The sequence below is a fragment of the Ruegeria sp. CL5 genome (assembly GCF_056536485.1).
Genome location: NZ_JBQFPS010000001.1, coordinates 1 through 113,721, shown reverse-complemented (window position 1 = coordinate 113,721; position 113,721 = coordinate 1). Strand labels below are relative to the sequence as shown.

The window sequence follows — 113,721 nt, the reverse complement described above, 5'->3', positions numbered from 1 at the left end:
ACACCTTTGGCGTGGGCCGCTTGTGTGATCGATTTGACGTCGACCAGTGTGCCTAAAACGTTTGAACACTGTGTCACCGCCACCAGCTTTGTCTTCGGCCCGATTGCGTCGATGACGGCTTGTGGATCAAGATGACCGTTTGTGTCCACATCAACCCACTTCAGAACGACGCCCTGCCGTTCGCGCAAGAAGTGCCAGGGTACGATGTTTGCGTGATGCTCCATCACGCTGAGCACGATCTCGTCCCCCGCCTGCAGATGCGGCATCGCCCAACCGTAAGCGACGAGATTGATCCCCTCGGTCGTACCCGAGTTCAATACAATCTCTTCCTCGTTCGAAACGCCCAGAAAACGCGCGACAGTGCCCCGGACGGACTCGTACTTCTCGGTCGCAAGATTGGACAGGTAGTGAAGCCCGCGATGAACGTTCGAATACTCATGGGCATAGGCCTGCGTGACTGCGTCAATAACAGCCTGAGGCTTTTGCGCGGATGCGCCATTGTCGAGATAGGTCAGAGGCTTTCCGTTGACCTGTCGCGACAGGATCGGAAAGTCGGCGCGAATTTTCTGTACGTCATACATGGACAAAGGTTCCCTATACAGGCGACAGCCAGAGGACAAACGGGATAGCCACGAGGCCAGACAATAGGATCACCAGAAACGATTTACCCAGCGATTGAAATCGATGCGCTTCGTTGAGGAAATGTAAGGTGATGTAGAGGCTCAGCACCAACATCGCGAGGCTTGCCGGTAAGAACAAAAACGGCAGCACCGAGACCAATGTCAGTATGATCGCCTGCCCGATAATCTGCAGGATCTGCAGCCAGACGACCAGAGTCATGAGGTCGTTGAACGACCCCTCTCCGCCCAGTACCCGCCCTACCAAGAGGAAAGCAACGACGCTGATCAGAATCGCGGCAACTGATACAAACAAGGTCCGCGATAAAGGCTCGGCAAATTGTTGAACTTCTGGGTTAATAAAAGGCATCACAAAGCCGGACAGAGTTTGAACCAACGCATTCAGGATCACGGCAAGAAAGAATGCAATCCACAGCACGTCTGGACCAAAGCGCATTGCCAGCAAACGCTTGGCAGCCTCGGCCGGGTATGTCAGCGTCAGGACGACCATATTCAGCAGCACGGCAGAGTTCATTTAATGGCCTTTTGCGATTGTCTGAGACCGGACAACCAGAACCAGGTAAAAATCGCAACCCATAACATTCCGGCTAGCGTTTGTTCCGGGCCCGGACCGATAAAGCCCGCGACCAACCCGTTCAACAACACCAATGGGGCCGATGCCAACAACGCCCAGAACAACGCCAGCCTTGCGCCATAGCCGTTTCCACGGCCTCCAAAAACCCGTGCCACCAACTGTGAGAGCCACGCCAGAAGATAGAAGAACAGAGGAAGTATGAAGACCGAGCCCAACAAGGCGCCGCCCATGAGCATGTTCAGTTCCAGCCCTTCAATGTGGGCACGGCGTGCAAGGCTTGGCAATTGGGCGATGAAACCAACTACACAGAAGGCCATCACGAATGCCAGCGCACGATCTTCACGCGGGCCCATATCCAACAGGCGACGCACAACACGCCCCGGTCCGCGATACGTGGCAACGATATCTGTTGTGACGGACATCAGCGGCGGCGTGCCAGCCAATCTTGCAATCGTGTGACAATCACCTCGGCCAGAGCTTCATCTTCGATCTCCTGAACCGCTTCCGCGAGGAAAGCCAAAGTCAGCATATCCGTCGCCTCTTTGGTCGGGACACCACGCGATCGTAGGTAGAACAACGCCGTTTCGTCTATCGCACCAGAGGTCGAGCCGTGCGAACAGGCGACGTCATCCGCGTAGATTTCCAACTCGGGCTTGGCGAGAAACTGGCTGTCCTCATCCAGCAGCAAAGATTGGCTGATCTGATATCCATCGGTTTTCTGCGCACCCGCCTTGACGAGGATCTTTCCCTGAAAGACGCCTGTCGCCCCGTTGCGCAACACCTTCTTGAACACCTGACGGCTTTCGCAATTCACCGCATCGTGGGTCACAAATACCGTGTCGTCATGATGGAATTCACCATCTCCAACGCAAGCACCCGCAACATGGACAACGGCATCGTCGCCGGTAAGTTCAACCACCTGCTCGTTCCGCGTCAGAACACCGTTCACAGTAAGTGTGAAGGATTTGTACACAGACTCCGTTCCCATTCGAGTGAACATATGCGTCGCTGCTCGCCGCTGATGATCGCGACCCTGTGCGCGAACATGGTGCAGCGTACCGCCATCGGCGATATCGATCTCCATACATTTGTTGAAACGCGATGCGGCCGGGCCATTTTCAAGGATGGTCACCTCGGCGCCGCTTTCAACACGAACTACATGGTGCAGGATCGCATCCGAGGTTTCCGAAGCATGGCGATAGATCAGGCTGATCGGTTTGGCAGGTTTTCCGGTCACATGGATGGCAACACCATCTGACGCAAATGCAGTGTTCAATGCCGCCAGAGGGCGATGCACCGGGGTCTGACCATTTGCTTCAAGAACACCGTATAACTCTTTGGCCCAATGGATATCTTTGCAGCAGATATCTTCCAACCTGTCGATAGTGACACCTTCCATCGACAGTTCGTCTGACTCTTCAGGGCTAAATACACCATCGATGAAGACAATCTTCAGCCGGTCAAACTCGTTGAACATCGGCGCTTCGTCGTTCTGAAACAACGCCGCCGCGGGTGCTTGTGCCGAGATCAATGTATCGGGCTGGGTATACTTCCAGTATTCATCCCGACGCCCGGGCAGACCCATTTCGCGCACCCGCGCCAAAGCAGCCTCTCGCGCCTTAAGCGTGCAACCCGCATCTGGCATGGTCAGAGCTGCAAGCCGCTCTTCGGTTGCCGTCTGTTTTGCTTGAGCGAGAGCCATCAGTTTACCTCGGCCAGAATGTCAGCATACCCATTGTGTTCAACTTCCAGAGCCAACTCGGGTCCGCCCGATTTGACGATACGGCCATCGGCCATGATGTGCACGACGTCTGGTTTAATGTGATCCAGCAAACGCTGATAATGCGTGATAACAAGGAAACCGCGCCCTTCGTCGCGCAATGCATTCACGCCTTCCGAAACCAGCTTCATCGCATCCACATCGAGCCCCGAGTCTGTCTCGTCAAGGATGCATAACTTGGGCTCAAGCATTGCCATCTGCAGGATTTCGTTGCGCTTTTTCTCACCACCCGAGAATCCAACATTAACTGGGCGTTTCAACATATCCGCGTCGATCTTCAGCGCCTTTGCCTTGGCGCGGATTTCTTTCAGGAAATCCGCCGCAGACAGTTCTTCCTGACCACGTGCCTTACGCTGAGCATTCACCGCTGTGCGCAAGAACGTCATGTTGCCGACACCGGGAATCTCCACCGGATATTGGAATGCGAGAAATACACCAGCAGCTGCGCGCTCTTCCGGCTCCATCTCAAGCAGATCTTCGCTCTCAAGTGTGGCGGTACCATCTGTCACTTCATATCCGTCCCGACCGGACAAGACATAGCTAAGCGTAGACTTGCCAGAGCCATTCGGCCCCATGATCGCATGCACCTTGCCGGCCTCAACCGTCAGATCGACGCCTTTGAGAATTTGTTTGTCTTCTTCCTCAAGTTTTACGTGCAGGTTTTTGATTTCCAGCATTTTTTGTCCTTTTGTATCTCGCAAGGGGCGCAGATTGACCCCTGATAATTGTCTATCCCAGCACCTTGCGGATCACCCGAGCGATGATCCAACCCAGCAGCGCGCCTCCGCCCACTGCCCAGACCGGGTTGATGAAGTCCATGTATTTCGTGTTGACGTAAGCCACCCCCAACAGGCCGCCGATCACCGGCAGCGCGTAGCCAAGCGCTGTCAGCACATCATCCTTGCGGATACGTTGTTGAGGTTTTGGCGTCATCAGCCGACCGATCCCTCTAGGCTGATCGCAACCAATTGCTGAGCCTCCATCGCGAATTCCATCGGCAGCGCCTGCAGCACGTCCTTGCAGAACCCGTTGACAACAAGCGCCACGGCCTCTTCCTCGTCCATGCCGCGCTGACGGCAATAGAACAACTGATCCTCGTCGACCTTCGAAGTCGTCGCCTCATGCTCGACACGGGACGAGTTGTTTTTGACCTCGATATACGGAACCGTGTGCGCCCCACACTTGTCACCAATCAGCAAGCTGTCACACTGGGTGTAATTGCGACTATCCTTGGCCTTTGGATGCATCGAGACCAGTCCGCGATAGGTATTCTGCGCCTTACCCGCACTGATCCCTTTCGACACGATCCGCGACTTGGTGTTCTTGCCCAGATGAACCATCTTCGTGCCAGTATCGGCCTGCTGCATGTTGTTCGTGATCGCGATCGAGTAGAACTCACCCTGGCTGTCATCGCCACGCAGGATGCAGGACGGATACTTCCAAGTCACAGCCGAGCCGGTTTCAACCTGCGTCCACATTACCTTGGAGCGATCCCCACGGCAATCGGCGCGCTTGGTCACGAAGTTGTAGATACCACCTTTGCCGTTCTCATCACCGGGGAACCAGTTCTGAACCGTCGAATACTTCACCTCGGCATCTTCTTCGATAATGATTTCCACCACGGCCGCGTGCAGCTGTGCGGTATCTCGTTGTGGTGCAGTACAACCTTCCAAGTAACTGACATAACTGCCCTTGTCGGCAATGATCAGCGTCCGTTCGAACTGCCCCGTATTTTCCGCGTTGATGCGGAAATAGGTGCTCAATTCCATTGGACAGCGGACACCCGGTGGCACATAGACAAACGAACCATCCGAAAACACAGCGGAGTTCAGAGTGGCATAGAAATTGTCGGATACTGGAACCACGGTTCCGAGATATTTCTTCACCAGTTCCGGATGCTCTCGGATCGCCTCGGAAATCGAGCAGAAGATAACACCCGCTTTTTTCAGCTCTTCCTGGAAAGTCGTACCAACCGAAACCGAGTCAAACACCGCATCGACGGCGACCTTGCGCGCCTCGGCTGGCGCATCTTCGGCACCTTCAACTCCGGCAAGAATCATCTGTTCTTTCAGAGGGATACCCAGTTTCTCGTATGTCGCAAGCAGCTTGGGGTCGACCTCATCCAAGGATTTGGGCTTCTCTTCCATCGATTTCGGACGGGCATAATAATACTGGTCCTGAAAATCGATTTTAGGATAGCTGACCATGGCCCAATTCGGTTCTTCCATCTTGGTCCAGCGTTCGAACGCGGCGAGACGCCATTCGGTCATCCACTCGGGCTCATCATTCTTGCCTGAAATCAGCTTGACGATATCGGGGTTTACCCCCTTCGGGGCGTACTCCATCTCGATTTCAGTTTCCCAGCCGTATTTGTAGGTTCCAACCTCGCGTACCGCATCCACGGTTTCCTGATCGACACCTTCTTTTACCTGGGTCTGGTCCAAAGCGGCCATAAGACACCCTCCGTCAGATCACGCGGCACGCGCGCGATGCTTTTTCTCTTTCTCAAGCCACGTTTCCGCAAAACGCAGCACATTCTCTTCCGTCGTCTCGGGACCAAGCGATACGCGTATCGCACTGGCCGCCGCGTATTCATCAAATCCCATGGCCGTCAGCACAGCACTGGCGCGCACTTTGCCACTGGAGCAGGCTGAGCCTGCACTGATCGCAAATCCTGACAAATCCATCTGCATGACCTGGGTTTCTCCCTTCCAGCCCGGAGTGGCAAAGCACAACGTGTTGGGGAGTCGCTCCTGATCTTTCCCGACAAAAATAGTAGATTTCGATCCGGCCTCAAGAGCGTTTTCTAGAATATTTCTAAGTTCATGAACTTTTTCCCAGACACCATTTGCAAGATCGCGGGATGCAGCTTCAGCAGCCGCACCGAAGCCCGCGATTCCGATAACATTCTCAGTGCCCGAGCGACGACCCATCTCCTGCCCGCCACCTTTGATTTGCGCGGCCAAATCCGTGCCGCGTTTCATCACCAACGCACCGATCCCTTTGGGACCGCCCAGTTTATGTGCAGAAATCAAGGCCATTTCCGCGCTCAGCCAGTTGAACGCGACTGGCAGCTTTCCAAACGCCTGAGTGGCGTCAGTTACAGCCAGATCAGACGGGAGAGATTGAATGATGCCCGTCTCGGAGTTTGCAAGTTGCAATGCAGTTAAGGCGGGATCTGAAACCGTAACTTGCCCGTCTTTCGACACTGGTAAAACTTCATTGGCCCAAGCACGTACCGCATCATGCTCGATCGCGGACCCCTGCAGACCACGTCCTGACATTGCCAACGCCGCCGCTTCGGTAGCGCCCGAGGTAAACACGATGTCAGCGCCATCCGCCCCAAATGCGGTGGCAATCTGTGCGCGTGCTTTCTCGACTAAAGCCTTTGCGGCACGGCCCTCGGCGTGAACGGATGACGGATTGCCGGCCAGATCCATCGCGGCAATCATTGCAGCGCGGGCTTCGGGCCTTAATGGAGCCGTCGCATTATGATCGAGATAAACCCGTTTCATAGATACATCTTTTCCAACATGGATTCCTGTGGAACGAAAATCTGTTTCATCAGCTCAATCGTCCACGATCGCAAACAAGTTTGGAACTGCCGGGCACGGTGCCAGATCATTTCGGATCACATCCGACAACCGCGTTTGATGCAGGAACACATACACATGTGCGCTCAGGCTTTCCCACAAACGATTGGTCAGGGATTGCGCCCGACTGCCGGACGAAGCACCCGATGCCCCCGCCCCTTTGTGCATCGCATCCACGGTTTCATCGACTGCAGCCAAAATCTCAACCACTCGAATTTCGGATGCAGGGCGCGCAAGACGATAACCTCCACCCGGACCCCGAACCGAGCTGACCAACTCAGCACGACGCAGTTTTACAAAAAGCTGTTCCAGATAAGGAAGAGAAATATCCTGACGCTCGGAAATCTCACCAAGTGTCACGAGCTTGTCGGAGGATTGCAGAGCAATATCCGCCAGAGCAACCATCGCATAGCGTCCTTTGGTCGACAGCTTCATATGAATTCCTTGAGGCAAGAACCGCGAAAACATTGACGCCGCCGCAGCCAGTGCGTATCTCCCACTGACAGCGTTTTCACGCGACACAATGTAATTAGAACCGTTCTAAGGTCCCTGACGATTACCGTCAAGATAATCTCGGGGCCGAGGCGTCAAAAAACAGGACTAAAGCACACATGCCCGAGGTGATTTTTCCCGGACCCGAAGGCCGCCTGGAAGGCCGCTACCACCCGCAAAAGGAAAAAGACGCACCGATCGCAATCGTGCTGCATCCGCACCCTCAATTTGGCGGGACCATGAATAACAAGGTGGTCTACAACCTGCACTATGCCTTCTACAACATGGGCTTCACGGTTCTGCGCTTTAACTTCCGTGGCGTAGGCCGCAGCCAAGGCGAATATGATCAGGGTGTTGGCGAGCTTAGCGATGCCGCGTCGGCGCTGGATTATCTTCAGTCCATGAACAACAACTCCAAGCATTGCTGGGTTGCAGGATTCTCATTCGGCGCCTGGATCGGAATGCAACTGCTGATGCGTCGTCCCGAGATCACCGGCTTTATTAGCGTGTCGCCTCCAGCGAACATGTATGATTTTTCTTTCCTGGCCCCCTGCCCGTCTTCAGGCCTGATCATCAATGGGTCGTCAGACCGCGTTGCACCCCCTGCGGATACCACATCGCTGGTTGGCAAATTGCACGAGCAAAAAGGGATCACAATCACGCATCACGAGGTTGAAGGCGCGGATCACTTCTTCCAGGATCGCCACATGGACACGCTGATGACCGACGTGACGGATTATGTGAAGCGTCGCCTGACCGAGAATACGCGCTGATGTCTGATACCATCACCACCCTTGCCTCGAGATTGGCAGAGGATACCATGAAGGTCATGGACGAAACCGGTGAGGATCGGTTTTATGTGGAAGTCGGCGAGCTTTTGGGAGCGTCATCTCAGACGCTGGAAGAAGCGTTTTTGACCGAAGTTCGGGTACGGCTCGCAGAACGCAAGGCCCGTAAGTTTGTGGTCGAGAAATTGTCCGGTCATCGCTCAAAACTCAAAGCGATTGAGAAGCAGTAAAAATTGAATGCAATCTTATTGCGAACAAAAGAAAAGGAGCCCGAAAGCTCCTTTTCGTCAAATCGTTCGGTGGGCGCCTAAACTGGAGTACCCTCTAACCGCTCAACATTCTGGGCTGCATCAATGTCGACGGACCCCCCGTCTGCAAGCCACCCTAGCGCCACGATCAACACCGAAACGATAATGACTGATTTTGCAAATGTCGTCATTCAATCAAACTCGTCAAAAACTAACTAAAACACCCAACCCTCTATCATGCCTCAGGAATATCGAATAGTCAGGTTTACCTGACCTTTGGTAAAGTGACTCTTTATTCTGCGCCGCCAGAATCCTCTTGCCCGACAATAGCCAACTATGGTCAACCTTCCGCGACACTTCGGAAAGGCATCAATCTTGCCCAAAACATATTTCATTCTGCTGCTGGCGGTCATTGCGGAAACCATTGGGACTACTGCACTGCAAGCCAGCCATCAGTTCACCCGCTTTTGGCCCTCTGCCCTGGTGGTGGTTGGCTATGGCAGCGCATTCTATCTTATGGCGCTCACTCTGAAAGTGATGCCTGTCGGGATTGTCTATGCAATCTGGTCGGGACTTGGGATTTTCCTAATAGCACTGATTGGTTTTCTGGTATTTGGTCAGAAACTCGACTGGCCGGCGATCCTGGGGCTTGTTCTGATAATGTCTGGAATTCTGATCATTCACCTGTTTTCTTCGACCGCGGGTCACTGAACGCCGGTTAGGGCTGGTATATTTTGTCGCGCCGCGTTATGCGCCGGGCCAACTTCCCGTTCAAAGGTTGACCTCTCATGGACCTGCGCAATATCGCAATCATCGCTCACGTGGACCACGGTAAAACGACCCTGGTGGATGAGCTTCTTAAACAATCCGGCGCTTTCCGCGAGAATCAGGCCGTTGCCGAGCGCGCAATGGACAGCAATGATCTGGAACGAGAACGTGGCATCACCATTCTGGCCAAGGAGACTTCGGTCGAATGGAAAGACACTCGTATCAATATCGTCGACACCCCCGGCCACGCCGATTTCGGAGGCGAGGTCGAACGCATCCTCAGCATGGTCGACGGTGTTGTTCTTCTGGTCGACGCCGCCGAAGGTCCCATGCCGCAAACCAAGTTCGTAACCTCCAAGGCGCTGGCATTGGGACTGCGTCCCATCGTTGTATTGAATAAGGTCGACAAACCGGATGCCGAACCAGATCGCGCGCTGGACGAATGTTTTGACCTGTTCGCCAACCTTGGTGCTGACGACGATCAGCTTGATTTTCCCGCAATGTATGCCTCGGGCCGTTCAGGTTGGGCAGATATGGAATTGGACGGCCCCCGCAAGGATCTGACTGCCCTTTTCGATCTGATCGTCGATCACGTCCCCGCCCCCAAGCAAATTGAGAAAAAAGACGAGCCGTTCCGAATGCTTGCCACCACGCTTGGCAGCGATCCTTTCATCGGCCGCATCCTGACCGGTCGTGTCGAGAGCGGAACGTTGAAAGCGGGTGACAGCCTCAAGGCGCTCAGCCGTGACGGAACATTGATCGAGAATTTCCGTGCGACAAAGATTCTCGCGTTCCGTGGTCTCGCACAACAGCCTATCGATGTGGCCGAAGCCGGGGACATCGTCACCATTGCGGGAATGAGCAAAGCCACGGTTGCGGATTCTTTGGTTGCTCCGCAAGTAAACGAGGCTTTGCCCGCTCAGCCGATAGATCCACCAACGATCACCGTCACCTTCGGCATCAATGATTCTCCGCTTGCAGGCCGAGACGGTAAAAAGGTTCAGTCCCGCGTCATTCGTGATCGTCTAATGAAGGAGGCTGAATCAAATGTCGCCATCCGCATTAGCGATACACCCGGTGGTGAAGCCTTTGAAGTCGCTGGCCGTGGCGAACTCCAGATGGGCGTTCTGATCGAGAATATGCGCCGCGAAGGGTTCGAACTCAGCATCTCGCGCCCGCAGGTATTGTTCCGCGACGAAGACGGTCAACGCCTTGAGCCCATCGAAGAAGTCACCATCGATGTCGATGACGAATTCTCGGGCTCGGTGATCGAGAAGATCACCGGAGCACGCAAAGGTGAACTGGTCGAGATGCGCCCCGCAGGAGTTGGCAAAACCCGCATCATTGCCCATGTCCCATCACGTGGTCTAATCGGTTATCACGGCGAGTTTCTGACCGACACGCGCGGGACCGGAGTTCTAAACCGCGTTTTCCATGGATGGGCTGCCCACAAGGGATCGATCCCCGGTCGTCGTGCAGGCGTCTTGATCTCAATGGAAAAAGGCCAGGCCGTCGCCTACGCCTTGTGGAACCTAGAGGAACGTGGACGCATGTTCGTGGGGCCGCAAACCGATGTCTATCAAGGCATGGTGATCGGTGAACATTCCCGCGACAACGATCTGGAAGTGAACCCGCTTAAAGGCAAGAAGCTGACCAACGTACGCGCCAGCGGATCGGATGACGCGGTGCGCCTGACGCCTCACATAAAATTCTCTTTGGAAGAGGCGATCGCGTATATCGACGATGACGAACTGGTTGAGGTGACGCCCAATGCGATCCGGCTTCGTAAACGCTATCTGGATCCACATGAGCGTAAACGGATGTCCAAATCGGCCTGATCAATCCCATGAACTTGTTCACGACTTGGAAACATTACCACGTTCGTGACATTTTTACGTCAGCAAAGAAACAACAAAGAAAATGAAGACCTAGCGCGACCGCAGGTCTTCTTTTTGTTTTTTATAGACTAATCGCATTTAAGTGAGCTGGTTCACAGAAATCCAACCAAAAGTTTGCTTGAAAATAGGCGATAGAAAGAAGACTTTGTGTTCAAAGTGTGGCGCCGCACGAGTATACGGCGAGGTAGTTAACGAGTATCTAAGGAGCGTGTGATGCGCATAAAATCCAAACTGTTTTCGATTGCGTTTGCTTCCGCAATCTTACCCTTCATTTCTTCAACTTCCGCTCAGGCCTCTGAAATGTGCACCGTGAGCACGGCCAAACAATCAGTGTCCTCGAACACATTGTGCGCTTGTGACGTCGTTAGTTCTCGCATGTTGCGCTACATCCAACGTCGCGCAGACTTTGAAAGTATTCTGGAACGAACTTTGATCGACTGCCCCGCTTTTGCGGCAGTTTTGACTGACTTGCCTACTGCAAGCATCGGTATTAGTCCGCAGCGCACGGGTGACGGTCTCGCAAATGAAGACGAAAACTTTGTGGGCAACCCGAGCAACTCTTCTGATAATGAATCTAACGGCGAGGAAAATCCACAGGCTGAGAAGGATCCCGAGGATAAAGAAAACCCAAAGGATGAAGAAGAGGCAAAGAATAAAAAAGAAAAGAAGAAAGCGAGAAATAATCGCAAGAAGGCAAAAAAGCATAGAGAAGAGGCCAAAGCAAAAGCGGCCAAAGCGAAGCAGCTCAGAGAAAGGGCCAAATATAGCAGAGACGTAGCCAAAGAGAAAAAGAGGCTGGGCTATGATAAAAAGGCCGAGGAATTCCGCAATGCGGCAAAGAAGTTCAGAGAGCTCGCTGACAGGTATAAGGCACTTGCGCAAGAACAGCGCGATTTGGCCAAACATTATCGGGAAAAAGCCCAACAGTCGCAAAAGCGTTTGGCAAAACTGTCGAAAGCCGAAGCTAAACGGATTAAAGACAAAGCCAAAGCCCAGGAACGCAGAGCTGAACGTTTAAAAGAGGACGATCGGAGTCATTAATTTCTTCGATCAGGGGTGGGCACTACCTTAAGTGTCACTGACGAGAATCAAGGATGGGCGGAGCGAAGAAGCATCCGCCCACTCTATTTGAAGTCAATGAACTCAGCTCTTTCCGTAAACTCCGACCCAGTTTCGCGGTTGTTTAGGATCTTGCATCCTCAGGAACAAATAGCGCGTCGCCTTCCATGGCTTGATCTGATTGGTCAAATTATCCAGAACCAGATCACCTTGGCTCGACCGGTAAACTAATACAGCATGAGAATTTCTGCGTGTATCCAACACAGTCGCAATCAGTAGCTTACGAGGATCGAAGCCAGCCTGAATCAAGTCTCTTTTCTTTAACAACGCAAAGTCTTCGCAATCTCCACCCCGCGACGTAGGAAGCGCCCAAAGTTCACGAGTTTTGTATTGCGATTGGTCCGTGACCTCTCGCGTAGATCGATTAACGCGGCGGTTGATCTCTTTGACAAGCTGCATTTCCTGGCTGGTGGACAAGGAACTGATACCCTTGTGCGCACAGGCCCAGGAATATTGCCGACAAAGCTGATGCGCCCCGGAAGGAGGTGGCGAGGCCGCTACACTCTGAATAAACGCTGCATCTTTCGCCGATGCTTCGGTCCCAATCAGCAGCGATCCGGAAATCAGGATAGCCATACCAAACAGGCCGCCAAATTTGGCGGCGTTCTTGCAATGGGCGTCTAAGGTCTTGCCAAAGATTTTCATGCCTGTCCCTCGAGTCCAATTCAATCCAAGCGATCTGCGTGGATCAGAACCCCGCTGTACATCGGAGCATATCCGCAAACGTTGGCTCTCACGCAATCAATTCTGAGATTGAGTGGAAAAAACGGCGGAAATTCGTCACTCTTCATGACCATTTCCGCGCAAGAAAGTGGCACTTAGCGCCACAATCGGGATAAACGACATGCACAAAGCCAGCAGGGAAGACTGGCAACCTGTTGAAACTAATTGCTTATATTCAGAATAGCGGCAAAGGACACGCCATACTAAAAATCATGACGAGCCCTACGGTTCTAGGGCGGATTGAATATGCAGGATTTATGTCAATTTAGAATCAGCCCGATTCTCAATCGGTAATTTCCACGACAACCAGCTCACGTTCGCTGGCGCCTCGGGCATGATCCAGTGCTTGTTGGTAAGCGGGTGAATTATAGCACTCAACTGCAGCCTCAACCGAGGGGAAACGGGCAACCACATTACGCGGACGTTCCTTGCCTTCCAACTGTACGTACCGCGCGGCACGGGCTATGAACTCACCGCCATGGGCGGCGATCGCGGGACCTGCCAGCTCGGCGTATTTTCCGTATGCATCGGCATCAGTCACAGTGACATGAGCAATCCAGAGTGCAGGCATCTTATCCTCCCAAAACCTGTTCTGCGGCTTTTATGGCTGCTTCAACGTTCGAGGCATCTTTGCCTCCGCCTTGTGCCATGTCAGCCCGACCACCACCACCCTTGCCGCCAAGTTCGGCAACGGCAGCGCGAACCAGATCAACGGCCGAAACTTTGTCAGTCAGATCTGGTGTAACACCGGCGGCAACGGCAGCTTTTCCACCTGTATCTGCGATTAACAACACAGCACCTGAACCCAACCGGTTCTTGTGCTCATCGATCAGCGTTGGCAAGTCCTTTCCGGACACGCCGGTCAGTGATTGGGCGAGGAAGGCCATACCATTGACCTCTTTTGCTTCAGAGCCACCCTGCCCTGTGCCACCAGCCATCGCCAGATCACGGCGCAGTTGAGCAACTTCGTTTTGAAGCGATTTGCGCTCATCCATCAACGATTTCACACGCGCAACAACGTCATCAGGCTGTGCTTTCAACTCCAAAGCAATAGCGCCGAGACGCTGATCCTGAGCCGACAGGTGATTGAAAGCTTCATCCCCAGTAAGCGCCTCAATCCTGCGCACACCTGCGCTGCTGGCGCTGTCGCCGAGAAGGACAAACGTACCTATGTCACCTGTCTGGCGCACATGGGTGCCGCCACACAATTCGATCGACCAGGTCTCACCATCCTGCCCTTTGCCGGTAGGTGCCTTACCCATCGACACGACACGGACCTCATCACCGTATTTCTCGCCAAACAGCGCCTGTGCACCCAGCGCACGGGCATCGTCTGGCGTTATGATACGCGTCTCGACAGCCGAGTTCTGGCGAATAAAGGCATTCACCTCACGCTCGACCTTTTGAATCTCTTCCCGCGTCAAAGCCTTTGAGTGGCTGAAATCAAAGCGCAATCGGTCGGATGCATTTAATGAGCCGCGCTGAGCCACATGATCACCCAGCGTTTCACGAAGGGCTTCGTGCAACAGGTGCGTCGCTGAATGGTTTGCGCGAATGGCCGTACGTCTTGCGTGATCGACTTCAAGCTCAACAGCGTCACCTGTCGAGATCGATCCATGATCAACTGTCACCTTGTGTGCATAGACCTTGCCGTCGGCAAATTTTCTGGTGTCTACAACACGGGAAATGTCATTTCGTTCATCGAGCCTGCGGATTTCACCTGTATCGCCAACCTGACCACCGGCTTCACCATAAAACGGCGTCTGGTTAACCACGACCCAGCCACTGCCGCCTTTCTCAATACTATCGACCAAGGCACCATCGACTACCAGTGCAGCCACCTGACCTTCGGCTTTTTCCGTGTCGTAACCAAGGAAATCGGTAGCACCGGCGGAATCTAACACATCGAACCAGACGACCTGATCAGCTGCTTCGCCAGAACCAGCCCAGGCAGCGCGCGCCTTTGCTTTTTGTTCGGCCATAGCGGCATCAAACCCATCAGTGTCTACTGTACGTCCTTTCTCGCGCAGCGCATCCTGAGTAAGATCCAGCGGGAAACCGTATGTGTCATAAAGCTTGAATGCCGCATCACCCGGCAGCGGATCACCTTCCGACAAACCAGAGACCTCGTCATCAAGCAGTTTCAAGCCGCGATCCAAGGTTTGTTTGAACCGCGTTTCCTCCAGCAGCAATGTTTCTTCAATCAGAGGCTGCGCCTGACCAAGTTCGGTGTATTGCGCGCCCATCAGTTGAACCAGAGTTGGCACCAAACGGTGCATCACCGGATCTTTGGACCCCAACAAATGCGCATGGCGCATCGCGCGGCGCATGATACGGCGCAGAACATACCCCCGCCCATCATTTGAGGGCATCACTCCATCCGCGATCAGAAACGACGTTGAACGCAAGTGATCCGCAATCACGCGATGATGTACGTTCTGATCCCCATAAGGATCAACGCCGGTCGCGTCCGCGGAAGCTTCGATCAGCGTTTTGAACAGATCAGTGTCATAGTTGTCATGGCTGCCTTGCAGCAGTGCGCCAATGCGCTCCAGTCCCATGCCAGTATCGATCGACTGCATATCGAGCTCGACCATAGAGCCGTCTTCGAACTGCTCGTTTTGCATGAAAACGATGTTCCAGATTTCGATGAACCGGTCGCCATCTTCTTCGGCGGAACCCGGAGGGCCACCCCAGATGTGATCGCCGTGATCATAGAATATCTCGGTACACGGGCCACATGGCCCGGTTGGACCCATCTGCCAGAAGTTGTCATTGGTGGCGATGCGAATGATCCGGTCTTCGGGAACTCCTACCTTCTTCCAAATTTCAAAGGCTTCGTCATCAGTATGGTAGACCGTCGCCAGCAGGCGGTTCTTGTCGATCCCAAATTCTTTGGTGATCAGCTCCCAGGCGAATGGGATTGCTTCCGGCTTGAAGTAATCTCCGAACGAGAAATTTCCCAGCATTTCAAAGAACGTATGATGGCGCGCGGTATAGCCCACGTTATCCAGATCATTATGCTTGCCACCTGCGCGCACACATTTCTGCGCTGTGGTTGCACGATGATAATCGCGGGTTTCTACGCCGGTAAACAGGTTCTTGAATTGAACCATACCTGAGTTCACGAACATCAACGTCGGATCATTGCGCGGCACCAATGGGCTGGACGCAACCACTTCGTGGCCTTGCTTGGCAAAGTAGTTCAGAAAGGTCGAGCGGATATCATTCAGCGTGGGCATTTGGGCTCTCTCAACGCGCATTCATAATGGTCTGCGAAGGTTTAGCCCTCTGTCCGAGGAGTGTCCACAGCATTGGACGGCCCAAACGAAACAAGGCGGCCCCCTTAGGCCGCCCCGTTCCAGGTATTCTCAGCACGATCGGAGTGCCGGGGGATTTCTGCTGATGCCGTCAGAGTGCATTACGCTTCGAGGATATCATCCTCTTCCGCCTCGGGGGGCATTTCAAAATCCAGACCGTGAGCCGCGCGAATCTTGTCTTCGATCTCCAACGCGGCGCGGGAATTGTCACGCAGATATTGCTTGGCGTTTTCACGCCCCTGCCCGATCCGCTCGTCGCCATAGCTGAACCATGAACCTGACTTTTCAACCACTCCGGCTTTAACGCCCAGGTCTAGCAATTCGCCCATCTTGCTGATGCCTTCGCCATACATGATGTCAAATTCCACCTGCTTGAACGGCGGCGCCACCTTGTTCTTCACAACCTTGACGCGGGTCTGGTTGCCGACCACCTCGTCGCGATCCTTGATCGCGCCGATGCGGCGGATATCCAGACGAACCGAGCTGTAGAACTTCAGTGCGTTGCCACCGGTCGTGGTTTCGGGGCTACCGAACATCACGCCGATCTTCATCCTGATCTGGTTGATGAAGATCACCATGCAGTTCGAGCGATTGATCGAGCCGGTCAGTTTGCGCATTGCCTGGCTCATCAGCCGGGCCTGAACGCCCACGCTGCTATCGCCCATGTCGCCTTCCAACTCGGATTTCGGCGTCAGGGCCGCAACCGAGTCGACCACAACCATGTTCACCGCACCAGAGCGCACCAACGTATCAGTGATCTCAAGCGCCTGTTCACCGGTATCGGGCTGCGAAATCAGCAGTTCATCCAGATCAACACCCAACTTGCGGGCATATTGCGGGTCAAGTGCATGTTCTGCGTCTACAAAAGCGCAAACACCGCCACGTTTTTGCTGTTCAGCAATGCAATGCAGTGTCAGCGTGGTTTTACCCGAACTTTCAGGCCCGTAGATTTCAACAATCCGCCCCATCGGTAGACCACCGATACCCAACGCAATATCAAGGCCCAGTGAGCCGGTCGAGCTTGCCTCGATATCCTGCTTGGAATCCTCGCCCAACTTCATGATCGAGCCCTTGCCGAACTGCCGTTCGATCTGAGCCAATGCGCTGTCGAGCGCCTTTTGCTTGTCTGCGTTTTTCTTGTCGCTCATCGTCAGAAGATCCGCCATTGTCCTGTCACTATCCCTTTTGTCACACCCTTTGACGGGCGGCAATCGCTGCTTTGTTCGCCTCTTGTTCCTTATGGGACCAAAAAGAGAACATTTCAACTAAAACTTATGAAATTCAGTCTTAGGCAATTGTGTTAAAGAGTCGTTTACGACAATCTGCCAATCGAAAAGCGTTGTAGAGAAAAGATAAATGCTTGTTTTTTATGAAGAGCGTCTCGCGCTTTTGTCCGTCCCCAAAACCGGCAGCACAGCCTACCAATCTGCTCTGAAAGACCGTGCCGATATCGTTGTCTCAGGTCCAACTGAATTAAAACACGCAAACATGCGCCGCTTTGACCGGTTCTATCAAACCATGTTCAAGAAGCTGTTTGACACTGAAATGGAGGTTATGGCCGTCGTCCGAGAACCCATCGACTGGTTAGGAAGTTGGTATCGATACCGCACGCGGCAGGAATTGAACAATCATCCACACTCTACTCAGGGTCTTGATTTTGAGGCATTTGTAGTTGCCCATATGCAGAAATCCCCTCCGGCCTGTGCGGATGTCGGACGCCAGAGCGAATTCCTAATGCCCCGCAGCAATGGTGCCGGAGTGAGCCACGTGTTTAAGTACGAAAACCAAGGCACGATACTCGATTTCCTACGAAATCGCCTGAACTGCGACATACAGCTTCCGCAAGAGAATGTTTCGCCCAAGCTCAAGCTTGAACTCTCGAAAGACACAGACCAGCAATTTCGCAGCTTATTCGCAGCGGAATTTGCTCTGCATCAATCTGCTGAGTAACGGCGTCAGTTGAGTTGCTGAAACACCGCTTCGGTCAACTGCGTCAATGAAAATGGTTTTGGCAGAAAGGTCGAGTTTTCAATCTCGGGACCGGATTCACCAAATGCGCCTTCCGTATAGCCGGACATAAAGACCACCCGGACCTCGGAGCGCGTTTTCATTGCCTCGCGCACCCAGGTCGGACCATCCATGCCAGGCATCACCACGTCTGTGACAAAAACGTCGACCGTGAGATTTGGGTCCTCCAACATATGCAGAGCATCCTCGGCTGATTCCGCCTCAAGCACTGTGTACCCCTTCAGACGCAGCGCACGCGTGGCAAAAGCGCGGACGGGGGCTTCGTCCTCGACTAACAGAACAACACCTTCACCTTGCCGCGGCTTTTGCTCTTCGGGGGCCTCTGGTGTGATCGGTTCAGATGTCTGCGCCGCAGCACTGACAGGAAGAAGAACGGTAAATTCGGTACCCGTACCGGGTACGCTGTCCACGAAAATGAATCCTCCGGTCTGTTTTACAATGCCGTATACCGTCGAAAGACCCAGACCTGTCCCTTCTCCGGTGCGCTTGGTGGTGTAGAAAGGTTCGAATACCTTTTGCAGCTTATCCGGAGGGATACCTATGCCGCTGTCTATGACCTTGACCATCACATACTCGCCCGGCAGCACTGTCGCCCTGTCGCGCGAATAAGCCCGCTCTAGATTCAGAACTTCGGTTTCGATCCGAATCTCACCGCCGTCGGGCATCGCATCGCGCGCGTTTACAACCAGATTCATCAACACCTGCTCAAGCTGTCGTTTGTCGGCACAAACCGGCTTGAGCACGGGATCATGGCTGAGCGTCAAGCGGACCTTCTCGCCAACAAGGCGATTCAAAAGGTGGATCAGATCGGAAATCGTGTCTCGCAAATCCAACACCTCGGGCCTGAGGGTTTGCTTTCGCGAAAATGCAAGCAACTGACTGACCAGAGCGGCAGCGCGGTTGGCATTCTGGTTGATTTGTACAAGGTCACCATAATTCGGATCATTTTGGTCGTGGCGCAGCAACAGAAGATCGCAATGCCCTGATATTGCGGTCAGCAGATTGTTAAAATCATGCGCAACCCCACCTGCCAACTGGCCCACGGCCTGCATTTTTTGCCCTTGAACGAACTGCGCCTCAAGCGTTTTTAACTCGGTTGCGTCATTCAGAACTGCGATCAGATTTACCTGACCGTCACTCACAATACGAGACAGCGTGACCTGAACGAACACTTCTTTGTCTTTACGGGTAAGGCGCAGAAACTCTGACTTTGGAGCAGAAGTCTGTTCAACCGTACGAGCGAGCCAATCCCGAATGGAATAACCAAGCCCGTGCATAACCTCGTCAATTCTGGATTCGCCCAGCCGAACCTCACCCACCAGTTCGATTGAAAGGTGGTTGGCTTCGATGATCTCACCATCGGGCGCCAATCTCATGATCGGGACCGGCAAATCAGCGAACGAAGTTGCCTCGTGTTTTGCACCGCTATCAGTGATCGGGGTCAAAATCAGTTCGCGTGCGATTCCGCTTCTCCGTAACTGAGAAACCAGGACCGTTTTGCTACCCTCGGGCGTCCTAACTTGAATTGCGCAGCCGTTTCCGACGGGATCGCCCAGCACAACATTCTCTGATGATAACTCTGCAAACGTGGCAGGCGTGCGGCCAAAAAAATTTGCAGCTGCATCATTCGTGTTTAGAATAACTTCATTCCGACCAATGGTGATGACGGGTAACCCGACATTTCGCCAAGCTTGCTCCGCCTCTAACGCGAAGCGCCAGCAATACCAATCTTGATCCAGTTTCGATACCGTCACCGGTATGGTTTGACCACGTGTGACTACATCCTCCTCAGCTTTCACCCGTGACCGGAGCTGAGTTTGAAGACGCAGCAGAATCGCCGCCGGATTGGCGAATACAGATCGCAAAGCGTCATCCAGTTGCTTCTCTGGTATGGCACCAAGGCCGAGGCTGGCCCGCGAATTGACCAGGACAATTCGGCCGTTTTGATCCGTAAGGATACAGGCTGCGGTATCTTGTTCCAAAAGCGCTGCAATCACGCCTTTTGTACGCTGCTCAATCTGCTTGACGATCCAATTGCCTAAGATAGCAAACCCAACAACCGCAAGAATAGACAGACCGACGGTTGCAACACCAGTGTTCCATTGTTTTGGAAGGACACCCAAGGCAGCAAGCAGGCAGAGAAGAAGGGCAATCAAACCCAGAGACACATGGCGCCCGCGATCAGATACTACCCGATCTGACAAACGGGGAAACGCTTGGGGAACACCGGGCATAAAGCAGCTCTTATTAAGACATGTTTGACCAATATCGGCCCGCAATCGTTAATTGCCGCTTAATAAACCAGCGGCGAAAACTCCTTTAAGTTGTTTGATCGGATCTAGGTTCTAGTCAAGTGGGCCGAATAAAATCCGTCCGCCCCGTGTGAAACCAGCCACGTCTTTCGAAATCCAGACCGCCAATCCGAATGCTCTTGCAGAAAACTGTCCACTATCGCGTCGTTTTCGGCAGACAGCATTGAACATGTGGCATAAGCAATCGTACCTGCGTCTGCGGTCAATGGCGCGACGCTCTTCAAAATCATTGCCTGAATGCGGGTAAGTTCAAGCAAGCGTTCAGGCGTCAGCGCCCATTTCCCCGCGGGCGAACGGCGCCAAGATCCGCTTCCAGAACAGGGCGCATCCACCAGAACGATGTCAAACGGCGCCTGTCCTGATACCTGATCCGAGGTCAGCAGTGAAATTTCAGCGCGCGCCCGCTTTGCACGTGCAGGCAAATCTGCCATGCGACCTGTATTGATATCATGCGCAAATACCTGAACGCCTTCGGCCCTTGCCGCCAAGGCCAAGGTTTTGCCACCACCACCGGCGCAATAGTCCAGAACCCTCATTCCAGGTTGCAATTCCAACGCTGCTGTAACGGCTTGGCTGGCGGCATCCTGCAGCTCGATTAAACCCTCAAGATATGGATTGCATTGTGAGATTTTTCGAGCACCAGCGGTGACTTCCAAAGCAGTGTCACACGCTGGGTGAGGCTGCGCCACTATGCCTTCATCCGAGAGGCATTGGATGATTTCAACCGGATCAGCTCGCGACCGGTTCACCCTCAAATGCACCGGGGCCCGCCCCTGCAATGCAGATGCGGCTGCGTTGGCCTCATCTTTCAACGACGCCTTGAATTCGGGCCACAACCAATCAGGGATGTCGAGGGCTTCGGCCTCGGTCTGGAAACCTCGGTCTTTCTCGGCATCTGTTACCGAAGTTGGCGCATATCGCGCGCCCGAGAAGTACTGAGCAAGATCCTGACCCGATGATCGCATCGCGCCGATCATCAAGCCCCGCCCTGTTTCAGCCCCACCACGCGCGGCAAAGGATCGTTTGCAGCGTAACGCATCAAATACGTGATCGCGGATTGCCGCACGATCTTTCGAGCCCGCAAACCGACTGCGCCGCGCCCAACCTGTCAACGCTTTCTCGACTGGCGCTCCGGCCAAAATTTCATCGAGGATGTCGATCGAGGCCTGAACTCGGGCTGCGGGCGTCATAGCTGGGTCCGTTTGACTTTGTCATAAACTTCGATGCCCAGATACGAGCACCATAGCGGTTACATGATCCGATAGTTCGGGCTTTCGCGCGTAATCTGCACGTCATGCACATGGCTTTCCTTCAGGCCTGCACCGGTGATTTTGACAAAGTTGCAGTTGCGACGCATTTCATCCACCGTTGCGCATCCGGTATAGCCCATTGCTGCGCGCAAGCCGCCAACCAGTTGATGCACAACCGCACTGGCGGACCCTTTGTAGGGCACCTGACCCTCGATCCCCTCGGGAACCAACTTGTCGTTGGCTGCATCCTTCTGAAAATACCGATCCGCCGAGCCGCGCGCCATCGCGCCCAAACTTCCCATGCCGCGATAGGATTTGAACGAACGGCCCTGATACAAGATGACCTCACCCGGACTTTCGTCTGTGCCAGCGATCATCGAACCAACCATGGCACAAGATGCCCCCGCCGCGATCGCCTTGGCGAAGTCACCCGAGAATTTGATGCCACCATCAGCAATGACAGGCACGTCACCCGCTGCTGCCGCACAATCCATGATCGCTGTCAGTTGGGGAACCCCGACACCTGCGACCATGCGTGTTGTGCAGATTGAGCCCGGCCCGATGCCCACCTTGATCGCGTCTGCACCCGCATCGATCAGTGCTTTGGTGGCCTCGGCGGTGGCAACATTACCAGCAATGATCTGAACCTCGTTCGACAGCGTCTTGGCGCGTTTCACCGCGTCCAGAACCCCCTGCGAATGACCATGCGCGGTATCTACAACGATGATATCAACCCCGGAATCGACCAGCTGCTCAGACCGTTCAAAACCCACGTCCCCGACAGAGGTCGCTGCAGCTACGCGCAGACGGCCCAACTGGTCCTTGCAAGCTGTAGGATTCAGCACAGCCTGTTCGGTGTCTTTCAGCGTCAGCAATCCGGTCAGCTTGCCCTCGCCATCGACGACCAGCAGCTTTTCGATCCGACGGGCACGCATCAGGCTTTTGGCTTCTTCCAGATCGGCGGGCTCTTGCAGCATCGCCAGGTTGTCCGAAGTCATCATCGCTTTGATTGGCGTATCGTCTGAGGTCGCAAAGCGCATGTCGCGGTTGGTCACGATCCCCACGACCCGGCCACTTTCGTCAACTACAGGAAAGCCGGTGAAATTATAGCGTTCGACCAGCGCTTGTGCATCAGCCAGAGTCTGATCCGCACGCAATGTCACAGGATTGTACACGATCCCGGATTCGAACCGCTTGACGCGCCGCACCTCTCGGGCCTGCTCCTCGACCGACAGGTTCTTGTGTACAACGCCGATTCCCCCGGCCTGCGCCATGGCAATGGCCATACGCGCCTCGGTTACCGTGTCCATTGCCGAGCTAAGCAGCGGAATGTTCATAGTGATCTCGCGCGTCACACGCGTGGTTGTATCCGCCGTCGCCGGAAGCACAGAAGATGCGCCCGGAACAAGAAGTACGTCGTCAAAGGTGAGTGCCTCACGAATCTGCATCTGAAAACCCCATGCAAAAGCCCGTTTGACGGTGACCCTATTACATGGATTTCACCCGAGGGAAAGCCCCGAACCCAAGTTGTTTTCCCCTGCGGGCTTCTGCCACGCCCGAAAACGACGCAAGCAATGCAAAACGTGCCGCTGAATGCCCTTTCCCTTTGCGTTCAAACCCATATGTTCGCCGGCATACGCGCGAATACAAAGGCAGGCCATTCATGACCACCGATCCTCTTGTCGTTTTCACTCCGTCCGGCAAACGTGGGCACTTTCCCGTTGGCACGCCAATCCTGACTGCTGCGCGCCAATTGGGCGTCGATCTGGATTCGGTCTGCGGCGGGCGTGGCATCTGTTCGAAATGTCAGATCACCCCCAGCTATGGCGAGTTCCCCAAGCACGGTGTGACGGTTTCCGAGGATGCCCTGAGCGAATGGAACGCCGTCGAGCAGCGCTATGATGACAAGCGCGGCCTGAAACCGGGTCGGCGTCTAGGCTGTCAGGCAACAGTTCAGGGCGATGTAGTGATTGATGTTCCGCCCGAAAGCCAGGTGCACCGTCAAGTCGTCCGCAAGGCCGCAGCAGCCCGGGCGATTACAATGGACCCAGCCACGCGCCTCTATTTCGTAGTGGTGGAAGAGCCAGACATGCATTCGCCCACCGGAGATCTGGAACGGTTGGAACGCGCCTTGCGCGAGCAGTGGAAGATCGATGCGATCACCGCCGATCTGTCCCTTATGTCCAAGCTGCAGCCAGTTCTACGCAAAGGGAAATGGGAGGTCACGGTCGCCGTTCACAAGGGCCACAAGGATGAAGTGGCGCGCATCGTCGAAATCTGGCCCGGTCTGCACGAACACGGACTCTATGGTTTGGCCATCGACCTTGGCTCGACAACCATTGCGGCACATTTGACCGATCTGGAGACGGGTGAGGTCAAGGCCTCATCGGGTCTGATGAATCCGCAAATCCGGTTCGGTGAAGACCTGATGAGTCGCGTCTCATACGCGATGATGAATCCCGGCGGCGACAAAGAAATGACCAAAGCCGTGCGCGAGGCGATTAATGATTTGACAAACTCAATCGCAGATGAGGCCGAGATTGACGCAGCGCTGATTGTTGAAACAGTATTTGTCTGCAACCCAGTGATGCACCACCTACTGCTCGGGCTTGATCCGGTTGAACTCGGCCAGGCCCCGTTTGCGTTGGCAACTTCGGAAAGCATGTCCCTGCCCGCGCGAGAAATGGACCTGATCAATATGAACGCGCGTGCGCAGGTCTATATCTTGCCGTGCATCGCGGGCCATGTGGGCGCAGACTGTGCCGCCGTTGCCCTATCTGAAGAACCCGGTAAATCCGAAGACCTCGTGCTAATCGTGGATGTGGGCACCAATGCCGAAATCCTGTTGGGCAACACTCAGCGCGTTTTAGCCTGTTCCTCACCCACTGGCCCCGCCTTCGAAGGTGCGCAGATAAGTTCAGGCCAGCGGGCTGCCCCCGGAGCCATCGAACGGATCGAGATTGATCCCGTCACCAAGGAACCCCGCTTCCGCATCATTGGGTCCGAGAAATGGTCGGACGAAGAGGGCTTTGATCAGGACATCGCAACAACTGGCATCACGGGAATCTGCGGCTCGGGTATTATCGAAGCTGTCGCTGAGATGCGTATCGCTGGCCTGCTGGACGAAAGTGGCCTGATCGGCTCGGCGGCACAGACGGGAACGCCGCGTTGTGTTTCCGAAGGCCGCACCAACTCCTATCTGATCCACGATGCCAGCGCTGAAGGTGGCCCGCGTATCACGGTAACTCAGGGCGATATCCGTGCCATCCAGTTGGCCAAATCCGCGCTTTATGCCGGTGCGCGTCTGTTGATGGACGAGATGGAGGTCGACCGCGTGGACCGCGTGGTACTGGCCGGGGCGTTCGGCGCGCATATCTCGACCAAACACGCGATGGTTCTAGGCATGATTCCCGACGCGCCTCTGGACAAGGTTTCCAGCGCAGGCAATGCCGCGGGTACGGGCGCGCGAATTGCATTGTGCAACATCGGATCGCGGGCCGAGATCGAGCGCGTCGTGCGCGAGATCACCAAGGTCGAAACCGCGATCGAACCCAAGTTCCAAGACCATTTCGTCGCCGCCAACGCGATCCCGCACAAAACCGATCCGTTCCCTGAATTGGCGCAAGTCGTCACCCTGCCCGCTCCGTCTTTCAACACCGGCGGCGGAGACGATGAAAAGTCTGGTCGTCGCCGCCGCAGGAGGTCATAGTCCCTTCAAAACCTGGAGGGCGCGATGCTGACAATCAACGGTGATCAGGAAGAATTCTGGGGCAAGTCCGAAATGGGCACGCGCTGGCTGACCTTCGAGGATCAGTTGGACCATCTGTTCGCGCCCGTACTGGATCTGGTCCTCGATCACGCCGCGCTGGTTGGTGGAATGCGCGTCATCGATATCGGCTGCGGCACCGGGGCAAGTGCACTTCGGGCGGCGCAGCAGGTTGGACCCGGGGGGCATGTTCTGGGCATTGATATTTCGGAACAATTTCTCGAACGAGCGCGGATGCGCGCAGACGAGGCCAAGCTCGACAATCTCGAGTTCACATATGCCGACGCTCAGGTCGCTGAGCTTTCGTCAGGCGGTTTTGATGCAATGATCTCGCGGTTTGGAGTGATGTTCTTCACCGATCCCGTAGTAGCCTTCGCCAATATGGCTCGGGCCTTGAAATCAGGCGGTCAGATAACCTTTGCAGCCTGGGGTGGTCTGTCAGAGAACCCTTGGTTCAAGATCCCGCATGTCGCCGCCGTCAAACGGTTGGGCCAACCACCCAAGGTGGACCGGAATGCACCCGGCCCTTTAGCATTCCATGACCGTGACAGGGTTTTAAACCTGATGGCGCAGGCCGGTCTGAACGATATCCGGGTCGAGGCATTCCCCCTAACGCTCACCGCCCCTGCATCCGTTGAAGACGCCGCGCTTTTGTGTACCCGAGTCGGCCCCGCGGCGCGGGTGATCGCCCATTTCGAAGGTACACAGGAGGATGTTGAAGCCATCGTGCGCGGAGTCGCCGAAGAATTTCGCGCATTCCAAACACCAAAAGGCGTACAGGTTCCAGCGGTCATCAACCTGCTGCAGGCGCGTGTATCGAGTTGATCGATAGTATTGGAGCGGGTAGCGGGAATCGAACCCGCGCGTTCAGCTTGGGAAGCTGACAGGCTACCATTACATCATACCCGCCGCTAAGAACTGACTACCACTTGTCCTGACCGGGGTTCAAGCCAAACCAGTACCGACAAAAACGAAAGAGCCGGGTCAAAGACCCGGCTCAATCTGTTGTTTTCCATAGATTAAGCGCGACGACGACGTCCACCGCCCCGACGCCCACCAGCGCCACCGGCGGCACCGGCTTCCTCAGGCGCTTTGTTGGACCTGATCCATTCACCACCATGCGGGTCATTGTTTGTGAGCAGATTTGCGGCGCGGATGGCCTCCATCTCTTTACCAGCGCGCGGTTTGGTCGAACCCAGGCCGAACATCTGAACGAAGGTTTCGTCATCCATGCCTTCTGGCAGGATGATGCCAGCGGCGGCAACCTGTTCCTTCTTCTCGGCAATCTTCTTCTGCGTTACCGGCAGGGCAACCGGGTTCATGATCGCCGAAGTCATGCCAGCACCCATTGCCATCGGCAGGAAGGCGTTGTTGATGCCATGACGGTTGGGCAGACCAAACGAGATGTTGGACGCACCGCAGGTGGTGTTTACACCCAGCTCTTCACGCAAACGACGGACCAGAGCAAATACCTGCTGGCCTGCAGTTGCCATCGCACCGATGGGCATAACAAGCGGGTCCACAACGATGTCATGCGCCGGGATGCCGTGATCCGCTGCACGCTCAACGATGGTCTTGGCGACGGCAAATCGCACATCGGGGTCTTCCGAAATACCGGTGTCATCGTTCGAGATCGCCACAACCGGTACGTTGTATTTCTTTACCAGCGGCAGAACCAGTTCCAGACGCTCTTCTTCGCCCGTGACCGAGTTTAGTAGCGGACGGCCCTCTGCGGCTGCCAGACCGGCTTCTAGCGCACCCGGAACCGAGCTGTCGATGCACAGCGGTACGTCAACCAGACCCTGCACCAGTTCGACAATCTTGCGCATCAGCGGCGGCTCGGTCTCGTTTGGGTTGGGGTTCGAGTTGTAAACAACGCCCGCGTTGATATCCAAAACGGTCGCGCCCGCCATAACCTGCGCCAATGCGTCTTTCTCAACGGTTGAGAAATCGCCCGCTTCCAATTCGGCGGCCAGTTTCTTGCGGCCTGTCGGGTTGATCCGCTCTCCGATCACGCAGAACGGTTCATCAAAGCCCAGAACGGCTGTTTTTGTTTTTGATTCGACGACTGTACGGGTCATGTCCGTTCCTTAGGAGTTTGCTGGCTTTGCCGAAGCGCCGCCGTTGTTGATCGCCCAGTTGGCGTTGGTTTTGATGCCGCCAAGCGGGAAGAAGTGGACGTTGGTGATGTTGAAATCCGGGTTGGCCGCTTTGTGGTTGGCGAGTTCGGTGATCACGTCAGTCGGCTCGTAAGGCAGCAGCAGTTTGGACACATCCATTGCGCGCTTTTGCAGAACTTTCAGCGACGGGCCTACACCGCAGGCAATGGCAAATTTAATCAGAGTCTGCAGCTTGGCAGGGCCCGCGATACCGATATGGACTGGGATATCAATGCCAGCCTCTTTCAGACTATCCGCCCAGGCGATGATCGGCTTGGCATCAAACGCAAACTGAGTGGCCAGCGCCATTTCCGCATCTGTTGTTTCGCTGAATTTTTGCTTCCAACGCAGCGCATCATCGACATTCTTGGTCGAGCCGTCGGGGTCGATGTCCTTGTTCCCCTCGGGGTGACCCGCAACGTGAAGACGCTTGAAGCCAGCCTTGTCGAACAAGCCAGTTTCCAGCAATTGCATCGAGCTGTCGAAATCGCCGTGAGGGGTCGCGACACCACCGGCGAGCAGCAGCGCTTGTTCAACGCCCGCCTCGCCCTGGTACATCGAAATCCAGTTTTCCAGAGTCGCCGCATCTTTGATGATTCGCGCAGGGAAGTGCGGCATGACAGGGTAACCTTCAGCCGCAATGCGCTTGGCCGTTTTGACCATGTCTTCAATTGGCGTGCCCTCGATATGGGCGATGTAAACGCGTGTGCCTTCGGGCAGCAGCGCACGGAAGTCTTCGACTTTTTCAGCGGTGCGCGGCATTACCTCGATCGAATAGCCCTGCAGAAAGGCTTCGACGGTCGGGTTCACAGGGCCGTTTTCGACCGCATCACGTTTCTTGAAGTTCAGCAAAGCCATAGCGGCCTCCCATAAAGATCTGGGGCTCATGCCCAACCGTCATTGGCGATCAGGGACTTGATACGGTCCTGATCGTATTCCGTTTCCAGGCGCGCGGCCTCGGCCTCGGCAATCTCGGACGGGTCGCCCTCAACCGCGAAAGGTTCGGCTTTGCGCCACTCGGCCAGATAGGCATCACTATCCTTGGCGTTCACCTTCATTGCGGCCCGGTCGATGGCTTGTTCAAACCGCTCTTCCAATTGCCGCTTGGCGCCACGACGGCCTTTGCCGACGATGACCTGAGCGGGAATGTCGCGCCAGTATACGATGGTGACGTCAGGCATAACTGTGATTCCTCCTAACCCGATGGGCCGGTTCTAAACTTCAATATGGGCGCAGGTCGGTCGATTTTCGACACACGGCGTATTTGCAGCGACCTTTTTGCCCAGGATCGGATATCGCTGCTTTTAAAGACCCCTGCCTCGAAACCGAACATCAAAATCCTAATGACTTTAATGAGTGTCTTGCGTGATTGAAAAGCGCGACCTATGGTCGGGGTAACTCGAAAATCGGAGGGCGTTTCAGATGGCGCCCAAGCGTCCCAAAGGTGCGGGCGCGTTCCCGAAAGCGGTCGAAAGCCCCGCGCCGGCAAGACCCGATCCAGATGCGTTATATGCGGCGCTGGATTTGGGGACAAATAGCTGCCGCATGTTGATCGCCCAGCCCAAGGGCAGTGGCTTTCATGTGGTAGACAGTTTCTCCAAATCAGTGCAACTCGGCGCTGGTCTGGAACGCACCGGACGATTGTCGCGGGCGTCTATGGCGCGTACGGTACAAGCCCTTCGAATCTGTCAGCAAAAGCTGAAACGGAACAAGGTCAAGCGCATGCGCTTGATCGCGACCGAGGCCTGTCGTCGTGCCAAGAACTCGCGCGACTTCATCCGCCAGGTCAAACGTGAAACTGGCCTGACGCTTGACATCATTCAGCCCGAGGAAGAAGCGCGCCTGGCCGTCATTTCCTGCGCGCCGCTGGTATCAACCAAAACCGAGCAATTGTTGGTCGTGGACATTGGCGGCGGTTCGACCGAGTTGGTGTGGATCGATATATCCTCGGTTCCGCGCCGCGACCGACCTGCCTCGATCATGCGGCTGCATAACGGCTTCCATACCGCCGATAGCCCTTTTCCTGCGGCCAAAGTCGTGGATTGGATCAGTGTACCGTTGGGAGTGGCCACTTTGCGGGACCAGTTCAACGACGTCGAAGACGATGCAGCGCGGTTTGCGCTGATGAGCTGGTTCTTTGAAGAAAATCTTGCTGATTTTGCACCTTACAAAGACGAACAGGCTCGCGAGGGGTTCCAGATCGTGGGCACTAGCGGAACCGTCACCACGGTGGCTGCTTCGCATCTGGGTCTAAAACGCTATGACCGAACCAAGGTGGACGGATTGCGAATGACCAGCGATCAGATTGACAAGGTCATACGAGGCTATCTAGAACTCGGCCCTCGTGGGCGCCGCCGTGATCCCCGGATCGGAGAAGATCGGCAGGCCCTGATCATGTCCGGCTCGGCCATTTTGCAGGCGTTGTTGCGCTGCTGGCCCACTGATCGCCTTTCTGTGGCGGATCGGGGGCTACGCGAAGGTTTGCTCTATGCGCAAATGAGCGCGGACGGTGTATTGGAAGACGGACCGTTCTGATGGCGAAGACACCAACCGGCAAAGGCAACTCGGGTCGCGGGCAACGTGACCTGAAGGTCAAGGTTAAGACAGCACGCGGGCGTAAGCTCAGCTCGACCCGCTGGCTTGAGCGGCAGTTGAACGACCCTTATGTCAAGCGGGCGCAGGTCGAAGGGTATCGCGGACGCGCAGCGTTCAAGATACTGGAGCTGGACGATAAATTCCGGTTCCTTGTGCCCGGCGCGCGCGTGGTTGATCTGGGTTGTGCGCCCGGTGGTTGGCTGCAAGTTGCAGTGCAACGTGTTAACGCATTAGGCGAGAAGAGCGGTAAGCGTATTGGCACGGTTCTAGGTGTCGATCTTCAAGAGGTCGAACCCGTTGCGGGGGCCACCGCGCATGTGCTTGATTTCATGGAAGATGATGCCGACCAGAAGGTCAAAGACTGGCTGGGCGGCAAAGCGGATGTGGTCATGTCCGACATGGCGGCTGCATCCTCAGGCCACAAGCAGACGGATCACCTTAGGATTATGGCCTTGTGCGAAACGGCAGCCTATTTTGCGTTTGATGTGCTGGAAGAAGGTGGCACCTTCGTCGCAAAAGTTCTTGCAGGCGGGGCCGAGGGAGACCTTCAGAAGCTGCTCAAGCAGAAATTCAAAAAGGTGGCCAATGTAAAGCCACCCGCGTCACGCTCGGACAGCTCGGAAAAATTCGTTGTCGCCACCGGTTTCCGTGGCTAAGCGACTGTAAGGTTAAATCTTTTAACCAACTTTAATTCTCGGATGGCGACTTAGTCCTCTAGCACGACACGTAGCGGTTTACCGTGATTGCCTGCATTTCGCGCTGCGCTACACGGTCATAGATTGGCCGCATTGTCGTTTTATCCGCCGATCACATGAGAAAAACTGTCCTAGCACTTATTATTGCCCTGATTGCGTTGGCGGCCTGGCAGTACAAGCTGCAGAAAACTGCAAACCAACAACTACTGATAGCCGAGCAGCGGGTTAAAGATGTCGTTTCTGCGGGAACGAACGATCTTGATTTCAAAGATCTTACTGAACTTCGAAAGCTGCCGGCTAACATCCCGGATATTCCGAATCTCAAATCTCTGAATGCACGGGGAACCAATTTAAGTGATCTGACCGGGCTGGAAGGGAACGCAACACTCGAGCGGCTTGACGTGAACATGACGCGGGTCTCCGATCTTAGCCCACTTAACGGTTTACCGAACCTAAAGCTGGTTTACCTCCATGATACCTGGGTTTCTGATGTTTCTCCTCTCGCGACACTGCCATCGCTTGAACGCCTTGATATCGGCAATACCCAAATTGAAACGCTGGTGCCTGTTTTACAAATCGAGAACCTGAATTGGCTGAATCTTCACAACAGTCATGCGCTTGACGGGTCTGGTGAACAATTTGCGATCTTGCAGGAACGTCCATTTCTTCAGTTGTCAGGCGGTTCTGGCTTCCGACAAAATTATCAACCGGGCTGGCAGTACAACATGATGCAGCACCTATCGCGTTTGCGAGAAAAGCTTGGGCTTTAGGGTTCGTGCGGTCGCCGTCCTAGTCCAGATCGATCTTACCCTGAGCGATCCGCTGTTTCTTGAGTGACGCCGTAGCAATCCCCTGAAACAAGATTGCCTCTCCATGATTTATATCGACAGGCTCGCGCGCGCGAAGTTCTTCAATGCGCTGATCCAACGTTGTTTTCCGATCAGCAGAAATCGGCTTTATGATAGTAGCTGTGCGATCCGGCATACATCACCTGTTGACAGTCCAAGTGCTGGCATCGGTGTCTAGCCAACAAATGGGCCCGTAACGTGGCGTAAATCTGCCGGATTGGTGCCTGTTACCGCCCCATATCGCGCGCCAACTGATTTAAGCTCGGATCATCTGGAAGGATGGATAAAGCCTCGTCCAATGTCGCAATCGCTGCCTGTGGACCACGATTTATGTGGACCAGCTGTACCAGCATCGGCCAGGCCTCAGACCGTTGTGGATCTAGCGTCACAACCTCGCGGAACGCCTTTTCCGCGGCTTGGGCATTTCTCAGCGCCAGTGCCCAGCCTCCCAAAACTAAGTGGGTTTCAGGAAAATCCAGACGATGCGATATACTGCGCTGCCATTCGGCCATACCCTGCTGAGCGGCCGCCCGTTGATCCTGCGACATGGCTTGTGCGGGAATGGCAAGAAACTCCTTGGCTGCCGAAATTCGGACATTGCGCAAGGGGTCGGACAATAGCGGCTCAAGCCGTGCAACACGTTCCGGCATTGGCGCTTGGCGTTGCAAAACCGGCCCGTTGGCGCGAACCAGCGGATCCGGATCGGATAAGAGCGGCGCCACCCGCTGCGCAAGTACAGGCGTCGCAAAGGGTTGCAGCAGATAGAGTGCAGTCGCGCGGACAATTCCTGCCTGCTCTTTGTCCAAAGCGATCGCGATTAACGCTTCGGGATCGTCCAATTGACCAATGCCCGCCGCAGCAAACGCTGTACCATAATGAACGGTTCGATGGGCAGAGTTTGGGAACCAGTCAGAAATCTGTTGCGCAGCCCAGGGCTGCCCCTCTTCCGCATGACAATCGGTGCAAGCGTCAACTCCAAGCCCCAAATCCGGTCGGGGGATTCGGAAACTGTGATCGTGCCTGCCGTCCACGCCCATATAGACTCGCTCGATCATGTGGCAGTTCTTGCATTGGGAGCCATCAGAGTTTTCTGCATGGTGATGGTGTTCGGGCGTGTCATAACTGGCCAATCGAAGGGTTGGGAATTCGGAATTTCCAGCGGGCGAATGACACTGCGTGCACAAGCCATTCCCTTCGGCTTTTACCTCGGCCCGGTGGGGATCATGGCAATCCATGCACCCTACCCCCTCAGCATACATGCGCGACTGAAGGAACGAACCATAAACGTAGACCTCTTCCAAAATCTGCCCATCCGGGTGGTAAGCGCCCGGTCGCAGGACAGCCAAATTATATGCGTCATGAAAAGGCGTACCGGGGACCGGATTACCATCCTCTAGCGCCTCGCGCCGAGAATGGCACCCGGCGCATTGCTGGATGTCTGCCTCGGTTTGCCCCTTTCCCAAATCGATTGGAAACCCAAACGCGCCCAACCCGTCGTCAAGCGCTTTCCCAGTCGTCCACTCAAGATGCGCTGATCCTGGCCCGTGACAAGCCTCACAACCGACGCCGATTTCAACTTGTGTCGACGCATAGCGCCTTGTCTCGGCATCGTAATTCTTCACGTAACCGGTCGCATGGCAATCGGCACAGCGCGCGTTCCAGTTCTTGTACGGTCCTGTCCAATGCAGCCCGTCATTGGGTGGTAAATCCTGTTCTGGATAGAGGTGATACCAGCGGCTTTCTTCCGTGTCCCAGACGACATCGAAACTCTGCAATCTGCCTGGTTCAGTTTCAAAGAGGTATTGCTGCAACGGCGCAATGCCGACCACCGAATGCACCGGATAGTCGGTGATAACGCCATCTTTTTCGGTGACTTGCGCTGAAAGAACGCCGTTTTTATCCACGAAAGAAACGCTCATCCCATCATGGGAAAAGCTGGTCCCATCGAAATCAGCTAGAACTTGGCCATCTTCTACCTCGGTCCAAGCGAGGTCGTGATGTGACCCTTTCCAAGCTTCAGTTTCGTCTTGATGGCAATCTGCGCACAGCTCGGATCCGACATATTCCTGTGCCCAGCCGGGCGGCGTGGTTGCCCACAAGATCGCAATCAGAATGAGCTTGCGGAAGTACATCAAGTGGTTTCCGCATTTTTTAAGTCTATCAAGGCCCCGTTATACTCCGCACCCAGGATCAGCATGGCGGAACACAGGTACAGGAAAATCAGCGCTGCCATTGCCCCTGCGAGGCCCGCATAGGTCGCGCTATAGGTGGCAAACTGGGCGATATAGATCGAAAACCCCCATCCACCTGCAGCCCATAATGCCAAGGTCAGGATGACCCCCGGAAGTATTTGCGAAAGCCTATGCCGCCGTGTGGGTAAGATCAGATGAGCCAGAATAACTGTGCCTGCCGGTACTGCAACGGTGAACGTCCATCGCAGGCGGTCAACGGACAGCCAGTTATCAACATCAACAGCCGTCTTTTCCGAGACCAGACGCGTGTAGACAGGCAAAACCACCTCAACCGCTGCGATGGCCAAAATTGCGGCCCCACCGATAATAACAAGCGCAAAACACAACAGCCGGGTTTTCCAGAACGGCCAGATATCTTTGTCATGATAGGCTTGCGTCATGGCGCGACGTACGGCAGCAACACCATTGGATGCGAAGTAGATCGCTAACAAACCGCCCAATGTGATCACGCCCGACCCTGCCCCTGCCAGCACAGCCCGCAACTCAGAAACAATCGGATCGGCGACGTCTTTGGGCCAGGCACCAAAAATCAGCTCTATCAACTCGTCCGTCACATATCCCTGTGACAAAGCCCCCGCCAACGCCACTGTGAATAGCACAAACGGAAACAGCGCCATCATCAATGACATCGCCACATGGCTGCTCATGACAAAACCGTCTTTGTCGTTGAACCGACGAACAGCAAGCCAGAGCGCGCGCAGAAACTGATTGGATGAGAGAATCGATACACGTGACATCGCAACAGCCTAACGCGCCTTTTGCGCTGGCAGAACCGCCAATTCGCCATTTGCAAGGAATTCCAGCACTTAACCTTCTGTATGGATTGCATAAACTGGTAAGCCTGTGCAGGATCGTGCAAGATGTCCCAAATCACGCACCAGCGGCAAGCAGACCCAGGCCAACTCATGACCTCTGATCCCGAAAATAGCCCATCCAGAGCGCGCCTGCAGCTGGGCGTTTTGAGGGATGTAGTGATCGTGGCCACTCTTGTGGTGCTTGGCCTTTATGCAGGGGCGAATTTTCTGGTGCCGTTGACCATGGCACTGCTGATCAATGTACTGATCCTGGCCCTCAGTGACCGGGTCATCGCGGTGACACGTGTACCAATCTGGATCGCGAACTTAGCCGGAGTTACTGTCGTTTTGGCAGGCTTGTTCATGATCATGTATATTCTCGGCAGTCAGGCCACGCAATTTGCGCGCTCGATCAACACCTATGAAAGCCAGTTTGATGGTGCGGTGCACAGAATTACCGGATTGGTCGGAAATGACGTCACCAGTTTCATTCGGGACAATCTGGTCAGCATCGACATGTCCTATGTTGCACGGCTTTTGCTGGGCAGTGCCACATCTCTGCTGAACCAGTTTTTCCTCATCAGCCTGTATGTCGCATTTCTGATGGCTGAGCGCCTGGCATTTCGCAAGAAAATCCAACTTGCAGCAGGCAACCCGCAGCTCGGCGCTGATCTGGCTTCGGTTTTGGATGCTATCTCGTACAGTCTGCAGCGCTATGTCGGGGTGAAGACTTTGATCAGCCTGATCACGGCCCTCATAAGCTATTCCATATTCAAAGCACTGGGGCTGGAATATGCCGAGACATGGGCTGTTCTAACATTCGCGTTGAATTTCATCCCGTCTATCGGCTCGATCATTGCAGTGATCTTTCCGTCCATGATCGCATTGGTGCAATTTGAAACCATTGGACCATTCCTTATCATCGTCTTGGGCTGCGGCACGCTGCAATTTGTGATCGGCAATTTCCTGGACCCAGCCATGCTTGGCCGGTCTCTGAATATGTCGACCTTTCTTGTCATATTGGCACTAACATTCTGGACCACAGTCTGGGGTCTGATAGGAGCGTTTCTAAGCGTGCCCTTAACGGTGTGTATCCTGATTATTTTCAGTCATATTCCAGCACTCAGGCCCGTTGCCGTTCTGATGTCGCTGGATGGTAAATTGGGCGATGACAGCCATGCGAGTGTTGAAGACAAACAGTAAACCTCGACCCATCTTCATAGGCTCGGAAATCTATCGCACCTCGAGCTATGGCGCGAAACACCCGCTTGCAATCCCGCGCGTTTCCACTGTGATTGACCTCTGCAGATCGATGGGTTGGCTGAACTCGCAGAACTATCGGACCAGCCCGTGTGCCAAACCTAAGGCACTGCAGCGATTTCATTCACCTGCTTACATTTCAGCATTACTAAACGCCGAAAAAACACAGTCGGTCTCCGACGAGGTAAAACGCAGGTTTGGTCTGGGCACATTGTCCAATCCGGTATTTGGAGAAATGTATCGACGGCCAGCCACTGCCGCCGGAGGATCGATGCTGGGAGCCGAGTTAATTTGGAACGGTGGTATTGTGTTCAACCCAGCAGGAGGTACGCATCATGGATTGGAAAGTCGCGCCAACGGCTTCTGTTACCTAAACGATCCAGTTCTCGCGATCCTAAGACTGCTCGATCTTGGGCTTGAACGAATTGTCTACATAGACATCGACGCCCATCATTGCGATGGTGTCGAGGCTGCGTTTCACGGTTCGTCAATGGTGCGCATAATTTCGATTCATGAGGCGCGCAGATGGCCCTTTACCGGACTACTGGAAGATGACGCAGGTGGCGCCGCATGGAATATACCTGTTGATCGAGGTCTAAATGACGATGAATTCCAAGCCATTCTGGAGGGGATGATTCTTCCTGTAACTAAGGCTTTCCACCCACAAGCCATTATCCTGCAATGCGGTGCCGACGCCGTCACCGAAGACCCGCTATCGCGCCTCGCATTGTCAAACAATGCGCACTGGCGTGCCGTTTCCAGCCTCCAAAACTTAACACCTCGGTTTTTGATCTTGGGTGGCGGGGGTTATAATCCTTGGTCTGTCGGCCGTCTGTGGAGCGGTGTTTGGGCAACCCTGAACGGATATGAAATCCCTTCTCATCTGACAGAAGAACAGCAATCTATCCTAAACGCCCTGATTTGGAACCGAAAGATCGGTCGCGACCGACCAACCTACTGGACAACCACACTACGTGATCCCAGTAATCCCGGGCCCATACGGGAAGAGTTAAAGAGTGATATTCAAAAACTCAGAACTCGGAATTCATTGTAGTCTGAGCAACTTCGCCCTGCTAACGTTCTATCATTACTTCAAGATCCCGACTCTCGGCCATCGCAGACGATAGAACGCGAGACCGGTATTTCGGGCTATTACGGGACAATTGTTATGAGCGCACTCAACCAGATTATGGATCTCAGATCCCGTATGGGCCAATCGATCATTGGCCAGATCGAGGTGATTGATCGCCTGCTGATCGGTCTCTTGGCCAATGGTAACCTTTTGATCGAGGGCCTGCCTGGTCTGGCCAAGACACGCGCGGTCAAGGCAATGGCGAAGAATATGGATGCAAGCTTTAGCCGCATTCAGTTTACGCCGGACCTACTGCCTTCGGATGTGACTGGGACCGAAATTTTTCAGCAGACCGATGCAGGGGGTAAGTTCAAGTTCGAACCGGGACCGATTTTTGCGAACATCGTACTAGCGGATGAAATCAACCGTGCGCCCGCCAAGGTGCAGGCGGCGTTGCTGGAAGCGATGGAAGAACGGCAGGTCACTGTTTCAGGAACCACGCATAAAATGGATCCTCTGTTTATCGTTATGGCCACCCAGAACCCCATCGAACAGGAAGGTACCTACCCACTGCCCGAAGCACAGATGGATCGATTCCTGATGCATGTTCAAATCACTTACCCCCCCGTCGAAGACGAGGTTGAAGTTATTCGCCTGGTCCGGGGCGAAGATATCGCAGCCAACAAAGGTGGAGCGCGTGAAACTCCAGCTGCAATACCACAGGAAGCCATCTTTGCGGCAAGGTCAGAGATTGGTCAAATCCATGTGTCTGACGCGATGGATCGTTATATGGCCGACCTCGTGCAGGCGACGCGCACGCCCGAAGCTTTGAGCCCCGAACTCGCTAGTTGGATTGAGATCGGCGCCAGTCCACGCGCCTCACTGGCGTTGGACAAATGCGGGCGCGCCCATGCCTGGATGAACGAACGCGATTATGTTGATCCTGCAGACATCCGCGCCATTGCGCATGACGTATTTCGTCATCGCGTTACACTCAGTTTCGAAGCACAAGGATCGGGCAAATCCGCAGATGACGTAATCGCAGAACTCCTTCGCCTGGTGGCGCTTCCCTAATTGCTAAGGAAAACGGCTGCATGAACCAGACTGCGCCATATCCGAACGACCCACGCGTCCGTGTCGACGCGGACCATCTATTGCAATTGGGCCCCAGATCGCAGGCACTCAGCCTGTTACCGCGTCAACCCGCGCGTTCGATCCTGAATGGTCGTCACGCCTCGCGTTTGCGTGGTCGCGGCCTGAATTTTGAAGAATTGCGGGGCTATTTGCCGGGCGACGATATCCGAACCATCGACTGGAAGGTCACTGCACGCACCGGAAAGCCCCATGTTAGGGTCTACACCGAAGAACGTGATCGCCCTGCCCTGCTGTTGGTCGATCAGCGCATATCGATGTTCTTCGGAACAGAAGTCTATATGAAATCTGTCATCGCTGCCGAAGCCGCAGCAATTTCTGCGCATCGAATTCTTGGTCAAGGCGATCGTGTTGGAGGTCTCGTATTCAGCGATACAGACGTTGCCGAGCACAGACCACAGCGCCGCGCGGCAGCCCTTACGCGGTTCTTGTCCTCCATCGGAACAGCAAATTCCTGCTTGCATGCAGGTTTGACCCCACAGCCAACCGTGTTTCTGAATGACATGCTTTTTGAGGCAACCCGCATCACCCAAACCAGTGGACTAATTTGCCTGTTCTCAGACTGCGACGGGCTCGATGAAAGATCGGAGAATTTGTTGCGTCAACTGGCGTTCTCAAACGATTTGATCGTTTTCAATGTCGCGGATCCAACTGCAACGGCCCTCGCGCCGAACCTGAAGATGACGGTCTCTGATGGTAGCGAGCAGATTGAAATCGACGGATCCGACCCTGAGTTATCAGACAAAATTCGAAAATCCATGGAGGATAGGTTAGCACAACTGCACACTTGGTCCCGACGATATGGTTTTCCGGTAGTTCCTTTGACAACCTCGGAACCGGCTTTGGATCAGCTATTGCGCTTATTCGGGCACCGCGGAGGTCGGCGATGAGCATCGACACTACAGGAAAATCTCTGGTTGATCTGTTGGATATGCTCGAACCAGCGCCAGAACCTGAAGCTATTTCACTGATGCCTCAGACCTGGGGATGGGTCGTGGTCGCTGTCATCCTGCTGGCAATTTTTTCGGTTGCTACAGTCCTGATACTGCGGCACAGGCATGCGAACGCCTACAGGCGGTACGCGCTGGCAGAGCTCGCAGCGCCTGGCATCTCTGTGGCCAAGGTTGCCGAGATCCTTCGGCGTACTGCATTGGCCGCATATCCTCGCGAGCAGGTCGCAGGGATTCATGGCGAAGAATGGCTGAATTTTCTTTCCCAAACCATTGATAAAAATATTTTTAATTCTGAAAATTGCCGAGCGTTGGTTGAAGCCCCGTATAAAGACATACCGCCAAACCCCGCCGTCACGCAGCTTGCACGGCATTGGGTTAAAGCCCACAAGCCATATCGGAGAAAGTGATGTTTTCCTTCGCTGCTCCGTGGGTTTTTCTGCTACTTCCGCTTCCGGCGCTGGTCTATTTTTTTGCTCCACCCCATCGCGAAAAAAACACTTCAATTCGTATTCCCTTCTTTCGCCGCGTTGCGCAGGCCGCAGGCGTCGAGCCGAAATCCGGCTCAGTCATCCCAGTTCGATCCCGCCTTCAAACCGCAAGCGTCGTGTTAATCTGGATTTTGTTGGTTCTGTCGCTGGCTCGACCAGAACAGTTGGGTGATCCCATAGTGATTGAAAAATCTGCGCGGGACGTCGTCCTTGCCTTGGATATCTCGGGCTCGATGGATCAGCGCGATTTCAAATCCGAGACTGGCGGCCCGGTGCAGAGGCTGGAAGCAGTTAAAGATGTCCTAAAACAATTCATCGCCGAACGCGATGGTGACAGGATGGCCCTCATCATTTTTGGAACACGCGCGTTCATTCAAGCGCCGTTTACAGAAGATCTTAATAGTTTGAATGGCTTCCTGGATCAAACTCAAGTTGGCATGGCTGGACCGAACACTGCCCTGGGTGACGCAATCGGGCTTGGGATCAGAACATTCGAGTCCAGCGAAGTGGATCAACGCCTGATGATCGTACTAAGCGATGGGGCCGATACGTCCAGCCGTATGACGCCTGTAAACGCGTCGGCGATTGCCGCAAAAAAGAATGTGGTCATCTATACGATTGGTGTTGGAGACCCTAATGCTACGGGCGAAGATCGCGTGGACCTGCAAGCGTTAAAGGACATCGCGGATCGAACCGGTGGAGAATATTTCTTTGCAGATGATGCGTCAGCCCTCGCACAGACCTACGAGCGAATAGATCAGTTAAACCCCAGAATAGTAGAAACTCAAAGCTATCGCCCGACAAACAGCCTTGCCCATATTCCATTGGCGAGTGCGCTGATCGTTATTCTTATCAGCACAATCTGGTTCCATTTTGCCCAGCGGCGCAAGGAGGTTGCTCAATAATGGAACTTCCTGATTTCCATTTTATTCGAGGTTATTACCTTCTGTTTCTAATCCCAATTGTGGCGCTATGGTGGTTGATCAGACCCAAGCCTGCGGCCGAAACCAAGCTACCCTCAGGGATCGTTCCGCATCTGGCGACCGCATTGCAGCTTGGCAAGACTGAAACCCGTCGCATTCAACCAATTGATATTGCGATGGTCATCGCCACACTTGTTGCCCTCGCGGCCTCCGGTCCAACCTGGTCGCGTGCACCCAACCCGCTGATTGCAGATACCGCCCCGTTAGTGATCGCTCTAAAGGTCACCGACAGCATGGAGAACACGGATATTGCTCCTTCACGGTTGGACCGAGCACGGTTCAAGATCGCTGATCTGATTGATGAGCGCGCTGGAGCCCACACTGCCCTGATCGCTTATTCCGGAACGCCGCACCGAGTTGCTCCCCTAACCGAAGACGCCAACATTCTTCGCCCTCTGCTTGAAGGCTTAACGCCGGCTGTGATGCCAACCCCAGGCGACGCAGCGGCCGATGCTCTCGATTTAGCGCAATCCATACTGGATGAAAGTGAGAGCCCAGGGGCAGTGCTTTTTGTTTTGGATGACTTAGACCCGTCTCAGGTATCTGGGTTAAACACTTCGAATAACGACATTTTCTTTCTCACTATGCTGCCCAATGGTGAGCGAATTGTACAGCTAGGCAACATCCAAGGCGCATCCGTGGTAGCGTTTTCGGATGACGATCGGGACATCAGTCGTCTGCAGCGTCAAATCCAAACTGCCTACACTGCAGCTCTGGATGATGATGAACGTCTTGATTGGCAGGACAATGGCTGGATTTTGGCATGGCCTGCTGCGTTATTTTCACTTCTTTGGTTCAGAAAAGGCTGGGTGATCCGCTGGGCACTGTTGGCTTTGATGATGATACCACCATCAGGAGCTCGAGCCGAAGGATGGAAAGATTGGTTCCTTACGGCCGATCAGCAAGGTCAGATTGCAATGAATCAAAAGCGCTTTGCTGAAGCGGCGGAATTGTTTGAGGGCTCGTATCACAAGGGATATGCCTATCTCAGGGACGGTCAATATTCAGAGGCGTCCTCCATATTTGCAGGGCTGGACACACCGGAAGCCGCGTTTGCTGAAGGTATGGCACGAATACGGAACCGTGAGTATCGACCAGCCATATCCGCCTTCGAGACCGCCTTGGAACGGCGTCCTGAATGGCCCGAAGCGCAGCACAATCTCGAGGTGTCGAAAGCCATCCTTGATTACATTGAAACAACCCGCGAACAATCTGATACGGGCGAAGAGGCTGGCATCGGTGCGGACGACACAGTGTTCGACAATGATGCGGCCCGCGGTAACGAAACTACGGTTCAAGCTCCTAAAGAAGGGCCGCAAACCCTTTCGGCTGATCAATGGATCAGCTCGATAGATACCGACATGCAAGACTTTCTGCGCAACCGTTTTCTTCTTGAAAATCAGGAGCGTACAGAATGAGATACGTTACATTCTTTATTCTTTTTCTTGCTCTTCCAGTATTTGCGCAGAATACCGGTGCGACTGCCCCTCAGGTCTCGGTCGAAGTGCCTGATAAACCGGTCATTGTAGGGCAACCAGCGATCGTTCGAATCAAAGTTCTGGTGCCAACATTCATGCCACAACCTCCGGTGTTTCCCTCTTTAGAACAACAAAACCTCGTGGTTCGTCTTCCTGAACGTGCCTCTGGACCAATCAGCGAGACGGTGAACGGAGCGACCTGGTCCGGTGTGCAGCGCAGCTATCGCCTATATCCTCTGGCAGCAGGTCCGGTTGCGTTTGACTCGCAAGAGGTGGTTGTAACTTATGCCGATCCTCAAACCAACGATCCAATTCAGGTTTCGTTGGCGCTTCCGACTGTACAACTTAGCGCCGAGATTCCGGAAGGTGCTCGTGGTCTTGATCCGTTAATCATCGCAAACGGGTTTTTGCTCCAGCAGCAAATAGAAGGCACAACAGATATGCAGGCTGGTGACGCCATTACACGCGAATTGAGCGCGCAGATATCTGGCACGACGCCTCTTTTGATCCCAGTGCTCACACCTCACGAGCAAGACCCGTTGTTGCGCGCATATCCTAAGGAGCCGCGCATTACAGAAACCGAAGATCGAGGGGTGTTGTCCGGACAACGCATGGAGAAGACGGTTTATATTGCGCAAGAGGGTGGCCAGACAAAGTTGCCAGCTGTGTCAATCGATTGGTTTAACTTGCAATCCAAACAAATTGAAACGGCCTCGGTCCCAGCGACCGAGCTAACGCTGGCACCACCAAAATGGCAGCCGCCGGATATTGAAACCCTTGCAAAGGCTGCATTCTGGATCGCGATTGTTGTTTTGGCATTGTGGGCCACAGTGCGATCTCTTCGCCCACGCTATCAGAGCTGGAAAGACAAGCGACACAGTAGATACCTTGCCTCCGAGGAATACGCCGCCGAAGCTTTGAGAGCAGCATTGCGAGCACGGGATTTGTCTGCAGCTTATGAAGCTATAGAACTTTGGAAAGAGCGCAGCCTCCAACCAGAACGCGCCGCGCCCCTTGAGAGCAGCCTGACCCAGATAGGTGCTGAGCGGTATTCAAAGAAGAGCCAAATTGGTTTTGAGGATTGGAGTGTCGTCATGCGGAACCTGAATGCCCTGAATTACTCTAGTCGTCCCAAACCGGGTGTGTTGCCGCCACTTAATCCCTAGGCTTCAACTTTGGCAGCTTGCGATAAGTTTGCGCCTGTCGATCAGACGTAGTCGACCATATCCCAGCTCAACTAGGCCTAAACCTGAAAGTCGATGCAGGTTACGATGCAACGTTGGTTGAGACACTGCGACCATCGCAGCCAGCTCATCCTGCGATACAATAATCCAGCCGTCGGATTTCGAGGCACCCTCGTCCAAATGCAGCAGACGCAAGACAAGGCGCTTCTCCGATCCTGTAACTGCCAAGTTGGCCATAATCCTGAGGGCTGTTTTCATGTTTTCACGTGTTAACGCATAGAAATCGCGGACATATTCCGGATTCTCTTGCACCATTCTTTCCACCCGTGAACTGGGAAAAAACAATGTACGCGTCTGTTGGGCGGTCATCACGCTGACCAGTCTTTGCGCTTCGGCAAAAAGAGCAAGATCTCCAATCCAGAAACCTGCACCTTCCCGATGCACAACAAATTCTTGCCCGTCATCGGCGGGTGCCGTGATCTGAACAGACCCATCAAGCACAGCGTGAATACCATTTGCGGGGTCACCATGGTGATAGAGTGTTTCGCCTGGTTCAAACGTTCGGACAACCGCACAAGTCATCAGATCATTCTGAAATTTCGGCCCGCGTGCCCCAAACCAGTCGGTTTGAGTCAGGATCTGCATATCATCATCATTATCAAACATTTGTATCTTTCAAAATGATCATATGATAGGTTTTAGACACGTTTCATCGTTTAAAGTAGTTCTGTTCGATTCCCGGTCCATTACATATTTTTTCTTCCGGTAATCAACAGTTTGCACGCGGCTATCGAGTTCAATTTAGCCGCTGCCTCTAAAACTAAATTTGCTGGGCCATTAAGGCTCGTTTAATCAGGAGCACCCTATGTCACCTCCACAAATGATTGCAGATAGCTGGCGCAAATCGATGCGCAAGTTCGCAGTGGCAACCGTTGCTGTTGCGCTTGCACTGCCCGCCTGGGCGCAGGATCAAAAACCTAATATTCTTGTGATATGGGGCGATGACATTGGGCAATCGAATATCTCAGCCTACACCATGGGCCTCATGGGATATCAGACACCCAATATCGATCGCGTGGCCAATGAGGGCATGATCTTCACCGATTACTATGGTGAGCAATCCTGCACTGCTGGTCGCTCATCCTATATCATGGGACAGTCCGTGTTCCGGACAGGCCTGTCGAAGGTCGGTCTTCCGGGGGCTGATCTTGGCATGCAGGTCGAAGACCCAACCATACCTGGTTTGTTGAAAGACCACGGTTATGTCACTGGTCAGTTTGGCAAAAACCATCTTGGAGACAAGGATGAGCACCTGCCAACAAACCACGGTTTTGATGAGTTTTTTGGCAATCTCTATCACTTGAATGCTGAAGAAGAACCAGAAAACGAGGACTATCCGGGTGACCGGGTATTGGCTGATGGCCGCACCTTCCGCGAGGCGTATGGGCCGCGCGGCGTTATCAAATCAAAGTCAGATGGTACGATCGAAGACACGGGACCATTGACCCGCAAACGCATGGAAACTGTTGATGACGAAACCGTGGCGGCGGCGATTGATTTCATCAAGCGGGCACATGAGCAAGGGCAACCCTTCTATGTCTGGTGGAATGGTACCCGCATGCATTTCCGTACCCACGTCAAAGACGAGATGCGCGCAAAAGCCAATGAAATCTCAGGTCGCGTTGCGGATGAATACACCGCGGGCATGATCGAACATGATATGCATGTGGGTCAGCTGCTGGATCTGCTGGACGAGCTTGGCATCGCCGACAATACCATAGTTCACTATTCCACAGACAACGGTCCGCACATGAACACATGGCCCGATGCGGCCGCAACGCCGTTCTGGGGTGAAAAGAACACCAACTGGGAAGGCGGATGGCGCGTTCCCTCGATGGTCCGCTGGCCCGGTCAGATCGAAGCCGGATCTGTCACCAACGAGATCGTGCACCACATGGACTGGTTGCCAACATACCTCGCGGTCGCCGGTGATCCCGAAATTAAGGACAAGTTGAAGGCAGGTTATAGCTCGTCTGGTATGGGGCGCGAATACAAGGTGCACCTGGATGGCTATAACATCCTGCCTCTGTTGACTGGTGAGACTGCCGAAAGTCCTCGCAAAGAGATTTTCTATTTCTCGGATGACGGAGACCTAACGGCGCTGCGCTTCGAAGACTGGAAGCTAATATTCCTGGAGCAGAAAGCCTGGGCAACTCTGAGGGCCTGGATCGAACCTTGGACCGAGCTGCGCATACCCTTGATCGTCAACCTGCGCCGTGATCCGTATGAACGGGCCTACCGGACCTCTAACACCTATTACGATTGGCTGTTGGACCGAGCCTATTTCCTAGTTCCAGCGCAGCAGTATGTTGGTAGTTTCCTGAGCACATTCCAGGAATTCCCACCACGTCAGAAAGCGGCCAGCTTCAACTTGGATCAGGTTATGGAGAAGCTAACAACACCGACCAACAATTAGGCCTTGAATGTAACTCTTAGGGTCGCCCTCTACAGGGCGGCCTTTTTCCTTTTTGAAAATGTCGAGAGTCATATGCGATACGCCGCTCTAGCTGCCGTGCTCAGCTGCACCCCCCTCACACTGTTCGCAGACCCACTTCCGAGTTGGAACGATTCTGATTCAAAAAATACGATTATTGAGTTCATAGGCAACGTCACAGATCCAGGAGGTCCGAACTATGTCACCCCCGCCGACCGGATCGCGGTGTTTGACAATGACGGCACGCTCTGGGCCGAACAACCGGTCTATTTTCAGTTCATTTTTGCCATGGACCAACTGGCAGAGCTTGCTGAACAAGACCCATCGATCTTATCGACCCCAGCCCTGAAAGCGGCCGCCGAGGGTGATCTGCAAACCATTCTTGAAGGCGGGCACGACGCTCTGATCGAAGTGGTTAACGCGTCGCATTCCGGCAGCAGCGTAGAAGTTTTCCAGGCGTCGGTCGCCGATTGGCTCGATACTGCACGACACCCGAAGACCGATCTGCCTTACGACCAGATGACCTATCAGCCGATGGTCGAGCTGTTGCGCTATCTGCGGGATGAAGATTTCAAAACATACATCGTCTCGGGCGGTGGGCTGCACTTCATGCGCGTCTTCGCGGAAGAGGCATATGGCATTCCCCCAGAACAAATTCTGGGCACCTACGGTGAGACCACCTATGACAGCGTTAACGGCACCCCAGTGATAAATAAGGCTCCTGGCATAGCCTTCATCGATGATAAAGAAGGCAAGCCGATCAATATCGAACGCACCATCGGAAAGCGCCCGATATTCGCTGCAGGAAACTCGGACGGCGATTTTGCTATGCTTGAGTGGACCACTTCAGGAGACGGGCCCCGGCTCGGTGTTTTGATCCATCATACGGATGCTGCCCGCGAGTGGGCCTATGACCGTGAAAGCCCGATCGGGCGTCTTGTCGACGGGTTGGATAAAGGCCCTGATATGGGGTGGGTCATCGTTGATATGGCCAATGACTGGTCGCGCATCTACACTGGGGCCAACTAAACAAACCGGATCATTGCGCGCCCATGTGGACATTGCTCGTTTCGTTTTTTCTGTTTGCTCTCTATTGCCTAGCGGTCGTCTTTGCCGTGCGCGCTGCGCAAACGGCGCGTACACCTCAGGGTGCAGTTGGGTGGGTGGTTTTCCTGCTGTCTGCGCCGGTGTTTGGCGTTCCGTTCTATCTGTTTCTGGGGCACCACCGCTTCAAAGGCTATCGCATCGCGCGACAGGAAAGCGAACGTGTGGTGGAAGGGATCAAAACCTTTGCCGACTACTCGAAACCTGATCCTAAGACGCTGCGCATCAATCCGCGGCCATTCGAGGCTCTGGCCCACCTACCCGTCTCACGCGGCAACGGAGCCGAATTACTGATTGATGGTGATGCCACTTTTCAGTCAATACTGGACGCAATCGACGGGGCAGAGAATTATGTCCTGATCCAATTCTACATCGTGCGCGATGATGAGCTGGGGCGCAAAGTACAAGATCGGCTGATTGCAGCGGTCAAACGCGGCGTTCATGTTCGGTTTATGACTGATGCCGTAGGCAGCTATGGCCTGCCGTCGAGCTATCTAGAAACACTGCGCGGGTCGGGTGTGGATGTGGCTGATCCGCGCGAACAGCGCGGGCCGAACTTCCGCTTTCAACTCAATTATCGCAACCATCGAAAGACCGTGATCATTGACGGTGAGACAGGCTTCATCGGCGGCCACAACGTTGGTGTAGAGTATCTGGGGCAAAGCCCTCGGTTCGGGCGTTGGCGGGACACGCATATTAAGATGACCGGTCATGTTGTGCGGCAGTTGCAACTAATCTTTACCGAAGATTGGCACTGGGCACGCAACGAAGACCTGATCGATAAGCTCGATTGGGCAGGCAGCGAATCTGAACAGGATATGAACGCGTTGCTGGTCGCTACTGGTCCGGGCGATGATACCGAAACCGGCGCGATGATGTTCTTTTCTGCCATCACCGAGGCCAAGGAACGGCTTTGGATCGCCTCACCTTATTTTGTGCCCGATATCGACATCATGACCGCGTTGCAGCACGCGGCGTTGCGTGGCGTAGATGTGCGGATTCTCGTGCCGGATGTCATCGACCATCGCCTGCCCTGGCTAGCGGCATTTGCCTATTTCGATGAAATTCGCGACTGCGGTGCACGTGTGTTTCGCTATACCGATGGATTTATGCATCAGAAAGTGTTTGTCGTTGACGATACACTGGCAGCTGTTGGTACCACCAATCTGGACAACCGGTCTTTCCGCCTGAACTTTGAGGCGATGGCGCTGTTTTTTGATCCCCGCGCGGCAGGCGCTGTATCTGACATGCTGGAAACCGATTTTCATTCTAGCTACGAGTTGACACGCGACTTGCCCCAGCAGCCGTTTCATATCCGGTTTTTTGCGCCGCTCGCACGGCTGTTTGCACCCATCCTCTAGTTCAGGAACCGTTCTTCAAACACCCGCGTCATCAGGGCGACGAGGAATGCCGTAGACAGCCCAAATGCCAGTAGTCCAGTAACCGAGGCGAATGCGCCGAAAATACGCAAGCCTTCGCCCAATACGATGTCTCCGTAACCCAGCGTCGTGAAAGTCACCAACGAGAAATAGAGGGCCGAATTCCAATCCGGCAGCACATCGCCCCACACCCATACAATCGCCCAGATCCAAACTTGTACCGTATGGGTAAGCACAATGAACACGAGCGCAACGCTGATCGGGCCCGCGGTTGCCAGGATCGTGCTCCGGGTCTCCCATCTTTCGACGAGTTTGCGGATGACCAGAACGCACCATGTCAGCAGCATGATTTCGATCAGAAAACAAATACCTAAGTAAAAGCTGCCCCAAATAATCTGCTGCGACAATGTCATATAGATGGCCTTTGTTCCGATTGCAGCCAGCATGGAACTTTCGCGCGCGCTGGACAACCCCGCCCTCAAGGTGCGGGGCTGCGGCGAATAGAACCGATCTCTGCTCTGGACACTGTTTCGTTGCGCTGCACATTGTGACAGAACGAATGAGTGTTCAAATGTTGCTATCGATTGATCACGTCCAAAAATCCTATCCCGGCGGACGCCCGGTCCTAAATGATGTCTCGCTGACCTTGGAACAAGGCCAGACCCTGGCGCTGACCGGGGAAAGCGGCAGCGGCAAAAGCACTTTGCTGCACTTGGTTGCCGCTTTGGATGGGTTCGATGGCGGGGAAATCACTCTGGATGGAAGGCCCATGTCGTCTCTGAATGACATTGAGCGTGCTGCCTTGCGCCGAAATACGCTGTCGTTGGTGTTCCAGCAGTTTAATCTGATCCCGTCGCTGACCATCGCTCAAAACCTCTCAATCCACGCGCGGCTTGCTGAACGTGAGGACCCAGAGTGGATCGAGCATCTGACCAAGCGTCTTGGACTGGCCGATCTGCGGAACCGCTACCCTGAACATCTATCGGGTGGGCAGCAACAGCGCGTTGCCATCGGGCGGGCCATGGCGATCCGGCCGCGATTACTGCTGGCCGATGAACCGACGGGTAATCTGGATGAGACAGCAAGCGCGGTAGTGTTGGATCTGATGCTTTCATTGGTGGCCGATACAGGGGCCGCCCTCTTGCTGGTCACCCACTCGAACGAGATCGCCAGCAGACTGGACCGTCGTGCCAATTTGACGGGCGGACGGATCGAATGACACGCGCTGCAGTCCAGGCATTGCTGTCCCATTGGCGGGCGCATCCATTGCAGTTGCTGACCCTTCTGACCGGCATCGCGCTGGCGACCTGCCTCTGGTCGGCGGTACAAGCGATCAACGCCGAGGCGCGTGCCAGTTATGAGCGCGCCAGCGCACAGCTTGCGATTGGACAGTTTGACGAGCTGCGCGCGACCGGGTCCATGATCCCTCTGAAGCGATATACGGAACTCAGGCGCGCAGGCTGGCAGGTTGCCGCGGTGCTCGAGGGCACACTGCGCGTAAATGGCCGTTCAATACGCCTAATGGGCGTGGATATGGTCGCTTATCCTGCCCTGCCCGCCATTATGCAACTCGAGCAAAGCACCAATGCGCCAGATCCGGCTGATATGCTGACAGCTCCGGGACGGCTCCTGATGTCGCCTCAACTTTCGCAGGTATTTCAATCCGCTGACCGATTTCCACCAATTCTTACCAGCGGCGCGCTACCGCCTGATCTGGCCCTGACAGATATCGGAGTAGCCGAGCAACTGCTCAACCGCCCCAATCAAATATCCCGACTGATAATTTTGCCGGATCAGCCTCGCAAATTGCCACCTCTGTCGGAAATCGCACCTGAACTGCAGCGTATTGCACCATCTTCACAATTGGATACCACCCAACTCACCGACAGTTTTCACTTGAACCTGACCGCTTTTGGTCTGCTGTCATTCGCAGTTGGTTTGTTCATCGTCCACGGTACCGTCGGCCTAGCTTTCGCGCAGAGACGCGGCACAATCCGAACATTGCGGGCCTTGGGTCTTCCAATGCGGAACCTGATCGGGATTGTTCTGGGTGAACTTTTATTGCTGGCTCTGATCGGAGGCCTATTCGGGCTTGTGCTAGGATATTTCCTGGCCGGTGCGCTTCTTCCAGACGTTGCTTCAACCTTGCGCGGCCTCTACGGAGCACCAATCGACGGGCAAATGTCACTGCGCCCTCAATGGGTCGCCGCAGGTCTTGCCATGGCAACAGGTGGCACTCTGGCTGCAAGCGGGCAAGCGCTCTGGCGGCTTTCCCGCATGCCCATACTCGCCGGACCCGGCTTGCAGGCCTGGGGAGGCGGAAAGATATCTGCCTGGATTTCTGGCGGATTCGGATTTGCTTTGATTGCTTTGGGCATCATTGCCTACATTACTTTCGGCGGTCTTATTGCCGGATTTACACTGCTCGCCGGAGTATTGACCGGGGCTGCATTGGTACTGCCACTTTTCATTTCGGCTGTGTTGGGCCTATTGATCCAAAAGGCAAAAGCGCCGGTCACACAATGGGTTCTTGCCGATATGCGCGCGCAACTGCCCGGGCTTTCCTTGGCGCTAATGGCCCTATTGCTGGCGCTGGCGGCAAATATCGGAGTTGGAACCATGGTTTCCAGTTTCCGCCTGACCTTCACCGGATGGCTGGATCAACGTCTAACTTCGGAGCTTTACGTGACCGCTGCGGATGAAACCCAAGCTGAGGCGATTACCCAATGGCTTGCACCAAGAACTTCAGCAATCCTTCCGATCCGCAGTACCGAGATACCGCACGAAACCGGACCGCTTTTCCTGTATGGGATCGTCGATCACCAAAGCTATCGCCAAAACTGGCCACTGATCGCTAAAGAACCTGATGTCTGGGACAGCGTCCTGAACCGGGGCGCAATTCTGATCAACGAACAACTTGCCCGCCGTGCGAATTTGTGGCCGGGAGATACGGTCGCGATCACGCCAGAGCACGTTCTGACCATAAGCGGGGTCTATTCCGACTACGGGAACCCAACCGGACAGGCGATCGTATCAATGCCAATGTTGGATCGGATAGCTCCGGATACGGAAACCCGGCGCTTTGGAATCCGCATTGCGCCAGAGAAAGCCACGGAGTTGGCGCAAGCGTTGCGTGCCCAGTTTGAACTGTCGCCCACGGCCGTGGTGCAACAAGCTGCCATGAAGGCCCGGTCGCTTTCTATCTTTGAGAAAACCTTTGTCATCACCTCAGCCCTGAACGTGCTGACCTTAGGCGTCGCAGGATTTGCGATCTTGACCAGTTTGCTGACGTTGTGGACCCAACGCTTGCCGCAGGTCGCGCCGGTTTGGGCGTTGGGTCTGACACGTTCGAAACTTGCCCAGCTGGAACTTTTGCGCAGCGCTCTGCTTGCTGCTTTAACTGCCTGTCTGGCTTTGCCACTTGGGCTGATATTGGCCTGGGTATTGTTGGCCGTGATCAACGTACAGGCATTCGGTTGGCGTTTGCCTATGCGTCTGTTTCCGGGTGATTGGCTGGCGCTGTTTCTGCTGACATTGATTGCCGCGACTCTTGCCGCCGCTTGGCCTGCCTGGCGATTACTCCGCCTACCACCTGCGGCTTTGCTACAGGTTTTTGCCAATGAACGTTAGAGCTTTCTTCCTATTCTTAATGTTTCCCATAGCCAGTTGGGCACAAAGCTATGCCGGGTTGGGAGGTAATGCCGAAGGGTTTGCGCGGCCTGAAGCAGGTTACCAATTCCAGTTCCCGAAAGATCACGGCCCGCACCCTTCTTACCGGATAGAATGGTGGTATCTGACTGCAAATCTCAAAGACGCAGAAGGCAATGACTATGGTGTTCAATGGACTTTATTCCGGTCGGCCCTGAAACCAACTGAGATAGAGGGCTGGCAGAGCCCTCAGATCTGGATGGGTCACGCAGCAGTAACAACATCAGACACGCACTATTTCGCGGAACGGCTATCCCGTGGAGGTATCGGACAGGCCGGTGTCACCGACCAACCTTTCGAAGCCTGGATCGACGAGTGGCATATGCGTGGAGGCGATTTGACCCAATTGAGTCTAAGCGCGTCAGGATCAGACTTTGGTTACGACCTAAGCCTACAAGCGCAAGGCCCATTGGTGTTCCACGGCGACAGGGGTTATTCCGTGAAATCTGCCGATGGGCAGGCCAGCTACTATTATTCACAGCCATTCTACACAGTAGAAGGTATCCTTCACCTACCAGATCAAGACATCAAAGTGACTGGACAGGGCTGGCTGGACCGCGAATGGTCCTCGCAACCATTGGCCGAAGATCAACGCGGTTGGGACTGGTTTTCGCTCAGCTTTGACAGCGGCGACAAATTGATGGCGTTTCGCCTGCGCGGGGAACGTGGGGAATTCACCGCTGCCACATGGATCGAGGCGGATGGGCAAACAACATCTCTGCCGGACGGTTCGGTACTATTGACGCCACTAGAAACAAACCGCGTCGCTCAACGCGATATACCTACCGGATGGCAAATATCACTGCCTGAGAAAGGTGTTGATGTTGTTGCATCGGCCCTAACGCCCAAAGCCTGGATGGGGACTCGGTTCGAGTATTGGGAAGGCCCAGTCACGATCTCTGGCAGCCATTTAGGACGGGGGTATCTGGAAATGACCGGGTACTGAATATGAAGCGACCACCCTTGAAGATCTGTTGAGATGCCCATGGAGAGCATTTGATACTCAAACCAATACGGCGAATACCGAACAAAATAAGATATTTACCGAAAACTCAATAGATTCGATTTTCTGAACGTCTAACCAGTCACCGAATAATGTATCTTGATATCGCCAAATTACCGACTAGCGCAGGAATGCGAGGTTTCTCTGTGACAAAACAAAATCGCCAAAAAGAAAAAACAGCAGGCCGGTTCCCCTAACCTACTGTTTTTACTTTGGTACCCAAGGCCGGACTCGAACCGGCACGGTATCACTACCGGGGGATTTTGAATCCCCTGCGTCTACCATTCCGCCACTTGGGCCACGAACAATGGATTAGCGCTCATGCGCAGGAAGGTCCAGAGGCAAAAAACAACCAGAGCATCGATTGTTTCGGCAACGGAGGTTGACGGTCAGGCAGGTGCGTGGTTTGCCTTGCAACAACAGTTATCAGGACAACAGTTCTTTATGTTACGACCACTTTATGACTGGACCCTTCGTCTGGCCGAACATCCTCATGCGCTGTGGGCACTGGCCATTGTGGCCTTTGTTGAAAGCTCCTTCTTTCCGATTCCACCCGACGTCCTGATGATTCCGATGATCATCGCGAGACCATCGCGCGCCTGGCTGATCGCCACCGTTGCCTTGGTGGCATCTGTGTTGGGCGGAATGCTGGGTTACGCCATCGGAGCATTCTTCTACGAGAGCCTCGGGCAGCCAATTCTCGAAGCCATGGGCAAGGCCCACGCGATGGAAGAATTTAACACCCGCTTCAACGATTTCGGTTTCTGGGCCGTGCTCGCAGCCGGGGTAACTCCGTTCCCCTATAAGGTCATCACAATCATGTCCGGTTGGACCGGGATGCCGCTGGGGACTTTCATTGCCACTTCGATTCTGGCACGCGCATTGCGGTTCTTCCTTGTTGCCGGACTGCTGTGGAAATTTGGTGAGCCAATCCGCGATTTCATCGAAAAGCGGTTGGGTCTGATGTTCACCTTGTTCATCGTGCTGCTGTTTGGTGGCTTCCTTGTTGTGAAATACCTATGACCAAGAAAACGCTCATACTTATTGCAACCACAGGTTCGGCCGCCCTATTGCTAGGTGCTTGGGGGTTTCAATACATCGGCGGGTTTGCGCCATGCAAAATGTGCATCTGGCAACGCTATCCGCACGGCGTGGCGATCGTTCTTGGTGTGCTCGCATTCACATTTCCGGGCATTCGACCATTGCCCCTGTTGGGAGCCCTTGCGGCAGCCACAACCGCAGGGGTCGGGTTCTATCATGCGGGTGTCGAACAAGGCTGGTGGGAAGGCCCATCAACATGCACTTCTGGTGATATTGGAGGCCTCAGCGCCGAAGAACTGATGAACCAGATCATGTCCGCCCCATTAGTGCGCTGTGATGAAATTCCATGGGAAATGTTCGGGATATCAATGGCCGGTTGGAATGGATTGATCTCGGCGGGTCTGGTCCTGGTCTGGATCGCAGCTTGGCGCGTGCGTTAGGTGTTATTGCTGATCCAATTCGGCATCCCAGTACAGGAAATCAATCCAGCTATCATGCAGATGGTTAGGTGGAAACTTACGGCCAATATTTCTAAGGGCTTCAGCGTCCGGCTGACGCGGCGGTTTGCTCAGAGACATTCTGGCCTGCCGAAGCGACTTTGACCCCTTACGCAGATTGCATGGGCTGCAGGCTGCCACGACGTTCTGCCAACTGGTCACACCTCCGGCAGCGCGCGGGACGACGTGATCAAAGGTCAGTTCTCCGCGGCTTCCGCAGTACTGGCATTTGAATTCGTCCCTCAAAAATAAATTAAAGCGCGTGAAGGCCACGCGCTTTCTGGGTTTTACATAATCTTTCAGGACAACGACCGAAGGTATTCGAATTTCGGTGCTCGGGCTTCGGACGACCTCGTCGTACTCGGCCACAATATCCACCCTGTCCAACCAGGCCGCCTTGATCGCCTCTTGCCACGGCCACAGGGATAACGGGTAATACGAAAGCGGGCGATAATCGGCGTTCAGAACCAATGCCGGATGATGCCTTAGCGCACCGGGTTCCCTGACAAATTCGGTCCTGAAGTCTCCATCCATAACAGAATCGCTCCTCGCTCTGTACTGCCCGTTTGTGACATCAGAGCGGGGAACACCCGCCCCGGCCTTAACTTAACTATATATCGTGTTAAAACTCTGACAAGTCCCGATTTTACACAACATCTCGAGTAATGCTTAGGCCGATTCCGTAACAGATAAGTAACATTTATCCACAGGTTGCGCTGCCGTGGTCCGGGCGGTATGGCGGGGGCATGTCCTGGTTTATCCGCTTTAACAAACCTTATGATGTGTTGCCGCAGTTCACAGACCGCGCCAATGCGGATTCACCTCGCAGCACGCTGTCGGATTTCATCGATCTGCCCGGCGTCTATCCTGCCGGGCGTTTGGATCGGGACAGCGAAGGTTTGATGCTGCTGACCGACAATGGGAAGTTGCAGGCACAGATATCCGATCCCAAGCACAAGATGGCCAAGATCTACTGGGTTCAAGTCGAGGGTATCCCGGATGGGGCCGTGCTGAAGGCACTGCGCGATGGGATTGAGCTAAAGGACGGGCTGACACGCCCTGCCAAGGCGCGTCTGATTGACGAGCCCGAAGGCTTATGGCCCCGAAACCCACCGATTCGTGTCCGCCAGACCGTACCGGACAGTTGGGTCGAACTGACCATACGCGAGGGCCGCAATCGTCAAGTTCGCCGGATGACCGCGGCAGTCGGACATCCAACCCTGCGCCTGATCCGTGCACGGATCGGCGACTGGTTTCTGGACGGCCTCGACCCCGGTCGGTGGGAAAGCCTGCCGATGCCATCAATAAGTGCAGCGCCAGCGCGCAAACGCGACCGACGTCCGCGTCGATGACAAAAACTGCGTGATGTGATATACTTACGGCATGAAAGTTACACCAGACATTCCTGCCCCGTCGGCGATCCTTGAAGCCGCACTTTATGTCGACGATCTGGACGCGGCCGAGGATTTCTACGGTCAAATACTGGGCCTCGAAAAGATTCAACGCGCAACCAACCGCCATGTCTTCTATCGGATCGGCGGGTCAGTCCTGTTGTTGTTCATTGCCGACGAGACCGAGAAACCGCCGAGCAACCCGGAACTTCCGGTCCCACCACATGGCGCTCGCGGCGCCGGTCACGTATGTCTTGTCCTCACCCGCGACGAGATCGCAGTGATGCGCAAGCACCTGTTGGACTGGAACATCCCTATCGACGCCGAATTTGACTGGCGCAATGGGGCCTTGTCGCTGTATGTGCGAGACCCGGCGGGCAATTCGGTCGAGTTCTCAGAAGGTTGGTTGTGGGACTGACCGGCTAGCGCAGCGGCTGCTTTTCGCCCCCGATCACGCGGTAGATCTCGCTTGAGGTCACGCCGACCTCACCCAATTCAGCCTGAAACGCGGCCATATGCGGGGTCGCAAAGTGGGCTTCCAGCGCAGTCTGATCCTGCCACTCTTCATAAACCCGAAACCGGGTCGCATGGCCCAGAACTTGGCTGAACTCATAGATCATGCATCCTGGCTCTTTCAGGGTTTCCGCGACCATTTTTTGCGCAGCAACCGAGGCTTTTTCGACGCCTTCTTCGGCAACTTCCACAATACCTGTCACGATCAGCATCAAATGCTCCTTTAGTAGACGCCCAGAGATCAGAGGCTGAGCTTATCCCGCATGAAGGCCAGTGCAACACTCAAGCCATCCGGAGCGATCCCGTGGCCGGTGCCTTTCATCACATGGGCGTAGACCTCTTTGAAACCAGCGGCCTGCAACGCCTCAGCCGCCTCAGGCAGCGATTGCGGCGGCACCACATCATCGGCATCGCCATGCACCAGCAGCACCGGCATCCGACTGACGGTTTCGTCCGGCAACAAGTCAGGTTCCAACAACCGACCCGAGAATGCGACAATTCCGGCCACAGGATCTTCACGGCGCGGGGCGACATACAGGCTCATCATCGTACCCTGGCTGAAACCGAACAGCACAACCTGTTCGGGCAGGACATCCTCGTCAACCATCAGCGCGTCGAGGAACGCGTTGAAATCCTCGACGGCCATTTCCATACCACGGCGGGCCTCTTCTTCGGACGAGCCATCAATCCACGGAATCGGAAACCATTGAAACCCATTGGGCATACCTGGGATCTGTTCCGGCGCGTCGGGTGACACGAACAGAGTATCCGGCAGATGTTCCCCCAGCGGATCGGCCAGCCCCAAAAGGTCAGCCCCATTGGCGCCATAACCATGAACGAACACAACGACCGAGCGTGTATCCCCCGAAACCGGCTCTTTTCGTAGCGCATTCAAAACTCGTGTCATCTGATCCCTTCTCTGTCTTTTGCGACCCGGTAATAGGCCCACAGCACCCGGGCCGCAACCGATCGCCAGGGCGTCCATGCTTCAGCCATCTGACGTAACTCTTTGTCTTTTGGTCGTTCTGGCAGGTCGTAAAGAATTCGAGCCGCTTCTTGCAACGCCAGATCACCCGGCGCAATCACGTCAGCGCGACCAAGCGAAAACATGGCATAAATCTCGGCGGTCCAGACACCGATTCCCGGTACCTCGGTCAGAATTGCGACCACCTCGTCATCCGGGGCATCACGAAGTGCTTTGTAGTCGATCCGCGCTTCGGCCAAGGCTCGGGCATAACGGATTTTCTGACGGCTGAGACCCACCGCCCGCAGATCATCATCCGTGGCCCAAATAATCTTGCGCGGGCCGGTCAGTTTTGCCTCCTGCAACCGCTTCCAGATCGCGTTTGCCGAGGCCACGCTGACCTGTTGGCTGACAATGGCGCTGAGCAGTTGGGCAAACCCGTCAGGCTTGCGCCTAAGCGGCAGAGGGCCGGTTTGCTCCATCGCATAGGCCATACGGGGGCAGGCCCCTGCCAGCCATTCGGCCCCTTCACTCACGCAATCCGGGGTTTCGATGATGCGTCCGACGGACATGCGCTCTCCGATAAGTGATCCTCGTCCGCACGTTAGGCGGATGTGCCGCATATGCAAGCCGCTTGTGCCTAGTCTCAATCGTAGATAACCATTCGCCCATGACAATGATCACTGCCACCCCCGACGACAGTCAGGCCAAACGAAACGTCGCCGTTCTGGTGGCGGCCCAGGCGATCTTGGGTGCGCAGATGCCGATCATGTTCATTGTCGGCGGATTGGCCGGGCAATCGCTGGCCAGCAACGCCTGCCTCGCGACGCTGCCGATTTCACTGATCGTTCTGGGTTCGATGCTGGCGGCCACGCCGATCTCGGCCATCATGCAACGCTGGGGACGCCGCGCAGGGTTCCTTGTAGGCTCCACAGCGGGTGCTACCGGTGGCATTATCGGGGCTTACGGCCTCTATCTCGGCTCATTCCCTGTGTTCCTTGTTGGCAGCTTCCTGACCGGCATCTATATGAGCGCACATGGCTTCTATCGCTTTGCGGCAGCCGACACCGCTTCTGATGCGTTCCGGCCCAAGGCAATTTCTTACGTCATGGCCGGGGGGCTTGCGGCGGCCATCATTGGCCCACAGATCGTAAAGCTGACCTCGCAAGCCTATGTGATCCCGTTTCTGGGCACCTATTTGGCTGTGATTGCAATCAACGTACTGGGTTCTGCCCTTTTCTTCGTTCTTGATATTCCCACTCCACCCAAGCCTACCGAGGATGAACCCAAGGGCCGCACGCGGCTGGAGCTGCTAAAAACCCCGCGTATCGCAGTGGCGATCATCTGCGCGATGGTTTCTTACGCGCTTATGAACCTTGTGATGACATCGACACCGTTGGCTGTTGTCGGATGCGGATATACCGAAGGTGATGCCGCGGATATCGTAACCAGCCACGTACTGGCGATGTATATTCCCAGCTTTTTCACCGGCCACCTAATTGCAAGATTTGGCGTTGAAAAGATCGTGGCCCTTGGTCTGGCCATCCTCGGCGGCGCGGGCCTTGTTGCCCTGCAGGGTGTAGATCTGGGTAACTTTTTCGTCGCCCTCATCCTGCTGGGAATCGGCTGGAACTTTGGATTCATCGGCGCCACCAGCATGCTCGCCGACTCGCACGAAGTGCACGAGCGCGGGCGGATGCAGGGCCTGAACGACCTTATGGTCTTTGGCGGCGTCACCTTTGCGTCGTTGGCGTCGGGTGGGCTGATGAATTGCTCGGGCGGCTCAGCGGTTGAGGGCTGGACAGCCGTAAACCTTGCCATGATCCCGCTGCTGACACTGGCAGGAGGCGCACTGTTGTGGCTAGTGCTGAGGCCGTCAGACCCTCAAACTGCCTGACTTACCAGCGCCCTGTCGCGGCTGTCTTCATCAAAGAAAACCGACGGCGAATTTCGCCCTGCGCTAAGGCACCCGCAGCCACACGTTCTGGCCGTGCCAAGGCCGCCTGCAGCACCCATTCTGTCTGCCACCCTGCAAAGAGTGCAGGCCGTGCTGCCGCCGATATTTCGCCACGCGCAGATCGCGCACGCGCCAGCCGGTCCAACGCTTTCTGCGCCAAGGTCCGAACACCATCCTGTGTGCCGTCTAACAATGGGATACGACCTCGCGACTCGAGCTCGGGAATAGCACGCATCCAATTCGCAATCCCGGCCGCATAACCAAAATTTCGAAGAACAGTCTCATCCGACGCACCCAAAGCCTGCGCCGACACCACCATCAACGATCCGGCGCTGTGGTCGATATAGGAGTCAAAATGCTCCTCATCCTCAAACGGATCGCGGTATATATCCCAACGCCTTACGGCGACATATTCATCCAATTGCGCCGCCAGATGCGGTGAGAGAATACGCGACAACGGCGTGACAACTTCGTGCCGACGAACGGATGGACCTTCGGCAATCTCCTGCAAGGCATCGCGCCACCATTGCAGCCGCATTTCAGCGATCATGCTATCCTGCGTCACCCACGGCGCGCGCGCCACTTCGACGTTCAGCGCATAGATCGGGAACAGGACAGCCCGTGCCTCGACCGGTGCGGCCATGGACGCCATAAAGCGATCGGGATCGGCCCGATGCACCAGCGCTGCACAAGCCTTGATGTCGTCGTCGAACTCCACCTTATTCGGCTGCCGCGGACTGCGGAGCGCAATCGTTCACCAGTTTCCACTGGATCGCGTCCAATAGCGCCTCGAACGAGGCATCGATTATGTTCGCGCTGACACCGACAGTGGACCAGCGCCGTCCCTGCCCGTCTTCGCTGTCGATGATCACGCGAGTCACCGCCTCGGTCCCGCCTTGAGTGATGCGCACCTTGAAGTCGACCAGCCGCATATCCGACAGTATCTGCGAATATTGCCCCAAATCCTTGGCCAAAGCCTTTGCCAGCGCGTTCACCGGACCACGGTCACTGCCGCTTTCATCCAGCGACTCACTGACCGACAGCTTCTTCTCGCCATCCACTTTCACAACAACAACCGCCTCTGACAGGCTAACCATCTTGTTGTATTTGTTCTTCCGGCGCTCAACGGTCACCTTGTAGCGCTTGACCTCAAAGAACTCGGGCAATTGCCCCAACTCATCCCGCGCCAACAGCTCGAAACTGGCCTGCGCGGTGTCATAGGAATAGCCCTCGGCCTCGCGCAGTTTGATCCGCTCAAGGATACGCCCTAACGCTGGATCACCCGCTTCGACCGACAACCCGGCATCGGTCAGACGTTTGCGCAGATTCGATTGCCCGGCCTGGTTAGACATCGGAATGATGCGCGCATTCCCGACGCTTGCTGGATCAATATGCTCATAGGTCGTTGGGTCCTTGAGGATCGCACTGGCATGCAGCCCGGCCTTATGCGCAAAAGCAGACGCGCCGACATAAGCACTCTGCTTGCTGGGCACGCGGTTCAGGATATCATCTAACATCCGGCTGATGCGCGTCAGCCCGGCTAGAGCCTCGGGCTTTACGCCAATCTCATAGCGCAAGGCATAGGGTTCTTTCATCATCAGTGTCGGAATCAAAGCGGTCAGGTTGGCGTTACCGCAACGCTCTCCCAACCCGTTCAGAGTGCCCTGAATCTGGCGCGCACCCGCGTCGACGGCAGCCAGAGAACAGGCCACTGCGTTTTCGGTATCATTGTGGGTGTGAATGCCCAATCGGTCCCCCGGCAGACCGGCCGCAATCACCTCTGACACGATCCGCCCGACCTCGGCGGGCAACGCGCCGCCATTGGTATCGCACAAGACGATCCACCGTGCACCGGCGTCAAGCGCTGCACGACAGACCTCAACCGCATATTCCGGGTTGTCCTTATAGCCATCAAAGAAATGCTCAGCATCGAACAAGGCCTCACGCCCCTGCGCCACGATATGCGCGACCGAAGCCCTTACGTTCTCAGTGTTTTCCTCCAACGAGATGCCAAGCGCGTGAGTCACATGGTAATCATGTGACTTTCCCACCAGACAAACGGCTGGCGTTCCGGCATTCATGACGGCCGCCAAAACGTCATCATTCTCTGCCGACCGACCAGAGCGTTTGGTCATCCCAAACGCGGTCATACGGGCCGAGGTCTTGGGAGCGCTCTCAAAAAACGCACTGTCGGTCGGGTTCGCCCCGGGCCAACCCCCTTCGATATAATCGAGACCTAACGAATCCAACGCTTGCGCGATCTGTACCTTCTCGGCAGTCGAAAACTGCACGCCTTGCGTCTGCTGCCCATCCCGCAGCGTTGTGTCATAGAGGTAAAGGCGTTCCTTGGTCATTCGACCCCCTCCAGCTTGGTGGCATCAAACCCGGCGCCGGGTACCAACTCCACACCATCTTTGCTCATCCGAACCTCAAGCCCTGCAGCGATATATGCTGCCTTCAGGCGATCTACCTCAGAGAAGTCCTTGCTCTGCATCGCAAACGCTCGCGCTTCGGCCAGTTTTTCTGCATGAGATGACAGATCAGCTGAAGCGGTCTCGGCCCAAGCGCCCATATCATCCACCAACAGGCCGACCACCTGCGCACTTGCCAACAGTGATGCGGCCTCGCCCTCGGCCGCGAGCCGATGGAGTTCCGCGATTGCACCTGCCGTGTTCAGATCATCCGAAAGCGCATCGATGACCGCAGGTGCCGCGGTGGTGGCGGGCTCGATACCCGCCGTCAGCGCCCGCCACTTGCGTAACGTCGCCTCGGCCACACGCGCCTTCTTCTCGGTCCAGTCCATTGGCTTACGATAGTGTGTCTGAAGGAATACAAACCGGATCACTTCACCCGGCACACCTTGCTCCAACAGGTCATGCACAGTGAAGAAATTGCCCAGCGACTTGGACATCTTCTTGCCCTCGACCTGCAGCATCTCATTATGCATCCAAACGCGGGCGAATTCACCATGCGGATGGGCGCATTTGCTCTGAGCAATCTCATTTTCATGATGCGGGAACATCAGATCGTTGCCGCCGCCATGAATATCAAAGCTCTCGCCCAACAGCTCATAGCTCATAGCCGAGCATTCAATATGCCAACCCGGACGCCCGCGTCCCCAAGGACTGTCCCAGCCAGGCAACTCATCGGTCGAAGGCTTCCACAGCACGAAATCCATCGGGTTTTTCTTGTAAGGCGCGACTTCAACCCGCGCACCGGCAATCATGTCATCGACCGAGCGGCCAGACAGCCTACCATAATCTTCTTTCCAACTGCCCACCGCAAACAGGACATGACCCTCGGCAGCATAGGCATGCCCTTTGGCAATCAGGTCCTCAATCATTGCGACCATCTGCGCGATATATTCCGTGGCGCGCGGCATTGCATTCGGCTCCATCGCCCCAAGCGCGCCCATATCATGCAAGTACCAGCCTATGGTCTCGTCCGAGCGCTCCTGAACCAACTGCTCCAGCGTACCTTCTGCTCCGGCCTGTTTGCGCGCCAAAGCAGTGGCGTTGATCTTGTCGTCCACATCGGTGAAATTGCGCACATAGGTCACGTGATCCGCACCATAAGCGTGCCGCAGCAAACGATAGAGCACGTCGAACACCACCACGGGCCGCGCATTCCCAAGATGGGCGCGGTCATAAACCGTCGGACCACAGACATACATCCGCACATTGCTTGGATCGATCGGCACGAAATCCTCTTTCGTCCGTGTCCTTGTGTTGTGCAGTTTGATCGTCGTCATCGGGTCGTGCTCCTGAAACAGCATGTTCGTCACGCGTTGGCGCGGGCTTAGCAACTTGTCTCAGGGATGAAAACGAAAGAAACCGGCCCGCTTGATAAATCAGCAGGTAATGCAGCAAATAATGATGCAGGTTTTCTGGTTCATGCGCCATGGGTAGCACGAGTTTTACGCTGAGCCAAGTCTTGAGTTTTACCAGCCGTATCGGCACTCTGCCTCTCATGAACCGTGAATACGTCAATTCCATTTGCGCTGAACTGCCCGGGGCCGAGCTTTCCGATCCCTGGGGCGGAGGTCACGACGCCTGGAAAGTGGGCGGCAAAATGTTCGCCTGCGTCGGCTCAGTCGGGGATGGGGTGTCAGTCAAGACACCTGACATTGAGACAGCCCAAATGCTGATCGATGCTGGAGTTGGGATCAAGGCCCCATACTTCCATCGCAGTTGGGTTCGTCTGCCCTGGTCAACAGAATCTGAAGAAATGCGCCACCGCCTTGAATCATCCTACGATATCATACGCACGTCGCTCCCCAAGAAAGTTCAAGCAACCTTAACCAATCGTATCTGATTGGTGGTTTTGAAGAGCGCGAAGTGGTTTATTCAACCTACCTAAAGCGTTTGTTAAAAGCGGAATGTAGTGCGCAGGTTGAAGACGTTTGCGTCAAGATTCCCACCTGACTGAGGAACATTCTCAAAATCCTGTCTCAACGCCTCGCCGCTGATCACGAAGCGATCACCCAGAGGATAAGCCACACCGATGCCGTATACCGCTGCCGTGTCGCTATCGCCCGATGTGCTAGCCCGCGCTGCGCCGACGACGACGTATCCCAGTGCAGAGCCGAAATCGTAGCCCCCACGTAATTTCAAACGCGACATGCTGTCTAAACTGCCTTCCGACTGGCCAAGATCAAGGTTGAGCCAGTTGTATTCCAGTTCACCACCCAACACGAAATTTCCAAAATCGTAGTCGTATCCGATCACAGGGCCAAAACCGACATCGCTTCCGCCAGCATTGCCCGATCCATCAACATCCGCATAGCCGAAACTGAAACCTGCATATGCTCCGGTCCAATCTTCCGCCAATACCGGCCCGACACCTGCGAACAGCGCGATGACGAGTGCGGCAATCGTTGACTTCATCAAGCCCTCCAATAAACCAGAAGCGGTCCATAAAAGAATGCGGCGATATCCAACAGAAGGAAAATCCGCACCTACTTCCAATTCAAAGCAACAGTTGTCTCAAAATTAACTAGGGATAGGTTAACAGATTTTTAGCGTAACGGAAAAAAAACATTTCTGTATATCAATTTAACCTATTCCCATCGCCGGTGAAATTTTTGCACGGAAATTCATTTGCAGGTCGCAAACAGAACAGATTGTGACGCTGAGCGTTGAAACTATGAACTCAGTTAGATTGGAACACAATGCACAACGAAGTTTGGAAAATACGTCTGGTCAGCCGCACCATCGGAGCGGATCGTGGACGTGCGGCACGAGGGCGACCAGCGGCGGTCTGAGTTCACTCAACCCAATACGCATTTCTTCGACCGGATTCCAAAATGAACGAACAAACCCGAAACTCATCCCGTAGCGGTGGCCGCGCTGCACGGCGTGCAGCCCGCGCCTCGGCACTGCCAGAGCATTTGCGCCCTATTCGACCCGGCATGGAGGGTGGAACGCTGAAGGTTCTGACTCAGCACCAGATTGAGCGTATCCATGAGGCCGCATTGACCGCGCTAGAAACTATTGGACTTGCCGATGCGCCACAAAGCGGGATCGATTATCTGGTGGCCGCCGGTTGTTCCCTAGGCGACGATGGCCGCATCCGCTTCCCGCGTGCATTGGTCGAAGACACTATCGCCAAAGCAAATCGTTCGGTCACGCTGTACAGCCGGGATGGAAAGTCCGATCTGGAGCTGTCGGGCAACCGGGTTCACTATGGAACGGCCGGGGCGGCGGTCAGCATGGTCGATGTGCACGGGCAGGAATATCGTGATTCGACCCTTCAGGATCTCCACGATGCATCCCGCATCTGTGAACAGCTTGAAAACATTCACTTTGTTCAACGTCCTATGGTGTGCCGCGATATTGCGGACAACCTCGAGATGGACCTGAACACGGTCTACGCCACCACCTCCGGTACGTTCAAACACATCGGCACGTCTTTCACTGAACCCAACCATGTCGCGCCCGCGATCGAAATGCTGCACATGATTGCAGGCGGAGAGGACAAGTGGCGCGAACGGCCTTTCATGTCCAACTCCAACTGTTTTGTTGTTCCACCGATGAAATTCGCCACCGAAAGCTGCGAGGTGATGGAGGAATGCATCAAGGCTGGCATGCCGGTTCTGCTGCTGTCCGCCGGCATGGCCGGAGCCACAGCACCCTCGACAGTTGCCGGGGCGATAACGCAAGCCACGGCTGAATGTCTGGCCGGTTTGGTTTATGTAAACGCCGTAAAGCCCGGTGCGCCTGCGATTTTTGGCACCTGGCCCTTTGGGTTGGATCTGCGCACCGGTGCAATGTCTATCGGCTCTGGGGAACAAGCCCTGCTAACCGCTGGTTGCGCCCAGATGCACCATTTCTATGACCTGCCTGGCGGAGCCGCCGCCGGTGCTTCAGACGCGAAACTGCCTGATATGCAGGCCGGTTGGGAACAGATGTGCTCGAACGTCATGGCCGGACTTTCGGGCCTGAATATGGTTTATGAGGCCGCAGGCATGCATGCCTCACTGCTGGGGTTCTGCCATGAGAGCTTAATCCTAAGCGACGATCTGATCGGACAAGCGCAGCGCTGCGTACGTGGAATTGAAGTGTCGGATGAAACTCTGGCGCTGGATCAAATGGCCGAGGTTTGCATGGGCGGCCCGGGTCACTATCTAGGGACAGATGCGACCTTGGGCCGTATGCAGGCGGACTACGTCTATCCAACCTTTGGCGACCGTTCGTCTCCAAAAGAATGGGTTGAACTTGGAAAACCTGATCTGATCGAGAAAGCGGTGAAACGGAAAGATGAGATTCTGGCGGTGCCATCGCCAGCCAGATTTGATCCTCTGCTGGATGCCGAACTCCGCGACAGGTTTAACATTCACTTGCCTGCGTAACCTACTGAAATATAAGCGGCCCGAATAAATCGGGCCGCCATTTATCTAAGTGGATCAACCGTTGGAGGGCGGCAACAGTCCTGCCTGTTGGGCGATTGTGATCTCATCCTGATCAAGCGCGCCGTCGCCGTTTGCGTCCATCTGCGCGAAACCCTCGGCGTCAACTTCTGGCACAACGGCCTGAACCTCGTCGATTGTCAGCACGCCATCACCGTTGGTGTCAGCTGCGTTCTGGGCCAACGCCAATGTCGGCAGTCCAAGGGCCAGCGCCGAGATTACGGCCAATTTCTGCGGTTTCATATTTGCCTCCTGAGTGAGTTTTCTTAAGTGTTTGTGTCCGGACGAGCGCCAAAAGAAAGCCACCCAAAGGACAAGTCACCCGCTCCGATTGATTTTGCTCCATTCGAGCCAATCTTTGCGTGTTTGTCCGAGTCGCATCTGCGGAGGTTTGCCGGGCAAAATGGCCCACACAGGTTTCGGCAACTCTTGCCCGACCCGGGCAAGATAATCTGGCAATCCCCTGCTCAAAAACCGACTCGCACTTGAAAAAAGAAAGGGGGCCGAAGCCCCCTGTCAGTTTCGCCTTCCAGGCTCATTTCGTTGACCGCCCGGTGTTTTTTTGCCTGCGGCCTGGACTGCGCATGGGACGAGCGCACCCGCCCCGTGAGAGAGTGGGAGGGAGCAAATATTCCGCCCCACCCTGTTCCCGGCCAACACGGGCATGTCGGCCGAGTGGACCAAGGCATCGATGGTAAGTCTCAGCGCCTTGCTCCGTATTCGTCGGGGTCAATACCTGTGGCAGCTATCCGACCCCTGCACCCCGGGTTGCCGGGGCGCTAAACTCAGCTACACCCGCTTGTCGCACCGCAAGTGTTGCACTTCATGCAGGTGCCGTTGCGCACCAGCGTGTAGTTTCCACATTCCCCGCAAGGATCACCCTCGTATCCTTGCATCTTTGCTTTGGTGCGGGCGTCCATTCCTGTCGCAACCGCCGTTTCAGCAGGAGCTTCGAATGTCGCTGCGGTCTCCGCCATACCGGTCACGTCGGCTTGACCACCGTTGAAGACCATCAGATCCTGTGGCAGACGCTTACGCAGATAGCCGGTCGAGCTGATTTGTTTCAACACTTCCAATGACTTGGTCGCCGCAGTTTCACTGATTTCTGAAACATTCGAAAGACCGTCTTCTTCACCCCGACCCAAATCATCGAAGGTTGCGCCTTCTGGCTTCACATGGGCCAGATCGGTGCGGTCCAGATAGGACACGGCCAGTTCACGGAATATGTAATCCAGGATCGACGTTGCGTTCTTGATCGAGTCGTTGCCCTGAACCATCCCCGCCGGTTCGAACTTGGTGAAGGTGAAGGCGTCAACAAACTCCTCCAGCGGCACGCCGTATTGCAGACCGACTGACACGGCGATGGCAAAGTTGTTCATCATCGCTCGGAAGCCAGCACCTTCCTTGTGCATGTCGATGAAAATCTCACCCAGCTTGCCGTCTTCGAACTCACCGGTGCGCAGATAGACCTTGTGGCCGCCCACGATCGCCTTTTGGGTATAACCTTTGCGGCGGTGCGGCAGTTTTTCGCGATGGCTGCGGATCATTTCTTTGACCACAACCTTCTCAATCACCTTCTCGGCCAGAACGACGGCTTTTTCTTGCGTCGAACCGCTTTCCAGCACTTCTGCTGCTTCGTCGTCGTCCTCGACCAGTGCCGCGGCCAGAGGCTGAGACAGTTTCGAGCCGTCACGATAGAGTGCGTTCGCCTTCACACCCAACGACCAGCTGAGTTCATAAGCCTTCTGGCAATCCTCGATGGTGGCGTCATTCGGCATGTTGATCGTTTTCGAGATCGCGCCCGAGATGAAGCTTTGTGCCGCCGCCATCATGGTGATGTGGCTATCAACCCCAAGGAAACGCTTGCCTTTCTTGCCACACGGGTTGGCGCAGTCGAAGATCGAGTAATGCTCTTCTTTCAGATGCGGCGCGCCTTCCAGCGTCATGGTTCCGCAGACATGGTCGTTCGCTGCGTCGATATCCGCCTTGGTAAAGCCCAGATGGCGCAGCAGATCGAAAGTTGGGTCATTCAGCTTGGTCGCCGGTATGCCCAGAACGCCAGTGCAGAAATCCTCGCCCAGTGTCCACTGGTTGAAGACGAACCGGATATCAAAAGCACTTTCCAGCGCGGCGTCCACCTTGGCCAGCTCGTTCGGACCAAAGCCGTGACCGGTCAGCGAAGTGTGATTGATCCCCGGCGCGTTGCCGATGGTTCCATGACCAACCGCATAGCCCACGATCTCTTCGATCTGAGCCGAGGAATAGCCCAGCTTTTCCAGCGCCGAAGGCACCGACCGGTTGATGATCTTGAAGTAGCCACCACCGGCCAGCTTTTTAAACTTGACCAGAGCAAAGTCTGGCTCGATCCCGGTCGTGTCGCAATCCATCACCAGACCGATGGTGCCGGTCGGCGCGATAACAGTGGCCTGGGCATTGCGATAACCGTTCTTCTCGCCGAGGCTCAGAGCCTCATCCCAAGCGGACATGGCCAAATCGACCAGACGTTTATCCGGGCAGTTGCCGTGGTCCAGAGGCACCGGCTTCACCGCCAGTTTCTCATAACCCTCGGTCACGCCCTGCGATGCGCGGCGGTGGTTACGGATGACGCGCAGCATGTGGTCGGCGTTGCGCTCATAGCCTTTGAACGGCCCCAACTCTCCGGCGATCTCAGCTGAGGTCGCATAAGCCACACCGGTCATGATTGCGGTCAGCGCGCCACAGATCGCCCGCCCCTCATCCGAGTCATAGCTGTAGCCCATGTTCATCAGAAGGCCGCCGATATTCGCATAACCTAGACCCAACGTGCGGAAGTCATAGGACAGCTGCGCGATTTCCTTCGACGGGAACTGCGCCATCGTTACCGAGATTTCCAGCGTCAGGGTCCACAGACGCGAAGCGTGCATATAGTCCGCCGCCTGGAACTCACCATCCTTAAGGAAGGTCAGCAGGTTCATCGACGCCAAGTTGCAAGCCGTGTCATCGAGGAACATGTATTCAGAGCACGGGTTCGATCCACGAATCTCACCGTCTTCGGGGCATGTGTGCCATTCGTTGACGGTATCGTGGAACTGGATGCCCGGATCGGCGCAGGCCCATGCTGCGTGGCCGACTTTCTCCCACAGATCGCGTGCCTTGACGGTGCGAGCAACCTTGCCGTCGGTACGGTTGATCAGTTCCCAATCGGCGTCTTTCTCAACGGCAGTCAGAAAGGCGTTGGTCACGCGGATCGAGTTGTTCGAGTTCTGGCCAGAAACCGAGCTGTAGGCTTCCGAATCCCAGTCCGTGTCATAGGTCGGGAATTCGATGCTGTCGTGGCCCTGCTTGGCGTAATCCAGCACGCGCTTGATATAAGTCTCGGGGATCGCGACCTTTTTCGCCTCGCGAACCGCTTTCTTCAGGCTGTCATTCTTATTGGGATCATACGCATCATCCTGCGCGCCGTCCCAGCTGCGGATGGCCTCGAAAATGCCATTCAGCATCTTCTCGTGCATCTTTGATCCGGCAACGATCGAGGCCACCTTCTGCTCTTCGATCACCTTCCATTCGATGAATTGCTCGATGTCCGGGTGATCTGCATCGACGATCACCATCTTTGCTGCCCGACGGGTTGTCCCGCCTGATTTGATCGCGCCAGCGGCGCGGTCGCCGATCTTGAGAAAGCCCATCAGGCCCGAGGATTTACCGCCACCCGACAACGCCTCGCCTTCTGCGCGCAGGTGGCTGAAGTTGGTCCCGGTGCCCGAGCCGTATTTGAACAGGCGCGCCTCACGCACCCATAGGTCCATGATGCCGCCTTCGTTCACCAGATCATCATCGACGGACTGGATGAAGCACGCGTGCGGTTGCGGATGCTCGTAGGCGGATTTCGATTTTGTCAGCTTGCCGGTTTTGTAATCGACATAATGGTGACCCTGCGCCGGGCCATCGATGCCATAGGCCCAGTGCAGACCCGTGTTGAACCATTGCGGCGAGTTCGGTGCAGCACGCTGGGTCGCCAGCATATAGCGCATCTCGTCGAAATAGGCGCGCGCGTCTTCCTCGGTCGAGAAATAGCCGCCCTTCCAACCCCAATAGGCCCAAGCGCCTGCGAGACGGTCGAACACCTGTTTCGAAGACGTCTCACCATCAAATTCAGCGCCATCAGCGGGGACCGAACGCCACAGGAATTCAGGAACGTCCTTTTCCTTAACCTTCTTCAGCTTGGACGGAACACCCGCCTTGCGGAAGTACTTTTGCGCGATGACGTCGCTGGCGACCTGGCTCCACTTTGCGGGCACTTCGATTTCGTCGAGACGGAATACGATTGTGCCGTCCGGATTGCGAATCTCGGATGTTGCGGACACAAAATCCAGATCGGCATATGCATCCTGTCCAGGTTTGGTGAATTTTCTTTCAATTTTCATGTCCGCTGCCCCAGCTACGATCTGTCCAAATTTTAGTACCCGGCACAAAATCTTGATGTCGCGGTGTGCCGCCCGCCCTGCCGTAATATTGAGACGCAAGGGACCAAGCGCTGCCGATAACAGCGCAGAACCGTAAATACGGTTTCACGTCATACTGGTTTGCATTCCGTCCCTCGTCCGATGCCTTTTCTGGTTATTGCTACCAGATTTAGTGGCTCGTCTTTCGGCCCATACAATCTGACGTATATTCCCATAGATGGTCAACGGGCTTTTTCAGTCATTTTTGGAATCTTTTAGCTTGACCTGATCTGACGAACCGGCGGTTTCTTGCCGGATCGCGATTCCTCCACAGGCCTGTCCCCGGATACCAATCAATCTACGTTCGTTGCGTCAGAGTGATTTCTCTTTTTTTCCACCACAGTTAGAGGAAACTGATCAACCAGTCCGGCATTAAGGACATATTCAGAGAATCATCGTCACCGCAATGTGGCGCGTGCCATAGTTTGTAAATCACGACATTTCTGGATGGGAAATCTATTCAACATGCGTTTGATTTCGTTGTTAACTATTATGGGCTTAATAGTGTCCTGCACAGCACAGGACGTTCCGCCTGCGTCTCGTAGCGCTCAATTCGATGGGTACCCACAGAACCTGTTCAATTCCTTCAAGACAGACTGCGCTGGCCCTGGCGATAAATTCGTCAAAACCGGGACAAGCAGTTTTGAATGCCGCGAAATACTTTCGCCCGAGGCGACAGCCTATCTGATTCTCAATTTTGATGGATATTCTCAAAATCTGCCGAAAATCGTGACGCGGCTAAGCTCAGCAAAGAATCAAGCAGGCTACCGTGTGGATGCCGAATTGTTTTTTATCGTTCCCCAAAAAAGCGGAAGCACACTTAAGATTCCAATCGAAAGCGATGAATTGGACAGGGATTTTTCCAGACTCTACACCGACTATGGCGGAACGCCGGTGTAAGAGTGGAAATGGTCGGGGCGGCAGGATTCGAACCTACGACCCCCTGTACCCAAAACAGGTGCGCTACCAGACTGCGCCACGCCCCGGACCGTGCGCCTTCCTAAACGTGCCGATCTGATTTGAAAAGCCCTAACAAGGCCAAATTGCAGGACCTTGCGAAAAAACTTGGTGACGCATCTGTGTTCCTGGTCGAATACCATAGCGCGCGGCAAGTCCCGCATTGATTTCAAGCACGGCATAAACCGAATCGCCGCCTTCGATCGGGGTCAGATCGCCGGGGATCGCACCCTCATGCACGCGGGTGACGGTTCCTGCTTTGTCGGTAAAGATCATGTCCAAAGGGATCAGCGTGTTCTTCATCCAAAACGCCACCCGCTGCGGTGGATCAAAGATGAACAGCATGCCAGAGCGGCTAGGCATATTCTCACGAAACATCAGCCCGCGTGATCGTTCCTGAGGGGTAACGGCTAACTCGATATCAAATCGAACCTGCGCAAGTTCATTTCGCAACTCAACACGGTCAGAACGGCATTCGGCTTGCGCGCCACCACCGATCAGAAATGTCAGGGCCGCTACGAGTAATGCTGTTCTCATACTTTAAGACCTAGGTGTTCAACGCCGCTTCCCAGGCAAGAACCTGTGCCGCCATCCGTCCGCGTTTTCCGTCAATCACACGCATGGCCAAGGCTTCTCCCGGTTGCAGATCTGCAAGACCTGAACGGCGAAGAACCTCAATGTGCAAAAATACATCTTCGCTGCTTCCGAAGACATTGGCAAAGCCGAATCCCTTGCCTTTGTCGAACCATTTGACACGCGCTGCCTCTAATGGAGCATTGCCGATCACGGTCGGATCAAGCTCCGCAAAGTCGGCCAGCATCATTGTTTCTGCCCGCACCGGTGGATCAACGCTGATCACTTCGACCGCCTGAACACCGCGATCAGTTTTGTGCGTCATAATCTCGATACCAGCACCGTCGGCGACCGAGCTCTGACCAAAATTGCGCAACACATTGACATGCAACAGAATGTCCGGACCGCCATCGTCGGACACAACAAATCCGTATCCCTTTGCGGGATCGAACCATTTAACGTGTCCATGGACGCGATACATGCTGTTCAAATCTTCTGGCACTGTTTTCCCGTTACGATAATAGGCAAGCCGTTAAGGGTTTGTTGTTTATGATATTCACTCGCAAATTCAAGCTGAAAAAAACTATTAATAGCAATCAGTTGCATTTCACGGTACGCGAACATCACGGATTCAACCTCTGCACTTGCCAATCGGAATCGGCGTTACACCTCTTCCATTGAAACCTGTCATGCAACCTGAAGGCTCCATCAGCCCAGAATTCCACTTCGACAGGTGAAACCCGATACCCTCCCCAGAATTCCGGGCGCGGCGGATTGGGTCCCAACTTTGCCGTCACCTTTGCCACCTCGGCCATCAAAGATGCCCGGCTCTCCAGAGGTTGCGACTGGCGAGAGGCCCAGGCACCCAGACGGCTCTTAAGCGAGCGCGAGGCATAATACGCGTCTGCCCCAGGCCCGTCTTCTTTGCTGACTATACCACGAACTCGAATTTGACGCCGCAAAGATTTCCAGTGCATCACAAATGCCGCTTTATGGGCACTGTCCAGTTCCTGTGCCTTGGCGCTGTTATAGTTCGTATAGAAGACAAATGCGTCTTTTTCGATTTCTTTCAGCAGAACCATTCTTGCATTAGGCAAACCTTCCGAATCCACGGTAGCCAATGCAATCGCGTTCGGATCGTTTGGTTCGGTCTTTTCCGCCTCAGCCAGCCACCGACCCGCGATTTCAAACGGATCAGTCCCGGCAAAGATGCCATTATGCTCGTTCATTTCCATCCCCTGGAAATAATTAACCCGACCCTAAGGCGAGAACCCGCTGCGGGCAAGAGCGCATGGCCTTGCCGCAGGACAATCAATGGCATAAACCAACTCAACACAATGCGACGACAGGCGGAGAACCGAAGATGTCAAATCAGTTGATGGCCGGAAAACGCGGCCTCATCATGGGACTGGCCAATGACAAATCAATCGCATGGGGGATAGCCCGCGCCTTGTCCGACGCCGGGGCCGAATTGGCCTTTTCCTATCAGGGAGACGCGCTGAAAAAACGTGTCGACCCGCTGGCTGCGCAATTGGGCAGCGAAATCGTTCTGCCCTGCGATGTCAGCGACGAGGAATCGATTGATAACCTTTTCAACTCGCTTGAAGAGAAATGGGGAAGGCTTGACTTTGTTGTTCACGCCATTGGCTTTTCTGACAAGAACGAGCTTCGTGGGCGCTACGTCGACACATCGCGCGCTAACTTCAATCTGACGATGGACGTATCGGTCTACTCTTTTACAGCCGTTATGCAGCGCGCAGAGAAGATGATGGGCGAAGGCGGTAGCGCAGTAACCCTCACCTACTACGGCGCTGAACAGGTCATGCCCCATTATAATGTTATGGGTGTCGCCAAGGCTGCGCTTGAGGCATCGGTCAAATATCTGGCTGAGGATCTGGGAAAAGACGGTATTCGCGTCAACTCGATCTCGGCGGGGCCAATCAAGACGCTCGCAGCCAGCGGCATCGGCGATTTCCGCTATATCATGAAGTGGAACGAGTATAATTCTCCGCTGCGTCGCAACGTGACCATCGATGATGTCGGCAAATCAGCGCTGTACCTGCTGTCAGACCTCAGCAGCGGTGTGACCGGAGAGAATCTGCACGTGGATTCGGGATATCACATCGTCGGAATGAAGGCCGTCGACGCGCCGGATGTTGAAAAAGGATAAAAGACCATGAGCGCCAAGGACCGCCTGCCCCACGAAAAAGGCTTCCACATCAGCTGGGATCAGATTCATCGCGACTCGCGCGCCCTGGCTTGGCGTCTGGATGGGCAAGGTCCAGATGATGGCGCTTGGCGTGCCGTCGTAGCGATCACTCGAGGCGGAATGGCTCCTGCGATGATCGTCAGCCGTGAACTGGATATCCGCACGGTCGATACCGTCAGCGTGCGGTCGTATCACCACCAGTCACAGGGTGAGGCTGAGATTCTAAAAGCCCCCAATGCTGATTTGATGGGCGATGGGACCGGTATCCTAATCATAGATGATCTGGTCGACAGTGGAAAAACGCTTGAACTCGTGCGCGAAATGTATCCCAAGGCGCATTTCGCGACCGTATATGCCAAACCCAAGGGACGACCGATGGTTGATACTTTTATTACCGAGGTCAGCCAAGACACCTGGATCTTCTTCCCATGGGATATGGCCTTGCAATATGTCGAACCTTACCGGGGTACCGATTGATCAAGCGTTTTGCTTGAACGCTAAAAACACGGACTGTCCATGAATATGACCCGTACCGCCGCCACCTTTGCCCCTCCGGTGATGGAGGCGCGGCGTTGGTTGGACGGGGTCGAGTTTCCTGAAGACCGTCCGCTCATAAATGTCAGCCAGGCGGCTCCGGTCGATCCACCGCCACTGGCCTTGCGGCAAGCTATGGCCGAATTCGCAGTCGAACAGGACAGCGCACATCTTTATGGCCCAGTTCTGGGCAATGATGAATTACGGACCGAGCTGGCTGTACAGATCAGCCAACACTATGAAGCAAGAGTTAAGGCTAATCAGGTCGCGATTACTTCGGGCTGTAATCAGGCTTTCTCGGCCGTGATCGCGGCGCTTACGGATCAGGGAGATGAGGTCATTCTGCCAACCCCGTGGTATTTCAATCACAAAATGTGGCTGGATATGGCCGGTGTCAAAGCCATCGACTTGCCCACCGGTAACGACCTGTTGCCCGACCCCGAGATGGCGCGCGCACTGATCACCGAGAAAACGCGGGCCATTGCATTGGTAACGCCGAACAATCCTGGTGGTGTCGAATACCCATCAGACCTGGTACGCCGCTTCTATGAACTCGCGCAGGAAACAGGGATTCGTCTGTTGGTTGATGAAACCTATCGCGATTTCGACAGCCGATCTGGCGCGCCACATGAATTGTTCCAGCAGCCTGATTGGTGCGAAACCTTTGTGCATCTCTACTCGTTCTCGAAAGCCTATCGCCTGACTGGGCACCGAGTCGGCGCAATTGCTGCCGGTTCGCCGCTTTTGTCGGAGATTGAGAAGTTTTTAGACACAGTTGCGATCTGCCCCGGCCAGATCGGTCAATTCGCTGCGCTTTGGGGAGTGCAGAACCTGTCTCATTGGGTTGCCGGTGAGCGTAATGAGATTCTAGACCGAAGGGCTGCAATTGCCGAAGGAATGCCTCGGCTAGAGGCAAAAGGCTGGCGTCTTCTGGGGCTGGGTGCCTACTTCGCCTATCTCAAACACCCCTATCAAATCGCATCGGACGATTTGGCCCGGCAGTTGGTGCCTGAGGCGGGCATTCTGCTGTTGCCCGGAACCATGTTCATGCCCGCGCATGACCCGGCAGGGAAACAACAGGTCCGCATCGCGTTTGCCAATCTCGACCGCGCCGGAATCGCGCAATTGTTCGACCGTTTGCAGGCCCTGTCCTTCTAAGCTTGCCCCTCGGCTGCACGCATCGTATTCAGGGCCGCAACTAGCAGGGCAGACACTTGCCGACCAAACCAAGAGGGCACCATGGCCGCAGGCATGAAAAACCTATCCAAAACCTTTGTCTGGATTCTCATGGGCCTTCTGATGCTGGGTCTAGCCGGATTTGGTGCGACCAGCCTGACCGGGACCGTGCGCACTGTGGCGCAGGTTGGCGATGAAAGCGTTTCGGTCGACGAATACTTCCGCGAACTTCAGCGCGAAATCAGGGCGGTCGAGGCGCAAACCGGACAGCCAATGCAGATTTCGCAAGCGCATGATCTTGGATTGGACCAATTGGCCCTGTCGCGTCTGATTGCATTGGCCGCGCTGGACAATGAAGTCGGGCAGCTTGGCATTTCGATAGGCGACGAGAACCTGCAGAACGAGATCGTCCAGATACCCGCATTCCAGGGGGTGAACGGTACATTCGACCGCGAAGCCTATCGCTTTCAGCTTGAACAGGTCGGGATGAGCGATTCCGAGTTCGAATCGGATCTGCGCAAGGAATCGGCACGCACAATCGTGCAGGGTGCAGTCATGGGCGGGGTTGAGATGCCACGCACTATGACCGAAGCAATGGCGAACTATGTACTGGCCCGCCGCAGCTTTACCGTGGCGACGCTGTCCACAGACGCGTTGAAGACGCCAGTGGCAGAACCGACAGAAGATCAGATTCAGACATTCTATGACGAGAACACTGATCTGTTTACCCTGCCCCGCACCAAGCAACTGACGTATGCCATTTTGTCACCAGAGATGCTGCTTGATACGATTGAGATCGACGAAGACTCGTTGCGCCGCCTCTACGACCAGCGCGCAGAACAGTATTTCCAGCCCGAGCGCCGTTTGGTCGAACGCCTGACCTATCCCAGCGAAGAAGCCGCAACCGAGGCCTTGGCTCAGCTGGAGGTTGGTGGAGCAGATTTTGAACAACTGGTCCGCGATCGGCAACTTGAGCTGGGCGATGTAGATCTGGGTGACGTCACCCGCGAGGACCTTGGCGATGCCGCTGATGCTGTATTCGCTGCCGAGATCGACGATGTCGTTGGCCCACTCCCATCTGTTTTTGGTCCAGCCTTGTTCCGGATCAACGGATCACTGGCAGAAAACAATGTAACCTTTGAAGATGCTGAGCCCGAGTTGCGTGATGAACTTGCCTCAGATCGCGCGCGCCGTCAGATCGAGGCGCAGGCCGAGGACATCAACGACTTGCTTGCTGGCGGCGCAACGCTGGAAGAATTGGTCGATGAGACTGAATTGGAACTTGGCCAGATCGACTGGACCCAGCAAAGCGATGATGGCGTTGCCGCCTATGACGGCTTCCGTGCCGCTGCCGAAGCCGTGCAAGAGGGTGATTTTCCCGAAGTCGCGTTCCTCGAAGACGGTTCAATCTTTGCTTTGCGCCTGAATGAAGTGCTTGAGCCCCGCCCCGAACCGCTTGAAAATGCCCGAGGGCGGGTTGCTGAGGCCTGGACACAAGCAGAGACCGCGAAGGCGCTACAAAATCAGGCAAACTCGGTGCTGACCCGATTGGCGACGGATGGAGATTTCACGGCGACTGGCCTGCCCTTCCGGGTCGAAAACGCCCTGACGCGTACCGCGTTCCTTGAGGATACTCCGGTAGATTTCATGACACAGGTCTTCGAGCTCGAACCGGGTGAATTACGTGTCATTCCCGGAAACGGCACTGCCCTGATCGTGCGCTTGGATGAAGAGCTGCCACCGGCCGAGACCGACGAACAGCGTCAGATGCAGGATGCTCTTGCAGCACAGTTTGACCAGGCACTGGCGCAGAACATCTTTGATATCTATGTGCGCAACGCCCAGACTCGCGCGCGCCCTGTACTGGATCAGCAAGCGCTGAACGCTGTACGGTCAAGCTATTAAAGAGACAGCACATGGCCCTGACCCCGGAATTCGAAACTTTCGCGCGCGCCTATGACGCGGGTGAAAATCAGGTTGTCTATACCCGGCTTGCCGCCGATCTTGACACGCCCGTGTCCTTGATGCTCAAGCTGACGGGCGCACAAAAAGACGCCTTCATGCTCGAATCGGTGACAGGTGGCGAAGTGCGCGGTCGCTACTCGATCATTGGCATGAAACCCGATCTCGTCTGGCGGTGTCATGGCGAAACATCGGCCCTGAACCGGTCGGCCCGGTTTGATGCCGACGCGTTTCAGCCACAGGATGGCAACCCGATGGATAACCTGCGCGATTTGCTGGCCGAAAGCCGCATAGCGCTGCCGGATGACCTACCACAGGCGGCTGCCGGGCTGTTTGGCTATCTGGGCTATGACATGGTGCGGCTTGTGGAATACTTGCCGGATGTGAACCCCGACCCGCTGGGCCTGCCGGATGCGATCATGCTGCGGCCTTCGGTGATCGCCGTATTGGACGGTGTTAAAGGTGAGGTCACTGTGGTGTCTCCGGCCTGGGTCAGCGACGGACAATCCGCTAAGGCCGCATACGCACAAGCTGCAGAGCGTGTCATGGACGCTGTGCGTGATCTGGAGCGCGCAATGCCCGCCGAGACACGCGATCTGGGCGACGCGATTGAAGTTGGCGCTCCAGTATCCAACTTCACCAAATCGGGTTACATGGAGGCCGTTGAAAAGGCCAAGGAATATATCCGCGCAGGCGATATCTTCCAGGTTGTCCCGGCCCAACGCTGGACGCAGGACTTTCCGCAACCTCCGTTTGCCCTCTACCGGTCTTTGCGGCGTACGAATCCGTCGCCCTTCATGTTCTATTTCAACTTCGGTGGCTTTCAGGTTGTAGGCGCGAGCCCTGAAATCCTGGTCCGCGTCTTTGGGGATGAAGTCACGATCCGCCCAATCGCAGGCACTCGACCGCGAGGCGCAACGCCCGAGGAAGACAAGGCCAACGAAATCGATCTGCTTGCCGACAAAAAGGAACTGGCCGAGCACCTCATGCTGTTGGACCTTGGACGCAACGATACGGGCCGTGTGTCCAAGATCGGAACCGTCCGCCCCACCGAAGAGTTCATTATCGAACGCTACAGCCACGTGATGCACATCGTGTCGAACGTGGTCGGAGAACTTGCCGAAGACAAAGACGCGCTGGATGCCTTCTTTGCCGGGATGCCTGCGGGTACGGTCTCGGGCGCGCCAAAAGTGCGCGCGATGGAGATTATCGACGAGTTGGAGCCCGAAAAACGCGGCATCTACGGCGGCGGTGTCGGGTATTTCAGCGCTGGTGGCGACATGGACATGTGCATCGCATTGCGTACAGCCATCGTGAAAGACCACAAGCTTTATATTCAGGCTGGCGGTGGTGTTGTCTATGACAGCGACCCCGAGGCGGAATATATGGAGACCGTGCACAAATCGAACGCGATCCGACGCGCGGCGGCAGATGCGGCGCGTTTTACCGGCAGCGGAAACAGCTGAGAAAGCGGCAACAAGGTGTCGCTTTTACCCGTCCGTCAAGGCTTCGGAAGCACCTTTTTCGACCTCTTTCATCATCACGGCTGAGATCGGTGCCATCGCCACCCGGCTGCCGCGATCCTCAAGCCCCCACAGCAACAAGGCCGAAATCGTTTCGGGGCGCAATCGTCCAAGCATTACAACCGCACCCTCCTGCCCGGCGCGGAATGCGGCTTGATCTAGAAAGCGCCGCATTATCTTGGGATCCTGCTTGGCCCCATCGAAATCGCGGAATACGACGCTGGACGGAACGCCATTGCGGGCGGCGAGTTTCTGCGCAGTGTTCAGGCCGTTATCCTGTGTCACCAGACCACGGCCGGTGTCGCCAACAATGGCGGCGACCTGGTCCGCCAGTTTTCGGTTACCCTGAATACCGCTTTCGACGCCCTCTAGAATGCCTACTGTGTGTGGTAACTCATCCAACCACACCGACAAGGATACTTCTGCATCCTGAGCGCTGGCAGCTTCGTGCATGTCAATCATTGCCAGCACTTCAAAACCCGCTTCGCGATGGCGCGCCATCTTTTCGGCTGCATCCGGGTCTGACGGGCTGATGGCAAAGCTTAGCGGGTATGGAAAATCCTGAAGCGCCTCGACTCCAAATGCTCCTTCATCGTCGATCAAAATGATAGACATCAATGGCTTGGCTTCGGGGTTCTCAAAGATCGCGGCATGCGCTTCGATAGGTTTTGCCACCACCTCAGGCACTACCTCGGTTTGCTCAACGGGTGCGTCATCCCTTTCGGTCAGGGGTACGACACGTTTGCCGATCAGTGAATTAGAGCTCGCGGTCCCTTCCTCGCCAATTTGAGGCAGCGTTAGCACGCGCGGTTTGCTTACCGGGCGTGTATCTTCTTCGCCCTCAACGGCAATCGGGTTATCGTTCGGCACGCCCTCGGTTACCGGAACCTCAAAAGTTACGTCCGGCAATTCTTCGGTCTCGGGTTCCAATGCCGCCACTTGAGGTGCTTGTTCCTCAGGCGTTTCTTCTGCGATCCGGGGTTCAGGTACCGCTTCAGGCTCTGGTGCTGGAGGCGCGTCTGCAACCCTGGCCGGTTCAGCCTCTGGTCTGGGCGTTTCTGGTTCAGCAAGCGGCGGCGGCGGTGCTGTCGGCGCATCTGTCTGAACGGTCACCGCGGGTGTCGAAATTCCAGCAGGTGCTGCGGTGGCAACAGGCGAGTCACTTGACTGCGGAGGCGGCCCGGGCGCAAGCTCGACGTCTGCCAAACCATCAAGAGTATCTGACGATAGCTCCGGGCTTTCGGGACCCGATGGTGGCAACTCAACCAGATCTGCATCGACACCAGTGCTATCGACATTCGCTGTTTCAGGCGCATCAGGCGCATCAGCCACTTCGGGTGCTGTTGCCGCGACTTCTGGCTTGCGCGACAAGGGTGTGGACAGCGACAGGACCGCGCCCAATGCCAGGACAGAGACCGCACCAGCGATCAATCCACCATAAAATCCGCTCATCGAAATCTCGCCTCTCGCGTTGTTTCGTGCCTCAACCACCCAAACGCCATCTTCTGCGGCGCTCACTTGCACTGCGCCAAGTTGGGTATGTCCTCTTGACGCTGCCGCACAAGCCTGAGCATGTATGTCCCGACATTATACCGCGCTCAAGGGCTGCATCGCCAGTCTGAAATGCCGATAGGAAGATAAGTGCCCAAATGCTGCTGCTGATCGACAACTATGACTCGTTTACCTACAACCTCGTTCATTATCTGGGCGAACTTGGGGCCGAGATGGTCGTGCGCCGGAATGATGCGCTGGACGTACAGGAAGCGATGGCGATGAACCCGGCTGGCATTCTGCTGAGCCCCGGCCCCTGTGATCCCGATCAGGCAGGTATCTGCCTTGCGCTGACCGAAGCGGCAGCCGAAACGCAGACACCGCTGATGGGCGTCTGCCTGGGCCATCAAACCATTGGTCAGGTCTTTGGTGGCAAGGTCGTGCGATGCCATGAGATCGTGCATGGCAAGATGGGCACGATGAATCACACTGGCAAAGGTGTATTCGCTGGTTTGCCATCACCATTCGAGGCGACCCGCTACCACTCATTGGTCGTTGAACGCGAAAGCTTGCCCGAGTGCCTTGAGATCACCGCCGAACTTGAGGATGGCACCATCATGGGCTTACAGCACAAAGAGCTTCCCATTCACGGCGTCCAGTTCCATCCGGAATCCATCGCATCCGAGCACGGTCATGCCCTGCTCAAGAATTTCCTGAATGAAATGAAAGTCCCCGCATGAGCGATGCTCTGAAACCGCTGATCGGTGCTGCGGCCGATCGACCTTTGACCCGTGCTGAGGCTGAACAGGCTTTTGGTATCCTGTTTGACGGTGCCGCGACTCCAAGCCAGATCGGCGGATTGCTGATGGCGATGCGCACACGCGGTGAAACGGTGGACGAATACGCCGCTGCCGCTGCTGTAATGCGCGCCAAATGCAACGCTGTGAAAGCCCCGGCGGGAGCAATGGATATCGTGGGCACCGGTGGTGACGGCAAGGGAACGCTCAACATCTCGACGGCCACGGCCTTTGTAACGGCGGGTGCCGGTGTCACAGTTGCAAAACATGGCAACCGGAACCTAAGTTCGAAATCCGGTGCAGCCGATGCACTTGGTCAGCTTGGAATTAATGTGATGGTCGGCCCGGAAGTGGTTGAAAAGGCGTTACAAGAGGTCGGTATCGGTTTCATGATGGCGCCGATGCATCACCCTGCGATTGCCCATGTCATGCCTTCGAGGCAAGAACTTGGTACGCGCACGATATTCAACATTCTGGGTCCTCTCACCAACCCGGCTGGTGTGAAACGCCAACTGACCGGAGCGTTTAGCCGTGATCTGATCCGCCCAATGGCCGAAACTCTGGGCCTGCTGGGCGCCGAGCATGCCTGGTTGGTGCATGGTTCGGACGGGACCGACGAGTTGACGATTACAGGCGTCAGCTGGATCGCCTCCGTTGAGGACGGCGTTGTCAAAGAGGTCGAGCTTCACCCTGAAGACGCAGGTCTGCCAGTCCACCCATTCGAGGATATTGTTGGCGGGACACCGGAAGAAAACGCCATCGCATTCCGTGCCTTGCTGGACGGCCAGCCATCGGCCTACCGTGACGCTGTACTGCTGAATTCTGCTGCCGCACTTGTTGTCGCAGATGCCACCAGTGATCTGCGTGAAGGGGTGGCTATGGCCGCTGAAAGCATCGACAGCGGCAAAGCCCGTGAAAAGATCAACGCTCTGGCACGCATTACACAGGAAGCCGCATGACCGAGACCGTTCTGGACAGGATCAAAGCCTACAAACTAGAAGAAGTTGCCTCAGACAAGGCAGCCAAATCGCTGGAAACATTAGAGTCAGAGGCGCGCAATGCACCAGAGGTGCGGGGGTTTGCCGAAGCTCTGCACAAAGCCACGCGATCCGGCTATGGGCTGATTGCCGAGGTTAAAAAAGCCAGCCCATCCAAGGGATTGATCCGCGAAGATTTTAACCCACCTGCTCTGGCCCAAGCTTATGAAGCGGGAGGAGCTGCGTGCTTGTCGGTGCTGACCGATACACCTAGCTTTCAAGGGGCAAAGGAATTCCTGACTGAAGCCCGTGCAGCATGTTCTCTGCCCGCTTTGCGTAAAGATTTCATGTATGACCCCTATCAGGTGGTCGAAGCCCGTGCTCTGGGTGCGGACTGTATTCTGATCATCATGGCCTCGGTTGAAGATGCGCAAGCTTCAGAGCTTGAGCAGACAGCGTTCGATTGGGGTATGGATGTTCTGATCGAAGTACACGACGCCGAGGAGCTAGCGCGGGCGACACAGCTGAAAAGCCCTCTAATCGGGATAAACAACCGCAATCTCAAAACCTTCGAAACCACACTTGATACGACACGCCACCTGTCGAAGTTGGTTCCAGCAGATCGCACGATCGTGTGCGAAAGCGGTCTGAGTACGCCTGCTGACCTTGCTGATATCGCCCGCTATGGCGCGCGCTGCTTCCTGATTGGCGAAAGCCTGATGCGACAAGACGATGTGGCCAGCGCCACCCGTTCGCTACTGGCCAATCCACTCATCCCCGGAGTGATGTGATGCCACTGACGCATTTCGATGCCAAGGGCGAGGCACACATGGTGGATGTGTCCGATAAGGCCGTCACCGACCGGGTTGCAGTCGCCGCAGGTCACATCAGGATGGCACGGGAAACCTATGATATTATTTCAGAAGGTCGCGCCAAGAAAGGCGACGTTCTTGGTATTGCGCGTCTCGCTGGCATCATGGGCGCAAAGAAAACTCCGGACTTAATTCCGCTATGCCACCCTTTGCCCGTTACCAAAGTTGCGGTTGAGCTAACCCTGGATCCGGATCTTCCCGGCGTGCAGATCGAAGCCACCGTCAAAACTGCGGGACAAACTGGTGTCGAGATGGAGGCGCTGACGGCGGTCTCAACCGCCGCCCTGACTGTCTATGACATGACTAAAGCCGTGGATAAGGCAATGGAGATTGGCGGCATCCGAGTTCTTTTGAAAGACGGCGGTAAATCAGGTCGTTACGAGGCGTCATGATCTCCGTCGAAGACGCCCGAGCCCTATTGTTCGATCTGGTCACGCCCCTGTCTGCCGAAACGGTTCATCTTGCAGAGGCAGGTGGTCGCATCTTGGCGCAGGACGTCGCTGCGCCACGTGATCAACCCCCTTTTGCAGCGTCTTCGATGGACGGATATGCGGTGAAAGCGACCGAAGTTGAATTGCATGCGATGTTCAAAGTGATCGGCGAATCCGCAGCCGGAAAGCGCTTTGAAGGCACGGTCGGGCCCGGTCAAGCAGTGCGAATATTTACGGGTGCGCCGATGCCTGACGGCGCGGATTTCGTCGTTATTCAAGAAGATGTCGAGCGCCGAGACAGCCTGATCACCATCACTCACCCTCCCGGAGAAAAGACCAATGTCCGCCCTGCTGGCATAGATTTCGCCGTCGGCACCAAAATCATGGCCCCACGCCAGCTACGGCCCGAAGATATCGCGCTGTTGGCCGCAATGAATATCGCCTCCGTCCCTGTGACCCGAAAACCTGTGGTGGCATTGATAACAACGGGCAATGAACTGGTGATGCCCGGCGAGACGCCTGGGCCCGATCAAATCATCGCGTCAAACACGTTTGGCCTGAAAGCGCTCCTTGAAAACAACGGTGCGCATGTGCGCATGCTACCGATCGCACAAGACACGGTAGGCTCTCTGGAAACGGCTTTTGGTCTGGCGCAAGGCGCAGACCTTGTAGTGACCATCGGCGGCGCGTCGGTCGGAGAATACGATCTGGTTGCAGATGTCTCGGAAGGCCTAGGGCTGGAGCAGTCGTTCTACAAAATCCGCATGCGTCCCGGTAAGCCACTAATGGCTGGACGCCTCGGCGACGCAGCAATGGTTGGCCTGCCCGGCAATCCGGTTAGCGCAATGGTCTGTGGGTATCTTTTTCTGGTTCCGATGGTGCGGCGCATGCTGGGAATAGAACAGGTACTTCCACCTCTGCAGCAGGCCCAGCTGACGGCACCACTCACTGATAACGGCGGGCGCGAACACTATATGCGCGCGATTGTGGACAGAGATGGCATTCGGGCTTGTGACGATCAGGACAGCTCACTCCTAAGTGTTTTGGCACATGCAAACGCATTGCTGGTAAGACAGCCCAATGATCCCGCGCGCCCTGTCGGTGATAAGGTCACCTACCTGCCCATCTAGCAAATCCGTTGACACAAAACGTGAACATGCGTAGAACAAAAGAAAACGCATGAGCGATGAGGTGCGAGCGATGCTGACCAAGAAGCAATTGGATTTGCTGGAATTCATCCACAAACGCGTGCAAGCGGACGGTGTTCCGCCCAGTTTTGATGAAATGAAGGCTGCGTTGGACCTGCGTTCCAAATCCGGGATCCATCGACTGATCACGGCGCTGGAAGAACGTGGCTTTATCCGCCGCCTTGCTCACCGGGCACGCGCCATTGAAATCGTCAAGCTTCCCGAAAGCCTTGGTGGTGAGCCGACGGCGGGCTTCAAACCCCGCGTGATTGAAGGTGACCGGCCCGATGGGGCCCGCCCAGCGAACTTCGAACCCGTCACCGTTGATGCGATGGAACTGCCTGTCATGGGGCGGATCGCGGCCGGTGTCCCAATCGAAGCGATAAGCCATGTTTCGCACCGCGTGGCGGTGCCGGGCTCGATGATTTCAGGCAGCAGTGAACATTACGCGCTTGAAGTGCGGGGCGACTCGATGATCGACGCCGGAATCAACGATGGCGATGTTGTCGTGATCCGTGAAACCAAGGCGGCAGATAACGGGGATATCGTCGTGGCTCTGGTTGAAGATCAGGAAGCCACGTTAAAGCGCTTTTTCCGTCGCGGTCAGGCCATTGCACTTGAAGCTGCAAACCCGGCTTATGAGACGCGTGTGTTGCCTGAGGACAAGGTGAAAGTACAGGGTCGGTTGGTTGGTTTGATCCGTAGCTACTGACGGGGTTGAGGTGACCATAGGCGGCGTCCTGAAGCCTCTGAACTGGTGAGCAAACTCCCTTTGGAAATGGCAAGACTGCCTGTGCTTCGCAGTGTATCCGGGTCATAGATCCGACACGCACCTGTCAGAGACAACGAAACAGACGCGATAATAATTTGATCTGGCCGGCACTCTTCAAAGGCAAGCGCAGCGCGTTTGCCTGTTAGGTGCACTAGCTCTTTGTCACCCAGCAGATAACGTTGGACACCGCCTGAGGACTCAGGCCAGCGCTTCGCCGCCTTTGGCTGATCCGCGTCGTCTCCGTCATTCTCCAACCAAACCGATGCGACAAAACCGCTGCCTTTTGGTTTACTCAGCGCACGGCCTTGATCGGTCATCACGCCGACGAGCCCTCCGGTATCTGCGATCAGAACATCAGGACGGCTCCCCTGCCCCCACATCGCAATAGCGACCACCGCCGGGGCCAATCCAATCCATCGCGTGCGCCCTTGCCACAGGATCAACCAGAGGAAAGACACTGCTGTAACGGGCAGTACAAATGCGCCTGGGCTAACAACAAATCCCCGCGCACCTTCAAGTCCCGAAACCCAGGACGCAACCGCAAGGATCCAATTCAGCCCCAAACCCATCACGTGCAGTGCGATCGCCTCAAGCCCGAATGGCGCAAGAAGTGCTGCGACAACGGCACTCGGGACGACCAGAGTGCCCATCACCGGGACCGAGACGAGGTTTGCGATTAATCCATAGTGGGACACGGTGTTGAAATGAGCCGCCCCGATGGGGGCAGTTGCGATCCCCGCGATGGCCGATGAAATCAACAAGGCCAACACCGGCCGCATCCAGAGTGGACCGGGCATTGGACCATAGTCTCTCAAGGCTCCGAAACCCGCGACCAGAGCGGTCGTCGCAGCAAATGACATCTGGAACCCGGGGCTCAGCAGTGTTTCAGGGCGCAGTACCAATACGATCAATGCGGCAACGGCCACCGCCCGCAGCGAGATCGCACGGCGATCCAGCATCACGGCTCCTAGCATGACGCAAACCATGACAAATGCGCGCTCGGTCGCGACGTTTCCGCCAGAGAGAAATAAATAGATAGTGGCAGCGACTAAGGCGCAGATCGCTGCCATTTTTCGTACAGGCAAACGCAGGGCCAGCATAGGCACCATCGACAATCCGATGCGGCATGCCACGAATACAAAACCAGTCAGCAAGCCCATATGCAATCCAGAGATCGCCAGAAGATGCGCCAGATTTGAGGCACGCAAGGACTCAAGCGAGGCCTTGCTCATACCGCTGCGATCCCCTGTGGTGACGGCGGCAGCAAATCCGCCGATCTCGCCAGGCAAAATTGCACGAACTCTGTCCGAGATCGCCATACGCCACGCCGTAATACGAACGCCGCTTTGTCCATCGCGAGCCGGGGCCGAAGACAAAACTGGAACACGGGTATATCCAACTGCGCCAAGCCTTTGGAACCAAGCGTGGCGGCGAAAATCAAATCCACCCGGTTCGACCGGACCTTGCGGCGGAGAAAGGTGCGCGGTGGTCATGATCCGCTGACCCGGGGACAACGCAACAGTATCGCCATGTATCGAAAGTCGGATGCGCCCGGGCCTTTGATCAGCGGGAATATCGACAATCCGCACCTGATCCAGCATAACCCGCAGCGCATCCGACGCAGAGCGGTCCAGCGCTATGACCCTCCCCTCGACCGGGCCATAATAGCGCCATTGCAAGACTGGCTCTGCAACCATATGGGCCCGCGTTCCGGCCAGCAGGAAACCCAACGCAATCAGCGTCATCCCGATGGGCAACGGACGCCAGGCCTCTCTCAGCCAAAGACTGGAACCAATCGCCAACAACACAAACGCAATGACCATTGCGTACACGCCCGCGCCGGGTTCAAACCTCAGGCTAAAGTACCAGCCGATCCCGACCGCAAGACAGACCGGAGACCACGGGAACAGATATCCCCGCTGGATCAGCAATGCGGTCTCGACCCATGTCAGAACACGCATGGTTGCCCCCGTCCTTCGGGCTGGGTAGATAGTCGCCAAACTATGCCCGCTAAGGTTACCAAAAGGTTAATCCACACAATGTCCGATCAGGTCGTCACTCGCTTTGCCCCTTCTCCCACCGGATTTCTGCATATCGGTGGCGCGCGCACCGCTCTGTTCAACTGGCTCTATGCGCGGGGCCGCGGGGGCAAGTTCCTGTTACGGATCGAAGATACAGATCGGGAACGTTCGACTCCGGAAGCAACGGCCGCGATCCTGCAGGGTATGAAGTGGTTGGGGCTGGACCACGACGGGGACGTTATCAGCCAATTCGAAGGTGCCGCCCGTCATGCCGAGGTTGCGCGTCAGTTGCTTGCTGAGGGCAAGGCCTACAAGTGCTATTCGACCCAAGAGGAAATCGCTACGTTCCGCGAACAGGCGCGCGCCGAAGGTAAGTCGACGCTGTTTCGCAGCCCATGGAGGGATGCCGACCCAGCCACGCACCCAGATGCCCCCTATGCGATCCGCATCAAAGCGCCGCAGGAGGGTTCCACCGTGATCCGCGATCAGGTGCAGGGCGACGTGACCATTCGCAACGATCAGCTTGATGATATGATCCTGCTGCGCTCGGATGGTACGCCGGTCTACATGCTGGCGGTTGTGGTCGATGATCACGATATGGGCGTGACTCATGTGATCCGGGGAGACGACCACCTCAACAACGCTGCCCGTCAGATGATGATCTATGAGGCGATGGGGTGGGACATCCCGGTCTGGGCGCATATCCCGCTAATACACGGCCCGGATGGAAAAAAACTTAGCAAACGCCACGGCGCATTGGGTGCGCAGGAATATCAAGCCATGGGCTATCCTGCCGCGGGGATGCGCAATTATTTGGCGCGCCTTGGTTGGAGCCATGGAGACGATGAATTCTTTACTGATGCTCAAGCCAAAGAGTGGTTTGATCTGGAAGGGATCGGCAAAAGTCCCGCACGGTTTGATTTGAAGAAACTGGAAAACCTATGCGGACAACATATTGCCATAGGAGAGGATGCTGCGTTGCAGCAGGAAATCCAGGATTATCTGTCTGCAGCAAACAAATCACAGCTGACCGAAACAAAATCGAGTGATCTAGTGCGTGCGATGTATTGCCTCAAGGATCGAGCGCGCACTTTCCCCGAACTCCTTGATAAAGCCCATTTTGTTCTGACGTCCAGACCTATCCAACCCGACGAGAAGGCGGCTAAGGCCCTGACGTCAGTATCCGACGGTATACTGAATGAATTGACGCCGCATCTGCAAAATGCTAGCTGGTCTCGGAACGAACTGGAGGAGACCCTGAATTCGTTCGCAGAGGCGAACGGGGTTAAGTTCGGCAAATTGGCCGGCCCGCTGCGGGCCGCGCTGGCAGGCCGGGCAGTTACACCTTCGGTATTTGACATGATGCTTGTGCTTGGGCGGAATGAAACCCTGGCGCGGCTTGATGATGCAGCGAACCCAGACTGATTTCACATTCGGGTAATGCTGCTCCACTAAGAACGAACTGCGCGACACCACGCAGTCGTTGCCTGCTTTGACGGACAGCGATCCGGCAACTGTACGAATGAGGAAGGGATAAACATGACCGAGAGCCAACAAACAGCCAAACTGACTGTCCACGGCGAAAGCTACGATCTGCCGGTATTTTCTCCGACTGCGGGGCCCGACGTGATCGACATTCGTAAGCTCTATGGTCAAGCTGGTGTATTCACTTATGATCCGGGTTTCACGTCGACGGCGAGCTGCGACAGCACCATCACTTTTATTGACGGCGACAAGGGCGAACTCCTGCACCGCGGTTATCCGATTGAGCAGATCGCATCGAAATCTCACTTCCTCGAACTCAGCTATCTGCTGCTTTATGGCGAACTGCCATCGGCAAAAGATCTGGAGAAATTCGAGACTACCATCACGCGCCACACAATGCTGCACGAGCAAATGCAGTATTTCTACCGCGGTTTCCGTCGCGATGCGCATCCGATGGCCATCATGGTCGGCGTGGTCGGCGCCATGTCTGCCTTCTATCACGATTCGACCGACATTTCGGATCCGCGTCAACGCGAGATTGCGTCTCATCGCCTGATTGCAAAGATGCCGACGATCGCGGCTTGGGCTTATAAGTACCATATTGGGCAGCCCTTCGTGTACCCGCGCAATGATCTGGACTATGCGTCGAACTTCCTGCAAATGTGTTTCGCAGTTCCTGCAGAAGATTATGAGGTGAACCCGATTCTGGCCCGCGCCATGGATCGTATCTTCATGCTGCAGGCGGACCACGAACAGAACGCATCGACATCGACGGTACGTCTGGCGTCTTCGTCTGGTGCGAACCCGTTCGCCTGTATCGCGGCGGGCATCGCTTGCCTCTGGGGTCCGGCCCATGGCGGCGCAAACCAGGCCTGCCTTGAAATGCTGGAAGAGATCGGCAGCGTAGACCGCATCCCCGAGTTCATTGAACGCGCCAAGGACAAAGACGATCCGTTCCGCCTGATGGGCTTTGGCCACCGCGTTTACAAAAACTTCGATCCGCGCGCGACTGTGATGAAACAGTCTGCAGATGAGGTTCTTGATCTGTTGGGTATTGACGATAACCCTAAACTTCAGGTCGCCAAGGCGCTTGAAAAGCAGGCCCTGGAAGATCCATATTTCATCGAAAAGAAACTCTTCCCGAATGTCGACTTCTATTCGGGCATTGTGATGGAAGCTATGGGTTTCCCAACCTCGATGTTTACTCCGATCTTTGCATTGTCGCGTACGGTTGGCTGGGTCAGCCAGTGGAAGGAAATGATTGCCGATCCACAAAACAAGATCGGTCGTCCGCGTCAGTTGTATCTGGGCGCGACAAGTCGCGACTACGTAGATATCGAAAACCGCTGATCGGTGACAGAAGTTGAAATGAAGGCCCCGGCTAGCCGGGGTCTATTCTGTTCCTAGCGTTACCTAAAAGAAACCGTTCTGAGGCAATCTTGGACTAGCGCCTTGTTCGTTCTTTTCGCGGCACGCCAGTCAACCTAGTGTTGCTGCGTCCAGCAATAAGATTCCGGTTATCATGCGTTCCGTCCTTGTGTTCCTTTTGCTGCTGTTTGCACAGACCGCCGCCGCACAAAGCCTGCTTGAAAGAGCTTTTGAACAGCAGCAGCAGGAAAATGCTGCTGGCTCGCTTGCGATTTTGGGGCTGGCTGGCATCCCGGACGATTCTGCCAGTGCAATTTCGTTGCAATCGAACACGGATAATCGCGACTACGATTTCAAATCCGCACAGCTGGGTGGCGGATTTCGTCTTGCCGAAGGCGTACCGATCTATCTCGAGGGCTACATCGGATACGCGCGCTATGATCCCGTTCTGACCTTCAGCGGCACCGGAGAAACTAATCGTGTACCTCTGAAATGGACCAGCCTCGCCCTCACTGGTGGAGTCGGCTATCAATTTGACATTGGGGAGTTTTGGAAACTGACTCCGATGGCCCATATTTCGGTCGGGCGCACGCAATCCGATGCATCGATAGGGGCGCAAGCCATTGCCAACCGCCTTGGCCTTGACCGAGATTACCTTGATAGCGGTGGTATCTGGGCTGGTGGCGCGGGTGGCTCGATGACAGTTGCGTACGAGAAGTCGCTATCTAATGATCGGGAGTTCGAAGCAAGCCTGCGCTATACGCATATCGAATATTGGCCTATCGGCGACAACGAAGACCTATTGGTTGAATCGACCGCCGCGAATGCCGTCCTTTGGTCACGATATCGTTTTCCAACGGGTAAACGTATGTTCGGGCGCCCGGTTCGATGGGTTGGTGATCTGTCGGTATCCTATCTGATCGGGGATCAGGCACTGGTGCTGGGCACGGATTGGCTGGCCCGCGTCGGTGGCGGGATTGAGGTTGATCTATCCGATACCTGGGTGCCCTGGGTATCAACGACACGTTTCATGGTCCGCTATTATGGAAGCGATACGGTAAACGGTTTCTCGGCCGGAATCGGTATCAGCTTCTGACTCATGAATTCAGAATAAACTTAACTGATCACCAGACTGGGGCGGTGGCGCGAAATCCGCACAATTCAGCGGCGGTAGGTCTACGGCGAGCCCCAGCCGTTTCACGGCGGCGCTGAACCGTTGCGCAATCATTTCGGCATAAGTCCCCTCGCCCCGCATTCGATGACCCCAACGCGGATCATACTCTTTTCCTCCATGCATCTCCCGTAGCCGCGCCATGACCTTCTCGGCCCTGCCTGGCTGATGCTCGGTCAGCCATTCCCGCCACAGCTCGGACACTTCGCGCGGCAGCCGCAACATAATCCAGCTTGCGGCGTCCGCACCCGCCTGCTTGCCGGCCTCCAACAGCTTCTCAAGCTCATGATCGGTTAATCCCGGCACGACAGGAGAGGTCATAACGCGCACCGGTATACCTGCTTCGGTCAGGACGCGAATCGTGCGCAACCTGCGCAGTGGAGAAGGTGCACGTGGCTCCATCTGACGGGAAAGATTAGCGTCCAGAGTGGTCAGCGAAATCCCGACCCGCACAAGACCGTTGCGGGCCATGGGCGCTAGAATATCGAGATCACGTTCGATCAATGTACCTTTTGTCACGATGCCGATTGGATGCTGAAAATCACTCAACACCTGAAGACAGCCTCTTGTTATCTCGCGGCTTTTCTCAATCGGTTGATATGGATCGGTGTTAGTGCCCAACGCAATCGTAGCCACCTTATAGCGTCGCGCAGAAAGCTCCCGTCGCAATATCTCTGCGGCATTGGGGCGTGCGATCAGACGTGTTTCAAAATCCAACCCTGGCGACAGGCCTAGATATGCATGGGTTGGCCGGGCAAAACAATAAACGCAACCATGCTCGCAACCCCGATATGGATTGATCGAACGATCAAAAGGTAAATCCGGTGATTGGTTGTAGGTGATCAGACTGCGGGCCACTTCGTCCTGAACTTCGGTCCGCAGCGGAGGTAGATCTTCGGACAAATCCCACCCATCCTCGGTCAGCTCGGTCAAATACTTCTCGAATCGACCTGCTGAATTTGATGCCGCTCCCCGGCCCGGATGGTTCATTCTTACGGCCATTTGTTCACCATATGTTCCGATTGTCAGTACTAATTTAAGCTGGGCCCAATGGCAAGGATTACACCTGCTTCATATCCGACCACCTTGAGGCGTTTTTGAAATCGGTCTGCGCGAAGGAAATCAGAACAAATGAAACAAATGCAGGATGATCTTGCAGAATTCGAGGTCGCCCGACGCCAAAATTCGGCCTATAGGTCGGTCTCGGAACGACCTAGGTCGCAATCGTCACAGTAGTCCTGCGACGAAATGGCCAAAACGGAAAAAATGCCACCACGGGCCGCGAGCCCGCACAGCTCAGGGAAATACCCATGTCTGATGAAGAAGACATCGTCCTGTCCGAACTGAATGACGACGAACTCGTCGAACAGATGTTCGATGACCTTTATGACGGCCTGAAGGAAGAAATCGAAGAAGGTGTGAACATCCTGCTCGAGCGCGGATGGCAACCCTACGACATCCTGACCAAAGCGCTGGTTGGTGGCATGACAATTGTCGGCCACGACTTCCGCGACGGCATCCTGTTCGTTCCCGAAGTTCTGTTGGCCGCCAACGCCATGAAAGGCGGCATGGCAATCCTGAAGCCATTGCTGGCTGAAACCGGCGCTCCGCGTGTTGGTAAGATGGTTATCGGCACGGTCAAAGGCGACATCCATGACATCGGCAAGAACCTTGTTGCGATGATGATGGAAGGCGCTGGATTTGAGGTGGTCGATATCGGCATCAACAACCCGGTCGAAAACTATCTGGAAGCGCTTGAAAACGAACAGCCCGACATTTTGGGCATGTCCGCCCTACTGACCACGACTATGCCTTACATGAAGGTGGTAATCGACACGCTGGTCGAACAGGGCCTGCGTGATGAATACACCGTTCTGGTTGGCGGCGCACCGCTGAACGAAGAGTTCGGCAAGGCGATCGGTGCTGACGGCTATTGCCGTGACGCAGCCGTGGCGGTGGAAATGGCCAAGGACTTCATGTCGCGCAAGCACAACCAACTGGCCGGCTAAGGCACGCGACCATACCGTGAGACAGGCCGTCCTTTCTGGGGCGGCCATTTTTGTCCAAAGCCTGACAAATATATAGTTGCCAACCAGAGAGATTACATGACCGACGCGCCGATACCAGATGATGACAGCCTGACCCGTCAGGGTTACGCCACTCCGCGCGCAGCCGAGTCGATTCTGCTGATCGCATGCGGGGCGCTTGCTCGTGAAATTCTGGATCTCAAGGAACGGAATGGCTGGGATCATATGGCTCTGACCTGCCTACCCGCAATTCTGCATGTACACCCCGAGAAAATCACGCAAGCGGTCGAGGATGCGATCGCCAAACACCGGGATTCATACGACCGAATCTATGTTGTATATGCCGATTGCGGAACCGGAGGCCTGCTGCAGACTGCATGTGAACGTCTGGGCGTCGAGATGATTCAAGGGCCCCACTGCTATTCTTTTTTCGAAGGGAATCTGGCATTTGCCGCACATGGCGACGATGAAACCACTGCGTTTTACTTAACCGATTTCCTCGCCCGGCAGTTTGACGCATTTGTATGGAAACCGCTTGGTCTGGATAGACACCCGGAACTGCGCGAGATGTATTTCGGAAATTACACCAAACTCGTTTATCAAGCACAGACCGACAACCCGGATCTCACACGTCGCGCACAAGAATGTGCCGAACGGATGGGACTGGAATTCGAGCGTCGGCAGACCGGATACGGTGACTTGGAAATGACGCTTTCGGATTGGGCAACACGCAAGGCTACATGAAGATCAGGCGCTGGCCAACGCGACCTCGCGAATGCGTTCAATCATGGCACGTAGCCCGTTTGAACGTTGCGCAGACAAGTGCTCCTGCAGCCCCAGCCTGGCAAGTTCTCCTCCGGCGTCGACCTTTGGCACATCGGCTACCGGCAAGCCGTTGTAAAGCGTGCGTAATACCGCAATCAGGCCCCGCACGATCAGCGCATCGCTGTCCCCGTCAAATTTGAATTGTCCATTCTCGATGCTGGGATGCAGCCAGACTTGGCTGGCACAGCCATTCACTTTGGTCGCGGGAACCTTGAACGCATCATCCAGCGGTTCCATCGCCTTACCCTGCTCGATGACATGACGATAGCGGTCTTCCCAGTCTTCCAGAAACTCGAAATCTTCGACTATCTCTTCAAAGGCTGGCGTTGCCATGGCTGGTCTGTCCTTGCGTTACGCGATCACATTTGTGAACTAGGCTCAGCTTCCCCTTCTGTCCAGCCCCAGTGTGGCTTTTCAAGATGCTGAAATTGCGGTAACCCAGTGCGGGTAAAGTTGCGCAAAGTGTTGGGTCCATGCACAAATCTCTGACTGTTCTTCTGCTCTCCGCCACTGTTCTTTCCGCCTGTAACAGTTGGAGCAACTCTCGGGCGAACCCATCGAACTGGTTTGGCAGCAGCACACCTGCCCCATCAGAGGTTTCAGCCAGCGACGCAGATGCGTTGGTTCCACGTCAAAACAACGGTAAGGGCCTGTTGGCGCGGCCTGAAATTGAAGACAATAGCGTCCCAATCGCGGTCATCAACGAATTGCGTGTCGACCCCACACCTTCAGGCGCGATCATATACGCAGCTGGTACCGCCATTCGGCAGGGCGCATATAATGCGCAACTTGCCCGAGTAAGGTCCGAAGAACTTACCAAGAATGGCATTTTGGAATATACATTCCGCGTGGATTATCCCGACTATGCAACCGTTCAGGGAAACGAACGCTCTAGAATGGTTTCTGAAGCTGTAAACGTCAGCGCTCAAGAACTGGAAGGCATCCGCATGGTCCGTGTCAAAGGCCAGCAGAACGCGCTAGAATCACGTCGCCGTTAAAGCGCAACCACATCCACAGCTTGCCCCTTGGCTGCCAGCGCAATCTTGCCCTCGCAAAGCTTGAGTGCATCCTCGCCAAATACCTCGAAACGCCAGCCGGACATGGCTGGAACATCGCGCTCACCAGCGGCGATCTGGTCCAGATCAGCGCTGGACGCAATCAGTTTTGCGGCGACGCCTGCGCTTTCGGTCTTTGATTTCAGCAAAACGCGCAGAAGATCGGCGAGGGCCGGATTCACTTTCAGCTTGTCACGGCTATTGTCTACCTTTGGCAACTGATCTTGCGGGCAGTTCACACCTCTTTTTACTGCCGCCAGGATACCGTCAGCGATCGCCCCTTTGCGGGCCTCTCGCAACAGCAAACGTGATCCACCAAGATCAGAGGGCGTTTTAGGCTTAGTCGACGCCATTTCGATTAGTGCATCGTCCTTGAAAACACGGCTACGAGGCACATTGTTCTCTTGCGCATGGGCTTCTCGGAACTGAGCCAGCTCTTTCACTACTGCCAGAAATTTAGCGGAATTTGTGCGTGTTTTGACCCTGCGCCACGCTTCTTCAGGACGAATGTCATATGTCTCGGGCCGTGTTAGAATACGAAGCTCTTCAACGACCCAGTGATCCCGCTTGCTCTTTTTCAACTCAGTAGACAGATGTTCATAGATTTTCCGAAGATGGGTTACGTCTGCCAGCGCATAGTTTTTTTGCGCGTCCGTCAATGGACGCCGCGACCAGTCGGTGAAACGCGATGTCTTATCAACGCCTTCTCTGCATATTTTCCGGACAAGTGTCTCATAACCGACTTGCTCACCAAAGCCACAAACCATCGCGGCAACCTGAGTGTCGAACAGCGGTGTCGGAAAGACGCCAGCGTCGACCCAGAAAATTTCCAGATCCTGCCGAGCCGCGTGGAATACTTTGACAACGCTTTCGTTCCGGAACAGGTCATACAAAGGCTCAAGCGACAAATCCTCAGCCAAGGGATCGACTAGAACAGCACTGCCCTCATCCTCGGACGGCACCGCGAGCTGAACCAGGCAGAGCTTTGAATAATAAGTCCGTTCGCGCAGAAATTCGGTATCAACAGTGACATAAGGATATTGTGCAGCAGCCGTGCAGAAGGCGGCCAGCTCTTGCGTCGTAGTCAGGGTTTTCATGCGCGGTGCTGTTCTTGCTTTTGTTTCTTGTGACTGCCCGTGTCGTGCTTGTCCCGAGCGATATGCGACCATAAGACGATTACCCTACGCGTGTAAATCGCCGCGCAGATTCAAGGCAACAGAACTGGGTCTTTGTTGCCCATACAATACCGGCGCAGGACCTCAGGATAGAGTTTATGTTCCTGTACCAACACGCGATTGGCAAGTTCTTCTGGCGTATCCCCTGCCCTTACCTCCACGCGCGCCTGTCCCAGAACCGGGCCGTCATCCAGCGCGGCTGTTACTTCGTGTACGGTGCAACCATGTTCGGAATCACCCGCCTCGATGGCGCGGGCATGCGTGTTCAGACCTTTATACTTCGGCAACAGCGAAGGGTGGATGTTCAGCATTCGCCCTTGGAAGCGAGAAACAAAATCGCCGGTTAGAACGCGCATGAAACCGGCCAAACACACAATATCTGGCTGCGAAGCCAGCAGCGGCTTGAGCAGTTCCGCCTCGAACGCGGCGCGATCTTTACCGAAAGGTCGGTGATCGACGGAGGCAGTCTTTATTCCACGCTCTGCGGCCTTTGTCAGCCCTCCGGCTTCAGGGTCGTTCGACAGCACCAAGCAAGGCCGGCCGGCATGGTCCCCGATCATGCTATCGACCAGCGACAGCATGTTTGATCCACCACCAGAAATCAGGATCGCGACGCGCTTGTGACTCACAGCAGCTTGCCTGAGTACGCGACGCCGGGTGTTTCGGTGACAGATCCGATCCGGGCAACGGTTTCACCAGCTTCGGACAGCAGTGCTTCCAGTTTGTCAGCATCCTCAGCCGCGCAGACCACGATCATGCCGATACCGCAATTGAAGGTTTTCAACATCTCGGATTCGGCGATGCCGCCAGTTTCGACCATCCATTTGAACACAGGCGGCAAGTCCCAAGCGCTCAGATCGATCTCGGCCCCCAGCCCGTCGGGCAATACGCGCGGCAGGTTTTCGGTGAGGCCGCCGCCAGTGATATGAGCAAGCGCATGGATGCCCCCTGCCCGGATCGCCTGCAGCGCCGGTTTCACATACAGCCGCGTGGGGGTCAGCAGAGCCTCACCCAATGTTCCGCCACCGAAAGGCGACTCTGCATCCCAGCCCAGCCCCGACATCTCGACCAGTTTGCGCACCAGAGAATAGCCGTTGGAATGCACACCGTTCGAGGCCAGCCCAAGCAGCACATCCCCGTCTTGCACACCCTCGGGCAGGGTCGCGCCGCGCTCCATTGCACCGACCGAGAACCCGGCCAGATCGAAATCGCCATCGGGATACATACCCGGCATCTCGGCGGTTTCGCCTCCGATCAGGGCGCAGCCAGATTGGACACACCCCTCGGCGATGCCTTCGATAATCCGTGCTGCGGTATCGGTGTCCAGCTTACCGGTGGCAAAATAATCCAGGAAAAACAGCGGCTCAGCGCCTTGGCAGATCAGATCGTTGACGCACATCGCCACCAGATCGATGCCCACGCCATCGACAACGCCGGTGTCAATCGCAATCCGCAGCTTGGTGCCCACACCATCGGTTGCGCCCACCAAAATCGGGTCTTCATACCCAGCCGCCTTTAGATCAAACAGAGCGCCAAACCCGCCTAGCCCACTCACAACGCCCGAGCGGTTGGTGCGCTTGGCCGCAGGCTTGATCCGATCGACCAGAGCGTTGCCCGCATCGATATCCACACCTGCATCGGCGTAGGTGATTCCGTTCTTGCCCGCTGTCATGGCCAATCCCTTATGAGTGCTTTGCGCGCGGGTTATTCGATTGTGGGCGATGTTGCAACGGTCAGGCTTGACGCGGGCTGCCATCGTGATACGCAAGGCGCATCGGCGGGCCTGTAGCTCAATTGGTTAGAGCAGAGCGCTCATAACGCTTTGGTTGGGGGTTCGAGTCCCTCCGGGCCTACCACATCACCGCCCTATCACGATATCTGCGCATAAACCGCCCAATTTTTCGCTGCTGCCCAGCCGAAGGATGCCGCCGTGTACACGGGCGATGTCGGCGACGATGGCAAGGCCCAACCCAACACCGCTGCCCTGATTCTGGTTCCGAGCCGGGTCCAGGCGCGTGAAAGGTTTGACCGCCTCAGTACGCTGTTCAATTGGTATACCGGGGCCGTCATCCTCGACTCGGACACGGATCGATTTCGGTGTCATCGACAGACTAACCTCAGCCCTTGAACCATAGCGGATAGCGTTTCCAATCAAATTTTCCACCGCGCGGCGCATTGCCGACGGGCGCAACATAACAGTCCCCTGCCCCTCGACCGATACCAGTTCAACCTGCTGACCTGCGCGTTGCGCGTCATCGACAATCTGACTCAGCCAAATCTCGGGCTCGACCGCCTCAGGTGTGCTTTCTGCAGTCCCGCTTGAAAAGTCCAGAAACGCATCTAGTAGCGATTGCATTTCATCCACATCCTGCAACAGCGGGGCTGCCTCATCCTCGGGCAACAATGACAACCCCAGCTTCAGACGCGTCAAAGGCGTCCGCAGATCGTGGCTGACGCCAGACAACATCAAAGTGCGCTGTTCAATCTGCCTTTCGATTCGGGAGCGCATATCAACAAAAGCGTTGCCCGCCGCACGCACTTCGATTGCCCCGCCAGGAGAGTAAGGCACCACGCGACCCCGGCCGAACGCCTGCGCCGCATCTGCGAGCCGGGTAATCGGCCGCAGTTGGTTGCGCATGTATAAAAATGAGATCGTGGTGATCAACGCCGCAAAGAACACCATCGTAACGATAAGCTGGTGCGGTGCCGTGGGTGACAGGCGCCGTCGATCAAATTTCAATTCCAAAGTGCCAAGATGCGTGCTCAGATAAAGCCGCACCTCCTGTCCATTCGGCAGTGCGACGTCTTGCATTTGAGGCACCAACACCCGCATTTCAGCATCGACTTGTGGTGCGATGAAATCATACCAACGACGCTTTCCAACCACCGGTTCTTGGTACAGCGGCAGAAAACGAGCCGTCATATTCAATGCCGACAGATCAGGCCGTGCGGCAGCCAGCGCCTGCTGCTGCGTCTCTGCACCCTCCATCACGTTCAATATAAGCGTGACCTCACGGGCTGCCGTTCGCGTCATCTGTGCGGTCACTTCCTCGAGATGCTTTTGCAAAAAAGCGATCGCCACAACCAAGAGTACAACGATGACCGGTAGCACCAGGATAAGTGCAGCCCGCGCGTAAAGGCTGCGCGGCATATAGGGTTTGAGCCATTGGGTCGACATGCGCTAAACCTAGCGGGCTGCCTGGACAAGAGGAAGAGGTCAGAATGCAAGCCCCCGATGATTTCAACCCAGTGCCTGGACAAGCTGTGGAACTTGCTCAAGGCCTAAGACGGGTGCTTGCCCCAAATCCCTCACCGATGACATATCGCGGTACGAACACTTACCTTCTGGGTGAAACAGACATCGCCGTCATCGATCCGGGACCGCTGAGCGACGCACATTTGTCGGCGATTCTCGATGCATTACAGCCCAATCAGCGGATCAGCCATATCTTCGTCACTCACACCCATCTTGATCACTCACCCCTAGCTGCCCCTCTTGCGGCCCATACAGGCGCACCGGTTCTCGCTTTCGGAGGACCCCAAGCAGGCCGCAGTGAGGTTATGACGGAATTGGCGCAGAATGGGTTTGCGGGCGGCGGTGAGGGAATCGATATGGATTTTCGCCCTGATATTGAACTGGAAGACTGTGCATGTATTTCTGCGGACGACTGGACGCTTGAAATCATCCACACACCCGGCCATCTCGGCAACCATATTGCGCTCGCCTGGGGCGATGTTTGCTTTACAGCGGATCATGTCATGGGATGGGCCAGTTCGCTGGTCTCACCGCCCGACGGGGATCTGACCGACTTCATGGCCGCCTGCCATCGCCTTCGCGCGAGAGAATGGTCAGTCTTTCATCCCGGCCACGGCGCTCCTGTAACGGAACCAAACAATCGCCTGGAGTGGCTGATTCATCACCGTCTTTCGCGCGAATCTCAGATTCTTGACGAACTGATCAAAGGCCCGGCCACTGCACGTCAGCTTGCACAGCGTATTTATGTAGACACGCCTGGTGCATTGCTGCCAGCGGCGGAAAGAAATGTATTCGCGCATCTGGTCGATCTGACCGGAAAGGCCCAGGTCGCACCCGTTGAGACGCTTTCAGCACAGTCCGAATTTATCAGGCTCAGTTAGCGGCAAACTTTTTTCATCGGCAATGCGCTTCCCCTCTGGACGACGAAATTCCGTGTTGTTATACGCCCCTCAGTTCCGGCGTAGCTCAGCGGTAGAGCAGTTGACTGTTAATCAATTGGTCGTAGGTTCGATCCCTACCGCCGGAGCCAATATCCAAATAAAACTCAACGCGATAGGACGCCTGAATTCACGGGCTGAACTGATGCAATGACATGCACGGGGTCGATCAATTTCGAACCAATGTCACCCGCCCGTTCAACCGTGAGGATTGGCTTGCCTACATTGATGCCGCTGATTAGATAACTCTGTGTGTAGTGAAATCTCTCCTGAAGCAGACGATAGCGGATTAACAAAAGCGTAGGAATTCAGACCAGATATGGGCCGCGAATACGAAATTGGGATGCTATGGGTCGAAGGTCCACTGAGCTATGTTGAAGTCCTATGCGCCAAATCCTTTCTGGATGCGGGCCATCATGTCAAACTCTACCACTACAAAGATGTTCAAAATATCCCGAAAGGTGTGGAACTGGTCCGTGGCGACACTGTGCTTGCAGAAGATCGTTTCATCACACATGGTCGCACAGGTAGTTTTGCGCTATTTTCAGATGTATTCCGTTATCATCTTCTGCAGCAAAATGACCGTATGATTTGGGCTGACCTTGATGCCTATTGCGTCAGGCCCTTCGAGACGGAATCCGGACATTTCTTTGCCTGGGAATCCGATCATCACATCAACGGGGGCGTATTGGGCCTGCCTTCCGACAGCGAAACATTGGGTCACCTCATTGAAATGACCGAAGATGAATATGGTATACCCGAGTGGTTTGGACCGAATGTAAAGCGGCATTTTGAGAAACTGAAGGATGCGGGCACTCCGGCCCATGCGAGCGATCTACCTTGGGGAATTTGGGGGCCACACGCCATAACCCACTATCTCAAGAAATCCGGTGAATCAAAATATGCGCTTCCAACCAATAGTTTGTATCCAATAAGCTTCAAGAACCGACGTTTTCTGATGCGAAGCAAGATGGTGCGGAAAGTCAGGCGCTCGATCACGCGCGATACCTATTCCGTTCACTTCTATGGCCGTCGCGTTCGCCAGTTTCTTTCAAGCATTGGCGGCCTTCCAGAGCCCGGTAGCTATATGGAATTTCTTTTGGAGAAGCATAAAATTGACACATCGGCAGCACCGGTGTTCACGCGTCAGGAGCGAGAGCAATCGAAGGAAACAGACCAAGCCTGAGCCAAAATGATTGATCTAAAAAGGTTGCCGAGCGTGTTTCTATACCTGAAATTCAAAAGGTATCATACAGTTTGAAGAACTTAAGAGTGGTCCGTCATTGTCCACTTTCAATCAAAGAATTTGATGAATTCTGAATGCGCGTATTTCAGCAACACGTTTGAATAATCAGGTGCTATTAATAATCAGCAAAATCACGATTGACCCTCTGGACGATGCCAAAGCTGATTGCTATACGGCGCGGACCGTTCCGGCGTAGCTCAGCGGTAGAGCAGTTGACTGTTAATCAATTGGTCGTAGGTTCGATCCCTACCGCCGGAGCCATTCTTCCCCCGTTTGGCAATCACCCCATCAGCACGTCGCTAAAATCCGCACGCAAGTTCCGTTTCAGGACTTTGCCGGTTGCGTTCAATGGCAGAGCGTCGACGAATACAACTTTGTCTGGCACCTGCCATTTGGCGATCTTACCGTCGAAGAATGAAAGTAAATCCTGCTCGGTCGGCTCTTGGCCTTCCGCCTTCACAGCAACCAAAAGCGGGCGTTCATCCCACTTCGGATGTGGCACACCCACAACCGCCGCTGTCGCCAGTTGAGGGTGCGCGACAGCGATATTTTCCAGCTCGACCGAACTGATCCATTCGCCACCTGACTTGATAATATCCTTCGATCGGTCGCGGATGGTCATAAACCCATCTGGGTCCAATGTTGCCACGTCGCCGGTTGCGAACCAGCCATCCTGCAACAAAGCCTCATCTTGCATGTGGAAATAGCTGTCTAGCACCCAATGGCCGCGCACCATCAGATCACCCTGCGTTTCACCGTCATGGGGAAGGTCGCTGCCATCGTCATCTACGATTTTCAGTTCAACCCCAAAGGGCGGGCGGCCTTGGCTCTCGCGTAGTTTGTGTTGTGCTTCAATGGGCATTTCCAGATGCTTGGCCATAGGATAGTTCGTAGTGCCCAGCGGGCTCATTTCACTCATACCCCAGGCATGGACGGTATCGACGCCATAAGTCTCGCGAAAGGTTTCGATCATCGAAGGCGGGCACGCTGCACCGCCGATAACGGTACGATCCAAGCTTTCCAGTTTGGTTCCACATGTCGCCGCATGCGCCAGAAGGCCCTGCCAGATGGTTGGCACACCCATTGCCAATGTCACGCCATAAGTGTCGATCAGATTGACCAATGCTTCCCCATGCAAACCCGGCCCCGGCAATACCATGCGTGAGCCGGACATGGCGCTGGCATAGGGTGAACCCCAAGCATTGACGTGAAACATTGGCACCACCGGCAATACCACATCCATCGCGGAATAGCCGATCACATCACGTGTGTTTGACGCGAAACTGTGCAGCAAAGTCGAACGATGCGAATACAGAACACCTTTGGGGTTTCCTGTTGTGCCCGATGTGTAGCAAAGGCTAGAGGCGGTATTCTCATCAAAACTGGGCCACGCATAATCCACATCACCGGTTTCAATCAACTCGTCATAGAAGATCAAACCAGGTACCTGAGACAACGCGGCCTCATCTCGTGCACCCATCAGCACGAAATGCTGCACCTCGGTCAGATGCTCCTGAAGCGCGGCAACCAAGGGCAAGAAAGTTGCATCAAAGAACAGAACCCGATCCTGCGCGTGGTTGATGATATAGGTCAGTTGCTCAGGGAAAAGACGCGGATTGATCGTGTGACAGACGAAGCCCGCGCCGGATACGGCATAGTAGATCTCAAGATGGCGGCGGTTATTCCAGGCCAGTGTGCCCACTCGATCCTGCGGCTGTAGCCCAAGATTCATAAGCGCCGAAGCCATACGGCGGGCGTTCTGCGCGATCCCCGCCCAGTTGGTCTGGGTCACGGCCCCGTCCGTCTCGACCGAGATTATCTCAGTCTGTCCGTGATAGCGTTCGGCGTGATCAATAAGCGACGAAATCAGCAAAGGCTGCGTCATCATCTGTCCCAGCATGGACAATCCTCCCATCGTCAGCGCTTGGCCGCGCCCTTCTACATTGGCAGAAACCCTGCCAAGATTTTAATTGTCTGACAATAAGAGAGTTTGGCTGAGTGCCGTGTCAACCTCGATGGCGTAGCGCGTACTCGACCAGACCGGCTGTCGAACCATCCTTGCCTTCGGTGCCAACTTCGCCATCGACAATGGGCCCCAGAGACGTCGCCAGTTCTTTGCCCAGCTCAACGCCCCATTGATCGAATGAATTGATGCCGAGCAACACGCCTTCGACAAAAACCCGATGCTCGTACAGCGCAATGATCTGGCCCAGAACATATGGCGTAAGCTGCGGATATATCAGGGTTGTTGATGGGCGATCCCCCGAGAACACACGGTGGCGCGCCTGACGCTCCAGCTCTTCGCCGGTCAAACCTTTATCCACCATCCGCGCGCGGGCTTCATCCAATGATCGGCCTTGCATCAGAGCCTCGGACTGAGCCAGGCAATTGGCCAGAAGCAGACGATGATGATGGGCCAATTCAGGCTCATGCCCATTGGCTGCCACCATGAACTCGCACGGGATCACGTCAGTGCCCTGGTGAATCAGTTGATAGAATGCGTGCTGTCCATTGGTGCCAGGCTCGCCCCAAACCACCGGACCTGATGGCATGGCCAACGCACTGCCGTCCATTGCGACAGATTTGCCGTTCGATTCCATTTCAAGCTGCTGGAAATACGCTGGAAGCCGCAGAAGGCGCTGATCATAAGGCAAAACCGCACGGCTGGCGTAACCCAAAACCTGCCGATGCCAGACACCGACAAGCGCCAACATAACCGGCATGTTTTCAACCCACTTCGCCGAGCGGAAATGCAGGTCCATCGCCTGCCCACCTCGCAGAAAAGCATCGAATGCATTTGAGCCTACAGCGATCATCACCGGCAATCCGACCGGGCCCCAGACCGAATAGCGTCCGCCCACCCAGTCGGCGAAACCGAACACGCGCTCTTCTGGGATGCCAAATGCAGCTGTCTTATCCACCGCGCTCGAAACGGCAGCGAATTGCTGCGACGGGTCTCCGCCTCCATCCACCATCCAAGCCCGCGCCGTCCGCGCGTTGGTCATGGTTTCGATGGTGGTGAAGGTTTTCGAGGCCACAATAACCAGCGTGCGCGTCGGGTCGAGCATGCGCAACGTGTCGGCGATATACGCCCCGTCCACGTTCGAGACGTAATGCAACTTTGGACCATCGTGATACGGTGCCAGGGCATGTGTCGCCATGACCGGACCAAGATCCGAGCCGCCGATGCCGATATTCACAACATCCGTAAAGCTGCCCCCTGCCCCCTTGATCGCCCCGCCGCGCACCTCTTCGGCAAACACGCGCATCCGCTGCAATGTTTCCAGAACGTCTGGCATCACGTCCTGACCATCCACCTCGACCGGACCGCCATCGAGGTTGCGCAACACCGTATGCAGTACCGCACGCCCTTCGGTCTCGTTGATCTTTTGGCCCGCAAACATCGCAGTCCGGCGATCCGCCAATTTGGCCTGGTCACAGAGTTGAAAAAGTGCAGAGCGAATGTCGTCGTTGATCTGAGTTTTAGAGTAATCAAACAACAAGTCGCCGCTGGACGTGGAAAAACCCTCGGCCCGGTTTGAATCTGCATGGAACAGATCAAGTATTCTGCGATCACCGATCAATTTAGCCAGAGATTTCAGTTGATCCAATTGCATGGTGACTACTCCGCCCAGTGGACAGTCATGCCGGTTAGCACGGCCGCGATAGGCGCCTCTTCTGGCGGTAGTGACATGGCGCGATCCAGCGCATCGCGCTTGGATTCTCCGAAGATAATGAGGTGTTTTGATAACGCACCTTCGAGCACGGGTGCGGTCAGTGTTATTCTCGCCTCGGGTTGCACGTCTGTCCTTGCCACCGCAAGTGTGGGCGCGCGGCTGTCCAGCGCGGCAGTCAGGCCCTGCATCCCAGGAAAAAGAGAGGCCGTGTGCATATCCTCACCCATGCCAAGAACCAGGACCGACAGAGGCAAGACGGGAGTGATCAGGCTCTCGATCTCAGGCAGAACCGCCTCGGGCTCATGACCTGCGACAAACAATGGCAGGTACTGCGCGACAGAAGCGCGATTGGTCAATAGACGCTCGCGGATCAGCCGCTCGTTCGATCGTTCTTGGTCTCCCGGTACACACCGCTCATCTGTCGGCAACACGCGCACGCGATCCCACTCAAGATCAGCCGCGCATAACACATCAAACACCGGACCCGGGGTGGTGCCTCCGGGAACGGCAAGCGAAACAACATCGTGGTGCAACAACGCGGACTCAAGGTCTCCGGCCAGTGCATTCGCGACATCAATGGCCAGCATGTCACGGTCTGCATATTCTTTAATATTCATGGGTTTATTCCTTGCCAGCGGCGGTGATCTCTCTTCATCAGCAGTTCGGCGTCGCCCGGGCCAGTGCTGCCATTTTCATAGGGTTTGGGCACGTCACCACGCGCCTGCCAGCCCGCAATGATCGGGTCGGTCCAAGCCCATGCTGCCTCGACCTCATCACCGCGCATAAACAGGGTCTGGTTGCCGCGAATGACATCCATCACCAGCCGCTCATAGGCGTCCGGCGGGTCCTGATTTTCGGGTCCAAGCGCCTCGGCAAAGCTCATGTCCAGCGGAACGTCGACCAGCCGCATCCCACCCTGCCCCGGCTCTTTGATCGTCACTTTCAGAGTAATGCCTTCGTTCGGCTGCAACCGAATCGAAAGCGCGTTTGCGTGACGCCCTGCCTCTTCGCCGAAAATCGAATGCGGCGCATCCTTGAACATCACATTGATGACCGACGACCGCGCCACCAATTCCTTACCAGTACGCAGATAAAATGGAGTGCCGGCCCATCTCCAGTTGCTGATATGCGCGCGCAAAGCCACATAACTCTCGGTCGTGGACCGGTTGTTACCCACAACCTCGCGATACCCCCGACCCTGTTTTTCACCGGCAAACTGTCCCCGAACAATGTGGTGCGGTTCAACCGGGTCCAGCGCACGGATCACCTTGAGCTTTTCGTCGCGCACCGCATCCGGGTCAAACTTTGCGGGCGGTTCCATCGCGATCAGACACAAAAGCTGCATAAGGTGGTTCTGCATCATGTCGCGCATGGCACCTGCACGCTCGTAATACTCTTCTCGCCCATCGATGCCGACTGTTTCCGCAACGGTGATCTGAATGTGATCCACGTACTGGCTGTTCCACAATGGCTCGAACAACATGTTGCCGAACCGGACCGCCATCAGGTTTTGTACCGTTTCTTTGCCCAGATAGTGATCAATTCGATAGATTTGCCCCTCATCAAAATGCGACGCCAACGTTGCATTCAAAGCGCGCGCACTTTCCAGATCGTGCCCAAACGGCTTTTCAACAACGATCCGGGTCTGAGGGGTGGCGAGATTATGCGCTCTGATCCGCTCGGCCAGCGGACCAAATAGTCTGGGACCCACCGAGAAATAGAACGCTCGGATTCGATCCGTGCTCAGCAATTCGGACAATGGAGCCCACCCGTCTTCGGACAAGGCATCCAGCGGAACATAATTTATGCGCTGCAGAAAACCTTTTACCGCCTCCGGGTCTTTAGACCGTTTTGGCGCATACTGACGCAAAGATTCGGCAACTATATCCCGAAAGGATTCAACGGTCAGCGCACCCCGTGCCGCGCCTATGATCCGCGCGGCCTCGGGCCATTGTCCGGCGCAGTAACGCCGAAACAGAGCCGGAACGATCTTGCGCTGCGCCAGATCGCCGGTTCCGCCGAATATGACCAGATCAAATGGGTCAACGGGTATGACGCGAGAAACCATGGCTTTTCCTTACCTTGCCAGTCGTGGCATGTCCAATGTTAGCGCAATCAAAATGTCGAAATCTTCGAACATCAAAACTCTGTCAGCAGGGTGTCAACGTACTTAACTAAACCGGCACGAACGATTAAGTCGGTTTGGTAAATGCACAAAACCGGATGCCGGAATGAAAGACAACGCCACTCAGGCTGCAAATATCGGGAAGTTTCAAAACAGTTTGGTGACAGCGGACGGGCAAACGCGCGCGTCTGTTGCGTTATCCAATCCGGAAACTCTGTGGTTCAATACCGGCACGCTGTGCAATATCGAATGCGTCAACTGTTATATCGCCAGCAGTCCCACCAATGACGCGCTGGTTTACATCGCAGCAGATGAGGTTCGCGCTTATCTGGATCAGATCGAAGAACGCCAGTGGCCAATCCGCGAGATTGGCTTTACCGGTGGTGAGCCCTTCATGAACCCTGAAATGATCGAAATGACCCGCGCAGCGCTTGAACGTGGCTACGAGGTTCTGATTCTGACTAACGCCATGCAGCCGATGATGCGTCGCACGATGCGTGAAGGGTTGCTGGAGCTGCAATGTGACTATGGCGGCAAGCTGACACTGCGCATTTCGGTCGATCACTACCGCCCGGAATTACATGATGAAGAGCGTGGAAAAGGCAGCTTTGCCAAGACGCTGATCGGTATGGAATGGCTGCGGGATAACGGCTTTAAGATGGCGATCGCCGGGCGTACCGTGTGGGGAGATTCTGACGCCGACAGCCGTGCAGGCTATGGCGCATTCTTTGCAGAACATGGTTTTGACATCGACCCTCAAGACCCGGGTCAAACCGTGTTGTTTCCCGAAATGGATGAATCCGTAGAAGTGCCTGAAATCACCACCGCTTGCTGGGGAATTCTTGATAAATCTCCAGATGCTGTGATGTGTGCCAGCTCGCGCATGGTGATTAAGCGCAAAGGCGCAGAACGTCCGGCGGTTTTGGCATGTACGTTGCTGCCATACTCACCTGAATTCGAAATGGGCGAAACCTTGGCCGAGGCCGAAGCCGACGTGCATCTAAACCACCCGCACTGCGCCAAGTTCTGCGTTCTTGGAGGGGCCAGTTGCTCCGGTTGATCAGTTAAGTTCGGGTGATTTCCAGAATTTTGTACCTGAGGCTCCCGCTGACACCCGCCACCCCTTCTTGCTCAAAACAAAGAAGGATCGGCCATCGGTAAAGCGCAGCGTGTCTCCCGCACGATCCTCACCATACATTGCGCCTGTCTCCGCGGTCGCATCGTAGCCGTGATCAATAAAATTCTCTAGATCCGCAGAGGTTTCGAACAGGATCACGAACTTGGTTTCAAAGCCCCCGATCCCAATAGCTCCGCCAACGCCCCCGGTCCCCATGTTCATATAGGTGTGTTGTCCTGTGTCTTTTGAAACGGCCACACCGCGCCCATAACCTGCAGATACCGGAAAAACCGTCACCTTGCGCGAGTCAAAAACCGCGTATCCAGCGCAGACATCGTTTAGTTCTTGTGCCTGTGGATTCTCGGCAAGTAGTTGATCAAGAATTTCGCCCGCCATCAAATCCAACTTGGCACGTGTCTCTTCAGGCGTGGCCTCGTTTCTTAGCAGTTCCGAAGTCGAATCAATGGTTTCGTCGACGGCGTTCGCACCTTTCTCGATTGTGTTCCCAACACCTTCTGCACCGCGACCTATCGCGTTTGCAGTATTCTCAGCCCCCTTTTTGATCTTGTCCAGAACCCCTTCGGCGATGGCAGGACTGGTCAGGAAAACCGCAGCGGCGAGGATAAGATATCTGAGCATAGAGTGATTCCGTGTAAGACCATCAGTTTGGTCATTACATTATCTCAATCGCGACATTTGAGAACCGGACTTTCGATTCCTGAAAGGATATCCGACGCCCGATTAGTTCACACGAAACTCTCCAACCATATTCCGCCATTCGCCCGGAGCGATCATCTTTCGATGTGTGAACCGAACAGAATGCAGCGGTCCTTCAATTTCTTTTTGCCAGAAATCCACGAATTCAAAAAGTTTGGGGTGATCCGGGGCAAGATCATAATCCTGCCAGATAAACGTATTCAGAACGTGTATGTAATCGGGCATGTGATAGAAAAATTCTGCGGTTGTCAGCCCGTACCCTTTCAACATGAGTTCGGTTTCGTTTTGCGCCATCCAGACCTCCAATTTTGTTGCAAGGTCTTCTCAGGGTAACACGAAAATCACCTAATACTTAGATAACAATATGTTACTCTACTGTTACCGGGCTAATTTGGCCACAAGACGGTTGCTTGCTTGCACCTTATATGCCTGGTCTGATAAGGTGCATCCACAAGATATAGATCAAAAACAAGACACGGGCAGCCTACGTGAGCGATACGCCAGAAATACCTGAAAACATGGATGAAACACCGCCCGAGCGCCCCGTTTATGACGGCCCGACGGTATCCATCGAATCCGAGATGCGCACGTCCTATCTGGACTATGCCATGTCGGTCATCGTGTCGCGCGCCATTCCCGATCTGCGCGATGGTTTGAAACCAGTGCACCGCCGCATCCTGTATGCAATGCACGAAACCGGGAACACGCACGAAAAGGCCTACCGCAAATCGGCCCGCCCGGTCGGCGACGTGATGGGTAAGTACCACCCGCATGGTGATAGTGCGATCTATGACGCGCTGGTGCGGATGGCACAGGATTTCTCGATGTCTCTGCCGCTACTGGATGGTCAAGGCAACTTTGGCTCGATGGACGGCGATAACCCGGCTGCCATGCGTTATACCGAAGTTCGGATGGACAAGCCTGCCGCGTCCCTGCTGGCCGATATTGAAAAAGAGACGGTCGATTTTCAGGACAACTATGACGGCAAAGACAAAGAGCCGACCGTCCTGCCCGCCCGTTTCCCAAATATGCTCGTCAACGGTGCCGGCGGTATCGCTGTGGGTATGGCAACGAACATCCCTCCGCACAATCTGGGTGAAGTGGTTGATGCAACTCTGGCGCTGATCGATGACCCGGACTTGACCTCGGAACAGTTGATCGAATACGTCCCCGGCCCCGATTTCCCGACCGGCGGCGTAATGCTGGGCCGGTCCGGCGCGCGCAAAGCTTATCTGGAGGGCCGTGGGAGCGTCATCATCCGTGCAAAGACCCGTGTCGAGGAGCTTCGTAAGGACCGCTACGCCATCGTTGTCGATGAGATCCCCTATCAGGTGAACAAAGCCGCGATGATCGAAAAGATTGCCGAAGCCGTGCGTGAGAAGCGGATCGAAGGTGTGTCCCATGTGCAGGACGAATCCGACCGAAATGGTGTGCGCGTCGTCGTCGAATTGAAGCGCGATGCAACACCCGAAGTGGTGTTGAACCAGCTCTATCGTTTCTCACCGATGCAAACTTCTTTCGGCTGCAACATGCTGGCCTTGAATGGTGGTCGCCCCGAACAGCTGACCTTGCGCCGCTTCCTGACATCTTTCATCGATTTTCGCGAGGATGTGGTTGCCCGTCGTACAGCGTACGATCTGCGCAAAGCACGCGAACGCAGCCATATTCTCTGTGGTCTGGCGGTCGCTGTTTCCAATGTGGACGAAGTGGTCGCCACGATCCGCTCGTCTACAGACGCGGCACAAGCACGTGAAAAGCTGATGACCCGCCGTTGGCCGGCGGCAGATATCGAAGGCTATCTGCGTCTTATCGACGATCCTCTGTCAAAGATGAACGACGACGGCACCTATAACCTGACCGAAGTTCAGGCCCGCGCCATCCTCGAACTGCGTCTGCAACGTCTGACCCAACTGGGTGTCAAAGAGGTCACGGACGAGCTTGAAGAACTCGCCGCGAAGATCAAGGAATACTTGGATATTCTATCTTCGCGCGAACGCATCATGTCGATCATCGGCGATGAGCTGCGCAGCGTGCGCGACCAGTTTGCCGTTCCACGTCGCACCGAGATCGTCGATTGGTCCGGCGACATGGAAGACGAAGACCTGATCGAGCGCGAAGACATGGTCGTGACCGTCACATCGGGCGGATACATCAAGCGCACCCCACTGGCTGATTTTCGCGCCCAGAAGCGCGGTGGCAAAGGTCTGTCAGGCATGCAGACCAAAGAAGAAGACGTGGTCACCACCCTCTTCGTGGCGAATACCCACACGCAGTTGTTGTTCTTTACAACGGATGGCATGGTCTACAAGCTTAAGACCTGGCGACTGCCGCAATCGGGGCGGACTGGCAAAGGCAAAGCCATCGTCAACATCCTGCCGATTCCAACCGGGGTTTCTATTGCTGCAATTATGCCGGTGGATGTCCCGGATGAAGAATGGGAAAACCTGCAGATCATCTTCGCCACCAGTGCAGGAACTGTGCGGCGCAACCGTTTGTCAGATTTCACCAACGTCAAGCGCAACGGCAAGATCGCCATGAAGTTCGAAGAGGATCACGCCGACACCAAGTTGATCAACGCGCGTATCTGTTCCGAAGATGATGACGTCATGCTGGTCACTAAATCTGGCCGCGCAATCCGCTTCCCAACAACAGATGTACGGGTGTTCAACAGCCGCTCGTCTGTTGGTGTACGCGGTGTGCGTCTGACCGGCGATGATGAGGTGGTTTCGATGTCTGTCATCCGCCACTTCAACGCCACCTCGGATGAACGGGCCGCTTACCTTAAAATGCGCCGCCTTATGGCCGGTGTCACCGATGAATCCGAGACGGAAGAAGATGAAGGTAACGCCGACAGTGTGCTGCCTCAGGAACGTTATGCCGAGATGTCGGCTGCCGAGAACCTGATCCTGACCATTACGGCAGGGGGCGCGGGCAAGCTGAGCTCAAGCCACGATTACCCGGTTCGCGGACGCGGCGGTATGGGCGTGGCAGCGATGGACAAGGCCATGCGCGGCGGTAAACTGGTGGCATCCTTCCCCGTTGATATTGACGACCAGATCATGCTGGCCACCTCAAAGGGTCAGTCGATCCGGGTGCCGGTTGATGGGATCTCTTTCCGCTCCCGCAGCGCGGGCGGTGTGAAAGTCTTCAACACGGGCAAGGGCGAAGAAGTCGTCAGTGTTGCCTGGATTGCAGACCAGGGTGATGAAGAAGCCGAAGAGTGAAGGATCGAGAAAGAAATCGGGTGAGTTAAGCTCGGTTTCTTTGGTCTAAACCTTCCAATTACCGCTCTGCGGAGATAGTGTTGAAAAAGTCGACGTTGGAACTGCCGATGAGCGATGGCAAAAGCCGCTTGGGATGTTCCTCTCAGCCTGTTGGTTCTGGTTGCGGGGCTAGTTTTGCGAGTTT

106 protein-coding genes and 6 tRNA genes (1 of these 112 only partly in view) are annotated in these 113,721 nt (G+C 55.3%); 57 read left to right on the top strand and 55 right to left on the bottom strand.

Annotation, left to right across the window (positions count from 1 at the left end; all coding sequences use genetic code 11):
- The 9 genes in view from ACR0IU_RS00560 to iscR are tightly spaced (at most 54 nt apart) and all read right to left on the bottom strand, a layout consistent with a single transcriptional unit that may run on beyond the window.
- Positions 1 to 581 carry the 5' portion of a cysteine desulfurase gene (locus ACR0IU_RS00560; protein ID WP_480714892.1) on the bottom strand. 640 nt of this gene lie to the left of the window's left edge, so only the first 581 of its 1,221 coding nucleotides appear in the window; its start codon is at positions 579 to 581; its stop codon lies beyond the left edge, outside the window.
- 13 nt (positions 582 to 594) lie between these two features.
- Positions 595 to 1,152, bottom strand: a complete 558-nt coding sequence (locus tag ACR0IU_RS00555; RefSeq protein ID WP_480714891.1) for a Yip1 family protein — start codon at positions 1,150 to 1,152, stop codon at positions 595 to 597.
- Positions 1,149 to 1,634 (bottom strand): YIP1 family protein, encoded by a 486-nt coding sequence (locus ACR0IU_RS00550; protein ID WP_010440201.1) that lies wholly within the window; start codon positions 1,632 to 1,634, stop codon positions 1,149 to 1,151. The genes ACR0IU_RS00555 and ACR0IU_RS00550 overlap by 4 nt, the downstream gene beginning before the upstream one ends.
- Positions 1,634 to 2,914 carry a Fe-S cluster assembly protein SufD gene (gene sufD / locus ACR0IU_RS00545; protein ID WP_480714890.1) on the bottom strand — a complete coding sequence of 427 codons (1,281 nt, stop codon included), beginning with the start codon at positions 2,912 to 2,914 and terminating at the stop codon, positions 1,634 to 1,636. The genes ACR0IU_RS00550 and sufD overlap by 1 nt, the downstream gene beginning before the upstream one ends.
- Complete coding sequence (gene sufC / locus ACR0IU_RS00540; protein WP_480714889.1) at positions 2,914 to 3,669, bottom strand: Fe-S cluster assembly ATPase SufC; 756 nt, start codon at positions 3,667 to 3,669, stop codon at positions 2,914 to 2,916. Before sufC ends, sufD begins: the two co-directional genes overlap by 1 nt.
- A 52-nt stretch (positions 3,670 to 3,721) precedes the next feature.
- Positions 3,722 to 3,925: a hypothetical protein gene (locus ACR0IU_RS00535; RefSeq protein WP_010440204.1), complete on the bottom strand. Its 204-nt coding sequence runs from the start codon at positions 3,923 to 3,925 to the stop codon at positions 3,722 to 3,724.
- Complete coding sequence (gene sufB / locus ACR0IU_RS00530) at positions 3,925 to 5,445, bottom strand: Fe-S cluster assembly protein SufB (RefSeq protein ID WP_480714888.1); 1,521 nt, start codon at positions 5,443 to 5,445, stop codon at positions 3,925 to 3,927. Before sufB ends, ACR0IU_RS00535 begins: the two co-directional genes overlap by 1 nt.
- 18 nt (positions 5,446 to 5,463) lie before the next feature.
- Entirely contained in the window at positions 5,464 to 6,507 is a 1,044-nt protein-coding gene (locus ACR0IU_RS00525) for a cysteine desulfurase family protein (RefSeq protein ID WP_480714887.1), read from the bottom strand.
- Between the two features lie 54 nt (positions 6,508 to 6,561).
- Complete coding sequence (gene iscR, locus ACR0IU_RS00520; protein WP_480714886.1) at positions 6,562 to 7,020, bottom strand: Fe-S cluster assembly transcriptional regulator IscR; 459 nt, start codon at positions 7,018 to 7,020, stop codon at positions 6,562 to 6,564.
- Positions 7,021 to 7,196: 176 nt separating this feature from the next.
- Here iscR and ACR0IU_RS00515 point away from each other — a divergent pair, with 176 nt between their 5' ends.
- Both ACR0IU_RS00515 and ACR0IU_RS00510 read left to right on the top strand, forming a co-directional pair.
- Complete coding sequence (locus ACR0IU_RS00515) at positions 7,197 to 7,850, top strand: alpha/beta hydrolase (protein WP_480714885.1); 654 nt, start codon at positions 7,197 to 7,199, stop codon at positions 7,848 to 7,850.
- Positions 7,850 to 8,095, top strand: a complete 246-nt coding sequence (locus ACR0IU_RS00510; RefSeq protein ID WP_480714884.1) for a hypothetical protein — start codon at positions 7,850 to 7,852, stop codon at positions 8,093 to 8,095. The genes ACR0IU_RS00515 and ACR0IU_RS00510 overlap by 1 nt, the downstream gene beginning before the upstream one ends.
- A 77-nt stretch (positions 8,096 to 8,172) precedes the next feature.
- Here the strand turns inward: ACR0IU_RS00510 and ACR0IU_RS00505 are convergent, their stop codons facing one another.
- A complete protein-coding gene (locus tag ACR0IU_RS00505; protein ID WP_259462621.1) occupies positions 8,173 to 8,304 on the bottom strand; it encodes a hypothetical protein in 132 nt (43 codons plus the stop codon).
- A gap of 184 nt (positions 8,305 to 8,488) precedes the next feature.
- Here ACR0IU_RS00505 and ACR0IU_RS00500 point away from each other — a divergent pair, with 184 nt between their 5' ends.
- The 3 genes from ACR0IU_RS00500 (at position 8,489) to ACR0IU_RS00490 (ending at position 11,820) form a co-directional block, all read left to right on the top strand.
- The gene (locus ACR0IU_RS00500; protein ID WP_480714883.1) at positions 8,489 to 8,824 is read left to right on the top strand and encodes a DMT family transporter; all 336 of its coding nucleotides are present in this window, start codon (positions 8,489 to 8,491) and stop codon (positions 8,822 to 8,824) included.
- A gap of 77 nt (positions 8,825 to 8,901) precedes the next feature.
- Positions 8,902 to 10,719, top strand: coding sequence for a translational GTPase TypA (gene typA, locus ACR0IU_RS00495; protein WP_480714882.1), 1,818 nt, complete (start codon positions 8,902 to 8,904; stop codon positions 10,717 to 10,719).
- Positions 10,720 to 10,992: 273 nt separating this feature from the next.
- Positions 10,993 to 11,820, top strand: a complete 828-nt coding sequence (locus ACR0IU_RS00490; protein WP_480714881.1) for a hypothetical protein — start codon at positions 10,993 to 10,995, stop codon at positions 11,818 to 11,820.
- Positions 11,821 to 11,922: 102 nt separating this feature from the next.
- On the opposite strand, the gene ACR0IU_RS00485 is transcribed toward ACR0IU_RS00490, so the two are convergent.
- The 4 genes from ACR0IU_RS00485 to recA form a co-directional block, all read right to left on the bottom strand.
- Entirely contained in the window at positions 11,923 to 12,543 is a 621-nt protein-coding gene (locus ACR0IU_RS00485) for a transglutaminase-like cysteine peptidase (RefSeq protein ID WP_480714880.1), read from the bottom strand.
- A gap of 361 nt (positions 12,544 to 12,904) precedes the next feature.
- Positions 12,905 to 13,192: a DUF1330 domain-containing protein gene (locus ACR0IU_RS00480; protein ID WP_480714879.1), complete on the bottom strand. Its 288-nt coding sequence runs from the start codon at positions 13,190 to 13,192 to the stop codon at positions 12,905 to 12,907.
- Position 13,193: 1 nt separating this feature from the next.
- Positions 13,194 to 15,863: an alanine--tRNA ligase gene (gene alaS, locus ACR0IU_RS00475; protein WP_480714878.1), complete on the bottom strand. Its 2,670-nt coding sequence runs from the start codon at positions 15,861 to 15,863 to the stop codon at positions 13,194 to 13,196.
- Between the two features lie 179 nt (positions 15,864 to 16,042).
- Positions 16,043 to 17,107, bottom strand: coding sequence for a recombinase RecA (gene recA / locus ACR0IU_RS00470; protein ID WP_010440218.1), 1,065 nt, complete (start codon positions 17,105 to 17,107; stop codon positions 16,043 to 16,045).
- A 190-nt stretch (positions 17,108 to 17,297) separates the two neighbouring features.
- Here recA and ACR0IU_RS00465 point away from each other — a divergent pair, with 190 nt between their 5' ends.
- Positions 17,298 to 17,891, top strand: a complete 594-nt coding sequence (locus ACR0IU_RS00465) for a gamma-glutamyl kinase (protein ID WP_480714877.1) — start codon at positions 17,298 to 17,300, stop codon at positions 17,889 to 17,891.
- 5 nt (positions 17,892 to 17,896) lie between these two features.
- On the opposite strand, the gene ACR0IU_RS00460 is transcribed toward ACR0IU_RS00465, so the two are convergent.
- From ACR0IU_RS00460 to guaB, 3 genes are all read right to left on the bottom strand, one after another.
- On the bottom strand, positions 17,897 to 20,203 hold the full coding sequence (locus ACR0IU_RS00460; RefSeq protein WP_480714876.1) for a two-component system sensor histidine kinase NtrB: 2,307 nt from the start codon (positions 20,201 to 20,203) through the stop codon (positions 17,897 to 17,899).
- A 104-nt stretch (positions 20,204 to 20,307) separates the two neighbouring features.
- The gene (locus ACR0IU_RS00455; RefSeq protein ID WP_480714875.1) at positions 20,308 to 21,471 is read right to left on the bottom strand and encodes an RsmB/NOP family class I SAM-dependent RNA methyltransferase; all 1,164 of its coding nucleotides are present in this window, start codon (positions 21,469 to 21,471) and stop codon (positions 20,308 to 20,310) included.
- Between the two features lie 59 nt (positions 21,472 to 21,530).
- Positions 21,531 to 22,979 (bottom strand): IMP dehydrogenase, encoded by a 1,449-nt coding sequence (gene guaB, locus ACR0IU_RS00450; RefSeq protein ID WP_480714874.1) that lies wholly within the window; start codon positions 22,977 to 22,979, stop codon positions 21,531 to 21,533.
- Positions 22,980 to 23,194: 215 nt separating this feature from the next.
- Between guaB and ACR0IU_RS00445 the strand changes: the two genes are divergently transcribed.
- Both ACR0IU_RS00445 and ACR0IU_RS00440 read left to right on the top strand, forming a co-directional pair.
- Positions 23,195 to 25,240, top strand: coding sequence for an ASKHA domain-containing protein (locus ACR0IU_RS00445; RefSeq protein ID WP_480714873.1), 2,046 nt, complete (start codon positions 23,195 to 23,197; stop codon positions 25,238 to 25,240).
- 24 nt (positions 25,241 to 25,264) lie between these two features.
- A complete protein-coding gene (locus tag ACR0IU_RS00440) occupies positions 25,265 to 26,122 on the top strand; it encodes a class I SAM-dependent methyltransferase (RefSeq protein WP_480714872.1) in 858 nt (285 codons plus the stop codon).
- A gap of 10 nt (positions 26,123 to 26,132) precedes the next feature.
- On the opposite strand, the gene ACR0IU_RS00435 is transcribed toward ACR0IU_RS00440, so the two are convergent.
- The 4 genes from ACR0IU_RS00435 to ACR0IU_RS00420 form a co-directional block, all read right to left on the bottom strand.
- Positions 26,133 to 26,206: transfer RNA gene (locus tag ACR0IU_RS00435), tRNA-Gly, on the bottom strand.
- Positions 26,207 to 26,316: 110 nt separating this feature from the next.
- The gene (locus ACR0IU_RS00430; RefSeq protein WP_170774150.1) at positions 26,317 to 27,378 is read right to left on the bottom strand and encodes a methyltetrahydrofolate cobalamin methyltransferase; all 1,062 of its coding nucleotides are present in this window, start codon (positions 27,376 to 27,378) and stop codon (positions 26,317 to 26,319) included.
- A gap of 9 nt (positions 27,379 to 27,387) precedes the next feature.
- Positions 27,388 to 28,314, bottom strand: coding sequence for a methylenetetrahydrofolate reductase (locus ACR0IU_RS00425; RefSeq protein WP_170470461.1), 927 nt, complete (start codon positions 28,312 to 28,314; stop codon positions 27,388 to 27,390).
- A 26-nt stretch (positions 28,315 to 28,340) separates the two neighbouring features.
- A complete protein-coding gene (locus tag ACR0IU_RS00420) occupies positions 28,341 to 28,637 on the bottom strand; it encodes a virulence factor (protein ID WP_010440228.1) in 297 nt (98 codons plus the stop codon).
- Positions 28,638 to 28,878: 241 nt separating this feature from the next.
- Between ACR0IU_RS00420 and ACR0IU_RS00415 the strand changes: the two genes are divergently transcribed.
- The 3 genes from ACR0IU_RS00415 to ACR0IU_RS00405 all read left to right on the top strand — a co-directional run bounded on the left by ACR0IU_RS00415 (position 28,879) and on the right by ACR0IU_RS00405 (position 31,516).
- Complete coding sequence (locus tag ACR0IU_RS00415) at positions 28,879 to 29,991, top strand: Ppx/GppA phosphatase family protein (protein WP_010440229.1); 1,113 nt, start codon at positions 28,879 to 28,881, stop codon at positions 29,989 to 29,991.
- Positions 29,991 to 30,707, top strand: coding sequence for an RlmE family RNA methyltransferase (locus ACR0IU_RS00410; protein ID WP_480714871.1), 717 nt, complete (start codon positions 29,991 to 29,993; stop codon positions 30,705 to 30,707). The genes ACR0IU_RS00415 and ACR0IU_RS00410 overlap by 1 nt, the downstream gene beginning before the upstream one ends.
- 155 nt (positions 30,708 to 30,862) lie before the next feature.
- Complete coding sequence (locus ACR0IU_RS00405) at positions 30,863 to 31,516, top strand: leucine-rich repeat domain-containing protein (protein ID WP_010440231.1); 654 nt, start codon at positions 30,863 to 30,865, stop codon at positions 31,514 to 31,516.
- A gap of 19 nt (positions 31,517 to 31,535) precedes the next feature.
- On the opposite strand, the gene ACR0IU_RS00400 is transcribed toward ACR0IU_RS00405, so the two are convergent.
- From ACR0IU_RS00400 to ACR0IU_RS00390, 3 genes are all read right to left on the bottom strand, one after another.
- On the bottom strand, positions 31,536 to 31,673 hold the full coding sequence (locus ACR0IU_RS00400) for a hypothetical protein (RefSeq protein ID WP_170470473.1): 138 nt from the start codon (positions 31,671 to 31,673) through the stop codon (positions 31,536 to 31,538).
- A 148-nt stretch (positions 31,674 to 31,821) separates the two neighbouring features.
- Positions 31,822 to 33,726 (bottom strand): cytochrome c3 family protein, encoded by a 1,905-nt coding sequence (locus ACR0IU_RS00395; protein ID WP_480714870.1) that lies wholly within the window; start codon positions 33,724 to 33,726, stop codon positions 31,822 to 31,824.
- Positions 33,726 to 34,583 (bottom strand): YihY/virulence factor BrkB family protein, encoded by an 858-nt coding sequence (locus ACR0IU_RS00390; protein ID WP_170703207.1) that lies wholly within the window; start codon positions 34,581 to 34,583, stop codon positions 33,726 to 33,728. Before ACR0IU_RS00390 ends, ACR0IU_RS00395 begins: the two co-directional genes overlap by 1 nt.
- Before the next feature lie 123 nt (positions 34,584 to 34,706).
- Between ACR0IU_RS00390 and ACR0IU_RS00385 the strand changes: the two genes are divergently transcribed.
- The 8 genes from ACR0IU_RS00385 to ACR0IU_RS00350 all read left to right on the top strand — a co-directional run bounded on the left by ACR0IU_RS00385 (position 34,707) and on the right by ACR0IU_RS00350 (position 43,192).
- On the top strand, positions 34,707 to 35,843 hold the full coding sequence (locus tag ACR0IU_RS00385) for an AI-2E family transporter (protein WP_480714869.1): 1,137 nt from the start codon (positions 34,707 to 34,709) through the stop codon (positions 35,841 to 35,843).
- Positions 35,818 to 36,954, top strand: coding sequence for an acetoin utilization protein AcuC (locus ACR0IU_RS00380; protein ID WP_480714868.1), 1,137 nt, complete (start codon positions 35,818 to 35,820; stop codon positions 36,952 to 36,954). The genes ACR0IU_RS00385 and ACR0IU_RS00380 overlap by 26 nt, the downstream gene beginning before the upstream one ends.
- 114 nt (positions 36,955 to 37,068) lie before the next feature.
- Entirely contained in the window at positions 37,069 to 38,046 is a 978-nt protein-coding gene (locus ACR0IU_RS00375) for an AAA family ATPase (RefSeq protein ID WP_480714867.1), read from the top strand.
- 20 nt (positions 38,047 to 38,066) lie between these two features.
- The gene (locus ACR0IU_RS00370; protein ID WP_480714866.1) at positions 38,067 to 39,014 is read left to right on the top strand and encodes a DUF58 domain-containing protein; all 948 of its coding nucleotides are present in this window, start codon (positions 38,067 to 38,069) and stop codon (positions 39,012 to 39,014) included.
- Positions 39,011 to 39,484 carry a DUF4381 domain-containing protein gene (locus ACR0IU_RS00365; RefSeq protein ID WP_480714865.1) on the top strand — a complete coding sequence of 158 codons (474 nt, stop codon included), beginning with the start codon at positions 39,011 to 39,013 and terminating at the stop codon, positions 39,482 to 39,484. The genes ACR0IU_RS00370 and ACR0IU_RS00365 overlap by 4 nt, the downstream gene beginning before the upstream one ends.
- Complete coding sequence (locus tag ACR0IU_RS00360; RefSeq protein ID WP_480714864.1) at positions 39,484 to 40,470, top strand: vWA domain-containing protein; 987 nt, start codon at positions 39,484 to 39,486, stop codon at positions 40,468 to 40,470. The genes ACR0IU_RS00365 and ACR0IU_RS00360 overlap by 1 nt, the downstream gene beginning before the upstream one ends.
- Entirely contained in the window at positions 40,470 to 41,966 is a 1,497-nt protein-coding gene (locus tag ACR0IU_RS00355) for a VWA domain-containing protein (protein ID WP_480714863.1), read from the top strand. Before ACR0IU_RS00360 ends, ACR0IU_RS00355 begins: the two co-directional genes overlap by 1 nt.
- Positions 41,963 to 43,192, top strand: a complete 1,230-nt coding sequence (locus tag ACR0IU_RS00350; RefSeq protein ID WP_480714862.1) for a hypothetical protein — start codon at positions 41,963 to 41,965, stop codon at positions 43,190 to 43,192. The genes ACR0IU_RS00355 and ACR0IU_RS00350 overlap by 4 nt, the downstream gene beginning before the upstream one ends.
- Positions 43,193 to 43,195: 3 nt before the next feature.
- On the opposite strand, the gene ACR0IU_RS00345 is transcribed toward ACR0IU_RS00350, so the two are convergent.
- On the bottom strand, positions 43,196 to 43,876 hold the full coding sequence (locus ACR0IU_RS00345) for a Crp/Fnr family transcriptional regulator (RefSeq protein WP_480714861.1): 681 nt from the start codon (positions 43,874 to 43,876) through the stop codon (positions 43,196 to 43,198).
- Positions 43,877 to 44,117: 241 nt separating this feature from the next.
- Between ACR0IU_RS00345 and ACR0IU_RS00340 the strand changes: the two genes are divergently transcribed.
- From ACR0IU_RS00340 to cls, 3 genes are all read left to right on the top strand, one after another.
- Positions 44,118 to 45,686 (top strand): arylsulfatase, encoded by a 1,569-nt coding sequence (locus ACR0IU_RS00340; protein ID WP_037321012.1) that lies wholly within the window; start codon positions 44,118 to 44,120, stop codon positions 45,684 to 45,686.
- A gap of 72 nt (positions 45,687 to 45,758) precedes the next feature.
- Positions 45,759 to 46,733, top strand: coding sequence for an HAD family hydrolase (locus tag ACR0IU_RS00335; RefSeq protein WP_480714860.1), 975 nt, complete (start codon positions 45,759 to 45,761; stop codon positions 46,731 to 46,733).
- A 23-nt stretch (positions 46,734 to 46,756) separates the two neighbouring features.
- Positions 46,757 to 48,169: a cardiolipin synthase gene (gene cls, locus ACR0IU_RS00330; RefSeq protein ID WP_480714859.1), complete on the top strand. Its 1,413-nt coding sequence runs from the start codon at positions 46,757 to 46,759 to the stop codon at positions 48,167 to 48,169.
- On the opposite strand, the gene ACR0IU_RS00325 is transcribed toward cls, so the two are convergent.
- A complete protein-coding gene (locus ACR0IU_RS00325; RefSeq protein WP_170540417.1) occupies positions 48,166 to 48,600 on the bottom strand; it encodes a potassium channel family protein in 435 nt (144 codons plus the stop codon). The two genes, cls and ACR0IU_RS00325, sit on opposite strands and share 4 nt — an antisense overlap.
- A 158-nt stretch (positions 48,601 to 48,758) precedes the next feature.
- Here ACR0IU_RS00325 and ACR0IU_RS00320 point away from each other — a divergent pair, with 158 nt between their 5' ends.
- The 3 genes from ACR0IU_RS00320 to ACR0IU_RS00310 are packed head-to-tail and all read left to right on the top strand — an operon-like array spanning position 48,759 to position 52,841.
- The gene (locus tag ACR0IU_RS00320) at positions 48,759 to 49,406 is read left to right on the top strand and encodes an ABC transporter ATP-binding protein (RefSeq protein ID WP_480714858.1); all 648 of its coding nucleotides are present in this window, start codon (positions 48,759 to 48,761) and stop codon (positions 49,404 to 49,406) included.
- Complete coding sequence (locus tag ACR0IU_RS00315) at positions 49,403 to 51,817, top strand: FtsX-like permease family protein (RefSeq protein ID WP_480714857.1); 2,415 nt, start codon at positions 49,403 to 49,405, stop codon at positions 51,815 to 51,817. Before ACR0IU_RS00320 ends, ACR0IU_RS00315 begins: the two co-directional genes overlap by 4 nt.
- The gene (locus ACR0IU_RS00310; RefSeq protein ID WP_480714856.1) at positions 51,807 to 52,841 is read left to right on the top strand and encodes a lipocalin-like domain-containing protein; all 1,035 of its coding nucleotides are present in this window, start codon (positions 51,807 to 51,809) and stop codon (positions 52,839 to 52,841) included. The genes ACR0IU_RS00315 and ACR0IU_RS00310 overlap by 11 nt, the downstream gene beginning before the upstream one ends.
- A gap of 270 nt (positions 52,842 to 53,111) precedes the next feature.
- On the opposite strand, the gene ACR0IU_RS00305 is transcribed toward ACR0IU_RS00310, so the two are convergent.
- Positions 53,112 to 53,197 (bottom strand) — tRNA-Leu (locus ACR0IU_RS00305).
- Positions 53,198 to 53,342: 145 nt separating this feature from the next.
- Between ACR0IU_RS00305 and ACR0IU_RS00300 the strand changes: the two genes are divergently transcribed.
- Both ACR0IU_RS00300 and ACR0IU_RS00295 read left to right on the top strand, forming a co-directional pair.
- The gene (locus tag ACR0IU_RS00300; protein ID WP_170470517.1) at positions 53,343 to 53,921 is read left to right on the top strand and encodes a YqaA family protein; all 579 of its coding nucleotides are present in this window, start codon (positions 53,343 to 53,345) and stop codon (positions 53,919 to 53,921) included.
- Positions 53,918 to 54,379: a disulfide bond formation protein B gene (locus tag ACR0IU_RS00295; protein ID WP_480714855.1), complete on the top strand. Its 462-nt coding sequence runs from the start codon at positions 53,918 to 53,920 to the stop codon at positions 54,377 to 54,379. Before ACR0IU_RS00300 ends, ACR0IU_RS00295 begins: the two co-directional genes overlap by 4 nt.
- Before the next feature lie 3 nt (positions 54,380 to 54,382).
- On the opposite strand, the gene ACR0IU_RS00290 is transcribed toward ACR0IU_RS00295, so the two are convergent.
- Positions 54,383 to 54,970, bottom strand: coding sequence for an HNH endonuclease (locus ACR0IU_RS00290; protein ID WP_010440254.1), 588 nt, complete (start codon positions 54,968 to 54,970; stop codon positions 54,383 to 54,385).
- A 212-nt stretch (positions 54,971 to 55,182) separates the two neighbouring features.
- Between ACR0IU_RS00290 and ACR0IU_RS00285 the strand changes: the two genes are divergently transcribed.
- Both ACR0IU_RS00285 and ACR0IU_RS00280 read left to right on the top strand, forming a co-directional pair.
- Positions 55,183 to 55,788 carry an rRNA large subunit pseudouridine synthase E gene (locus tag ACR0IU_RS00285; protein WP_480714854.1) on the top strand — a complete coding sequence of 202 codons (606 nt, stop codon included), beginning with the start codon at positions 55,183 to 55,185 and terminating at the stop codon, positions 55,786 to 55,788.
- Positions 55,789 to 55,819: 31 nt separating this feature from the next.
- Entirely contained in the window at positions 55,820 to 56,245 is a 426-nt protein-coding gene (locus ACR0IU_RS00280) for a VOC family protein (RefSeq protein WP_480714853.1), read from the top strand.
- A gap of 4 nt (positions 56,246 to 56,249) precedes the next feature.
- On the opposite strand, the gene ACR0IU_RS00275 is transcribed toward ACR0IU_RS00280, so the two are convergent.
- The 3 genes from ACR0IU_RS00275 to ACR0IU_RS00265 are packed head-to-tail and all read right to left on the bottom strand — an operon-like array spanning position 56,250 to position 57,876.
- Complete coding sequence (locus ACR0IU_RS00275; RefSeq protein ID WP_170774106.1) at positions 56,250 to 56,552, bottom strand: putative quinol monooxygenase; 303 nt, start codon at positions 56,550 to 56,552, stop codon at positions 56,250 to 56,252.
- Positions 56,553 to 56,581: 29 nt separating this feature from the next.
- Positions 56,582 to 57,247, bottom strand: a complete 666-nt coding sequence (locus tag ACR0IU_RS00270; protein WP_010440258.1) for an alpha/beta hydrolase — start codon at positions 57,245 to 57,247, stop codon at positions 56,582 to 56,584.
- On the bottom strand, positions 57,244 to 57,876 hold the full coding sequence (locus ACR0IU_RS00265; RefSeq protein WP_480714852.1) for a DNA-3-methyladenine glycosylase family protein: 633 nt from the start codon (positions 57,874 to 57,876) through the stop codon (positions 57,244 to 57,246). Before ACR0IU_RS00265 ends, ACR0IU_RS00270 begins: the two co-directional genes overlap by 4 nt.
- Before the next feature lie 98 nt (positions 57,877 to 57,974).
- Here ACR0IU_RS00265 and ACR0IU_RS00260 point away from each other — a divergent pair, with 98 nt between their 5' ends.
- Complete coding sequence (locus tag ACR0IU_RS00260; RefSeq protein ID WP_480714851.1) at positions 57,975 to 59,201, top strand: MFS transporter; 1,227 nt, start codon at positions 57,975 to 57,977, stop codon at positions 59,199 to 59,201.
- A gap of 1 nt (position 59,202) precedes the next feature.
- On the opposite strand, the gene ACR0IU_RS00255 is transcribed toward ACR0IU_RS00260, so the two are convergent.
- Genes ACR0IU_RS00255 through cysS form a run of 3 tightly spaced genes read right to left on the bottom strand, consistent with a single transcriptional unit; the run spans position 59,203 to position 63,012 of the window.
- Positions 59,203 to 59,979, bottom strand: a complete 777-nt coding sequence (locus ACR0IU_RS00255) for a squalene/phytoene synthase family protein (protein ID WP_480714850.1) — start codon at positions 59,977 to 59,979, stop codon at positions 59,203 to 59,205.
- Position 59,980: 1 nt separating this feature from the next.
- Entirely contained in the window at positions 59,981 to 61,615 is a 1,635-nt protein-coding gene (gene cimA / locus ACR0IU_RS00250) for a citramalate synthase (protein WP_480714849.1), read from the bottom strand.
- Positions 61,612 to 63,012 carry a cysteine--tRNA ligase gene (gene cysS, locus ACR0IU_RS00245; RefSeq protein WP_480714848.1) on the bottom strand — a complete coding sequence of 467 codons (1,401 nt, stop codon included), beginning with the start codon at positions 63,010 to 63,012 and terminating at the stop codon, positions 61,612 to 61,614. Before cysS ends, cimA begins: the two co-directional genes overlap by 4 nt.
- A gap of 218 nt (positions 63,013 to 63,230) precedes the next feature.
- Between cysS and ACR0IU_RS00240 the strand changes: the two genes are divergently transcribed.
- Positions 63,231 to 63,575 (top strand): MmcQ/YjbR family DNA-binding protein, encoded by a 345-nt coding sequence (locus ACR0IU_RS00240; protein WP_480715282.1) that lies wholly within the window; start codon positions 63,231 to 63,233, stop codon positions 63,573 to 63,575.
- A gap of 53 nt (positions 63,576 to 63,628) precedes the next feature.
- Here ACR0IU_RS00240 and ACR0IU_RS00235 read toward each other — a convergent pair whose 3' ends face one another.
- Positions 63,629 to 64,147, bottom strand: a complete 519-nt coding sequence (locus tag ACR0IU_RS00235) for an outer membrane protein (RefSeq protein ID WP_010440265.1) — start codon at positions 64,145 to 64,147, stop codon at positions 63,629 to 63,631.
- 419 nt (positions 64,148 to 64,566) lie between these two features.
- Here ACR0IU_RS00235 and ACR0IU_RS00230 point away from each other — a divergent pair, with 419 nt between their 5' ends.
- Positions 64,567 to 66,111: a trimethylamine methyltransferase family protein gene (locus ACR0IU_RS00230; protein ID WP_480714847.1), complete on the top strand. Its 1,545-nt coding sequence runs from the start codon at positions 64,567 to 64,569 to the stop codon at positions 66,109 to 66,111.
- A 54-nt stretch (positions 66,112 to 66,165) separates the two neighbouring features.
- Here ACR0IU_RS00230 and ACR0IU_RS00225 read toward each other — a convergent pair whose 3' ends face one another.
- Together ACR0IU_RS00225 and ACR0IU_RS00220 are read right to left on the bottom strand one after the other, a co-directional pair.
- The gene (locus tag ACR0IU_RS00225) at positions 66,166 to 66,411 is read right to left on the bottom strand and encodes an EF-hand domain-containing protein (RefSeq protein ID WP_170539906.1); all 246 of its coding nucleotides are present in this window, start codon (positions 66,409 to 66,411) and stop codon (positions 66,166 to 66,168) included.
- Positions 66,412 to 66,953: 542 nt separating this feature from the next.
- Positions 66,954 to 70,571 (bottom strand): vitamin B12-dependent ribonucleotide reductase, encoded by a 3,618-nt coding sequence (locus tag ACR0IU_RS00220; RefSeq protein WP_480714846.1) that lies wholly within the window; start codon positions 70,569 to 70,571, stop codon positions 66,954 to 66,956.
- Between the two features lie 543 nt (positions 70,572 to 71,114).
- Between ACR0IU_RS00220 and ACR0IU_RS00215 the strand changes: the two genes are divergently transcribed.
- Positions 71,115 to 71,549, top strand: a complete 435-nt coding sequence (locus ACR0IU_RS00215) for a hypothetical protein (protein WP_170539912.1) — start codon at positions 71,115 to 71,117, stop codon at positions 71,547 to 71,549.
- 9 nt (positions 71,550 to 71,558) lie between these two features.
- On the opposite strand, the gene ACR0IU_RS00210 is transcribed toward ACR0IU_RS00215, so the two are convergent.
- The 4 genes from ACR0IU_RS00210 to pdxH form a co-directional block, all read right to left on the bottom strand.
- A tRNA-Pro gene (locus ACR0IU_RS00210) sits at positions 71,559 to 71,635 on the bottom strand.
- Between the two features lie 43 nt (positions 71,636 to 71,678).
- The gene (locus tag ACR0IU_RS00205; protein ID WP_480714845.1) at positions 71,679 to 72,143 is read right to left on the bottom strand and encodes a DUF192 domain-containing protein; all 465 of its coding nucleotides are present in this window, start codon (positions 72,141 to 72,143) and stop codon (positions 71,679 to 71,681) included.
- A gap of 10 nt (positions 72,144 to 72,153) precedes the next feature.
- Positions 72,154 to 72,681 carry a cold-shock protein gene (locus ACR0IU_RS00200; protein ID WP_260026218.1) on the bottom strand — a complete coding sequence of 176 codons (528 nt, stop codon included), beginning with the start codon at positions 72,679 to 72,681 and terminating at the stop codon, positions 72,154 to 72,156.
- A 121-nt stretch (positions 72,682 to 72,802) separates the two neighbouring features.
- Positions 72,803 to 73,408 carry a pyridoxamine 5'-phosphate oxidase gene (gene pdxH / locus ACR0IU_RS00195; RefSeq protein WP_480714844.1) on the bottom strand — a complete coding sequence of 202 codons (606 nt, stop codon included), beginning with the start codon at positions 73,406 to 73,408 and terminating at the stop codon, positions 72,803 to 72,805.
- Positions 73,409 to 73,542: 134 nt separating this feature from the next.
- Between pdxH and fabI the strand changes: the two genes are divergently transcribed.
- From fabI to trpE, 5 genes are all read left to right on the top strand, one after another.
- Positions 73,543 to 74,349, top strand: coding sequence for an enoyl-ACP reductase FabI (fabI, locus tag ACR0IU_RS00190; protein ID WP_010440274.1), 807 nt, complete (start codon positions 73,543 to 73,545; stop codon positions 74,347 to 74,349).
- Between the two features lie 6 nt (positions 74,350 to 74,355).
- Positions 74,356 to 74,865, top strand: coding sequence for a xanthine phosphoribosyltransferase (gene gpt, locus ACR0IU_RS00185; protein ID WP_010440275.1), 510 nt, complete (start codon positions 74,356 to 74,358; stop codon positions 74,863 to 74,865).
- 39 nt (positions 74,866 to 74,904) lie between these two features.
- Positions 74,905 to 76,080, top strand: coding sequence for an aminotransferase (locus tag ACR0IU_RS00180; protein ID WP_480714843.1), 1,176 nt, complete (start codon positions 74,905 to 74,907; stop codon positions 76,078 to 76,080).
- A gap of 81 nt (positions 76,081 to 76,161) precedes the next feature.
- Positions 76,162 to 78,003: a peptidyl-prolyl cis-trans isomerase gene (locus ACR0IU_RS00175; RefSeq protein WP_480714842.1), complete on the top strand. Its 1,842-nt coding sequence runs from the start codon at positions 76,162 to 76,164 to the stop codon at positions 78,001 to 78,003.
- Positions 78,004 to 78,014: 11 nt separating this feature from the next.
- The gene (gene trpE, locus ACR0IU_RS00170) at positions 78,015 to 79,526 is read left to right on the top strand and encodes an anthranilate synthase component I (RefSeq protein WP_170470570.1); all 1,512 of its coding nucleotides are present in this window, start codon (positions 78,015 to 78,017) and stop codon (positions 79,524 to 79,526) included.
- Positions 79,527 to 79,550: 24 nt separating this feature from the next.
- On the opposite strand, the gene ACR0IU_RS00165 is transcribed toward trpE, so the two are convergent.
- Positions 79,551 to 81,035: a divergent polysaccharide deacetylase family protein gene (locus ACR0IU_RS00165; protein WP_480714841.1), complete on the bottom strand. Its 1,485-nt coding sequence runs from the start codon at positions 81,033 to 81,035 to the stop codon at positions 79,551 to 79,553.
- Positions 81,036 to 81,232: 197 nt separating this feature from the next.
- On the opposite strand from ACR0IU_RS00165, the gene ACR0IU_RS00160 reads away from it, so the two are divergent.
- From ACR0IU_RS00160 to lexA, 6 genes are all read left to right on the top strand, one after another.
- Positions 81,233 to 81,814, top strand: coding sequence for an anthranilate synthase component II (locus tag ACR0IU_RS00160; RefSeq protein WP_170470574.1), 582 nt, complete (start codon positions 81,233 to 81,235; stop codon positions 81,812 to 81,814).
- Complete coding sequence (gene trpD / locus ACR0IU_RS00155; RefSeq protein ID WP_260026231.1) at positions 81,811 to 82,830, top strand: anthranilate phosphoribosyltransferase; 1,020 nt, start codon at positions 81,811 to 81,813, stop codon at positions 82,828 to 82,830. The genes ACR0IU_RS00160 and trpD overlap by 4 nt, the downstream gene beginning before the upstream one ends.
- Positions 82,827 to 83,639 (top strand): indole-3-glycerol phosphate synthase TrpC, encoded by an 813-nt coding sequence (trpC, locus tag ACR0IU_RS00150; protein WP_480714840.1) that lies wholly within the window; start codon positions 82,827 to 82,829, stop codon positions 83,637 to 83,639. Before trpD ends, trpC begins: the two co-directional genes overlap by 4 nt.
- Complete coding sequence (gene moaC / locus ACR0IU_RS00145; RefSeq protein ID WP_480714839.1) at positions 83,639 to 84,112, top strand: cyclic pyranopterin monophosphate synthase MoaC; 474 nt, start codon at positions 83,639 to 83,641, stop codon at positions 84,110 to 84,112. The genes trpC and moaC overlap by 1 nt, the downstream gene beginning before the upstream one ends.
- Positions 84,109 to 85,281, top strand: coding sequence for a molybdopterin molybdotransferase MoeA (locus ACR0IU_RS00140; RefSeq protein ID WP_480714838.1), 1,173 nt, complete (start codon positions 84,109 to 84,111; stop codon positions 85,279 to 85,281). The genes moaC and ACR0IU_RS00140 overlap by 4 nt, the downstream gene beginning before the upstream one ends.
- 70 nt (positions 85,282 to 85,351) lie before the next feature.
- Positions 85,352 to 86,050, top strand: coding sequence for a transcriptional repressor LexA (lexA, locus tag ACR0IU_RS00135; protein ID WP_480715281.1), 699 nt, complete (start codon positions 85,352 to 85,354; stop codon positions 86,048 to 86,050).
- On the opposite strand, the gene ACR0IU_RS00130 is transcribed toward lexA, so the two are convergent.
- Positions 86,044 to 88,071 carry a ComEC/Rec2 family competence protein gene (locus ACR0IU_RS00130; protein ID WP_480714837.1) on the bottom strand — a complete coding sequence of 676 codons (2,028 nt, stop codon included), beginning with the start codon at positions 88,069 to 88,071 and terminating at the stop codon, positions 86,044 to 86,046. The two genes, lexA and ACR0IU_RS00130, sit on opposite strands and share 7 nt — an antisense overlap.
- Before the next feature lie 78 nt (positions 88,072 to 88,149).
- Here ACR0IU_RS00130 and gltX point away from each other — a divergent pair, with 78 nt between their 5' ends.
- From gltX to ACR0IU_RS00115, 3 genes are all read left to right on the top strand, one after another.
- Positions 88,150 to 89,556: a glutamate--tRNA ligase gene (gene gltX, locus ACR0IU_RS00125; protein ID WP_480714836.1), complete on the top strand. Its 1,407-nt coding sequence runs from the start codon at positions 88,150 to 88,152 to the stop codon at positions 89,554 to 89,556.
- Between the two features lie 114 nt (positions 89,557 to 89,670).
- A complete protein-coding gene (gltA, locus tag ACR0IU_RS00120; protein WP_170470587.1) occupies positions 89,671 to 90,966 on the top strand; it encodes a citrate synthase in 1,296 nt (431 codons plus the stop codon).
- Positions 90,967 to 91,138: 172 nt separating this feature from the next.
- Positions 91,139 to 92,080, top strand: coding sequence for an autotransporter outer membrane beta-barrel domain-containing protein (locus ACR0IU_RS00115; RefSeq protein WP_480714835.1), 942 nt, complete (start codon positions 91,139 to 91,141; stop codon positions 92,078 to 92,080).
- Positions 92,081 to 92,089: 9 nt separating this feature from the next.
- Here ACR0IU_RS00115 and ACR0IU_RS00110 read toward each other — a convergent pair whose 3' ends face one another.
- Complete coding sequence (locus ACR0IU_RS00110) at positions 92,090 to 93,157, bottom strand: PA0069 family radical SAM protein (RefSeq protein ID WP_480714834.1); 1,068 nt, start codon at positions 93,155 to 93,157, stop codon at positions 92,090 to 92,092.
- A 308-nt stretch (positions 93,158 to 93,465) separates the two neighbouring features.
- Here ACR0IU_RS00110 and ACR0IU_RS00105 point away from each other — a divergent pair, with 308 nt between their 5' ends.
- Together ACR0IU_RS00105 and ACR0IU_RS00100 are read left to right on the top strand one after the other, a co-directional pair.
- Entirely contained in the window at positions 93,466 to 94,164 is a 699-nt protein-coding gene (locus ACR0IU_RS00105; RefSeq protein WP_170392964.1) for a corrinoid protein, read from the top strand.
- 96 nt (positions 94,165 to 94,260) lie between these two features.
- Positions 94,261 to 94,926: a DUF1638 domain-containing protein gene (locus ACR0IU_RS00100; protein ID WP_480714833.1), complete on the top strand. Its 666-nt coding sequence runs from the start codon at positions 94,261 to 94,263 to the stop codon at positions 94,924 to 94,926.
- Between the two features lie 3 nt (positions 94,927 to 94,929).
- Here the strand turns inward: ACR0IU_RS00100 and ACR0IU_RS00095 are convergent, their stop codons facing one another.
- The gene (locus ACR0IU_RS00095; protein WP_010440293.1) at positions 94,930 to 95,340 is read right to left on the bottom strand and encodes a SufE family protein; all 411 of its coding nucleotides are present in this window, start codon (positions 95,338 to 95,340) and stop codon (positions 94,930 to 94,932) included.
- Positions 95,341 to 95,480: 140 nt separating this feature from the next.
- On the opposite strand from ACR0IU_RS00095, the gene ACR0IU_RS00090 reads away from it, so the two are divergent.
- On the top strand, positions 95,481 to 96,005 hold the full coding sequence (locus ACR0IU_RS00090; protein ID WP_010440294.1) for a hypothetical protein: 525 nt from the start codon (positions 95,481 to 95,483) through the stop codon (positions 96,003 to 96,005).
- Here the strand turns inward: ACR0IU_RS00090 and rnd are convergent.
- The 3 genes from rnd to purM form a co-directional block, all read right to left on the bottom strand.
- Positions 96,002 to 97,159: a ribonuclease D gene (rnd, locus tag ACR0IU_RS00085; RefSeq protein WP_480714832.1), complete on the bottom strand. Its 1,158-nt coding sequence runs from the start codon at positions 97,157 to 97,159 to the stop codon at positions 96,002 to 96,004. The genes ACR0IU_RS00090 and rnd overlap by 4 nt on opposite strands.
- Positions 97,160 to 97,269: 110 nt before the next feature.
- On the bottom strand, positions 97,270 to 97,866 hold the full coding sequence (purN, locus tag ACR0IU_RS00080; protein WP_480714831.1) for a phosphoribosylglycinamide formyltransferase: 597 nt from the start codon (positions 97,864 to 97,866) through the stop codon (positions 97,270 to 97,272).
- Positions 97,863 to 98,909, bottom strand: coding sequence for a phosphoribosylformylglycinamidine cyclo-ligase (gene purM, locus ACR0IU_RS00075; RefSeq protein ID WP_480714830.1), 1,047 nt, complete (start codon positions 98,907 to 98,909; stop codon positions 97,863 to 97,865). Before purM ends, purN begins: the two co-directional genes overlap by 4 nt.
- A gap of 107 nt (positions 98,910 to 99,016) precedes the next feature.
- On the opposite strand from purM, the gene ACR0IU_RS00070 reads away from it, so the two are divergent.
- A tRNA-Ile gene (locus ACR0IU_RS00070) sits at positions 99,017 to 99,093 on the top strand.
- Between the two features lie 2 nt (positions 99,094 to 99,095).
- Here the strand turns inward: ACR0IU_RS00070 and ACR0IU_RS00065 are convergent.
- Positions 99,096 to 100,415: an ATP-binding protein gene (locus tag ACR0IU_RS00065; protein ID WP_480714829.1), complete on the bottom strand. Its 1,320-nt coding sequence runs from the start codon at positions 100,413 to 100,415 to the stop codon at positions 99,096 to 99,098.
- Between the two features lie 44 nt (positions 100,416 to 100,459).
- On the opposite strand from ACR0IU_RS00065, the gene ACR0IU_RS00060 reads away from it, so the two are divergent.
- From ACR0IU_RS00060 to ACR0IU_RS00045, 4 genes are all read left to right on the top strand, one after another.
- Positions 100,460 to 101,374 (top strand): MBL fold metallo-hydrolase, encoded by a 915-nt coding sequence (locus tag ACR0IU_RS00060; protein WP_480714828.1) that lies wholly within the window; start codon positions 100,460 to 100,462, stop codon positions 101,372 to 101,374.
- Between the two features lie 74 nt (positions 101,375 to 101,448).
- Positions 101,449 to 101,523: transfer RNA gene (locus tag ACR0IU_RS00055), tRNA-Asn, on the top strand.
- A 395-nt stretch (positions 101,524 to 101,918) separates the two neighbouring features.
- The gene (locus ACR0IU_RS00050; protein WP_480714827.1) at positions 101,919 to 102,617 is read left to right on the top strand and encodes a hypothetical protein; all 699 of its coding nucleotides are present in this window, start codon (positions 101,919 to 101,921) and stop codon (positions 102,615 to 102,617) included.
- 246 nt (positions 102,618 to 102,863) lie between these two features.
- Positions 102,864 to 102,938, top strand: a tRNA-Asn gene (locus tag ACR0IU_RS00045).
- Positions 102,939 to 102,957: 19 nt separating this feature from the next.
- Here the strand turns inward: ACR0IU_RS00045 and ACR0IU_RS00040 are convergent.
- The 4 genes from ACR0IU_RS00040 to zwf all read right to left on the bottom strand — a co-directional run bounded on the left by ACR0IU_RS00040 (position 102,958) and on the right by zwf (position 108,422).
- Positions 102,958 to 104,577 (bottom strand): long-chain-fatty-acid--CoA ligase, encoded by a 1,620-nt coding sequence (locus ACR0IU_RS00040; protein ID WP_480714826.1) that lies wholly within the window; start codon positions 104,575 to 104,577, stop codon positions 102,958 to 102,960.
- A gap of 106 nt (positions 104,578 to 104,683) precedes the next feature.
- A complete protein-coding gene (gene pgi / locus ACR0IU_RS00035) occupies positions 104,684 to 106,294 on the bottom strand; it encodes a glucose-6-phosphate isomerase (protein WP_480714825.1) in 1,611 nt (536 codons plus the stop codon).
- A gap of 5 nt (positions 106,295 to 106,299) precedes the next feature.
- Positions 106,300 to 106,971, bottom strand: coding sequence for a 6-phosphogluconolactonase (pgl, locus tag ACR0IU_RS00030; RefSeq protein WP_480714824.1), 672 nt, complete (start codon positions 106,969 to 106,971; stop codon positions 106,300 to 106,302).
- Positions 106,968 to 108,422: a glucose-6-phosphate dehydrogenase gene (gene zwf / locus ACR0IU_RS00025; RefSeq protein ID WP_480714823.1), complete on the bottom strand. Its 1,455-nt coding sequence runs from the start codon at positions 108,420 to 108,422 to the stop codon at positions 106,968 to 106,970. Before zwf ends, pgl begins: the two co-directional genes overlap by 4 nt.
- Positions 108,423 to 108,585: 163 nt before the next feature.
- On the opposite strand from zwf, the gene ACR0IU_RS00020 reads away from it, so the two are divergent.
- Positions 108,586 to 109,539, top strand: coding sequence for a radical SAM protein (locus ACR0IU_RS00020; protein ID WP_480714822.1), 954 nt, complete (start codon positions 108,586 to 108,588; stop codon positions 109,537 to 109,539).
- Here the strand turns inward: ACR0IU_RS00020 and ACR0IU_RS00015 are convergent, their stop codons facing one another.
- A complete protein-coding gene (locus ACR0IU_RS00015; RefSeq protein WP_480714821.1) occupies positions 109,540 to 110,235 on the bottom strand; it encodes a lipid-binding SYLF domain-containing protein in 696 nt (231 codons plus the stop codon).
- Positions 110,236 to 110,337: 102 nt separating this feature from the next.
- Positions 110,338 to 110,607, bottom strand: a complete 270-nt coding sequence (locus ACR0IU_RS00010) for an usg protein (protein WP_170539990.1) — start codon at positions 110,605 to 110,607, stop codon at positions 110,338 to 110,340.
- Positions 110,608 to 110,831: 224 nt separating this feature from the next.
- On the opposite strand from ACR0IU_RS00010, the gene gyrA reads away from it, so the two are divergent.
- Positions 110,832 to 113,537 (top strand): DNA gyrase subunit A, encoded by a 2,706-nt coding sequence (gene gyrA, locus ACR0IU_RS00005; protein ID WP_480715280.1) that lies wholly within the window; start codon positions 110,832 to 110,834, stop codon positions 113,535 to 113,537.
- Positions 113,538 to 113,721 lie beyond the last annotated feature (184 nt).

Bases quoted from the DNA above. Each gene is read 5' to 3' on its own strand.
- ACR0IU_RS00555 (WP_480714891.1), bottom strand. From the start codon at position 1,152: ATGAACTCTGCCGTGCTGCTGAATATGGTCGTCCTGACGCTGACATAC.
- ACR0IU_RS00550 (WP_010440201.1), bottom strand. From the start codon at position 1,634: ATGTCCGTCACAACAGATATCGTTGCCACGTATCGCGGACCGGGGCGT.
- sufD (WP_480714890.1), bottom strand. From the start codon at position 2,914: ATGGCTCTCGCTCAAGCAAAACAGACGGCAACCGAAGAGCGGCTTGCA.
- sufC (WP_480714889.1), bottom strand. From the start codon at position 3,669: ATGCTGGAAATCAAAAACCTGCACGTAAAACTTGAGGAAGAAGACAAA.
- ACR0IU_RS00535 (WP_010440204.1), bottom strand. From the start codon at position 3,925: ATGACGCCAAAACCTCAACAACGTATCCGCAAGGATGATGTGCTGACA.
- sufB (WP_480714888.1), bottom strand. From the start codon at position 5,445: ATGGCCGCTTTGGACCAGACCCAGGTAAAAGAAGGTGTCGATCAGGAA.
- ACR0IU_RS00525 (WP_480714887.1), bottom strand. From the start codon at position 6,507: ATGAAACGGGTTTATCTCGATCATAATGCGACGGCTCCATTAAGGCCC.
- iscR (WP_480714886.1), bottom strand. From the start codon at position 7,020: ATGAAGCTGTCGACCAAAGGACGCTATGCGATGGTTGCTCTGGCGGAT.
- ACR0IU_RS00515 (WP_480714885.1), top strand. From the start codon at position 7,197: ATGCCCGAGGTGATTTTTCCCGGACCCGAAGGCCGCCTGGAAGGCCGC.
- ACR0IU_RS00510 (WP_480714884.1), top strand. From the start codon at position 7,850: ATGTCTGATACCATCACCACCCTTGCCTCGAGATTGGCAGAGGATACC.
- ACR0IU_RS00505 (WP_259462621.1), bottom strand. From the start codon at position 8,304: ATGACGACATTTGCAAAATCAGTCATTATCGTTTCGGTGTTGATCGTG.
- typA (WP_480714882.1), top strand. From the start codon at position 8,902: ATGGACCTGCGCAATATCGCAATCATCGCTCACGTGGACCACGGTAAA.
- ACR0IU_RS00490 (WP_480714881.1), top strand. From the start codon at position 10,993: ATGCGCATAAAATCCAAACTGTTTTCGATTGCGTTTGCTTCCGCAATC.
- ACR0IU_RS00485 (WP_480714880.1), bottom strand. From the start codon at position 12,543: ATGAAAATCTTTGGCAAGACCTTAGACGCCCATTGCAAGAACGCCGCC.
- ACR0IU_RS00480 (WP_480714879.1), bottom strand. From the start codon at position 13,192: ATGCCTGCACTCTGGATTGCTCATGTCACTGTGACTGATGCCGATGCA.
- alaS (WP_480714878.1), bottom strand. From the start codon at position 15,863: ATGCCCACGCTGAATGATATCCGCTCGACCTTTCTGAACTACTTTGCC.
- recA (WP_010440218.1), bottom strand. From the start codon at position 17,107: ATGGCGGATCTTCTGACGATGAGCGACAAGAAAAACGCAGACAAGCAA.
- ACR0IU_RS00465 (WP_480714877.1), top strand. From the start codon at position 17,298: ATGCTTGTTTTTTATGAAGAGCGTCTCGCGCTTTTGTCCGTCCCCAAA.
- ACR0IU_RS00460 (WP_480714876.1), bottom strand. From the start codon at position 20,203: ATGCCCGGTGTTCCCCAAGCGTTTCCCCGTTTGTCAGATCGGGTAGTA.
- ACR0IU_RS00455 (WP_480714875.1), bottom strand. From the start codon at position 21,471: ATGACGCCCGCAGCCCGAGTTCAGGCCTCGATCGACATCCTCGATGAA.
- guaB (WP_480714874.1), bottom strand. From the start codon at position 22,979: ATGCAGATTCGTGAGGCACTCACCTTTGACGACGTACTTCTTGTTCCG.
- ACR0IU_RS00445 (WP_480714873.1), top strand. From the start codon at position 23,195: ATGACCACCGATCCTCTTGTCGTTTTCACTCCGTCCGGCAAACGTGGG.
- ACR0IU_RS00440 (WP_480714872.1), top strand. From the start codon at position 25,265: ATGCTGACAATCAACGGTGATCAGGAAGAATTCTGGGGCAAGTCCGAA.
- ACR0IU_RS00430 (WP_170774150.1), bottom strand. From the start codon at position 27,378: ATGACCCGTACAGTCGTCGAATCAAAAACAAAAACAGCCGTTCTGGGC.
- ACR0IU_RS00425 (WP_170470461.1), bottom strand. From the start codon at position 28,314: ATGGCTTTGCTGAACTTCAAGAAACGTGATGCGGTCGAAAACGGCCCT.
- ACR0IU_RS00420 (WP_010440228.1), bottom strand. From the start codon at position 28,637: ATGCCTGACGTCACCATCGTATACTGGCGCGACATTCCCGCTCAGGTC.
- ACR0IU_RS00415 (WP_010440229.1), top strand. From the start codon at position 28,879: ATGGCGCCCAAGCGTCCCAAAGGTGCGGGCGCGTTCCCGAAAGCGGTC.
- ACR0IU_RS00410 (WP_480714871.1), top strand. From the start codon at position 29,991: ATGGCGAAGACACCAACCGGCAAAGGCAACTCGGGTCGCGGGCAACGT.
- ACR0IU_RS00405 (WP_010440231.1), top strand. From the start codon at position 30,863: ATGAGAAAAACTGTCCTAGCACTTATTATTGCCCTGATTGCGTTGGCG.
- ACR0IU_RS00395 (WP_480714870.1), bottom strand. From the start codon at position 33,726: ATGTACTTCCGCAAGCTCATTCTGATTGCGATCTTGTGGGCAACCACG.
- ACR0IU_RS00390 (WP_170703207.1), bottom strand. From the start codon at position 34,583: ATGTCACGTGTATCGATTCTCTCATCCAATCAGTTTCTGCGCGCGCTC.
- ACR0IU_RS00385 (WP_480714869.1), top strand. From the start codon at position 34,707: ATGTCCCAAATCACGCACCAGCGGCAAGCAGACCCAGGCCAACTCATG.
- ACR0IU_RS00380 (WP_480714868.1), top strand. From the start codon at position 35,818: ATGCGAGTGTTGAAGACAAACAGTAAACCTCGACCCATCTTCATAGGC.
- ACR0IU_RS00375 (WP_480714867.1), top strand. From the start codon at position 37,069: ATGAGCGCACTCAACCAGATTATGGATCTCAGATCCCGTATGGGCCAA.
- ACR0IU_RS00370 (WP_480714866.1), top strand. From the start codon at position 38,067: ATGAACCAGACTGCGCCATATCCGAACGACCCACGCGTCCGTGTCGAC.
- ACR0IU_RS00365 (WP_480714865.1), top strand. From the start codon at position 39,011: ATGAGCATCGACACTACAGGAAAATCTCTGGTTGATCTGTTGGATATG.
- ACR0IU_RS00360 (WP_480714864.1), top strand. From the start codon at position 39,484: ATGTTTTCCTTCGCTGCTCCGTGGGTTTTTCTGCTACTTCCGCTTCCG.
- ACR0IU_RS00355 (WP_480714863.1), top strand. From the start codon at position 40,470: ATGGAACTTCCTGATTTCCATTTTATTCGAGGTTATTACCTTCTGTTT.
- ACR0IU_RS00350 (WP_480714862.1), top strand. From the start codon at position 41,963: ATGAGATACGTTACATTCTTTATTCTTTTTCTTGCTCTTCCAGTATTT.
- ACR0IU_RS00345 (WP_480714861.1), bottom strand. From the start codon at position 43,876: ATGTTTGATAATGATGATGATATGCAGATCCTGACTCAAACCGACTGG.
- ACR0IU_RS00340 (WP_037321012.1), top strand. From the start codon at position 44,118: ATGCGCAAGTTCGCAGTGGCAACCGTTGCTGTTGCGCTTGCACTGCCC.
- ACR0IU_RS00335 (WP_480714860.1), top strand. From the start codon at position 45,759: ATGCGATACGCCGCTCTAGCTGCCGTGCTCAGCTGCACCCCCCTCACA.
- cls (WP_480714859.1), top strand. From the start codon at position 46,757: ATGTGGACATTGCTCGTTTCGTTTTTTCTGTTTGCTCTCTATTGCCTA.
- ACR0IU_RS00325 (WP_170540417.1), bottom strand. From the start codon at position 48,600: ATGACATTGTCGCAGCAGATTATTTGGGGCAGCTTTTACTTAGGTATT.
- ACR0IU_RS00320 (WP_480714858.1), top strand. From the start codon at position 48,759: ATGTTGCTATCGATTGATCACGTCCAAAAATCCTATCCCGGCGGACGC.
- ACR0IU_RS00315 (WP_480714857.1), top strand. From the start codon at position 49,403: ATGACACGCGCTGCAGTCCAGGCATTGCTGTCCCATTGGCGGGCGCAT.
- ACR0IU_RS00310 (WP_480714856.1), top strand. From the start codon at position 51,807: ATGAACGTTAGAGCTTTCTTCCTATTCTTAATGTTTCCCATAGCCAGT.
- ACR0IU_RS00300 (WP_170470517.1), top strand. From the start codon at position 53,343: ATGTTACGACCACTTTATGACTGGACCCTTCGTCTGGCCGAACATCCT.
- ACR0IU_RS00295 (WP_480714855.1), top strand. From the start codon at position 53,918: ATGACCAAGAAAACGCTCATACTTATTGCAACCACAGGTTCGGCCGCC.
- ACR0IU_RS00290 (WP_010440254.1), bottom strand. From the start codon at position 54,970: ATGGATGGAGACTTCAGGACCGAATTTGTCAGGGAACCCGGTGCGCTA.
- ACR0IU_RS00285 (WP_480714854.1), top strand. From the start codon at position 55,183: ATGTCCTGGTTTATCCGCTTTAACAAACCTTATGATGTGTTGCCGCAG.
- ACR0IU_RS00280 (WP_480714853.1), top strand. From the start codon at position 55,820: ATGAAAGTTACACCAGACATTCCTGCCCCGTCGGCGATCCTTGAAGCC.
- ACR0IU_RS00275 (WP_170774106.1), bottom strand. From the start codon at position 56,552: ATGCTGATCGTGACAGGTATTGTGGAAGTTGCCGAAGAAGGCGTCGAA.
- ACR0IU_RS00270 (WP_010440258.1), bottom strand. From the start codon at position 57,247: ATGACACGAGTTTTGAATGCGCTACGAAAAGAGCCGGTTTCGGGGGAT.
- ACR0IU_RS00265 (WP_480714852.1), bottom strand. From the start codon at position 57,876: ATGTCCGTCGGACGCATCATCGAAACCCCGGATTGCGTGAGTGAAGGG.
- ACR0IU_RS00260 (WP_480714851.1), top strand. From the start codon at position 57,975: ATGACAATGATCACTGCCACCCCCGACGACAGTCAGGCCAAACGAAAC.
- cimA (WP_480714849.1), bottom strand. From the start codon at position 61,615: ATGACCAAGGAACGCCTTTACCTCTATGACACAACGCTGCGGGATGGG.
- cysS (WP_480714848.1), bottom strand. From the start codon at position 63,012: ATGACGACGATCAAACTGCACAACACAAGGACACGGACGAAAGAGGAT.
- ACR0IU_RS00240 (WP_480715282.1), top strand. From the start codon at position 63,231: ATGAACCGTGAATACGTCAATTCCATTTGCGCTGAACTGCCCGGGGCC.
- ACR0IU_RS00235 (WP_010440265.1), bottom strand. From the start codon at position 64,147: ATGAAGTCAACGATTGCCGCACTCGTCATCGCGCTGTTCGCAGGTGTC.
- ACR0IU_RS00230 (WP_480714847.1), top strand. From the start codon at position 64,567: ATGAACGAACAAACCCGAAACTCATCCCGTAGCGGTGGCCGCGCTGCA.
- ACR0IU_RS00225 (WP_170539906.1), bottom strand. From the start codon at position 66,411: ATGAAACCGCAGAAATTGGCCGTAATCTCGGCGCTGGCCCTTGGACTG.
- ACR0IU_RS00220 (WP_480714846.1), bottom strand. From the start codon at position 70,571: ATGAAAATTGAAAGAAAATTCACCAAACCTGGACAGGATGCATATGCC.
- ACR0IU_RS00215 (WP_170539912.1), top strand. From the start codon at position 71,115: ATGCGTTTGATTTCGTTGTTAACTATTATGGGCTTAATAGTGTCCTGC.
- ACR0IU_RS00205 (WP_480714845.1), bottom strand. From the start codon at position 72,143: ATGAGAACAGCATTACTCGTAGCGGCCCTGACATTTCTGATCGGTGGT.
- pdxH (WP_480714844.1), bottom strand. From the start codon at position 73,408: ATGAACGAGCATAATGGCATCTTTGCCGGGACTGATCCGTTTGAAATC.
- fabI (WP_010440274.1), top strand. From the start codon at position 73,543: ATGTCAAATCAGTTGATGGCCGGAAAACGCGGCCTCATCATGGGACTG.
- gpt (WP_010440275.1), top strand. From the start codon at position 74,356: ATGAGCGCCAAGGACCGCCTGCCCCACGAAAAAGGCTTCCACATCAGC.
- ACR0IU_RS00180 (WP_480714843.1), top strand. From the start codon at position 74,905: ATGAATATGACCCGTACCGCCGCCACCTTTGCCCCTCCGGTGATGGAG.
- ACR0IU_RS00175 (WP_480714842.1), top strand. From the start codon at position 76,162: ATGGCCGCAGGCATGAAAAACCTATCCAAAACCTTTGTCTGGATTCTC.
- trpE (WP_170470570.1), top strand. From the start codon at position 78,015: ATGGCCCTGACCCCGGAATTCGAAACTTTCGCGCGCGCCTATGACGCG.
- ACR0IU_RS00165 (WP_480714841.1), bottom strand. From the start codon at position 81,035: ATGAGCGGATTTTATGGTGGATTGATCGCTGGTGCGGTCTCTGTCCTG.
- ACR0IU_RS00160 (WP_170470574.1), top strand. From the start codon at position 81,233: ATGCTGCTGCTGATCGACAACTATGACTCGTTTACCTACAACCTCGTT.
- trpD (WP_260026231.1), top strand. From the start codon at position 81,811: ATGAGCGATGCTCTGAAACCGCTGATCGGTGCTGCGGCCGATCGACCT.
- trpC (WP_480714840.1), top strand. From the start codon at position 82,827: ATGACCGAGACCGTTCTGGACAGGATCAAAGCCTACAAACTAGAAGAA.
- moaC (WP_480714839.1), top strand. From the start codon at position 83,639: ATGCCACTGACGCATTTCGATGCCAAGGGCGAGGCACACATGGTGGAT.
- ACR0IU_RS00140 (WP_480714838.1), top strand. From the start codon at position 84,109: ATGATCTCCGTCGAAGACGCCCGAGCCCTATTGTTCGATCTGGTCACG.
- lexA (WP_480715281.1), top strand. From the start codon at position 85,352: ATGCTGACCAAGAAGCAATTGGATTTGCTGGAATTCATCCACAAACGC.
- ACR0IU_RS00130 (WP_480714837.1), bottom strand. From the start codon at position 88,071: ATGCGTGTTCTGACATGGGTCGAGACCGCATTGCTGATCCAGCGGGGA.
- gltX (WP_480714836.1), top strand. From the start codon at position 88,150: ATGTCCGATCAGGTCGTCACTCGCTTTGCCCCTTCTCCCACCGGATTT.
- gltA (WP_170470587.1), top strand. From the start codon at position 89,671: ATGACCGAGAGCCAACAAACAGCCAAACTGACTGTCCACGGCGAAAGC.
- ACR0IU_RS00115 (WP_480714835.1), top strand. From the start codon at position 91,139: ATGCGTTCCGTCCTTGTGTTCCTTTTGCTGCTGTTTGCACAGACCGCC.
- ACR0IU_RS00110 (WP_480714834.1), bottom strand. From the start codon at position 93,157: ATGGCCGTAAGAATGAACCATCCGGGCCGGGGAGCGGCATCAAATTCA.
- ACR0IU_RS00105 (WP_170392964.1), top strand. From the start codon at position 93,466: ATGTCTGATGAAGAAGACATCGTCCTGTCCGAACTGAATGACGACGAA.
- ACR0IU_RS00100 (WP_480714833.1), top strand. From the start codon at position 94,261: ATGACCGACGCGCCGATACCAGATGATGACAGCCTGACCCGTCAGGGT.
- ACR0IU_RS00095 (WP_010440293.1), bottom strand. From the start codon at position 95,340: ATGGCAACGCCAGCCTTTGAAGAGATAGTCGAAGATTTCGAGTTTCTG.
- ACR0IU_RS00090 (WP_010440294.1), top strand. From the start codon at position 95,481: ATGCACAAATCTCTGACTGTTCTTCTGCTCTCCGCCACTGTTCTTTCC.
- rnd (WP_480714832.1), bottom strand. From the start codon at position 97,159: ATGAAAACCCTGACTACGACGCAAGAGCTGGCCGCCTTCTGCACGGCT.
- purM (WP_480714830.1), bottom strand. From the start codon at position 98,909: ATGACAGCGGGCAAGAACGGAATCACCTACGCCGATGCAGGTGTGGAT.
- ACR0IU_RS00065 (WP_480714829.1), bottom strand. From the start codon at position 100,415: ATGTCGACCCAATGGCTCAAACCCTATATGCCGCGCAGCCTTTACGCG.
- ACR0IU_RS00060 (WP_480714828.1), top strand. From the start codon at position 100,460: ATGCAAGCCCCCGATGATTTCAACCCAGTGCCTGGACAAGCTGTGGAA.
- ACR0IU_RS00040 (WP_480714826.1), bottom strand. From the start codon at position 104,577: ATGCTGGGACAGATGATGACGCAGCCTTTGCTGATTTCGTCGCTTATT.
- pgi (WP_480714825.1), bottom strand. From the start codon at position 106,294: ATGCAATTGGATCAACTGAAATCTCTGGCTAAATTGATCGGTGATCGC.
- pgl (WP_480714824.1), bottom strand. From the start codon at position 106,971: ATGAATATTAAAGAATATGCAGACCGTGACATGCTGGCCATTGATGTC.
- zwf (WP_480714823.1), bottom strand. From the start codon at position 108,422: ATGGTTTCTCGCGTCATACCCGTTGACCCATTTGATCTGGTCATATTC.
- ACR0IU_RS00020 (WP_480714822.1), top strand. From the start codon at position 108,586: ATGAAAGACAACGCCACTCAGGCTGCAAATATCGGGAAGTTTCAAAAC.
- ACR0IU_RS00015 (WP_480714821.1), bottom strand. From the start codon at position 110,235: ATGCTCAGATATCTTATCCTCGCCGCTGCGGTTTTCCTGACCAGTCCT.
- ACR0IU_RS00010 (WP_170539990.1), bottom strand. From the start codon at position 110,607: ATGGCGCAAAACGAAACCGAACTCATGTTGAAAGGGTACGGGCTGACA.
- gyrA (WP_480715280.1), top strand. From the start codon at position 110,832: ATGGATGAAACACCGCCCGAGCGCCCCGTTTATGACGGCCCGACGGTA.